This window comes from Candidatus Nitrospira salsa (assembly GCF_965152625.1).
This window is the reverse complement of the sequence record NZ_CBCUCO010000005.1, coordinates 230025-343861: the sequence shown is the minus strand read 5'-3', so window position 1 is coordinate 343861 and position 113837 is coordinate 230025. Positions and strand designations below refer to the sequence as shown.

Here is a 113837-nt window from a genome sequence, read left to right as displayed (position 1 = left end):
CTTGATGGCCCGCTCGAATTGCTGCCATGGTGGGCGTGAGCCCTGCTCCGCCGACTATGGCTGAAATCACTAAATCACATTCTGTATGCCTGGCAACCGCACAAAGCCCTTCTTCTCCATCTAATACTTCTACTGGATGGCCATTGAGTCGAACGCGTAATGCGTCTGCAGCCGTTTGAGAGGAAAGCGCGACAACTTGTGGCTTAAAGGTTCGAATTTGTTCTTCTAGTTTGACGTCATTTTGACCTGCCGTAAGGCCCACAATGGAAAATTGGTCTGGGAACCTTGACACGATGTCCAATGTACTGGCCCCGATGGACCCGGTTGAGCCAAGGATAACGATATTTTTCATGGAAAAATCCTTCTACGCATTCGATCTCGAAATATCCGGGATTATTTGGTGAGCAGCATATAGTAATAAAAGGTCGGAGCGGTTAACAGCAAGCTGTCAATTCGATCAAGAATGCCTCCATGCCCAGGGATCAATGAACCAGAATCTTTCACTCCGGCACTTCGTTTAAAAGCCGATTCAGCAAGATCCCCTAATAATCCCACACAGGCGAGCAAAATGCCAATGATGAGACAATGAAGTAATGAGAGAGACGGAAGGAACCAGAAGTGGCTCAGTATCGCAAGCACAACGGAGAAGATAATCCCCGCCATAAAGCCTTCCACTGTTTTCTTCGGACTGAGTCGAGGGGCTATTGGTCGTTTTCCTATTGAAGCGCCAATATAGTAGCCACCCGTGTCGGCTGCCCATGTCACCAAGATCACAAAGAAAATAAGAAGATCGCCTGAATTGAGTTGACGAATAAGCAGGAGATGCCCTAGGCAGAGTCCGATATAGAAAATACCGAAAAGAATGGCCACCGGCTGTGGGAGCCGTTGCTTCAATTGTTGGGGGATGAACATAAAAATTAAAAGGAGTACGACAACAATGAAGGTAGAGATCATGATTGGGAGGAGATAATCTGTCCACTGTAAAGCTGCTAAAAGGAGTCCGACTAAGCCGATCCAGAAGGTAGAGGAAAGAGAAGATGGAGAGGTCGGAAGTGTAACCTTTGTGAATTCCCAAAACGCTAAGCTTGCGACAATAAAGATCAGAGCAAAAAAGGCAGCTGGTGGAAGATACCGTATAAAAACGTAAAACAGTGGGGCAAAGATCAGTGCCGGATAGACGCGTTGCAGGGTGAATCGGTGCGGTTTGGGCTGAGCCTCTTGGCTCGTCCCCTGTTGTGACGAGGGGTTAGAATCTCTGGCGTCGTTCTTCACAGCCCATTCTGCGGGGAACCCGTGTGGGACACGCGCCCAAATCTTCGTTCACGGCTTTGATAGTCAAGGAGAGCCGCAAGCGTTTCTTGACGACGAAAGTCAGGCCAGAGGGTCTTTGTGAAATAGAGTTCGGTGTAAGCGATTTGCCATGGCAGAAAATTGCTGATACGTGTTTCTCCGCTGGTTCGGATCAATAAATCTGGGTCGGGAAGGCCATGTGTTGTCAGGTACCCTTCAAAGAGGTCTTCATTAATTTGTCCTTCGCCTACGACGCCGAGTTGGATATCTTTCACAAGATCTTTGACCGCATCAATAATTTCGGCGCGCCCTCCATAACTTAACGCCACGGTTAGCACTTGCTCGGTAAAATGTTGCGTTTCTTCAGCAACGTCTTGGACTAAAGTCCGAACAGCGCGAGGAAGTTTCTCTAACCGTCCAATCGGGAAGAACCGAACGCCGCGTTCCATAAATAATTGGCGTTCGTGTTTCAAATACTCATCTAGGAGCCGCATGAGCATTGAGACTTCAGCTGCAGGACGATTCCAGTTTTCATGAGAAAACGCATAAATAGTGACATTGGGGATGCCGACTTCGTGGCAAATATCCAGTACATCACGGAGCGCGGTGAGGCCTTGACGGTGTCCTTCAATCCGAGGGAGCCCACGAAGCGCGGCCCATCGCCCATTACCATCCATAATAATTGCGACATGGCGTGGGAGAAGGTCGGCGTCTAATTGCGCCAATAGATCAGCTTCAGCGATTTGACCAGGAGACACAACTTGAGAGTTGCTCATGAATAGGCTACGAGGGTCAGGAATTGGAGAATGATACTAGGAAAGTTCTGAAGAACACGACAAACTTTAGTCTAATGAGGAATAAGATATTTGTCAAACGGAATTTTGTCTCTGATGGGGGCGCTCTACTTCTCAACGTTTCCATTCTACTCGAAGGTATTTAGGACAAAATTGCACCATCAAAAGAGGATGGGCTATACTCCATTTTCTTGTCACGACTGTATAAGCACACAAAGGGACATGCGAATGACAGATGTAACAACACCAGGTCTTAACCATTTTTCATTGCAAGAACGTGATGTTCTTCAGGCTCTGAGTCGTGTCAAGGCGCGAGATGTCGATTATGCCGATATCTATTTTGAGTCAAATATTTCTGAATCGGTCTCGATGGAAGAAGGTATTGTCAAGCGTGCGGTGAAACATATCGGTCAGGGAGCGGGAGTTCGCGCAATGGCTGGGGAGAAGACGGGTTTCGCGTATTCAGATGCCCTTTCCAAGAAAGACCTGGAAATCGCGGCAGATACTGCCCGGTATATAGCCAACTCTCCTCAAGGAGAAACGCCCATAGCTGTGACTCACCGTGCCGGCCCTGCGCAGAACCTCTACCCACAGAATCAACCAGTGAGTGAAATAGCGACCGAAGAACGTGTGAAGCTCCTCAATCTTATTGACGCGGCAGCTCGAGAGTATGACCCACGTATAGCCAAGGTGATGGCATCATTTACCACTGAACACAAAGTGGTGATGGTCGCGAATTCGGATGGACAGCTCGTTGGAGATGTTCAGCCATTGTCGCGCTTGCAAGTGACCTGTATTGCGGAAGAGGGGAGTAATCATCAAGTCGGGTCATTCGGTGGAGGTGGACGTGTCGAGTTTTCGTATTACTATGAAGCCGATCGGGTTCGTCAATTCGCACGCGAAGCCGCTCGTCAAGCCATTCTGAATTTACAGGCGGTTGATGCACCGGCGGGTGTGATGCCTGTTGTTCTGGGAAACGGGTGGCCGGGAATTTTATTGCATGAAGCGATTGGTCATGGGTTGGAAGCCGATTTTAATCGTCGAAAGACCTCGGCGTTTAGTGATCTGATCGGGCAACGTGTAGCGTCAGCGGTCTGTACGATCGTTGATGACGGGACATTGCCATTTCGACGCGGGTCACTCAATATGGATGATGAAGGTACACCAACCTCTCAAACCATGCTTATTGAAAAGGGCATACTCCGTGGATATATCACGGACCGATTAAATGCCAAACTGCTTGGCATTCCGCTCACCGGAAATGGGCGACGGGAGGACTTTAGAAGCATTGTGCTTCCACGGATGACCAATACCTTTATGTTGGCCGGAGAGTCGGATCCTGAAGATATTGTCCGTTCAGTCAAGAAGGGTCTCTATGCGGTTTCGTTTGGCGGAGGGCAAGTTGATATTACCAACGGTAAGTTTGTCTTTTCTGCCAGCGAGGCCTATCTGATTGAAGATGGAAAAGTGACCAAGCCTGTTAAAGGGGCCACGTTGATCGGGAGCGGTCCTGATATCCTCAAGCAAGTATCGATGGTCGGTTATGATCTGCAACTTGATGCCGGGATTGGAACATGTGGAAAAGAGGGACAGTCTGTGCCTGTTGGAGTTGGTCTCCCAACTCTCCGTATTGATGAAATTACGGTTGGAGGAACCAGTGTTGGAGGGTAATCTCAAATGGAGCCTTTCTCAGCAAGTCTGGTACGCTCTTACGCTTTAACTCAGAAACTAACCTATGACTAAATCTCTAGTACTGGAACACCAGCAATTTGCCGAATTGGCCGCAGAAATGCTTGATCGTGCGAAATCACTTGGGGCCACTGAAGCCGATGTCCTTGTTGCAGAAGGTGACTCAGTCTCTGTGCAAGTCAGGCTTTCGGAAGTTGATCGTCTGTCTAAGGCGCGAGAGAAAAGTCTTGGGTTACGGGTCTTTTTTGGTAAGCGGTCCGCTTCCGCATCGACCTCTGATTTTTCTCGAGAATCGTTGTCTCGTTTGGTGGCCGATACATGTGGCTTAGCGAAGGCTGTGGCTGAAGATGAGGTCTCTGGCCTTCCGGATGCTAATCTGATGTCTCAGGATTTTCCCGACTTGAATGTCTACGATGCGACAACTTTGAGTGTGGACCAAGAAATCGATTTAGCACGACGAACGGAAGACGCGGCGATGTCTGCCGATTCACGAATTACTAACTCTGAAGGTGCCGATTGTGCCGTGTCCCATGGAGCAGTGCTTCTGGCGAATCATCATGGCTTTGTAGGCTGTCATCAAAGTTCCTCATACTCGCTCTCTGTTTCTCCCATTGCAGGCGATAGCCATAACGGAGGAATGCAACGGGATTCTTGGTATTCCGTGAAGCGAAAGTATCATCAACTTGATAGTCCGGAAACTGTGGGAAAAGAAGCGGCTCGTCGAACCCTTCGGCGTTTAGGGGCCAAGAAGATCTCAACGCAGCAAGTGCCAGTCGTCTTTGATCAAGAAACTGCACAAAGTTTATTAGGACATTTGGCGACGGCGGTTTCGGGGTACTCGCTCTATAAAGGGGCGTCATTTTTATTGGGATATCTTGGTAAGCGGCTGGCTCCAGACTTTGTTACCGTCTATGACGACGGGCGACTGCCAGAAGGATTGGGATCTCGTCCGTTTGATGGTGAAGGATTGGCGACCCAAAAAACTTCAGTTCTCGAAAATGGCATGTTAACCAGTTATCTATTGGATACCTACTCAGGCAGAAAGCTTGGAATGAACTCGACTGGCAATGCGTCACGTGGGGTTGGCGATAACCCCTCTGTTGGTCCAACGAATTTATACTTGGAGCCCGGAACGTCTTCTCCAGCAGAGATTATTGGCTCAGTCAAGCAGGGTTTGTATGTGACCGAGTTAATTGGATTCGGGGTGAATATGCTGACCGGAGATTATTCACGTGGTGCGGCCGGATATTGGATTGAGAATGGAGAGCTCGCGTATCCGGTTGAAGAAATTACGATAGCGGGAAATCTCAAGCAAATATTTTCTGACATTGCCATTGTTGGCAATGATCTTGAGTTTAGAAGTCGCATTGCCAGCCCGACTTTGAAAATTCGAGAAATGATCGTTGCCGGCAATTAGTTCAGCTTGCGAACGGTCAACGGTTTGCGTCAGGAGAAGTTGCAAGTTTGTCACATGAAAATTATATATTAAGGTAAGGAATCTATGCCGCTTGATATCACAGATGGTGAAAAAGCTCTTCAATTAATGACCTCTCGATACAATCAACGTGAGTGGAGAAAGAAAATTGAAAAGATGCTTTCTCTCCCACCCAGTGGGTTAGAGGATGACGTTCAACGCAAAGTCTTTCTCTACTTGAAGCTTGGACTTCAAGCGTATAAATCACGTCGAGCTGATGCTCCGTCTTGGATTGTTGGTGGGTTTGCGACAAAAGAAGTTATTGATCGCGCTCGCTTCAAGCCCACCGTGATTGATGAAACAATATCAGAAGACGACGTCAAGCTCTTAGGCGTCGATCCAGGTGACGAGGTCAACGAAGTCTGGTGGGACGAAATGTTAATCAGATGGTATGTGAATCCAGAAGATGAAGTATTTGAGGACCTGCCAGAAGCTGATGCTGAAAATACAGAGTCTCACGAATCCGATGAGACGGCAACGCCATCTGATGAATCTAACGAACCGTCTCCTGTCTCTAAGGAATCATAGGGTAGAGATTTCCTCGATTTGTTCTCTTCATAAATACGATCATTCACAACTGTTCTACTCGCATTTTTGTCGTTCTATTCCAGCCACGATCATATTTCGTTATTTTCGTTACGCTTAGGTGAACTCCCTGTCCTGATTCAGAGAGAGTTCATTGCGTTTATTATGGAAGGGTTCAGTAACATTTCTTGTCTTGGCACGTGGCCATACTTCTGAGAACCGTCAAGAGTCATGGGAAAAACACTCAATCAATTCAACTGTACTTGGCTGTCTTGGCTGAATCGACTCGTCTGTCGAGTCATGTTTCGAGTGACAGGCGAACGGTCATCTCCTCTCCCTGACAAGGGACCAGTTTTGTTAGTGTGTGATCATTCTTCACTTGGAGATCCTCTTGTTTTACTCGCCACTGCCGGACGGCACATTTCGTTTTTGATGGCACATGAAATCTATGCGTCATGCTTTCAATGGGCCTATGAAGCCATGGATACGATACCTGTACGTCGAGGCCGTCAAGACATCAATGCTGTTCGTGGTATGCTTCAGCGACTCCGTCAAAATCAGGTCGTTGGACTTTTTCCTGAAGGAGGTCTTGATAATTTCCGCATGGAAGAGGGGCGTCCTGGTATCGGATATCTGGCCTTAAAGACTGGAGCGCCGATTGTGCCAGCCTCTGTGGTCTGGGCGAAAGAACGATCGGTGACGTCAATTGTTCGCACACTGTTGATCCCTTGTCGAGTTATGGTTCGTTATGGCAAACCGTTGACCTTTCAGAAAGAATTAAAGCCAGACCGCGATCAGATTGAGAGGGTGACATCGCAAGTTATGAACGAAATTAAACGACTTCGAGAAGATATTATGGTGAATGCCGGTAAGTGATGAGTCGGACTTTTAAAACAAATCCATTTGTTGAGGCTGAGTGTCTGCTTCGGCCTGGGACTCGTTGGCTTTTAGTCCTGCGAGATCTGATGAATTGGAGGGATCTGGAGGATTCTTCATCTTGTCGAGAACATTTTTGAGTTTTTGGAAATCTTCTTTGAGAGGAACTCGAAGATTTCCTTGATGCAGTGCCGCTGCCGGATGCAGTAATGGAAAAAGCGTGAAGTCTGGGCGTTGGAATGTGCGCCCACGGACTTTGGTGATTCCTATTTTTTGGCCGAGGAGTGTCTGTGTGGCGAAGTTCCCGAGGCTACAGACGAGTTTCGGATTAATTAATTTGATCTGTTCCAAAAGGAATGGTTGACAGGTTTCAATTTCATCCGCTTGCGGGTCACGATTGTTGGGTGGACGACATTTGACAACATTGGCAATGTAGATTTCTTGACGAGAGAGACCAACTGATTCAAGTAATTCCGTGAGTAGTTTGCCTGCAGCTCCCACAAATGGCTCACCCTGTTTATCTTCATAATAGCCAGGACCCTCACCCACAAACATGATGTCGGCATCGGGATTTCCAACGCCAAAGACGACTTGTGTGCGACCAGATGACAGGCGACATTTTTGGCAATCTGTGAGTGATGTTTTGAGTTCATTCAAGGTCATACGCGCATCTTAGAGTTCGTTGAAAGGCTTGTCAATTCAGCGGTGTGCGATTAAATCAAGGACCGATTGGGTGCAGAGATTTGCACTGATAATGCTACTTTCATGCGATGGAGGAGAACCGGTGTCGGTCCACGGTCCTACTAAAAAAAAGTTTGAGAGTGGACTTTTTTGAATTGGACGGAATACCGAAGTCTCAGGTTGACAAGGCGTAAAGGTTCGAGTGTGTTGAATGATGGACGTTGATAACGACGCGTGTATGTGTTGATTGAGTGGTGAGGGTAACATATCGGATAGTTCTGAAAGAGTGTCCCGATCAGATTTTTCATCTGCCGGCTGCTCCCTGGTTGTCACGCATGATAAGCGTGTGCCGTTTGAAGTGAGATCAGGAGGGTGTCGTAATGGCTGAAGGGCGATCCAGTTGAAGGCGCGGGGGAAGAGAAGCAGTCTTGCTTTGGGTATAGCGTCGGGAATTTCAAGGTGAGTGACGAGCGTCGAGAATTCTTGTAATTGTGCTAAATTTGAAAAATAGGCATATTTTGTCAGGATGCGATCGGATAGGCACGCAATGAGATTTTTTCGTGGAAAGGCGGAAATATAGCATTCTGCTGTGAGTGTTGTGCCATCATGTAATTTTACTCCTGTGAGACCTCTCGCATCATATTGAAAGTGTGTGACTGTCGCATGCTCGTGGAAAGCGATATGTTGAGCAGCCAGAGTCTTTCGAAGTGGTGTTAAGAACAATGGGTCTTCGTCAAGCGGAGAAATGACGGTTCGATTCTGCTCTCTTGCTGATAAAAAGTATTGCACGAGCGTGGTTTTGAAATACTCAGCTGAACTTTGGGTCACATCAGAGCCAAGAAAGAAATGACATAAGGGATTCCAAATATTCTGGATCGTGTGTTCTGATTGTTCTAGTGTGGAAAGCCAGGTTTGCACACTTTGGTTCTTCAAATCTGGAGGGAGCTCAAGGTCTCCTTCCCAATACTGTTCAAGCTTTTTGAGTAATGTCCAGCGTTCTGTCAACGACATGCCTTGAAAGCGTAATAATCCAATTAGCGTGTGGAACGGTGTTGGAGCCCATAAAGGTTTGAAGGGCGCAGATTGTCGAGTGCGAGTCATAAGCTCTAGTGTGACAGGTGGGAGAGATGTCAGATGAGAGAGAGGCTGGAGTTCTCGCAAGAGGGACCATGTGGCATGTTGAAACCCATGGATCACCAACGGCATGCTGTGAATATGATCAAACGTTTTTTCTGTGCGATCCAAAGAGTGAAGAGTCTTTTTTGAAGGTGTATCAGGAGAAAGCGCTGCCGTGAGATGTTTTGAAGGATGGATTTGGCTTTGGTCGACGATCGATACTTGAAAGCCATGTGATGCGAGACGAAAGGCCGTCGTAAGGCCAGAGAGTCCAGCCCCCATAACAAGAATGTGAGGCTTCACGCTTGTTGTGTCGTAGACCCAAATAGGGAGGAACGTAGCCAAATGCCGGCTGCAATGAGCAGTCTATTGAGTGAGGGTAAACTCACTCGCGGTCCAAAGACTTGATAATTCTTGGCTTCAATTTGATCAAGAATTCGACTATACACCCCACGCATAATTTCAGCGACGATTAGGGAGCGACGGTCGGTCGGTGGTAGGGTCTGGAGAATATGCTGAGCTTTCGCGTAATACTCTCGTGCTCGTTCGCATTGAAACTTCATAAACTCGACAAACTCCGGTGTATGTTGACGAGCTAATAAGTCCTGCTCGGAGTATCCAAATCGTTCAAAGTCTTCCTGGGGTACATATATGCGGTTGTTCTCGGCATCACTCCCAATATCACGGAGAATATTTGTGAGTTGAAAGGCGAGACCAAGGTTCGTTGCATATTCCGTGGCTTCTGGTGCACGTGTCCCGAACACTTTCAAGCAAATAAGACCCACCACTGATGCGACCCGATAGCAATAGGGGTAGAGATCTTCAAATGTCTGATAGCGTTTGATGGTCAGGTCCATTGCGACTCCAGAAATAAGATCTTGGAAGTAAGTCTCTGGAATATCCACATGTTGGAGGTGATGACCTAAGCTGATGGTCACCGGAAAACTGGGAGTTCCCTCATAGGCAGCGGTGACTTCTTTTCGCCAAAGCATGACCTGGTCAAGTGGATCGCTTCCTGCCGGGGGTTCGTCGACGGCATTGTCGACTTCACGACAAAATGCATAAATCGTGTACATCAAATCTCGACGGTCAGGTGGCAAAAACAAGAACGAGTAATAAAAATTACTCCCACTATTCTTTGAGACGTCTTTGCAATAGGCTTGTGCGTCTTGGGGAGATATCATTCCACTAAAGAAAGTTAAAGGGTGATCTATTTAAATTCATGCGATTGGTGGCTCAGTGTCACCTGTCTTTATTGACTAACTGCTGTCTTGTAGAAGTAAGCATATTCGATGATGCCTATCTTATCACAGTCGCACAAGTCATTTAAATTCGAGTAAAGAGAAGTGTTTTGCTGTGTTGGATGGGAGCGCTCGGATAGCTTTCATTGAGGGAGACATTTACATGTCATTGGCGTCTGGTGTTGTCTTGAGGTTTGGCTCATCAACGTGCAGGAATGGTCTACGCTCAATCTGATGTCTCATGTCGGAAAGAGGTGACTAGAGTTTTTTCTGAAGATGTTTCTCTAAAATCCACCCTTGCTCACCTGCTGAGGTGGTGATGTAATACATCCATTCCCCGTTCACGGTCTCACCATCAAGAATTGTAAGAATATCTCCCTTCTTGACGATAGATCCGGACTGTCTGCCTGCCGAATCACTGGAGAGTGTAATGGGAGAATTTTCCTTAGAAGATCCCGGAAGTAGCGTTACGGTATCGCCTTCTCCAAACTTTGGTGTAGATGTCATGGCCTGAGAAGGGCGTTGAAGGGGTTGTTCAGAATTCACTGGAGGTGTTGTCAGGCTATCTGAGGCGACAGGCATTCCTGGGAGTTTCGCCAGATCAGGTTTCATAGTCCAATATAGGAATCCGACGGCAATCAATAAAATGAGAATCCAGAGGAGAGGCCGGCGAGTTGGGGGCTTGTGCTGTTGCAACTCGTCATCTTCTAACCCTTCGTCAAACTCTAAGTCCTGATCGGGCTCTTGGGCCAAGACCGTGGACCATTCTGGGAGCGAGTTCTCAAAAACTGCTGAGTTAGAGTGTCCAGTCATAGTGGGGATGCTCCAGTTTGAAAATGGCAGCGATAGGACTTATGCAAGAATTCTTCATGAAATAGACCGTTGTCGGGAGTCTGACTAAGGTTAACTACCAATTAGATTCTACATACCATCACTTGGGTACCTTGTCAAACGAAAGGTGACGTGATGCGTTATATATACATGTGAGGAACCGTCTGATTTTTATGAAATCGCCTGCCCTAATTGTAACTGTTTTGTTGGATTGAAAAAAACATAAACATTGCGAAATATAAGTGCCGAAAAAATAGTTTCTGAATGGACGTAAAATGGTTCTGTTGTGAATAGCCAACCTACCGTCTCAAGTCTGGACGATTGTCATGTGTTGTCGTTGTCATATGGCACTCTGTTTATTTCTCGTGTTCACCCGTTGATTAAAATGGCTGAACGGACAATCGTCTTGCATCTCATGATGACCTGAGGCAGAATGGTTCTAGCGCTTATTGTTTGAAGGGGAACATTGAGGTGAAGTCCTTCCGGGAAGAATTATGGTTTCAGACAGAAGAAAGACGTGCCTATATCAATATCACATCTCGTATCGAACGTGCAGTGACCAAAAGCGGCATTAGAGAAGGATTGGTCTTGGTTAATGCTATGCACATTACGGCCAGTGTCTATATCAACGATGATGAACCGGGTCTGATAAAAGACTATGACGAGTTTTTAGAAAAACTCGCACCTCAAGGTGCATCGTACCGCCATCATGCAACAGGAGAAGATAATGGTGATGCCCATATTAAACGGCAACTCATGGGGCGGGAAGTTGTCGTCGCGATTACGAATGGAGCCTTAGATTTTGGGCCGTGGGAACAAATTTTTTATGCGGAGTTCGATGGCCGACGAAAAAAACGTGTCTTGGTTAAAGTTATTGGTGAGTAGGACACGTGTAATAAAAGTATTGATAATGACCGTCCTCTTCTTGAACAAAGTGATAATCGCATGGACCATAAATGGCTTAAGTCTACCGTATCCTATAGCCGTTTCAAATAACTTCCGAGGTTTGAGGCGAAGAATTACGCTGTGGCAGTCTCAATAATTCGACTGGAAACTCATTGGATTCGCTATAGTTGTACGTCGGCTATCACCGACTCTGTTGAGTTGAATAAATCAGGAAGTTGCCTCAGAGAAGTGTTACGGTAAAGTATGGACAGACGCCTCGTGAAAAGTCATGCTAGAGTGATTCAGAAATTTTCATCAAAACATTTTCATGTCTATGTGGAGTTGACGTATGTCGAGTTGGTATCGACCTGATCCTCTCACGAGAGACTTGATCCATCTGATCAATGCACGTCGGCATGATCATGGAGATTCGGAGCTAGCAATCGAAGTCCTTCAAGCACTGCTGGATCAAGAACGTGAGCATGATGTCTTGACCGTACTGGCTGCACTGGATGAAAGTATGGCTGAGTGGTTATTTGATCTCTTAGCCGAAGCTTCTTGTGCGGTCTTAATTGAAGGTCAGCCAGAAGATAAAGACACCTATGCCATTTTGGCTGCTTTGGAGTTGCCGCTTCAAGCGAACTTGCCAGCTCCGTTGGGGTTAAAGCTTGACCCCATCGCCACGGCTGACTTGCTACGAAAACATCTTCACCTCTCAATTGGTTCGGTTGTCAATGTGGAGCCTCGGTTATTGACGGATACCACGCTTGATTTTCTCAGTCTTCAAAAAATGCATGAACATATTACGGGGGTCGCCAGTTCTCAACGCAGGCTCCCCATTGCCGCACGGTTGCACCCACCGGTAGAGTCCACGGCTTTTTTATTTTTTGAAATTGTTGGTGTGCCTGATACTGATTTACCCAAGGCCTTACAAGAAGAAGATTGTCAGGGATTAATCCAAGGAATCGTGTCTCAATGTCCGGAAGTTTCGTCAGCTCCTCATATGCTGGAAGCCCCTTCATATGCCGCGTATGCAATGTTTGATGCACAAAATGCCGTTCGATTGCATCGTCTCGCTGATGAAACCGCTGCGGTCTGGCACGACTTGGAAGTCCCAGTGCGCAGTCGGACGATTGTGCACCTACATACGCAATGTGGGAACGGTGTCTATATGCCAGTTTGGACTGATCTCTTTGATCCGGATTTACCAGAGGACCATGGGCCGATTTGGACATCTCCCGATGTGTGGGTGTTTACGGCAGATTTGCCGATTGAGTGGCCGGGTGAAATGTTAACCAATCGATTGCTGGCCGAAGGCTGCGCACGATTCGAAAATCATATCGTGGAAGCACCAGAAAACTAATCTATGAAAAAATCACAATGAAATATGAAAAAGTGCTATTGAAAAATAACATAGGTTGAAGGAAAGGTGTTTTCTTTTAATTGATATTTTGCAGTTTACACGGTTCACGGTGAAGCTTTTTGGTTTCCTGCCGCACATGTCCTCAGTTGTTCCAGAGCTTGTTCTGGTATCTTCAAATTTCCTTTGCCAATTCCCACGTCGATATCAGGTCTTGTCGATCCGTGGAAATCACTTCCCCCTGTCACGACCAAGTCAAGTCGATGAGCCAGGTTGAGGTATTCAGATGTTTGTCGTGAAGAATGGGCACTATAATAGACCTCTATGGCTTGCAAGCCAAGTGTCTTCAATTCCTGACAGGCTACCTGTAATTCACTGAGAGAGTTTCTGACCCAGCTAGGATGAGCGAGTGAGGCGACACCGCCAGCATCGCGAATCCAACGAATGGCTTCCTGAGCATCCGGTAATTGGCGGGCTACGTAGGCTGTGGATCCTTCTTTCAAATAACGAGAAAAGGCTTGTTCGATAGTTGGGACATAGTGTTTCTTAAGGAGAACTCGAGCAACATGCGGTCGGCCAATCGAGCCACGACCAGCGACCGCTTTCACGTCTTCGTAGGAAATAGTGACGCCTAAACTTTTCAGCTTGTCAATGATTTTTGGTATCCGTTCATGGCGGCTTTGGCGGAGAAAGGTCAAATGTTGTTGAAATTGTGGATTTTCGTGGTTGACGAAATAGCCAAGGATATGGGTTTCCTTTCCTCGATACAAGGAGCTCACCTCGACGCCTGGAATGACTTCAATGTCATAAGAAGAGGCAGCCTCTGAGGCTTCAGTTATCCCGTCAGTCGTATCGTGGTCCGTCAGGGAAAGCACCCCAACTTGCGCATGATGAGCGAGCTTCACGAGGTCCGTTGGAGAGAGACTTCCATCGGAATATGTGCTGTGGAGGTGGAGGTCGATGCGTCTCATGAGAGAAAGGGGAAAAGACTACTCCTTTTGTGCGACAAGCTGTGCCGTGAATACCGGTTCTTTCCCTTGTGGGCTTTTGTGCTCACCTTCTTGATAGTGCAAGATTCGAAGTCCGTTGGTGAGTTTCAATAATTCATTATGTTCAAGGCAGAAGTCTTTATTTCGAGGATGTTGATGAACGATCTGATTATCAATTAAAAACGTTTCGTAGAGTAAGCGGCCTCCTGGTTTGAGTGCTTCAATGATTGGAGGAAATAGAGGACGAAAGAGATAGAAGAAAACGAGAATTCCATCGTAGACTTCCTTGCCAAGGTCTGGCGGGTTGGCAGGGTTTGCCTCTAAATCGATACGTTGTGTCACAAATTGATGGGCAGCGATGCTTGGGTTGTGTGCCGCTAATTCTTGCGCCTGAGCCAAGGCTGCCTCATCCCGATCGATGCCGACGACTGACAATCCTCGTGCGGCAAGATATCGTGCATGACGACCGGAGCCAGTGGCAAGATCCAGGATTTTCCCTGGACCAAGGTTGGCGGAGTGTTCGAGAAAAAACGGACTGAGTTCGCTCTGTTGATTGGTCGCTGGCTGTTGATGAGAGGTTTGTGAACGCGACTGTGAGCGCCGAACACCAACCGAGCCATTGATATGGTCTAACGGAGGTGCCGTTTTTCGTACCCACATTTCAAGGTGAGTAATGGGGAATTCTTGGAAAAGAGTTTGACTGATGCGTTCAGCTAAGGCCTCAAGTATGCAAAATCTCGATGTGGCCGCGATGTCTGCGACTCGACCCACGATTTTTCCATAGTCGACTGTATCTATTAAATCATCAGAAACTGCGGCTCGTGCATTGGCACAGTGTATTGTAAGATCAACGACAATGGGCTGCGGTTGCCGTCGTTCCATACTGGTCACGCCGCAATGGACTGAACATTGGATACCTTCAATAATAATTGAATTTTCCATCACGGCATTTTCTGCTAGAGGTGAGGGGATGTCAAGGTCATGTGAATGCGGAAATCGAAACACTTAGTAGGAACCATTCTGGTTTTATTTGTGTGTGTATCCAGTGTTGGCATCTGGATATCTTTGATCAATTCCACTCCCACCGTTCGCATTTTCTTGGAAGAATTTCGATTTATTCCTGAAAAGATAGTACTCCCGGAGTTACAGTTTGTTCGGTTTGTGATCAATAACCAAGGGCGTGAATCGCATACGTTTTATGGTTCATTTTTTCATGATCCCACAGTGCGTATCTTCTGGGAGTCTGCTGACCGACCAACGCAACATGGAAAGGCTATTCATCTTTCTCTTGGGCAGTCAGTGAGTTTTCTTGCAAGATTTTCAGCAGGGCTCTATCCGTTCCGTTGTGTCATTCAAGGGCATCGTGGGATGGAAGGCGTCGTTGTCGTTCACAAGGAAGATGAAACTGAAGCGGAAAAGCTTGGGGAATTTTGATAAAAGAAGATATGCCTGAAGGAAAAAGAACCTTCCGAATACCTTGGTATCGGGAAGGCTCTTTCATTACATTTGATTGACAGAATCATGGTTGCGCAGGTGGAAGATAGTCTCCAGGATTGCTATCCATGGCTTCTTGCACTTTTGCATTGCGTTGGCAGGTGGTTTCAGCCAGCATTCGCTGTCCAGGACTGACGTCACCAATACTATCTAGGCAGGCCTGTAAGCTTCCTGCCGGAGATCCTGGTGAGGCGGTGTTTGTCGATTCAGTGTTTGCTGCCGAAGTACCTGAGGCACTTGATCCGTTTCCGGTTTTGTATGGCTGTTGGCATCCACTAAGCAGAATGACCAGCCCCATAGCTCCTAGCAAGACATACAGTGAACTTTTCATAGCAAAGGCCCCTCCTAAAAAAATAACAAAGCGTGGCTATAATAAATCAATGCTGCGAGTAAAAACAAGTTGAATCCCCATGTCTGGACCATTTTGCCAAGGCATCGTGAAAGCGTAGATTGTGTGACTTTCCTTGACTACCAGCAGGTTTGTTGCTACCTTTCGCGGTGCACGATGAAACTTCGTGATTGACCTTGATGTTCCTTAACGACCAGCGATCCGTATGAGAATCGTGTCCTTCTCAGGAACGGTTGAAAGAAGTTGTGACCCTCCAGGATTTGATCCTCTCCCTTCATCAGTTTTGGTCTAAACAGCACTGTATCCTTACCCAACCCTATGATACTGAAAAGGGGGCTGGTACGTTCAACCCCTCAACGTTTCTGCGTGCACTTGGTCCGGAGCCGTGGCGTGCAGCGTATGTTGAGCCCTGTCGTCGACCAACGGATGGTCGCTATGGCGATAATCCCAATCGTCTCCAGCATTATTTCCAATATCAAGTGGTGTTAAAACCTTCCCCGTCGGATGTACAAGATCTCTACCTGAAAAGCCTTGCGCATCTTGGGATCAACCCACGTGAGCATGATATTCAGTTTATTCAAGACGACTGGGAGTCTCCAACGCTCGGTGCCTGGGGGTTAGGGTGGGAAGTCAGATTGGATGGTATGGAAATTACCCAATTCACCTATTTTCAAGAAGTAGGGGGAATTGAAGTTGATCCGGTGACGGTCGAGCTCACCTATGGATTAGAGCGAATTGCCATGTATGTCCAAGGAGTTGATCATTTTTTTGATTTACAATGGGCTGATGGCGTGACGTATGGTCAACTGTATCGTGAGGCAGAAGTTCAAAATTCCACATACAATTTTGAACTGGCAAATGTCGAGATGATTCGACATACGTTCGATGCATATGAACGGGAATGCCAACAGTTGCTCGAACATGACTTAGTCATTCCCGCCTATGACTACTGCATGAAAACATCGCATCTTTTTAACCTTCTTGATGCGAGGGGGGTGATCAGTGTCGTGGAACGGACCGGGTATATTGCCAGGGTTCGAGCATTGGCGCGTGGATGTGCAGAAGGCTATCAGGCGCAACGCGAAGCGCTTGGGTTTCCACTGATATCGAAGGCACGTTCGACAGAGCAAAAACATAAATCTCTTAAACCACGTCAACGCGCGTAACCAACGATCATGAGATCATCGCCTCAAAACACGAGTCGGAACATCACAACGAAAGCCAGAAAGCGTGTTCCGTCATCTCCGGCCAACACACGTCCGCGATCATCAACACGAAAAACGTCTCGTCAACCATCCATATCTACTCCATTTTTACTGGAACTTGGGACAGAAGAACTTCCGGCTTCGTCTATTGATTCAGCGTTGCACCAACTTTCAACACTCATGAAAACGTCTCTGAGTGAGCAGCGGTTGGCCTATGAATCAATTTGGACAGTGGGAACGCCTCGCAGGTTAGTGGTCTTCATTGATGGTCTTGTGGCGAAGCAATCAGCACTGACTCAGGAGGTGATGGGCCCTCCTCAATCTATTGCGTATGATGCTCAAGGGAACCCGACCAAAGCGGCCATAGGGTTTGCGAGTACCCAAGGTGTTCCCGTGGATGCACTTCAAATTCGAGAAACGGCAAAGGGACAGTACGTGTGTGCGATGAAGCGCGAGTCTGGCCGTAGGACGTCGGAGGTGCTCAAGGAGCATCTACCCAACGTCATTCAACAATTGTCGTTTAAGAAATCGATGAAATGGAATGACTCTCAGTTACGGTTTGCTCGTCCGCTTCGATGGATTCTTGCCCTCTATGGGAGTCAAACGCTTCATTTTGAGGTTGGTGGTGTGTTGTCGGGGGCAAAGACCTTTGGGCATCGATTTCTTGGCACTCCACGTTCAAATATTGGTCGGCCCATCACGATTAAGCATCCGACGTCATACGAGGCCGCGATGAAGCGGAGTTGCGTGATAGTTGATCCCCAGGAACGACGAGCCTTGATTCAATCAGAAGTCAGTGTGTTAGCGAAATCGGTCAAAGGCATTGTGTATGCTGAACATGAATCAGAATTATTGGAACAGGCGGTGTATACGGTAGAATGTCCTCAGGCTATTCTTGGAAGTTTTAGTTCAAATTTTCTGACATTGCCACAAGAGGTCTTAATCACGGCAATGAAAGAACATCAGGGATATTTTTCACTTATTGGGGAAAATGGGTATCTTCTTCCAAATTTTATTACTGTGACGAATATGACATTACCGAAGATGGATGTCATTCGCCTAGGGAATGAGCGAGTCCTTTCGGCTCGGTTGAGTGATGCTCAATACTTCTTCCGTGAAGACCGAAAAATATCCTTAGCGAATCGTGTTGCACAATTACAGGGAATCACCTTTCACCGAAAACTTGGTTCGGTGTATCAGAAGATGTGCCGGTTACAAGAATTCGTTCCTCAGATTGCAAAAACGATTGGCGCATATGCTGTGAAAGATGTCTGTGAGCGGGCGGCATATCTTGCCAAAGCTGACCTCACGACGGGAATGGTTGGAGAATTTCCCACACTTCAGGGGATCATGGGTCGGGAATATGCGAAGTATGACGGTGAGCCTGCTGAGGTCAGTGATGCACTCGGTGAACTGTACCTTCCAGGTACGCCAGATGGTCCGTTGCCGCAGACGAATCTGGGAATTTTGTTGGGAGTCGGTGATCGACTCGATACTTGTACAGCGTTTTTTTTCGTTGGGATGACCCCGTCTGGTTCTGAAGACCCGCTGGCCCTGCGGCGGTTAGCCTACGGGCTCGTTCGAATCATCGTCGAAAAAAATCTGAGATTCAATGTGACTCAACTGATTGCTCAGGCAGAACAGATATTGAAGTCTCAAAATGTTGCACGACCGGCATCGAATGATTCAATTGGGCCCAGTCTCGTAGAGTTTTTACTCGAACGACTCCGGTTTTTTATGAAAACGCGTTATGGCGTTCCAGATGATCAGATTGATGCCGTCCTGTCAGCTCGACCACCAGGCGTTTGTGATTTCACTGATTTAGTCGCCCGTATGCATGCACTTCAACAAGTTGCGACTCAACCAGAATTTACCCCATTAATTGGCGGCTATAAACGAGTGAGTCGAATCCTTCAGAAAGAGCAATGGCGTGCGATCCAAGTCAATCAGACCTTATTTGAACATGATGTGGAGACGAACCTGCTTGAAGCCGTTGATGCCGCGCAAATCTCGATGGACGTGCATTTGTCTTCTCAAGATTATGCCGGTGCGTTGACGACATTGTTACAATTGAAAAATCCGATTGATGGATTTTTTGAAGGCGTCATGGTGAATGCCTCTGATCAACACATCCGTGCGAATCGTCTTTCGTTGTTGGGTCGGGTCAATCACCTGTTTTTCACTTTGGCCGATTTTTCACGCGTTGACACGTCGGTGAACTAATGACGACTGGTTATAGAAATATCTCACAGGAATGGATGATGTGACATTCTCATGATGAAGGTGTGGAACTCGTTTCATGTCGACCGCCGATCGAGACAGACGATTGCTTTGGTTCACCCGTGGGGTCACGGTTGCGCTCATTCTTGTCTGTAATGGTCTGATGGTGCTCGGGTGGTGGGTAAGTGGGCTCAACTTAGATGTCGCATTATCCAAACCAGAAATCTATGATGTCAGTAGCAATTATTGTGTGAAGGTGAGATTGATGGAGGTGGTTGGGGTTGATCGGCCCATGAAAGTGTGCACGGAATGGCTAGATCTTGCAGATCCATCTGGGAAAACGCATACCATTCGTGAAGGGCAGGCGTTGACCGTGGGGGTGAATGGAACGCTCCATTATGAAGAGCAGCGGAATGAAGATTACCGTCTCATTGGTCTTGTGCTGTTTGTTATGGTGGTAATAGGAGCTGGTATGTGGGCCAAGCACTACTTCGTTGCTCGCTATGCGAGACGCTTGTAACGTCTGAATGAACAGGTATAGTAATTGTCGATTGTGTTTCACGTAATCTTTCTCTATTCTTTATTTATGAGTTATCAAATGCTCCATCGAATGGTGAGTGAATGTGGGGTTGTCCTGATTGGCACCAAATCAGAAGACCTGACTCATCGAGGTCTTACGCAAACAGCGAAGCGAGCATTATTTTAGGGGGGAGCGACGTCATGCGTCACAAAAAATACGTCTATTATTATGGTGATGGGAAGGCAGAGGGTAAAGGCTCGATGAAGGAGCTCCTCGGGGGGAAGGGAGCTGGTCTGGCCGAGATGACAAATCTAAACATTTCTGTGCCACCAGGCTTTACGATTACGACAGAGGCGTGTGTGGAGTATTTTCACTCAAAGAAGCGCTATCCCCCAGGTATGTGGGATCAGGCACTGCAGGGTTTAAAGCGTGTTGAAAAGTCCATGAAGGCTCGCTTAGGAGACGTGGACACCCCGCTCTTGGTTTCCGTGAGGTCTGGAGCTCGTGCGTCCATGCCGGGAATGATGGATACGGTGCTCAATCTAGGCTTGAACGATCAAACGGTCAAGGGACTTGGGAAGAAAACCGGAAACGCACGATTTGCCATTGATGCGTATCGTCGTTTTATCGCTATGTTTGGCAATGTGGTCATGAATGTCCCCAGAGAGCATTTTGAAAAAGTGTTAGGCGAAGTGAAGCAGAGCCACAATGCCGTCCATGATACGGATTTATCCGAAGACGCCCTTCACGAGATTGTGACTCGCTACACTCAATTGGTCCGAGATGAGGAGGGTCGAGACTTCCCCCAGGATCCATTTGAGCAATTGCGTATGTCGGTGAATGCGGTGTTTGAATCGTGGTTCGGCGATCGTGCGGTGACATACCGACGACTGTATGACATTCCTGATGAATGGGGGACGGCCATTAATGTAGTGGCGATGGTCTTTGGAAACATGGGAGACACCAGTGGGACCGGTGTGGCCTTTACACGAAATCCCGCAACGGGGGAGCCGGTCTTTTTCGGGGAATGTCTTTTAAACGCTCAAGGAGAAGATGTGGTAGCTGGTATTCGCACGCCCCTTCCAGTTTCGGCGTTAAGTGAAAAATTACCGCAGGCGTATAAAGCCCTCACCAAAACACAGAAGACGTTGGAAAAGCATTATCGTGACATGCTGGACCTAGAGTTTACGATTCAAGAAGGCAAGCTGTATATGTTGCAAACTCGTGTAGGCAAACGCACGGGAATTGCTGCAGTCAGAATTGCCGTTGATATGGTGAGAAAAGGATTGATTGATCGGCGCGAAGCCATACAACGTGTGGCTCCAGAGCAGTTATCGCAATATCTCTATCCAATCTTTGAACGGTCAGAAGAAGAAAAGTTTCAATCCGTGGGCAAAGGACTGCCTGCTGGCCCAGGAGCGGCAGCGGGAAAAATCGTCTTGACAGCTGATTTGGCGGTGGAACTTAAAAGTCGAGGCGAACGGGCCGTTCTTGTACGGCAAGAAACCAGTCCTGATGATATTCATGGGATGCATGCGGCAGAAGGGTTTTTGACCGCGAAGGGAGGCATGACGTCTCATGCCGCGGTGGTTGCGCGACAAATGGGAAAAGTGTGTGTGGCGGGGTGTGACGGTGTGGAAGTGCTGAGAGATGGAAAAGTTCGCATGGGAACGATGGTGTTGTCTGAAGGTGATCCGATTTCCCTCAATGGATTTACAGGACAGGTCTATGCGGGGGATATTCCCGTTGTGGACTCAGAGGTCATTCAGGTCATTCAAGGGAAAATGGATGCCTCCCAGTCTGAGAAATATCAGTATTTTTCTACGCTTCTGAAATGGGCTGATAATTTCCGGACCTTGCGAGTCCGTTCCAATGCAGATGTGCCAGATCAAGCGCAAATTGCCAGGGGGTTTGGGGCCGAAGGCATTGGGCTTTGCCGTACCGAACATATGTTTTTTGCGGAAGACCGCGTGGAGATCATGCAGCAAATGATCTTAGCCTCTTCGAGGGAAGATCGCGAAAAGTATTTGGCACAATTGCTTCCATTACAAAAGCAAGATTTCATAGGTTTGTATCGGGAGATGAAGGGGTATCCCGTGACGATCCGTCTCTTAGACCCTCCACTTCATGAGTTTTTACCTAAGCGGGAAAACCTGATGGTGGACTTGGCCCGCTTAGAGGCAACCAATGGTAATCCCCTCGACATTCAAGAAAAGAAAAAGATGTTGGCACGTGTGGACGAGCTTCATGAATTCAATCCAATGCTCGGGCTGCGGGGATGTCGATTGGGTATTACGATGCCTGAGATTACCCGTATGCAAATTCGAGCCATCTTTGAAGCGGCGTGTGAAGTGGCAGAAGAGGGAAAAAAGATTGTTCCAGAAATAATGATTCCGCTGGTTGGCATGGCCTCTGAAATGAAAGCCCAAAAAGAGCTGATCCGTGAAGTGGCGGAAGATACGATGGCGCGTTGTGGCATGAAGTTGACCTATTTAGTGGGAACCATGATTGAGTTGCCTCGCGCGGCAGTGACGGCTGGTCATATTGCTCAAGAAGCCGAGTTCTTCTCATTTGGCACGAATGATTTAACGCAAACCACCTATGGATTTTCTCGTGACGATTCCGCGAAGTTTACGGGGTTCTATATGGATCGACAGGATCGATGCCCCTACTGCCAGCGCACGAATGTTGATTGGAAAAACATGGTGTGCCGGATGTGCAAGTCTTCTATAGACAAGAAAGCTGAGAATATTTTGGAATTTGATCCCTTTGCCATTCTTGATCGTGAGGGGGTTGGAGAGATGATGATCTGGGCCATTAACGCTGGCCGTGCAACCCGTCCGAATATTAAGCTGGGTATTTGTGGAGAACATGGTGGGGATCCGAGTTCTGTCGAATTTTGCCACAAACTTGGATTACATTATGTGAGCTGTTCTCCGTATCGTGTTCCAATTGCGCGATTGGCCGCCGCGCAGGCAGCCGTGTCAACACTCGAAGGGAAACCAAAAAAGGAAATAACGCCTTCAGAGAAAAAGACGCGTTCAACGAAAAGCGTGAAGGCGAGTGTGAAAGTCAAGGTTCCAGCGTCGAGCAAAGGTAAGGCTTCAGCGAAGAGCAACACCAAAGTTCCGGCGAAAACCAAAGCCAAAGCTCCGGCAAAGACCAAAAGCAAAGTCTCTCGTAAGGTTCGAAGTCAATCCCGTAGCCCAGTTTCTCGCACACGAAAATCAACGTCCCGCCGGTGAACAACGCCTCTCAAGACTCGGTGTACATGAAACAGGCCCTTCGTCTGGCTGAAAAGGCGAAGGGCCACACCAGCCCCAATCCGATGGTTGGGGCAGTAATCGTCCAAAATGGTCATGTGGTAGGACGGGGATATCATCGTCAAGCGGGGAGCCCGCATGCTGAAGTGATTGCGCTGAAGAAGGCTGGCCCTAAAACCCGTGGCGCAACAATCTACCTCAATCTCGAACCCTGTTGTCATACCTCAAAACGAACACCTCCCTGTGTGCCGGCAGTACAATCTTCTGGGGTGCGACGTGTCGTTGTCGCTATGCGAGATCCCAACCCCAAGGTGAGGGGAAAGGGGATACGACAACTTCGACGGGCAGGAATCCAGGTCGATGTTGGCTGCATGGAACGCGAAGCACAGGAACTCAATCAAGTCTTTAGCCATTGGATACGCACTGGGCTACCGTATGTCATTCTGAAGGCCGCGATGACACTTGATGGGAAAATCGCAACAGCCACGGGTGAATCTCAATGGATTACGGGAGAGCTGGCTCGACAACATGTGCATGAGCTGCGAAGTCAGGTCGATGCCATCATGGTCGGGATTGGCACCGTCATCAAAGATAATCCGGAATTGTCGGTACGAAAGGGCCTCTCTTCTCAACGATCAACCCATGCGCGACAACCGACGCGAATCGTGCTCGATAGTCGATTACGAATCTCTCCAACGTCGAAAGTCTTGCGATGGACGCTTGAGCAACCGTCGATTCTTTGCACAACCGCGCAGGCGCCAAAAACCAAAAAAGCGCTGCTGAAAAAAGCTCATGTGACGGTGCTCGAATTTCCCCAGAAAAAAGGTCATGTGTCCTTAACGGCATGTTTTCAAACGCTTGGAAAGTTGGGGATCACGAATGTGTTGGTGGAAGGAGGCAGTGAATTACATGCCGCCATCCTTCATGGAGGTTTTGCCAATCAGGTGCAACTCTATGTGGCTCCCCGGATGTTAGGTGGCCAAAATGCAAAAGGGGTCATTGGTGGTCAGTCGCCAACACATCTGTCGCAAGCGTTCTCGATTGACGACCTAACAGTTCAAATGCTCGGTAATGACATGGTTTTGACCGGGAAGGTCCACTCAGTCTAACTGAAAGTTATGTATGGTCGAATCTATGGTGAGTTGTACCAATTGAAAATTGTTGTCGTTCATGCGGTCCATAGATCATGAGGCTGTGTGATAAGCTTTGGGGAGGGATCATCCCTCAAGTTCTTTGTTGATATGACCGAAGACACGACCGGGTGTCTGTCTCAATAGTTCCTTCATGATGACGCCTCATCAACCTCGCGGTATCGTTGTGCTCCACATTGAATATATGAACGGATGCGGAAAATCGCCATACTGTTGGACGTAAGCTTCGACGTGGATAGTCCCATACGAAAGATTCAGTGAGAAAGGACTCAAGATGAATATTCGTACAGCAGTAGTCATTCCCTACTTTCAAAAGAAGGAGGGGGTCTTGAGAAAGTGCATCACGTCTGCCATTGAGCAAAAGGGCATTGAGGATTATGAAATTATCATTGTAGATGATGTCTCTCCGGTGACGCCCGAATCGGAGATTGAGGACATCATGAATGCTCATCCAGAAAAAATTCGAATTATTAAGCAGGAGAAAAATATGAAGCAAGGGCGAGCAAGAAACCGAGCCCTTGATGAGTTACGACCCGAAACGGAATACGTGGCATTCTTGGATTCTGATGATGAATGGACGGATGATCATCTAGCTAACGCAATCCTTGCCTTAGATAAAGGCTATGATTTTTATTTTACCGATCACTATCAGTTGCACCAGGAGATTTCAGCCTTTGATCGGATGAAGCGGGTGAACATGGAAGATCATCCGCTGATCGAAGGCACCACCCATCTGTATGAGTTCCGAGCGGATATGTTTACGCAAATTATCGTGGGGAATATCTTGGGTCAGTCAACGATCGTCTATCGATTCAAAAAAATGCCCGACATTCGCTATCCGATCGAATTTACCATTACAGGGGAAGAATATTTATTTTGGCTTGATCTGGCCAAAGCGTCGGATAAGATTGCGTTTTCCACCAAATGTGAATGTCGCTATGGCGAAGGTATGAATGTCTATTCAGCAACCATGTGGGGCCATGAGCGTGCCATTGAGAAAATTTATGACGACATGCGCTATCGGAAAAAGATTTTTGAACGGTATGAAGTCAATGACGTACAGAAAAATGCCCTCAATGAACGCATTACGAGTTTACGACAATCATTTGTGAGAGAAGTTTTGCATCGGTTGACCCATCGCATGCCGATCGACAAACAAGAATTTCTGAATTTCATCAAAATGGATCCGCAAGCCGTGCCCGCCTTCATTCCCGGAACCATTTCGGCCGTGCTCTCGATGGTGAAAAGTAAACTTGGCCGATGACGTTGGAAGACAACTCCAGGACGGCTCGTCAAATGGCCATCCTGAGTTTGCCGAAGGATGGTACGACAGGCGCATCATGAACATAAGGGGTCAGACTCGAATTTATGAAAAAGGAGGGGAATGCTGATATGGAGTATGCGGACTTTCACTGTTTAACTTTGACTGAATGTTTGAAGGGTTGGTAGGGTGATGTTATGTAATGGAATTGATTTATCAAAAATGTTACTCATCACATGAGATATGTATTGACCATCTTAAGCCTGCTTCTCTTGCTGCTGTTCGGGTTTTCAAGTCTTGGTATAACAGACGCAGCAGAACTCTCTTCAGAAAATATTTCGGAAACATCCACATCCCTCACGTCCCTTGTTCAGCAATACCTTACGTCTTTAGACGGCGAGTCTGCACAAACCGTGTTGTCTGATATTTTGAAGCATTCGGATGCCTCGGTGTCGGCCGTGTCGGAAGCTATCGAACAACCCCAAAGTTTTTCGCAGCAACCAGTCGGGCCACAGCCATCAAAGGAAATCATCGTACGAGGACGTCAGTATCGGTACAGCCTTTATGTCCCGCCTTCGTATGATCCTGGCAAACCCTATCCACTGATTGTGTGTTTGCATGGTGCCGGGTTTACGGGCGAGTCGTATTTAACACGATGGGTGCCACGATTAAATGACCAATATATCCTTGTGTGTCCGACGGTTTCGATGGGAGCCTGGTGGAGTCGTTCGGCTGAAGAACTTGTTCTGGAAATTGTGCGTACGCTTCAAGCGCACTATTCTGTTGATCGTGATCGAGTGTTCTTGACCGGGATGTCGAATGGCGGAGTGGGGGCTTGGATTATCGGGATGCATCATGCCGACATGTTTGCCGGAATTGCCCCAATGGCGAGTGGTATTGATGATGTGCTGTTTCCGTTCCTCGATAACTTACAAAACACGCCCATCTACATTATTCACGGTCTGCATGATGAAGTCATGCCGGTGAGTCTCAGTCGTTCGTTGGTCAATGAAATGAACAATCGTGGCATTCCGCATGTGTATCAGGAACATAATTTCACCCATCCGCATGCTGGAGGACATTTTTTCCCAAGGGAAGAATTGCCGGCATTGATTTCGTGGTTTGATAAACAAAAGCGAGGGCCGATTGCTCAGCGAGTGTCCGTGGTTCGGGATGCCACGCATTTACAAAGTTTTGCTTGGGTGCGGATTGATGCGACGGACCAAATCGCCGCCTTTTCAGAACAGTTAATCGATCAACGTGATGAATGGATTGCCGAGAAAGTGTATGCCAAGCTCGATGCCAAAGTGATCTCGCCGAATCGGATTGACGTCAAGACCACCAGGGTGCGACGGTATACCGTCTTTTTGAATAATGAGTTAGTTGATTTCTCTCAACCCGTGACTGTGGTCACCAATGGCAAGGTTTCATTTGAGGGACACCTCTCGCCTGACCTCCGCACGCTACTCCGCCAAGCACGATTCCGCCACGATACCCATAGACGCTATTCTGCTCAACAGACGATAGAGGTTTCGGATGAGAACGAGTGAATCGGGTCGGTCGGTGCACCATACGAGTCCAACGCAACTCCAAGTAACCATTACGATTGACAATGTTGCGCTCGCACTTCGAGCGCTTCCGGCATCCATTCCTTGAATTGCCGAATACGAGTACCGTGGCTGGGATGAGTCGACATGAATTCAGTTGGTTGTTTGCCTTGACTCATCTCCCCCATTCGTTCCCACAATTCCGGGGCCTCGGTCGGGTCAAAGCAGGCTCTGGCCATAAATAACAGACCCATGTAATCGGCTTCTGATTCATGATCGCGGGAAAATGGAAGCATAATGCCATATTGGGCTCCGACTCCCAGGGCCCCCAAGACCATTCGTTGGGTATCGTAGTCCATATCTCCCAATGCCACGCTGGCTGCCATGGATCCGATTTGCATAAGTTTTTGATGCGCCATGCGTTCGGCCCCATGACGAGCGATGGCATGGGCGATCTCATGCCCCATGACCACGGCAAGCCCATCGGCATTTTCTGCCACCGGCAGGAGCCCGGTATAGACGGCGGTTTTCCCTCCAGGTAAGGCAAAGGCGTTGGCCTGCTCTGAATTGATGACATTAAATTCCCATTGAAATCCAGGATCGACGTCAACGGCAGCCTTGGCTAGTTGTTGCCCAATACGTCGTACGAGATCGACGGCTTCTCCTTGAGACACGACTTGGGATTCACTGAGAATTTGTTGGTAGGATTGCACCCCAAGAGCCACTTCCTGTTGACGGTCAATTTCAACTAACTGAGCGCGGCCGGTGATGGGAACGATTTCTTGATTAGACACATAATAATACAGTCCGTAACAGGCAAACAGGACAATCGGGATCAGACGCATTTTCAAGCTCATTCGAGGGCGCCGTTGTCCTGGGATACGACGCCGACCTAAACCGCCGAATGGCATAGTCTCTCCTCCATGTCTTTGCACATTCTTACCCTGTCAGTGGTGAACACCTTGTTGAATGAACGTTTGCCAGCCAGGCGCCAAAAGTCATCTGTCATCGTACTCCCTCACTCAATAGTAAGAACGGAAGGAAGGCCGCGAGATAATCAGACAAACGGTCCCAGAAACATCAAGAAGAACGGAATTCAACATATGCATCCTGCTAACTCCCTTAGGTACAGACAGATCACCAGATGGGGTGGAAAGTCTACCCAATTCATTTCTCGTCTCGCTATAGGTGGTAACCCTATAAAAGTTCAGGCATGATAAGTAAAGAGGGAGAGATCGGACCAGGAGGCCACTTGGCCAGAGGTGCTACCAGAGAGGCGACCGGTTAGACGCCTCTTTGGTCAATTGAACATATCAGAGAAGGTAAAAGGACTGGCAGCTTATCCTTTAGGAATTCGTATTTTTTGCCCTGGATATATTAAATCTGGATCTTTGATGACTTCTTTATTCGCTTCAAAGATTTTCGGATAGTCCATGGCATTGCCGAGAATTTTTTGGGCTATGCCAGAAAGCGTGTCGCCTTTTTCAATGACATAGTACTCCACATTATCCGTTTGGGATGGAGCTTTAACCTTGTCAGCTCCAACGTCTGTGACACCCTGAACATTTCCCGCAAGCAACACCGCTTTTTCCATGGCTTCTGCACTCCCCGCGTCACCAGAGAGATTCACTTTGCCATCTTTAAATTCGACGTTGAGATCTTTGATGCCTGGATTGCGTGATTCAATGTGTTCCTTAATTTTTACAGCTGGCTCGTCATTGTCTCCAAAAACTTTTTCTCCGATATCTTTGACAAAATCAAAGAGCCCCATATGATACCTCCATGTTGATGTAATAAAAGATGAGTGGGGAATGAATTCAATTCTGGTAGACGATCAATTTTATCAAATGCCTGACGGCATCAATTCATGAGAATACGTGAAAGGATACTCAAAATCTATAGCGAAACCTCATGAGTTGGAACTGAAGCCTATCAACGAACCCCGCGTAATGACTCACGTCATACATGCAGAAGTTATCGCCACACCTTTGAACATTCGCTTGTCAATGTGTGTGGTTGCGATGTGTACGTCTAGTCTATTCGACTGATCGTTCTGCGGGTTCGCTATTATTGAAACGACTGTAGGCTTGATTGAGTTGATCGACATCTAATCGAAATGGACACGCTTCATCGAATCGTGGGCATCTCCCCCGTCCTAAGGTGAGCCCAGTGATGCGTAGACCAGTTGTGGTAGGACCACATGCACAAGAACGCTACTGGAGTTGGTCTGATGAGACCTGTGGCACGGCGTGGGGAACCACGAATCAGAACCGATATCGGAAGATTCTCACGTTCACGATACTCCGACGCATTGAACGAGCCCTCAGTTAAGTGTTTGTGAGCTATTTTTTTTCTGATTGTCGAAAATGATGAATGAATGGAGTACTAAATTCTCCTCTTGCGACTTCTGCGACCGGCCCTTTCATGGTGATGTTATATTGAGGGTCAACGGCCACTTCGAGGTTCCCGCCTGGCGCTTTGACGGTGACAGGGCTTTTGACTAATCCTAAGCGAATAGCCGCACTGGCTGCAGCGCAGGCAGACGAACCAGAAGCTTGCGTTTCACCTGCCCCCCGTTCCCAAATGAGAATCGAAATGGATTTTTGGCCGAGCGGCACGGCCAGCTGAACATTCGTGCGTTTTGGGAAAATGGTATGGTTTTCGAGTTCGGGACCAATCTCTAGCAAGTCTTCACGCGTCCATGTGCTGCCTTTTTCTTTAAAGACGACACAGTGGGGATTCCCGACGCTAACCCCCATAAATCGAAGCGATTGCCCGGCAGCTTTAACCGGTTGCTGAATAAGTTCGGGAACGCGAAGCGTGCAAGGAAGCGTAATAGGTTGGAACGAGGCCCGTCCCATCTCAACCGTGGCTTCGTGAACATACCCATCTCCTTTGACGCCTAGGTGAATCTGGACGAGCCCGCCTTTGGTGAGGACGCTAAATTTCCGTTTCCGGGTTTTTCGAGTGGCATAGAGATAGCACCCAAAAATTCTCAGGCCGTTCCCGGATTTCTCAGCTTCTGATCCATCAGGATTGTAAATACGTAATCCAAAGTTGGCTTTCTTCGTGGGGTGAAGAGCTAAGATTCCATCGCTTCCGATTCCCCAATTTCGATCACAGATCGTCCGAATGATACGAGGGGTGAGTTTGAAGCTGAGGCTAGAAGGTTCAAGGGCAATGTAATCATTCCCTAACCCATGCCCTTTAAAAAATTGGTTGTTCATGAAGTCTCCATCATTTTCAGGATTTCATTGCGGCCGCAAACAAGTTCTGCTCCAAAACTACTAATCCGCGAAGTATTAGATAATAACCATATCCCATAATAAGCCAAACACTTGACGATAGGTTCACATTGTCAATCGGAGGTTATTTTCAGTATCGGCAGGTTGATCGTCTTTGTCATGCTCTTGTGCAGGAACCTAGTTGAGGTCTTTCGTGTTGATGGACGGACCTATATTTGGTTGGCGAATTAGTCGTAAGTAAAAGAGATGACTGGATTATAAAATCGAAGAGAAATTCTGTCAAAAAAATCGCTCGTTACCATTTTTATAAGTTTTTCATATGACGAGCTGTAAAACAGGATGAAAGACATGATCGAATCATTGACAGAACACGCAAAGAGTTCTCAGACATACCGAAGTTACAAGGAAAGTCGCGTATGATCAAGAAGCCGCGGACTGTACCGGCCCCTGTTAAAGCATTAGGTCGGATGGGGTCCTGAAGATTTGTGTTTTACATAGTCGAGGATTTGTTGTTCATCGCTTCTTGTTTCCCACACGACCTGAAGAAACTCAGCTGGGTCAATGCCAATCTTTCTGAGGAATGGGCGATCTCCTCCGCATCCATACATCAGTTCCCGAGGCATTTCTCCTTGAAGTTTGGCTTTGGCTTTTTCAATGATTCGCGGCAGCCAGCGGTATCCTCCTAACACTGCACTCATCGATGGGAGATCGTTCATCGAAACGTTCTTATCAGAAGGATTTCCGTGTTGTTCGCGCAAAAAATAATCTCTTCGTACCGCTGTGATGCGTAATACCGTTGGGAAGTCCGGTTCGCCAGCGTCATGCCAATCTTCGACGAAATCATATATTTCTTGCGGCGTCGCTCCAATTGCAGCCAATTGCTTGGTGTCTTTATCGGAGAAAACTCGGTCCGGTCCTCTTACGCCATTGGCAAACGTTTGAACGGCGGTTTCGTACAGACGTGTAAATTCTTCGATCCAAGGTTCTGATTCTTTCGTGGCGTGTTCGTTTTTCATGTTGTCGTCCGTTCTGTTTGTTATTCTGGGGGAAAATTCATTTCCAACTGTAGAAAAATATTAGATTATGATGGATGTTCAATGACAATTTTTCCCGTATGCTTATTGTCCGCAAAGTATTTATGTGCTGCGTTCACTTGAGCGAGTGTGAACCGTTCAGAATCCACAAGAGGTGTCAGCTGCCCAGCATCGGCCAGTATATATTCACCCAGCGCTCCTCCTTGATCCTTGATCCCTCCTGCACAGCCAATACACGGCGTCTCCAACGTGAAACGTTGCCACACCTTTTCCGACTTCGGCAACGACTCCTGAGACGTCGCCGTGCAAGACCGCAGGAAGGTCAGGAGCAGTTGGGACGTCGAGCGTACGAATTTTTCCAGTCAACTGGGTTCAGACTGGTCGCTTTCACTTTGATCAGAAGGTGACCGGTTTTAGGTCTGGCTTGGGAATACGAGCCAGCTTAAACTTCGCATCGTGGATATAGCTTCGTACGACATAGGCATACGCTTACTCCTTCACTCGATTAGGCACCGAAGAAATGCAGGTTTTTTCTTAGACTGCTGTCAAAACGGTATCGAGTGTGTCAGTGAGCACCTTCTTAGGCACCGCACCGACCACTGTCTCGACGACCTTTCCCTCCTGAAAGACCAAGAGAGCCGGGATTGATTGAATGTCAAATTGAGCCGCTAGAGTAGGTTGCTCATCGACATTGACTTTTCCCACTGAAACCTTTCCCGTGTATTCGTTCGCCAGTTCTTGAATCGTCGGATTCATGGCTTGGCAGGGGCCACACCAGGGCGCCCAAAAATCCACAAGAACCGGCTGAGGATTCTCGGTCACCTTTTGTTGGAAATTTTCGTCTGTTAGCGTGAGGTAGGATGGTGTTGCTGTCGCGCTCATAAGAATTCTCCTCTATTGAAATATTGATAATATACGACCAACTAGTAGGTAGATAATGATGCGCAATACAAAGTCAAGACCTCATGATGTTTTTAGCATGGCCTTTATTTGGCGGACTACAGTTGTGAACTGTTTCGGTCCATGGGCTCGTGCTTGTTGCAAAGCACCTTGAAGGGCGGCTTGAATCAACGAGGCTTGGTCCTCAGGGGGGCCTGGAAATGTCATCATTTGCTGTTTCTTGCCGTCAGCTAGGAGCCGGGTCAGCCATGTATGAACAAATGCGCAGAGATTCGCGAGCTCCTGCTTCGTCTCGTTTGCGATAATCTCGTACTCGGATTGGAGTGATCCTGTAAGACAAATTTTATGGCCAGACTGCATGACTTGCGAAACGAGCAATGTATAAGCCTCGAGTTGTTTCCATGGAGTCGTGTATTCTTGGGTAATCTTTTCCAATGTCGAGATGAGTGACGTACGATATCGAGTCACTAACGCCAGGCTGAGATCGTCTTTACTGGGATAGTGGTGATGGATTGTGGCCTTGCTGATACCGATGCGATCAGACACGTCTTGATAGCTAAAGGCACTAAAGCTTCGAGTTTGAAGGAGTTCCTCCGCCACGTCTAAAATCTGTTTTTTACGGTCAAGCATCGGGCTCCTAAAGACTACAGTATGAGTGGTCATTATATATCTACTAGAAGGTAGAGTAAAGATTGAGGTCAACTGTTTTCTAGTTCTTTGCTGGGAAATGTAGAAGCATATGATCCCCTAACTCTGCTGCTTGGTGCTTGAAAAATGATGGTGATTATTGGCACGGTACCGCGAAGGCGTCATTCTCGAAAGAAAAGAGAAGTGGGATGGCTGAATACACACGACGTGGCTATTTTGTTCATGTGGCAGGCTTCAATTAAAGGATCATGCTGATTTATGGGTGAAACACGGGTTGATTTACTCCATCTTCTCGAAGATCTCCGCGATGCGTATCCTGAGGCGATAGAAGAAACCATCCTTACCGAGATTGTTGCGAACTCATTAGATTCTGGAGCTAGCCTCATCACCTTTTCGACGCATGCCGAGGAATCCGTGTTGATTATTAGGGATAACGGATCAGGAATGTACCGGAAGGCCTTGGCGAAATATCATAACATCGCGGCAAGTTCAAAAACACGTGGACAAGGGATTGGATTTGCAGGTGTTGGTATCAAACTGGGGCTTCTTGTCTGTGAAGACGTCTACACAGAAAGCCGGCGGGGTAAGCATCATGTCTCGACAAGTTGGGGACTTACATCACGTCACCGAGCTCCATGGAAATGGGTGTCTCCTATTGGTTTAGTCGTTGGAGACCAAGGGACGGCACTTCGATTGAAACTTCACAATACTCTGTCGCCGCTTCTTGACGTCGGCTTTGTAGAAGGGGCAGTCCGTAGGCATTTTGAGCCACTATTAGATTCCAGGTTTGATGATCTTTTGAGCGCACATTATCCCAAAGGCGTGACCATTCAAGTCAATGGAACATCCCTCGATAAGTCAGTGTTGCCCAGGTTGGAACAGGTTTCCATGCAAATTCGTCTGATGCGGAAGCGAAAACCATCGGCATGTGGATATCTGTCGAGGGACCAGTCGTCACGGTTTGAGGAACAGCGAGGTGTTGCTGTGAGTACATTGGGCAAAGTCATTAAGCGAGGTTGGGATTGGTTAGGGATTACCCCATCAACGCCGGACGGTGTTAGCGGACTGATCGAAGTTCCAGCCTTATCGTCCTGTTTGACATTGAATAAGGGGGATTTTGTTCGCGTGGGTTCCCGTGGTGCCATGTATTTGGCTTATCGAAAAGCCATGCAAGAAGCCGTCTCTCAGCAATTAGAGAAGTGGGGTGACATGCGTACAGGAGTGAGTGATTCACGGACCCGATTATCGCGTCCCCTGGAGCGGGATCTCCGACGAGTTTTAGAAGATTTGGCAGAAGACTTCCCCTTACTTGACTCATTGGTAGAACGGCGTGCAGGAGGACAAAAACGGCTCCCACTTGGTCTTGGAGGGCAGGGGGATTCAGCTGATGCGTTGATCACGAGTGTCATCACGTCTCAGGCAGAGAAATCCCAAGAACGATCAAATGGCGATAACGACAAGAAGAAATTTGAGGGAACGGAAGCCCAGCTTGATGACTCAACAATGTCAGAGTCGATGGATTTGGTTCGGTCTCATACGACGTTGCCTGACCCAGGTGGTCAACGCCGTTCTGCGCGGTATGGTCTCGATATACAATTTGAAGATCGACCGAGTAGTTCAGAATTAGGACGGTTGGTCGATACGACCGTTTGGATTAATCTGGCCCACCCTGCCTATCAGCGTGCAGAAGCATCTCGCTCCATTGGTTATCATCTAGCTTTGACTGTCGCAATGGCCTTGAGTCCGTTGGCGGTAGAATCTGCCAGTCAACATACTTTCATTGCGGCGTTTCTAGAACGGTGGGGTGAAGCCTTTGCTCAACCAGCCAAACGGGCATCGAAACGTAGATAAATAGGCAGTGTATCGGGATCCGAGTTGTTTGAAAAATCTTACGCCAATCACCAAAGTGCACTACGTAAGGTTTCATGACTGCGTGTGGGATACGGCAAAAGATTCGCACCGCCTTTATCACCAGGATGCCAGCTAGCAGGTTGGTGATAAAGGGCTGGATTTGGATGCGGGAACGTATTTGGACTTCAAGAGCAGAAATCAATACGATGGGCTGGTGGCTGTTGAGACGAAGGCCTGAATGGATACGAAAGGGCTGGCCCTCAATCGTCCTGGCTTTGCCAAGGTGTTAGTCGAGAAAGACCAAAAGCCCATGCTCAACATTTCGGGGACACCCGAAATCGGGCTAGGGTCACGGTGAGTGCTTATGGGAGCCCCAGTTTGTGCCATGTGACAGGGGCCGATGTAGATTCCCAAGGGTCTCTCGGGATAAGGCCATGTGTGAGCGATGGCTTCCTTTGGTGCATAAGTGTATTTCCAGTGCGAAAGACTGGATAAATGAGACGTATCACGGAGTACGAGGCAACCATCAAGGGCGGTACGTGGGGGAATTTACCTATCGGTTCAACCGTTGCCATGATGTGCCTCGCTTGTTCCATCAAGCGTTGGTGGCATGCACGTGAGCTCCATCTGTGAATTTTTCTACACTTTCCTGATAAGCCTGAAAAATCTTGTATCTTTTTTTGAAACGCTATGCTAGGCTAAAAGTACCGTGTCACAAGGGACCTAATGATAACGGGATAGTGAGTCAGGTCCAATAACCGATGTTGTTTTGCCAGGGAGTCTACTAGGAAGCCTGACCAGAGTCGCCTCAATTGTCGCGTCCGCGGCCTACCCCTTCCCGATGTGTTTATCTTCTCCAGCTCAAAGCAATGTCAAGTATCTTTACTTTAAAGGAGGAACCTCATGGGTTCAAAAATTTATGTGGGTGGTTTGCCGTATTCTGCGACAGAGGCTGAAATGGAAGCATTGTTTGCTGAGCATGGCACGGTGCAGTCTGCGCGAGTGATTACGGACAAATTTACCGGACAGTCGCGTGGCTTTGGTTTTGTTGAAATGTCTACCTCGGAAGAAGCTGAAGCAGCTATTTCCGCATTAAATTCCACTGAAATGGGTGGTCGTACCCTCACCGTGAACGAAGCCAAGCCAATGGCTCCTCGAACTGGTGGCGGCGGCGGTGGATTTGGTGGCGGCGGTGGCAACCGCGGCGGTGGTCGGGGTAACCGATTCTAACAATTTGTTGATACTGAGTTCGTATACGGAGAGGCTTTCTAAATAGAAAGCCTCTCCGCCGATACTTTCTTGAACGCTCTGCATATGACCGCTACAACTTTACTTCCGCTACGTACGCGCGCTTTTGATTTCCCTACTACCTTCCTTTTTAGTCTTATCGCGTTAGGAGCCATGATCGGTCTTCCGACCTTTGCCTATTTTTACGACTACAGCTGGGTGGATTGGACGATGTTCGTGGTGATGTATATCGCCAGTGGATTAGGCATTACCGTTGGATATCATCGGTTAGTGACGCATCGGAGCTTTACCTGCCCCAATTGGGTGAAGGCCGCGTTGTTAATTGGTGGAGGATGGGCGCTGGAAAACTCTGCCTTGAAATGGGCACGTGATCATATTCGTCATCATTCTCGCTGCGATCAGGAAGAAGATCCATACAACGCTAAGCGAGGGTTTTGGTTTAGTCACTGTGCTTGGTTGTTTTGGAAGGACCCGCATCGCAACGGCCCCTTTCCTGCTCGATTGGTGAAGGATCCGGTCGTCATGTGGCAACATCGGTACTATGTACCGATTATTGTTTCTGGTCTGCTTCTGCCGTTTATCGTTGGGTTTCTCTCGAACGGATGGGTTGGCGGTATCGGCTGCTTTCTCTTAGCCGGAGTCGGGCGGGTGTTTTTTGTACTCAACTCAACTTTTTGTATTAATTCCATCTGCCATCTATGGGGAAGTCAACCACATGGGCATGCAGACTCAAGTCGTGACAGTTGGTTCATTTCACTCGTGACATTTGGAGAAGGCTATCACAACTATCACCACATGTATCCGAGTGATTATCGCAATGGCCTCCGATGGTATAACTTCGATCCCTCCAAGTGGCTCATCTATGGCTTGTCTATTTTTGGACTCGCTTCATCACTGTATCGATCTTCCCCAAAAACCGAATAATCGTTTTATGATGTGACGCGCCGCGGTGTCATTCGTTTCATGGCGACTTGATTTTTGATGAATCGGGAGAACGGTTCATGATGAAAGTAAGGCGTGATGGAGCTATGTGCATTCTGAAGCATAGACTTCAGGTGAGCTCCAGGACTTTCATAATCTAACACGCTCGCGATGGAGAGTCCGACGCTGCAAGGACGCCAGCCTTCTGATGCTAAGGGCAGTGGATCGCTGCCAGGAAAGATTCGAATCCCCTGCGTCTTTGCTATGGAGAAATGGCCTGGGTAGGGGAGAAATTTGGGACGACCGCTATTATCTCCGAGAAACACATCATTCATGATTGGTGACTTGATCAATTCGGTTAAGTTTTTTCCTCTTGTTCCCCACCATTTGCCAAATGCCCAAGGAATTACGGGTATCCCTCCGCTTTTCTTGACTTGCTTAATCGACTCGTGAATCGTCAGTCCATCTTGAAAGACCTGACTGGTCATGAGGGCCAAGACTTCAAACTTTTCTTGGGTCACAATTTGACGTCCTGCCACAATTAATAGTTTTTCATCATTCGATGACTGAGCAAAGAGGGTGAAGTCTTCATTGGTCCGGTGAAAATTCCAAGAATTTGGAGTGTCGTGAGAGACGGTCGTGTGCTGATCCGCAAATGTGACGAGTCGTTGAAACCAATGGTCCCATGCCGATTCGGTCAAAAGTAGAACACCGAGGATGGGGCCATGATGTTGCTGGAGTGTGGCGTGAGCTTGAGCGTTTTTATAGGCTGAGTCCAAGAACGTTGCTAGCTCAAAGCAATCGTACAGATGCACATGCGTATCGATAATGATAAGGGGAGTGTCGGAGTCCATAACTGAAAACTCGGGACGCGTTCTATTTCTGGTTTTTGGTAGAGACTCGTATTGTACCGCGGACTCATTTGATAATCCATGCGGAGAGAACGATGCGGGAGTGTTGAAGGGGGTGCGTGTCAAAAGGTTGGCTTTTGAGGACATTCCATGAACCCAACATGGTCAACATTGACTGTGGACTGGAATGATTGTCAATGACGTTGTTGAGGCAATGTTCCGTGATCGTCTGGTTGAAGGTGTTTTGTAAGTGATGAGTCGCAGAGGTATCATTGAGCCAACTGGCTGTGCGTGAAGACGTTCTTGGAGAGTGTCTAGCAGAGTGCGAGTAGCGAACTGACGGTGATTATGATGTCGATCAATAATCTCTTAGATTACTGTGCCTCTGCGCATGCTCACGGCGTGCTGCAGAGGGTGTCGTGCATGGAGAATATTTATGAACTTTGAGACATCTGAGGAGTCGTGAATGTATCCTCTAACGCCTCAGCAATGTCTTGAGCTTTTTTCATGCTCATAATCAAACTCTTTTTCTCTTTCGTCGAAGCCCGTTTGACATCTTTTAAAAATTCACGGACAGGTTTGGGGGCAAACTGACTCATAGTGCTTGTTACTCCTCAATCATGTTGAATATGAATGGTTGTATAAGGTTCGTCATGAAGAACACTCTATTCTTGATGAAACCCGTCATTGTTGAATATTCTTATCGGTGGCTGTACTTAAAAGGTTTAACGTGTGTGATTCTTCCTCTTTTTCATATGTTCACTCATTGAGTGAGCATGTCTATGTCAAAATCGTGAGATGACAAGCCTATCGTTAGCAATGTTGTTCTGCTTGAAGAGGAAATGCGTATAGATGAACTAGTCAATATTGAAGCGACATTGAAACGAATCATCTAGAAGAACCACGGTTAGAAGGCTCAGTAGATCTTTTGGTCAGAAGTCCGCCATGCTTCTTTTTCACATCAAAAAATGAGAAATGGAATGCTTCATTACAAGATAGGGTATGACAGGATATAATTTAATTGGTCAGACTAGACTAATTATGATTGGAGATTCTGATGAAGATGGTGAATGTCTATGACGCGAAAACTCGTCTCTCTCAACTTTTGGCATTAGCTGCGGCTGGTGAAGAGGTGATCATTGCCAAAGCCGGTCAGCCAATGGCAAAACTCATTGCCTATCAACCCCATAAAGGAATACGGAAACCGGGGTATTGGAAAGGCAAGGTTAAGATAGCTAAAGGGTTTGATGAACTACCTGAGAGTCTTACACGGGCATTTAAGGGTGAAGAGGCATGAAACTCTTGTTAGATACTCATGTTTTCCTCTGGTGGATGGGTGATCATCAGTCCCCCACGGCTAAAGCGGCTTCGGCCATTAAGGACGGAAAAAATGCGGTATACGTCAATGCTGTCACCGCATGGGAAATTTCAATCAAAAAGGCTCTCGGAAAGCTGAAGCTCCTGATGAACTAGAAGAAGCGCTAGAAGCCAATCGTTTTCTCCAACTTCCGATAACCATTCAACATGGACTGATTGCTGGAAGTTGGCCTCGTCATCATGATGACCCTTTTGATCGAATGCTTATCGCTCAAGCACAACTTGAAAATTTGACGATCATGACACATGATGTCCACATGAAACCTTATGGGATTCCTATTCTTTGGGCATGATGGCTAGGGAAGGTGTATAGCGATAGGCGAACTCAAAATTCTTGTACCCGAGAGAGCCAAAGAGATGATGGTGAGATAGCCGATGATAATGGGGCGACGGCTATTGCCATGCCTCCCATGTACTGTAAAAAGAGTTTAAGCAGCAATAGGTGAGACGAAGAATTTTCGAAATCATATGAATGATAGTATGAATACATCTACTCCAACGAGAAGAGTCACCGCGAATCTTTTGAGTCATTTACTAGAAGAAGCTTGTAATGCCTCTGGCTCAGGAATTACGGATACGCTCATTTAGGGGGTTAACCATGATTGCTCGCAGTAAGGCCGCTGTAAAAGCCGCTCGGCTTAAGGGGAGGTTGAATTTAGAGATTGATTTGAAAACCTCGCGTGAGCGGAATCGTCGTTGATACCTCAAGCTGGATTGAGAATTTCAATCATGGAGAATATTTGATTCTTGATGAGGCTTTAGCTGAGGGGCGAGTGTATCTGCCAGGGATTATTGCGGCGGAATTGACCAGTGAAAACTCCCAGCTCGTCATCGATCTGCCCTTGAGTCTTTTTTTAGGTGATCATCCACTCGTTCAAGCCGATCTTCAGCATTGGGTTAGTGTTGAACAGCTTCGGGCTACCCTGTTGACTAAAGGACAGACCGTGTCCACGCCGGATGTGCATGTCGCGTAGTGCGCACTTGATCTGCAAGCTGAACTCCTTACCGAAGACAGCGTTTTCATAAAGATAGCGAATAACGTCTTGATTCAGTTGTTTTCTTGATATCGTCCTATAAATCCTACATCCCCAAGCAGTTGTCATTGTTCGGTGTGCGGCTCGACGTATTGGGTCATGAAATGAGTGTCGTGATATATCGCGATATGTAGGGATAAGACGCGTGTATTAGAAGATAGCGCTTCGTCTTTTGAGTTTTACTAGCGTAGGGAGTGTTCATCTCTTATGCGCTTCCGTATCTAAGCTAAGGGAAAATTTTTGTTTCTGCTGCAGTGAAGTGTCCATATTGGAAAATTGAGGTTCTGAGCAGAGCGAAGGTCGGTGAGGGTGAGGATGGCCAGAATTTAGTCAATAATACTCAGAGCGTCTTTAGTGAGTACATTCGAATTATGTCTGAGTACGGTTGCATCAGATGCTTCATGTGAAAGGGATGAGTCAGATGAGGAGACGTATTGGGTCATGTTACAGAGTTCAAGAATGCTATAGATTTGTTCTCGAGGATTGACTAAGGTCACGCTTACATTTTGAGCTTGCGACTCAGTAATGCATTTATGGATGAGTCCGAGTCCCGAACTGTCGATAAATGTCACGGCTGTAAGATCCAGAATCATGTTGTGCGTGTTTGAATCACAGCTATCTTGAACCGTGGATTTAAAGATTTGGCGGGCACTATAGTCGAGCCGTCCAAACAGAGTCAGCGATGTGGTGTTGTGTGAGCTCAAAGTCGTAATATGCATAGGCGTTGCTCTCCTGTTGTGGTGAAGAACTGCCTTGTATTTCGGATTGTTCGTCATGATTCTTAATAAGATAATTCATTAAATTAATGGAAAAAAGAAATCGGGTCGTATCGAGCGATTCCTACCCTCGCTGCGCCGAATGAGTTGATGTCAGTGAATTGACATAATGTAGTGATCTATAGCGAATGCCATGAATTTTCAGTTAATATTTTAAGATTAATAAAGAAAACGAATATGCCTCGAATCTCGGTGTTTATTTGTTCTTTAATCCGGCTAGAGGCACAATTCACCTCCTTTTTCATGAGCTACTCTTGTTGTATTCTGATCTTTCCACTTTATGACAATGTCCACTATTCTCTGGAACGTTCAGACGTTTGATGAATTCAAGGCCGCCCAACTCTTTGATGTTCTGCTATTACGGGTCGATGTGTTTGTCGTTGAGCAACAGTGTGCCTACCCTGAATTAGATGAGTATGATCGTCATGCAGACACAAAGCACGTGCAAGGGCATGATGAGGGCGGTAATCTGGTGGCGTATGCGCGGCTCCTTCCAGCAGGGTTGAGTTTTTCTGAAGTCAGTATTGGGAGATTTGTGGTACAAAAAGATATGCGAGGTCAAGGAATTGGCCATCAACTGTTGCGCACATCGTTAGAGCTGATAGCGCAATGTTGGTCTGGCCGTTCGATTAAAATTTCTGCTCAAGAATATCTCAAGAATTTCTATGCACAGTATGGATTTCTTCAAGTCTCGAACATGTATCTTGACGCGAGTGTGCCGCATGTCGACATGTTAAAAATATTGTGAAGCTTTCATTGCACTTCTACCTCCTTGCACTTCTTTTGAAAGATTCGTCTAGTTTTTAATCATCATTACTTCAGTGATTGGTGTTTCACATGAAGACTGTCCCGTTAGGTGACGTGTCGCTCGATAAATTTTTTTCAGAATATTGGCAAAAGAAACCGCTCTTGGTTCGCAATGCGTTGCCGGACATTAACCCGCCTATTGCGGCAGATGAATTAGCCGGGCTGGCCTGCGAAGAAGCGGTGGAGTCCCGGCTGGTGATTCAAGATGCTGAAAGCGATCGATGGGACCTCACGCATGGACCATTTACGGATGAGACGTTCCGGGCATTGCCCGATAAATATTGGACGTTACTTGTGCAGGCGGTGGATCATTGGGTGCCAGAGGCGGCGGAATTCCTGACGCCATTTCATTTTATTCCCAGCTGGCGCATTGATGATCTCATGATAAGCTACTCTGTCGATGGAGGCGGAGTTGGACCACACTATGACAACTACGACGTGTTTCTCGTGCAAGCCTGCGGACGCCGGCAGTGGGAAGTTGGCGGAACCTTTGATTCGAATTCTCCGCGTCGTTCGGATACGCCTGTCATGATTTTATCCGACTGGAAACCAGAGCAGCGGTGGATTCTTGAACCTGGGGACTTGCTCTATGTCCCTCCTCGCGTCGGTCATAGTGGGATTGCCGTGGGGGATGATTGCATGACCTGTTCTGTGGGATTTCGCGCACCCTCGCACAGTGAAATTCTTCGAGGGTTTGCGGATTATATTGGCGATACGCTCAGTGAAGAAGTCCGATATGAGGATTCCGATCTCGTGGCCCTGAAAACTCCTGGGAGTCTAACGCCTGAGTCTTTAGGGAAAGTCCACCATATTGTGAAGCAGTATCTCGAAGACAAAGATTTGTTGGCCGAATGGTTTGGACGGTTTATCACTGCGCCGAAATACCCTGAAGAAGCGAGTGAGCCTGAGGCCTATCGACTCGATGATCTGCGTGCCCATATCGCCAATGGCGGGATGCTGAAACGAAATGAAGGGACACGGATGGTGTTTCAGGAACGAGACCGTGTGCTGTGGGTATTCGTGGATGGAGGGCGTTATGAATGCCCTGCTGATCAGAAAGCCTTGGTTCAAGCATTATGTACCGACCTGACGATCAATCCAGGTCAGTATCAGCAAGCAGAAGAGCATCTTCAATTACTGTTAGATCTTCTCAATAGGGGCAGTCTTTATTTTCCTGCTGAATGACTCTTTTACAACATAAGGACAAAGTAAGAGACTGAGGCTCTTTATGAGGATTTCTCCATCCACATAATCTGTACCGACATGGATGCGGGATGAGGTGAGTTCCTCTATTGGAGGAAATGAGGTCTTTCTCGGTCATATTCCATCAATGGCGTGGAAGCAACTCGAGAAAGACCCCTGTGATCGATGGTTGACTAGGTGCGGCTGGTGATTTCTAACAGGTGGTACCCGAATTGGGTTTTCACCGGACCATGGACCTTGCCCACTTCTTCATTAAAGACAACCTTATCAAATTCCGGAACCATTTGACCTGGGCCAAACTCTCCGAGATCTCCGCCTTGTTTCCCTGACGGGCAGGACGAATGTTCTTTGGCAAGTTCCGCAAAGTCAGAACCACCTTCGATTTGCGTTTTCAGGTTTTCACAGGCTTCGTTCGTAGAGACCAAAATGTGTCGAGCGCGTGCTTTAGCCATATCGCTTCTCCTTTTTTGAGAATAGATTCGTAAAATGCATTTATCTCATGATTGTGTTGTCATTGTCCACCGATGCACAGCGCGAATCGTCTCGTGCTGCACAAGAAATATTATGAGTGAAGAATATGTGGGCGGTATGAGTTGGGATCGCGTTGTCAATTAGGGCCTTGGCTGCTCATTTGGCGATCCGAGCAGCCTTGGGATTTTGAGTAGCCTTGCACAAGTTTATTATATTCCTTGCAAATCAGGCGAATGGACGTGTCTCTAAATATTCACCAATCGTATTGCTCTCAGGTGCTAACGGATATGCTGAAAGGAAAATGGGTACTGAATCATCTAACACGCAAGGAATTCTTGAAATCGTTGTAAGTCTGTAGCGTGATAATCATCGTACTATAAAACATTTCTTGCAGGATGGGAAACGATAGGATAAACTGATAATTATCAGTAAATTTTCTGTTGAAAGGGAGGTGCTATGTTTACCGTCGATTCCATACGGCCTGTATCCGATTTTAGCCGGAAGCCTGCCGAACATATTAAACGGCTCAAAAAGACCGGACGGCCTGAAGTCTTAACCGTCAATGGCAAGGCTGAGGTTGTCATTCAAGATGCGAAGTCTTACGAAGAGATGACCAGCTTATTACACTCACTGAAGCAAATCGCCCAATCCAAGAAAGAACATGATATGGGCAAAGGTATTTCAATCAATAAAGCCTTCTCTCGACTCAGTAAAAAACTTGCGGCCCACTATCCCGATGCAGGTTTTTAAAGTTCATATGTCTCCCACGGTTGAGGCCGAAATTGAACATTACGTTCATGAAATCGCCAAGGATTCCATTCACCATGCGGTGAAATGGTATGGAGACATTCTGAACAAGATCTCTACGTTAGAGAAATCGCCTGGCCGTTGTCCCTATGCGGATGAAATGGATTTTCATGACTATGAAATTAGAAATTTAATCTTTGGGAAGTATCGCATTCTCTTTCATATCAAAGGACAAACCGTTCAGGTGTTGCATGTGAAACACGGCAAGATGGAACGCCGTCCGCTGACCTAGGAGCCCTTGTGTTTTGGTGTCAATCGGTAACTGTTTGAATAAAGTCTTTGCTGAAGTTCGTTGGGGGTAGCAGGCAAAATGGTGAGAAAACGTACTTGAAAATGAGGTTATCTAATACTTCAAAGCCTTCAATCCAATTCCTCTCTGATACGCGTTTAAAAAGATTATTGATGTCATAAAACTAGAGTCGACCCCAGATCCTCGACCCCAGATCCAGAATGGTCTCGTGGCAGCAAGTGAAAGCGGCGGTCGAACACCTCAATAACCGCCCCAGAAAAACCTGGAGATATCGAAAACCGAATCAACTGTTCAATCAGCACTTCGTCCCGCTTGTGTAAAGAAAATTGCATTTACGACTTCAATTCAACGTGCCCGATCCCGACAAGATCGGGCAATTGAGCCCCCCACACGTTTTTAGATGTACCCTTAACTTAAAATAACCTTATAGATGGATTTTCTCTTAAGCCGCGCCAAGAAGGTGCCGAGAGGTCTTAGTGTACACCTGGTACTTATATCCCGAGGAAAGATTCTGATGAATGCCTTTTGGGGTCTACTAACTCTACTAACAGTACCCCTTACTATTCTGAATGTGTTGGGGGGGATCTGCTCCGTAATTTGGTTAGCTATTCTCGGGGATTGGGGAGCCATAGGCTATGGTCTTTTGGCCATCATGGGTAGTATTTATGTCATTAGTTTAGCTTGTATGCCCTTGCTAGCTACGGGTTTAGCTGGAGAGTACTTCGCTGACAAGGGAAGGATTTTTCTTTGCTATATTGTTGTGGCGCTAAGTAGCTTATATATAGTGATGATTATGACCGTATGGTGTGGGAGCGTCCTGTATTTCTTCGTCGCCCGTGCAACAAGTGAGTCGTTCATTCCGTTACTGATATGGTCGTATGTAGTTGCGCTGACTCCTTGGCAATGGATGGTACAGAAAGAAATTCAAAATGGAGATAAAGCAGCGGACGGCCTCGTTTCAGGTGGCGTAACGTTCTTTGCGCAAATCGGATACGTTGTGATGGTTCTTATGGCGTACTTTGGTACTCCCACTATGGTGGATATGTCCATATTTTTTTTCGTGATCGTGCTTATCGGAAATACATTATATGCAATGAAAACTGGCCTTTTCACATTCTCAAAAACCTCTGACCAAACAAGCTCCGGCATAACATAGATACTAATTGTTCCCATTTAGGTAAGTACGGGGGGCTCCTCCCTTGCCAGGCATGTAGCATTGGAAAGAGGAAATGAATGTTAAAACTTGGGCTGACCATCCAAAAGTCAAGACACTGAAACGGGAGCGGCAAATCTTCTATGGAGGTTGCCTGGTTCTAGTGCTTGCTATATTGCCTGCTTTGTCTATAATTTCCTTTGGCTTGAATTATTGGGAGACTGCGGAGAAATGTGAAAGGTGTGCTACAGATACTTGCGAGGCTTGTCAGAGAGTGGCAGAGCTTGACGCATTTGAGTCAACTGCTGATTTCAAAGCATTATACATATATCGGAGGCTTCATGCTTTTGGAATTCTGATATATATAATCTTAACCGTGCGGTTCTCAATGAAGTTAAATCTCCATTGGAGCCTGAAGTGGATCGTATATCCTACCTGTGCTTGGATATATTTTATTGTTTGGTTAGTCCCATTCATCATGCTTTATTTTCATTCAAAGTGGGCTATGGAAAACTTGGCAAGTACTCGTACCGAGCCGTTAAAATCTGTCAGAGCGAATTAATGTCCTCGTGTAGTGTCTACCCGTGTCCACAACTGGAAGGCTAGCACAGTCCGTTGGCCTTTAACTTCGGCACATACCGCAAATTCCACCCCGTTCGCTCACTTTCCTCTCAGTTATTTGTTTTGAATATCAAGTCTAGCTTTATCTATTCATGCACTGTTGCAACCAGCACTCTGGAAGAAGCCTTTCGCTCAAGATGGTCGTACCGGCGAATCGTTTCGAGTCATGCCATTCATATTCATGAGTTGGTCAATTGAATAACTTTTGATATCCTCTTTTTTCATCTTTGCCCGTCTTCCCATAACCCTTTCTCAGAGTCTTGTCTGAATGGAAAAAGTTTTATGCCAGGAACCTTTTCTTTTATTTCGTCAAGAAGGAGAAAACTCCGCTATCGCGGTTCGTCGGCGTCTCCCACATCACTATAATTCCGTTCTCCGAATATGGCCGATTCCTTGGTGTAATGCTTGAACTCCAGCAGGTTGTGCGCCGGGTCTTCCAAAAAAAATGTGTGGTGCTCCAGCGGGGATCCTGCAAACCGGGTGCTGGGTTCTTTGAAAAAAGACAGCTTCTTGCCTTTTGCCCGTTCCACCATGGCTTGCCATTCTTCCTTCGACGTAAATACCAGTCCAAAATGGCGGGGATAAATACTCTTCGGTTTCTCGACAGACTCAGAGGTCATCTGTGCCACGATTTGATGGCCCTCAAGGTTGAGCGTCAAGGCCACTTTGGATTCTCGCCCTATTGCACAACCGAGTCCTTCCACATAAAACCGTTTCGTTTCTTCAACGTTTTTCATGGGGAACGCTACATGAAATAAAACTCCCACTGTTCTACTCCTTTGCTATCAATAGTCTATGTTTTTACCCTATCGCGTTCCACCGTGCGGTTCAAGTCGAAACCTGTTTGTCAAAAAACTGAAAACCTATCTCTCTTATAATAATACATCAGCTAGATAGCACTCTCACTATCCCACCTGTCTTCAAAGCGATCCAGTATGCACTCAGTGCATGCCGTTGGAATGCTCAGAGCAAACAGGGATGTGGTCGCTGTTCATGAAGGGCTAGCTATGGCTTTGTGGATCTGATGGTTAAACCGAACTACACGACTATCAACATAGGATTTGTCTCCTATGTCTTTTTCGAAAGTAGCATAGAAAGATAAATAATGTAATGACACATTATCAGTGGTGAAACGTTTTGTCAGAAGGCAGTGGAACTGCCTCTATCTAGTGACCTATAGAACAGAGCGAAGACCCAAGTAACGAACCATTGGGGTAAAGTCTCGATCGGAATACAGCAATGGAACGTCTTGGACAATACAAAAAGTCCCGATCATGACATCGATGGTTTTTCGCACAGTTACGCCACGTTTTCGAAGGGTTCGATAATGTTGGGCGCTTTTGAGTGCGAGGGATGGACCAAGCATTGCCACGACAGGGAAGGCATTGAGAACTTTTTGAGCGATCTCGAAATGCGAATCCTGCTGAAACCCCTGTAACACTTCAGTCAGAATCAGGTCTCCAATAAGAATCTCTTGGTTTCCAAGGATATCATCTAAAGTTTCGGTTTCTTTCGTGGAAACATCGTTGAAATAATCAATCCATACTGAGGTGTCGACAATCGTCATGATTTGGTATCACGTCTCATCGCGTCGAGATTTCCTGTCCACTTAAGTTTGCCACGATACTTCTTCACGGCCTGTTGTTTTTGAAGACGAAGCAAAACCTTGAGTCCTTCTTCAACAACCCCTTTCTTGGTTTTAATACCCGTGAGTCGTTGTGCGTCTGAGAGCAATTGATCGTCTATGACGATGTTGGTACGCATAGTAGTCCCCCATGATGTGTGTTATTGTAATGTATTATACACATCATGGCTTGGCAAGGCACATCGTGAGCATATGACCTCGATGTTCTGACTATAATCCATCAGACAGTCCCGCCAAGCCTCCAACCTCAAGCACAACACAAGCAAACATACAAGGATGACAAAAACGAAAAAGATTATCTATAGTATTTATAGAGCATTAAAAAATATCTTAAGTAGGAGGAGCGCTTATGAAAAAGAAACAGGCCTTGAAAGGTATCGTGGGTGTTCTAGTCATTGTTGGACTAGCAAGTCTCTTAGGGTTTGGACTGGCAAAAACTCCCGAAACGCCTCTTACCCCTTCCTCCGAGCAGATCGAAAACGAGTGGTCTGCAGAAGAGCATCTGATAGCGGCTAACCTTTTTGAAGAAACAGCGGTACGTCTCGAAGCCAAAGTGGACCACTTGGAGCAACGAATAGCGAGGTTCACGAAAAAACCCTATTTGGATCCGAAAGGGTTTAAGCGACAAGGATGGAAATTACTTAAGGGGTCTCACCGCGCCGAACTTAAGGAGCTACGAGAGCAAATCGTTTGGCATTACGAGCAGGCCAAACAGCTTAACGCGATGTCTGTCCCTAAAGGGAAGGGAGAAAATGGGAAATCGTAATGAATGCGGTTAAGTTCATTCCTCTGATCCACGAGGCTTCTTCGACTGGTATGTTTTAGTTCTCGATACAACAACGGCGAATTAGGGCAACCTGACCGTTTGTAGACGAATGACCCAGTCGATGGGTACGCGTTCATATACGTTTCGTGATGAAACTTACCCATTCTACATTGCCAAATGTTTGCCTGATATCCTGTAAAACATGTGCAATACAACCGGAGGCATCTTATTGTATGCTTCCCGTTCAAGCGAACAGTTTGTAGGTAGAGTCTTCCGGTTTCTGACGTTGACTGGTCTATTCCCGATTTGGTGGACATATCTGAGCACTTACTAGGCGAGGAGGCGTGACATGGAGAATTGCAGAAAATATTGCTACAAATTGGGGAGACCTTTTTTGATCCAACTCCCATTTCTAGGATGATCGGGAATGTGTGACCAAACAGTCTCTACGACATATGACATATGCCGTGAAGACCAAGAGTGAGATGAAGAACACGGTGCGAATGCGTCCGAATCCAAAGCATGCGAAGTTGCTCGTAGCATTGAGAAAGCCGAAGCCGGCATAAACCAAGAAGACAAACAGGGCCCAACGACGGAGTGTGAGAAAGCCGTACCCAATGGCGATATGAAGCGCTGGGGATTGAGCTTTGACCAGGAGACCGGGGATGCCAGTAGGTTTAGTGCAAAATACGGTCAGGAGATAGTCAGGGTTCGCTAAAATAATGTACAAGTCTGTGAATGCAGTGAGTAGAAATAACCCGCCAAGATATCGTATGTCGTGAGCGCGTTTCCAGGCAAGGTGTAGCGTGGCCCATTGGCCTTGTGGAGTTGGGAGGTACGCTTGATAGGCTTGAAGGCACCACCAAGGCAAAATAATTAACATGCCAAAGAACCAGCCCGCTCCCGGTCCTCCGACAGCACCGAGAACCCAAGTGCAGACTCCGAGCAGGCCTCCCACCATCAGCACCCAGATCATATGAATGGGATAGCCTCGGACCAAGTGCCCAAGTCCTGGAAGGATAGCCGAGAGGATTCCCCCAAGCGGAGACGTGCTCGATTGATCGGATGTAGAAAAATTCGATTCAGATCCCATGGGAAAGGATAGAGGTGGAGTTAGCTGAAGGGCAAGCCGAGCAGAAGGGCTCGATAGGTTGCCATCGAAAAACCTCGGCCTGCTAATGACCAGGTTTCAACGCCTCATTATTGACATAGCTGATAAACAACGCAGCACGATTTTTAGAAACAGGATTCAAATAAGGTTGTGGTAAATGGAGTCGGATGAAAGAAGATGCCATCCTGTTCTTTTTCACAGACTAACTGTGCGAACAGCATTTTCGTTCTTGAAACAACTTCTTCTTCAACGACTTCAGACGTATCGCACCCCCACATGTGGCAGCCCGATTTCGATAAGCCGTCGACTCTTAAGATCGTTTCTACCTAAGCGGGTTCGTGTTGAATATCTGTGATTTAAGGGTAACGTCCCCTTTTAGAACCTTTTCTTTCCAAACTATATAGACAACGTGAGAAGAGCATGAGATGACAGAAAAAGGAGAATGTCCCCTTTATTCTCATCAGCGGTTGCGGTTGCATCAGCCAGTTTCTCAGACCTCTCGCGCCTCTATCGGAGGCCTCTGCTATCATGTGTTCACTCGCGACATGCCGTTTGGACAGAGGAGGAGGGACACAACGGGCAGCTAAGCGGGAGGGGCTTGAGGCGAGCCTGAGTCCTAGTGGTCGACCTCGGCAGGTCTCATCAAGACGCCAATATGCTGTTCAAAAAGGAGAATGCCCTCTTTTTCTGCCAATGAAAAGTTATTCAACTATAGTATATACTTTCCGTCGACTAAGCATAATGAGAGCTTGCCCTGGACCGCCCGCTTAGTAAATACAATACAGCAGTAGAGCGATTCGATGAGAAATTATATTGTCATTCTCAGTCTAATGATGGGCTTGAATGTAGTACCTGTTCTGCATGCTACGCAAGACAATGGAGCCGCAGATACAAAGAAGGTTGTAAGGGGCACCTTATCAGCGGAAGGTGTGCCTTATGATGTAGAGATCAAGCTGTTTGAGTATCCTCCCGGATTCGGAAAAATGCATTCTCATTGGAACAGCCTGGGAATGGGACAGGATGGAAATCTTTATGTCGGAGTCGGGGACCACCGTCTTGATTCACATTTGTATAGATATGACCCGCGCACAGAAGTGATTACGGATCTTGGCAGTGTCAAAGAAGCGCTCAAAGGGAAGCCCCACAGCCAGGACCAGGGTAAGATCCACGTGCCGCCTTATCAGGCCAAAGATGGAGCGGTCTTTTTTGCAACGCATTTCGGCTACACATATGATTCAACAGGGCATATGTTTAAATATACAGAAGAGAAGGGAATCGAGGATCTTGGTGCGATGATTGAGCAGGAAACCTATTATATGATGATAGGGGATGACAAACGGGAAAAGCTCTATCTGACGACCGTAGATAAATCTCATTTTGTGATTAGGGACCTCAAGACCGGCAAGTGGGAGGACAAGGGGGTCTTTACCCATAAGCCCCCTTTCAGGGGTGTGCTGGATGAAGCAGGGAACGTGTATATGTACAGTTACAATGGAAAGAAAATAGGTTTCAAAAATCGAATGAGTATTACCCGCTATGATGTGGAAAAGGGAACGCTGGACACCATCGGAGTAGAAAAAAACTCCCTCTGGGCTGGTGTCGTGACGCTAGACAAAAAGGTGGCATATGTTCAGAGTTACATGACAGGGCATATGTACAGTTTTAAATTCGCGAACTGGCCGAATTTGAAGCCCGTTGATCTGGGACTGATCGATCCGGAAGGACGGTGGGTCTATGCCCATAATTTTACAGCAACGCTAGACAACAAGTTGCTGGTTCTTGCGGGAAAACAGGGTAGTCACAAAAAAAAAGCAGGAGCCATGCATGGGATCTGGGGATATGAGCCTGAGACTCGAAAGAAATATATGATTGCTGATATCACGGAAATCTTGTCCAATTCAATGGAAAAAGATATGAGCAGGCACGAAGTCTACTGGTCCAATAACGATACCAAAGATAAAGACGGTTGGATTTATATCGGAGTCCACTCAGGCGGCGATGTCGATCAGAATCCCAAGACCGAAATCCGTTTGATGGCAATCCGAGTCAGGGCTAAATGATCCGAAAGGGTTTGTTCCAATATATGAGGTCATATATGGGGTCAAATTTAGTTTTATAAGTCAAACACTCGAAAACGAGAAAAATGTGAGAGGGACAAGTCTATTATTGAGTAATCTATAAGAGCTTGACTTTCAACCTTATGACAGGAATTTTCCTTGTCTTAAGAAGAATACAGAATCTAGTTTATTAATCAAGAAGAATAAATGATGTCAACAGATAAGGTCGCAGAAAAGAAAATGAAATCAACTAAAACTGCTAAAAAAAGGAAGGTAGTGTTGGGTTTCAGATGGACGATTTATTGGCATAAGAGATAAAAGGATTCGGAGATGATGGGCACGGGTCTTCGGTCATTGGTTTTGCCCTTTTATATTAGTTTTTAGTGATGCTCCCAGAAAGTTTGCTTTCATCCCACGGTGCTTACCCCAACCACAATCCCCCCTTTCTACTGGAAAACGTGTTCTCAAGAATCTCATGGATACAAGATGATCTTTCGCATGTTGGGACTATTCACCGAATCTTGATGTCGGTTTTGACTCGTTCAGTTCGTTTGATGGGCAGGACCTGTTCAGGGAATCATCAACCGCTTTTTCAAGAGTACGTGAATACACCCGATGGAAATATAAAAGGCCTTTTTGAAACACGAGAATGTTAAAGAGTCTGCACTGAAGAATGGTGAGGCAAATCTTGCCCTCAGTTGGGGGAGGGGGAGCAAATGAACAAAACCACAGAATGGGTACCCAAACGCATACATCAAGAATCTGAAGAATTCCTTGAGTCTGGAGTTCTTCTGGCTGACCCGGGTGAAAACACCATCAAGGTCGGTCAAAAGATAAACGGGCCTACATGGCTGCTCTTCATCCTGGTGCTTCTTCTGCTGCTTGGGATACCGCTTGGCTATCAGACCGGCATGTTCGAAACCCTCGGGTACGAATCCAAGTCCATAAAAGGCGGCGGGTTCACCAACAACCAGTCAGGAACTTCGTTAGGTATAAAAACCATGTACTTTTTTAAGGGGCAGACGGTCTTTGTGGACTATGAAGCAGAAGTCAAGGCCGGATCTTTATGGATCAGGTTTTACAGCCTCACATCCATGTTGGACGCAGACACCTGGCTTCGGCATAAGGTGGAGTCTACAGCAAAAGGCACAGCCACCTTCGCGGTGGAGGAAAGCGGATGGTACCGATTGGACTGGGACGGCACCGTGCTGGGAAAAAGTCCGGCAGGGTCAGGCTACGACATTGACTACACCCTCACCTGGGGCATGCGGTAACTATGGTGTATCTCATGACTATCACAATGAAAAGCATTGGATAAAGGGTTCTGATACCTGTTAGGTCCTGATAGTCGCCAACCGGAAAACGGGACATTCTCCTATTTTAGAGATGGAAATCGCGGCCAATTGAAAAAGCGTTAATCGAGGCTCACCAATTGGTCGACAAGTTTGGAAACAACGGACGGCGAGCAATTGAGCCTTGAGTTCAGCATGGATCCGTATGGGCAGGCCCCGTAAGAGATCATCGAGGTGCATGGAGCAATAACAAAAAGGAGAATGACTCCTATTCCTCTTGGGACGTTACGGTTCTCGGTACAACTGATGAGTACAGCGTTTTTGATCTGGTATGTGAAGTAGGCCAAGCGCAAGGGTTGGATCAGCTAGAAAACGACGGAGCCGAACTCAGGCACTGCAGGATTCAAGACCTGCTCTTTTCCCATATTTTATATAATGGCTAAAAAAGGAGAATGACCCCTTTTCTTCCCCTTTTCCTGAACGTGTGTAAGCTTCCCCTGATCGAGGACAAGTCAAACTTAGGGATTTCTAGTTGGGGCCACCTCAGCCTGACACTGTAATTAGCTCACGCTAACGATCTTAATGCGCAGATAACTGGGTTATTCTGGTTCGGAAAACTTCTTCCCATTTAACCAGACTCCCAAGGTTAAGATGAAGAAAGATGATACGATACCGACAACACTACTCATTGTACTCATGAGTCTTAGGAAGGTATAAAGAAAATCATTTTCGGGAAGCATTCTGGCTTGAAAAAGAGTAAAGAATATGGTCAGTAATGAACCTGTTGCAATACAGAAAGGTATGATCCATATCCATAGCCGGCGGAAATATTTGGCGATTAGAACCCATCCGATCACTAACGTTAATTGAACAATAATTGTGGTGACCACATGAGAGATTGTGTTCAGGTCTCCAGGGGCATGAAAATTCGAATTTTGCCAGGCCCAACCGAGTCCCAAGCCAAAGAGAAAAAGCAACGTGGCAATTATATAGCGTGTGTACATCGTATATTGTCCGATAATGGTATACGAAGAAAGGTCCTGGCTAGGCCTAATTACACTCAAAATGTGTTGAAGTTGATCAGAAACAGCCGTCACGGTCCGATCCATCTCAGTAAACCACCATTTTTTCTTTGAGGTGCTCTGGCCGAAAATCGGATCTCCGTTTTCCTTAAAACCGATAATATGAATGGTCTCCTGAAAATCCGGAAGGTGAATTGGAAAGCGTTTCTCTATCATTGTCTTGAATTCTTCGTAAATCATCTTTTCTTTTTTAGCTCTTCCTTTTTTCGTTAGAGCATCCGTAGGGCGTGGTGGTAAATAGAGAAGTAGAGCTGTATGGTTGACATTGTTTTTCACCGCTTCAATTTCCCATTCAATACCGGCGGATTCACCAACGGTTAGTACAACCAGACTCGACTTGCCTAATAGCTCTTCTACTTTCCTCTGCCAGTTCTGGTGTTCCACAAAAACTCGATAGGCCCCATGAGGGTAGGCGCCTATCCGCGATATCCAATTAGGCTCTCCTATTGATACCAATGGCCCGATGGCATTAAGTACAAGCAGAAATTCTTCGCTCGTCCCTTGAATGTTGACCGTACTTTCACCTATTGAAATAACGTCATAGGTTCTTGACTGATCTTCGTTGAAAGGACGGAGAAACAGTACTGGCGAGCGTTTGTCAATTTTCGTCACTTGAGCAAATGTGGGGACTAAAAAACAACTGGAAATAATGACCATGAATATACACAGAATAAATCCACCAATGGTCAGCCAAAAGTAAGTCATTGAACTTGCTTTTGGTGAAAATAACCCGACAAACATCATTCCGCAGAGAACACACCCAATCACACTGATCAGGTAGATGGTGTAACCAATGAGCGTTCTCGTATCTGCAGACATCTAATTGTTTAAGATTAATATTCTGACATGTTAATTAGGGTGAGGTCTTGTAACTTATGCTTATGGGGTCAAATCTAGTTTTATAAGTCAAACACTCGAAAGCGAGAAAAATGTGAGAGGGACAAGTCTATTATTGAGTAATCTATAAGAGCTTGACTTTCAACCTTATGACAGGATTTTCCTTGTCTTAAGAAGAATACAGAATCTAGTTTATTAATCAAGAAGAATAAATGATGTCAACAGATAAGGTCGCAGAAAAGAAAATGAAATCAACTAAAACTGCTAAAAAAAGGAAGGTAGTGTTGGGTTTCAGATGGACGATTTATTGGCATAAGAGATAAAAGGATTCGGAGATGATGGGCACGGGTCTTCGATCATTGGTTTTGCCCTTTTATATTAGTTTTTAGTGATGCTCCCAGAAAGTTTGCTTTCACCCCACGGTGCTTACCCCAACCATTGTGGGTTCCTGAAATTTATTCGTAAGCTGATACATATTTATGATTTACGTAAATCATAAATATTGGTATCATAAATAATGATAAGAAGTTTTTCGGATCGTAAAACAGAGACATTCTTTGGTGGGGAACGAGTCGGTGAATTTTCTGGATGTAAGAAGGCTGCGGAAAGAAAGCTAGAGATTTTAGACAATGCTGAAGAGATAGCCGATTTGTTGGTTCCGCCGGGGAATCAACTAGAGAAACTGAGCGGAGATAGGAAGGGACAATACAGTGTTAGAATTAATAATCAATGGCGAATTTGTTTTGTGTGGAAAAAAGACGGCCCGCATGACGTGGAAATAACGGATTATCATTAGAGAGGGGGAAAGATGGTGAAGAACAATATGAGACCAATCCATCCAGGCGAGATACTTGAGGAAGAATTTTTAAAACCGCTAAAACATACCGGTCTGACTGCTACTTCATTGGCAAAGGCCATCGGCGTGCCGCCGAATCGCATCACGGCCATTCTCAAGGAGCAGCGGGGCATTACCGGGGATACGGCCGTGCGACTGAGTGAGTTTTTTGGGAATACGGCGAAGTTTTGGATGAATCTTCAAGCGTCCTATGATCTACGGATGGCTGAAAAGAACATGTCCAAACAGGTGATAAAGCACATTCATGAACAAAGAGACACCTTGGTGCCAGCATAAGGCGAAATTTACTGCACTCTCGCTTTGGAATATTAGGATCGTATTATTTGATGTCGGCTGATTGCAAGGTTATAGGTCGATCGATTGAACGATGAAGTGGGTAACGGTTCGAAAGTTGCCGTGGCGATATGGGGGAGGTTAAGAGAAGTACTGGTCATGTGGAAATTCTGTATGACCTGGATGACTCGGTAGAAGAAACGGGAGGCACGAACAGGTATTGGCAACTTCACATTGATCACTGGGGAGATCCTTCATGCCCCTCAGTTGGTCTGGTCTTTTTTGGATTATTCACCCTATAACTTCCCAGTCCGTAGCAGTTCTGGGGCATGAGTAAGGAAGTCTAGAACCTAGGGCTTTGATCTATTCGACACGAACTTCTGAACTGTAGATTGTTTGAATGACGATTACCCGGATGGACAAGGTTTTACCGTCGTTTCCAGGTCACGTGCATATTGATATGGCAGTTTGGAGGTGAATGGGGCAACGCTTTCGAGGTATCGCGTTGTCAATCAGGGCTTTGGCTGCCCGTTTTGCGATTTGCGCGGTTTTTGGACTTTGAGAGACTTGGACGGTCACGGTCGCACCTTCCAGTAATAGCGCTAATTCTTTGGCCAGTCCTTTGGGGTCTGAGGCTCCCGCTTGTTCGCACAGCTCTCGAATATTCCCTTTCACCAAATTTTTCCTTACATATGGAAAAAGGGGACATTCTCCTTTTTGGCGATAGGTGGGAAGCACTTTTCGCTTAAGAAGTTCAACAATCACAACATTCCTGACACATATTCCATTCAAACTATATAGACAACGTGAGAAGAGCATGGGATGACATAAGAAGGAGAATGTCCCCTTTTCTAGGGCTCGGACCACACTTTGGCTTTAGCAGGATGGGCAAAAAGCGTCTTGCTTTCGTGGTCTGTCATGGTCCGGACGAGCAAAATCGTTGCCGCTATACGCCATCAAAAAAACAGCCCTGCCTATTTACTGCCCTGCGAGTGCCGGTATGTTGATACCCCCGCGCTCAAGGCCCATGATGACGGTTAAGGCAGCCGGTGCATGTTGGACGATTTCCTTCTGCACCTCGATACGACGTAGGTCGACAAATTCTAATGCTGTTAAGCCGAGAGATTCTCGATAGGCCCGGTCGGCGATCCCACGTTGCCTTTCGGCATCCTCGCGGGCTTCCTCCGCTTTCTGAAACTCTCCCATCGTAATCTTGCGTTGTTCTTGAATGATGGTCTGCGTCGTCTGATCGACCACGCCTTTTGGAGGAAGAATGCTCCCGACGACAACGCGATTCAGCCGAACTGGGATACCCTGCTTCTCAATTAGTGTCGTTTGGATCTCTCGTGCAATGGCATTCTGCAACTTCGCTCTTATGGTCGGCTCGGTTGTCAGCTGAAAGAGCGGGTATTTTTGCACTTCTTCTCGTACAAAAGTTCTGAAGGCTTCTTTGACATTGTGCTGATACCAATCGGGCCCATACCTTGAAATCAGTTCAGGCGACCGCCCTTCGATGACATTGGCGATCAGAAAGGCATCGAAAGATACCGGGGCGTTCTCGGCTGAAATGATATCGAAATGTTCCGAGTATTGAACGGGTCGAATGTCCACAGGGATGACTTTCGTCGTCGGTGCGGCGATCACTCGACCAGTCTTGCTTGGAACAGGATCGACGCCGCCATGGCCGAAGAAGAACGGTTGCTCGACTAATACACCTTCATGTCCCGCGTCGATCGCGACGCACCCGACGCTCATGAGTCCAAAACCCATCATCAATCCTCCTATAAGTAAGATAGTCTTGGTCATATGTCCCTCCTTTTCATGAATCTTGAGTATGGCTCTCCAACGCTTCTTGAAATCCCTGCTGCGGTTCTTGTGTGGGGTGGAAGCACTAACCTTTCTACTGGTTTTTGTGGAGAACGCGCTCAAGACTCGGACCACCTTTTTGCCTTTTGCAGGATGGGCTAAAAGGCATCTTACTTTCATGTTCTGCCAAGGTCCGGACGAGCAAATAATCTTTGCCGTATTGCTCGCACTTGTGATCATATATCAACATCGCACCATCCTCCCTGGAAGAAGGTCCAACATATTCTTACATTTTAAACCTCTACGAAGAACATTTCCATTATGGGGGTGCAGGAGGGGGGGGGAGTTATTGCTCCTCGACGGGCCTGCAAGCCGAAGCGCCTCACAGCCGCAGATGTGAAGTTTTCTTGCTTTCCAGAAGCAAAGTACTGACTTGAACGCCTTATATCCGGTGCATTTCCCACTGCTTTATCGCATGGGTACTGACGCGAGGAGGTTCTCCTCATGCAGTGGTTTGACCAGATAATTTATCGAGCACCCCGAAAAAGAGGACATTATCCTTTTCTCGATGAGTAGGGGCCTGCCCCCATTACAGGAAGAACTGCTCCTCCAAGCCGAGCAGGGAAAAAGTCTCGCCCACATCACACAAAGGAAAACAGAAGCGCAAAAGGCATACGATAGGGCAATGGCGCAATTGGAAACCTTTGTTCCAAAGACAGCAGCGAAACCAGCGGTGAAAAAGGCACGAATCATTAAGCCGGCGAAGCTGGTACAGACCCCATACCTTGCAACAGAAAAAGAAGTGAAGCAGTTCCTAGCCGTTCTTGAAGAACAATGACGACAAGCCATCAAAAACAATGAACGCATTGAAATCCGATAACAAACCGTAGGGGCAAAAGATTTTTTGCCCTTACACGTACCAGTCTTCAACCTGCAATTTGTCGATACGTGTGAATTCTTTGATGTTGTGAGTGACCAATATGGCCTGATGGGCAAGTGCCGTCCCTGCGATTAACGTATCAATAGGGCCAATCGGACGACCCTTGCGCTCAAGTTGAGCGCGAATCATCGCTGAACTCCTGGCTTCTTTGACCGTGAAAGTCAAAACGGTAATGATCGACATCATCTCTTCAAGTTGCTTCAGTCTTTTGCGAGAAGCCTTGGATTTGGCAATGCCCACCTCCAACTCATAGACAACAACAGAAGGGATACCGATTTCTTTAGGTGGTATGCTTAAGAGTTTTTGGGAAACACTTTCACGACCCTTGAGGAAAAAAATGAGTGTGTTTGTATCAATCACATACATTAAAATTCCTCACGCACGGTATCAGTGCCTTGCGTGCTTCTTATTTCTTCCGCGCTGGGAAAGTCTGACCATGCCCCTGCAAGCTTCAAGACCGATTCAGGCCATTCGTCCGCGACCTTTTCCTTGATTAACGAAGCAATCCATTTACTTTGAGAGACATGCATGGCTTTTGCCGCCTGACGCATTTTTGCCTCAATCTCAGCTTCTAAATATATGGTGACCTGACCCATCTGACACCTCCATTGAATTTTTATATTATATGTGTAAGTATATGTGAGTAGCTGAAATATATCAATAGTGACAGAAAGAGCCAATCCCCATCGAATCGTCAGTGCGGCACGTTTTAAGCCGGAATCCAGTGAATGATTAATGGGATCAGGCCTTCGTTATGGCCTTATTCGACATGAGTGGCAGGAACTCTTTAAAAAGGGGTCATTCTCCTTTTCTCTATGAAGAAACTTAACGATCACACCATTCCCGACAACATTTCCAAACTCATTTGGTCAAAGTGAGAAGAGTACGGGATGACAGAAAAAGTAGTCAATTTGAATCAAGTCTGTTGTTGCAAGTTTCGTTTTTCATTCTCCACCTTTTATTATTGAAGGACTTCATAATCTCTCATTTCGCTCGAGGTCAGGTTTTCTCATCACACATATCTCGAGCCCTTCCCACATTCCTCATTATTCAAAATAGTTCAGTCCTTTTGAAAAAGGGGTCGGGAGTCTTTTATTGACTTTTTCTGGGCATCCAGTTACAAGCCGGTATGCCACGTCGTCCTCGTCTTGCCACGGGAGGGTTTGTCTATCATGTGCTCAACCGACGAGTTGGGCGCTTGCCTTTGTTTAAAACCCCTGCTGACTATACCGCCTTTGAGCAGGTGCTGCAGGAAACGGTGGAACGCACTAGCACTCGCCTAGCGGCGTATTGCCTAATGCCCAACCATTGGCACTTAGTATTCTGGCCCCGAGATGATGGAGAACTGTCCGATGTTTTGCGCTGGGTTACGGTGACGCACACGCAACGGTGGCATGCGCATCGGCACACGGCGGGGACCGGCCCGGTGTATCAAGGGCGATTCAAGTCCTTTCCTATCCAGGCGGACGAGCATTTTCTCACGGTTGTCAGATATGTCGAGCGGAATGCGCTTCGGGCCAACTTAGTCCGTCGGGCCGAAGAGTGGCAGTGGTCGAGCCTGTGGCGTCGACAACAACAAGGCTCCGCCGAGCCGTTTCTGAGTCGTTGGCCAGTCGATCATCCTCGTCAGTGGGTGGCTCAGGTTAATCAACCCGAGACGGCAGCGGAGCTAAAGGCATTGCGAACGAGTGTGCAGCGAGGGAGGCCCTTTGGGAGCGAACAGTGGGTGAAACGCACTGCGAAGCGATTAGGCCTGGACTCAACATTACGAGACCGTGGACGTCCTCGAGAGAAGTAATGACTCCCGACCCCTTTTCCACGTTCAGCGGGATCAGCAATTGCGGCGCGGATGGCTAAGGGGCCACTACTGTGCGGCTGTTGTGAGATTATGGCCTTCAGAGAGAGCTTACGATCAGTCTGTAATGGAGAAAAGTGCAGACATGTTTACGGGTCGATCGGTGGTCCAGTACTGCACATTTATCAAAGCCCAGAGGAATAACGAAGAAATATGAGCGGCTTACTCGCCCTGCTCGATGACGTTGCTGCAATTGTAAAGCTGGCAACCACTCAACTCGACGACATGGCATCACAGGCAGCTAAGGCCGGGAGCAAGACGGCAGGTGTTGTCATAGACGATGCAGCCGTCACTCCAAAGTATGTTACCGGGCTTCCAGCGGCTCGTGAAATCCCAATTGTTGCAAAGATCGCCCGTGGCTCGCTCTTCAATAAGCTCGTCATCCTTTTGCCAGCGCTACTGACGTTACATGTGTTTGCACCATGGATGATCGCTCCGCTTCTCATATTAGGTGGGGCATATTTGTGTTTTGAGGGTGCAGAGAAAACCTGGCATGCCCTCACACATCATAAAGACAAAGGCCCGCAACAAGCTGCAACCCTCGATGCGGCACATCTCGAAGAGCAGCGCGTAAAAGGTGCGATCAAGACAGACTTTATTCTGTCCTCTGAAATCATGACCATTGCGCTAGCGTCGATTAGTAATGGCAGTCTTTGGGTGATGGCAGGCGTGCTTGCGGTTGTCGCCGTCATGATTACGGTTCTGGTCTATGGGGCTGTCGCACTTCTCGTTAAAATTGATGATGTTGGTTTACGCCTCAGCGAGTCTAACGGAGTTGAGGTGGTGCGTGCTTTCGGACGGAGCCTAGTTACTTCGATGCCAACGGTCCTAAAAGTCATCTCGATTGTCGGGACGGCGGCCATGTTGTGGGTGGGAGGAAGTATTGTGGTCCACGGGCTACACGAAGTTGGTTGGTCTTGGCTCTACGACACAATTAAGGCCATTGCCGATGTCGGGTCAGGTAGCGCTGCATCGGGTCTTATGGTGTGGCTCATCACGGCCTTTGGGGATGCGGTGATTGGATTTTTATTCGGATTGTTCTTAATGCCCATGGTGAACGTTCTGCTCAAACCCTTTGACCTACTTTTTCCTGAAACAAAACCGAATAGCAGCAAGACGTAAATCGCCCCAAGCCCAGTTAAGCGCCCTCAAACGAGATTGAAACCGAAAGGGGGTCACCCATCTAGCAGGTTCCGGTCAAGTGGATTGAGGGACACTGATACGTTAATAAGTTTGGTGAGCACATCGAGGCGACCGGGGTGGATTTCGGGGGAGACTCACCGTAGTCATGTCAGGTCTTCGGCGACAACCCCAAAATATGCTGAAGCGGATCAATATAATTCCAGGGTTGATTCCTGACTAATACATTTTTCGAAATTTCAAATCATGTTGAGAATGGTTAAACGATGAATGACTAGACAGAGAGAGGGAAGCTATGCACCACTTTTCAATGCCTTGCAACTGGGTCGGGAGAAACGACAACTATTACTATAGTACAGACTTTACGTTTTGCTATGATAACAACTACACAATTTGATACATTCCTCCTCCTCGCTACAGCGTAGGAGTTGATGAAAAGTTAGATTCGGGGGTTGAGATGTTTAATTTTAGGGATATGACAATCGGGAAGCAAGTGGGCTTGGGTTTTGGGGTCATCACACTTATTTTAATGGGTGTGGTATTGCTCACCATTCAGCAAGTAAAAACTATGGAGATCATCACGAAGAGGGTTGTCGACCTTCGAACTCCCACGGCTCATGCCAGTCTTATGATGTTAAATGGTATCAACCATTCCCTGGCTTCGCTGCGTGGGTGGATTTTCCTGGGAGATCCAAAATACCAGACAGAACGAGCTCTTGCCTGGGCAGAACAAATCAACCCATCCCTGAAGCAGATGCATCAGCTTGCTCCCCACTGGACAGATCCGGAAAATAAGGCCCGGTTACAATCCATCGAAAAAGAAATCGTTGCTTTTAAGAAGACCCAACAGAAGATCGAAGATATCGCGCAAACCCCGGAAAATTCTCCTGCACAAAAAATTCTATTCGATCAAGCAGAACCTTTGGAAAAAATCATCGTGGCCATCGTGTCTAAAATGATCAAGCAGAATATGAAAGGCAAAATTACTTCCCAAAATCAGCGACTGGTAGAAATTCTCGCGACTATAGAAACGACAACCAGTCTGGCTTTGGAAAGAGCCGACGAGTTTCTGTTATCTGGTAAGCAAGAGTTTAAAAAGGAATCTCTGGAAAACTGGAGAAAAAGTGCTGCGTCTATGGACGCATTACAGGAAAATAAAAATAACTTTAGTAAAGAGCAGTTGAAGAGTTTTGAATCCCTGCAAGATGGACTCAAGCAGTTCGAGCCTTTACTGAAAGAAATTATCCGCATTCGGTCAGGAGAAGATTGGAACCGGGCTAATTATTTGGCGAAAACTGAGGCTGCTCCTTTAGCATTTCGAATCAAGGAACTCTTGAATGAAATGACTGCGCTTCAGGAGCAATTGCTGGAAAATGATGTTGAGGAGATTTCCAGCAGAACGCATTATTTAATTGTTCTTTTAGTGGCATTGTTTTTTACGGCGGCACTAATCAGCGGCGTGTTGGGGGCAAACATCACTCGCTCAATCAGCGAACCCATCCTTGATGTTTGCAAACTGGCAGATGAGCTGGCGCATGGAAATTACAAGGGGAAACGCCTCCCAGTTCATTCCCGAAATGAATTGGGCACCCTGAGCCAAAGCTTCAACCAACTGTTGGATCGATTGCAGAAAGAGAAGTCACACGAGAAAGACTGAGGTGTTGCAAAAAAATAAATGGCCGCATGCGCGCAAGGTATCACGTCTTTTGCAGTTGGAATTCCCCAAAACTCCCCTCCCACCGGGGGTCGCTTTATCACGCCTACACGCTACGATATGAGAATCACTCATCGAGTGATGTCATTCTGGCTCGCACTGACAACTCAAGACCGTTTTCTCTGAATTTCCGTATCCACTCGTCAATCTTAGACCTGACTCGACGGTCCACAAGTTTCGTTTCTGTCATATCCACGGTGACCCGCTTCCCTTCCAGAAAGAAACGATCAAGGTGTTTTCTTAGAGGAATCCATGAACTGAAAATGATGGAACCTCGTAAAAAAATCGTGACAGACTGATCTCTTTCATGAATGATCGTGGCATTCAATCTGAGGATGGAGCCCCCACGAATAAAATGCATGACAATGCTGACTCCAATTCCAATTGCTAATCCTTTTAAAAGATCAGTAGCGAGTACACCCAATATGGTAGAGACAAAAATAATGAACTGGTCTTTTCCCTCACGATAAACAGATACAAACTCATTGGGAGAAGCCAGACGAGATCCTGTGATGACCAATAACGCTGCCAAGGCAGCTAGAGGAATTTGATTAATAACCCCTGGAATCAATGCCACACATATCAGTAAAAACATTCCGTGGTAAAAATTGGCAAACCGGGTTCTTGCCCCATTATCAATGTTGGCTTTACTTCGAACAATTTCAGAAATCATGGGCAACCCACCAATGAAAGCCGACAGGGTGTTCGCTGTACCGGTGGCCAACAAGTCTCGATCCAGATTTGTTTTTCGATCCCACGGATCGATCCCATCAATAGCCTTGGCACTGAGAATGCCCTCCAAACTTCCAATGATCGCAAAAAGAACTGTATATTTAATTCCAGTCTCCGTGGTTATTCCTGAAAAATCCGGAAAGGTTATGGCATGTAGCAAATTCTCTGGAACATTGACTAAAAACTTTTCGCCTAGTTCGTAGGTTAGATGATTGAACGTATAAGACCCCTTCTCCCCAATTCCTAAAAATATGGCTATTGGAACAGTGATCATTAACATCAACATGGGTGCGGGAATGACCTTCAAATTGGGATTTTTTATATAGCTATAACCCACCACAATCGTAAGACCCATCATTCCAATTAACGCAACTTTCGGGTTCATATTCATGACAAAGGAAGGGATGCCAGCAAGTAACTCTAGAGGAGCCCCATTTGGATTTAATCCCATCAATACAGGGAATTGTTTCGCGATGATGATGACTCCAATGGAAGCCAGCAAACCGTGAATCGCCGCTTTCGGAAAAAGCTTTACAAGGATTCCTACGCGAAAAAGTCCGAGTATAATTTGGTATACGCCTGCCACAACCCCAACACCCAGCGCCAAACGATAGGCCTGAAAGTCCTTCGCCGGGTCCTCCCCGCCTGTAAAACCAAAATCCTGAACGCACCCCAATGCAATAACAATCAAACCAGCTGCAGGTCCTTTAATCGTCAGTTCTGAATTGCTCAGGAAGGTGGCAACGAGACCGCCAATAATGGCAGTAAAGATGCCCGCCACCGCGGGATATCCTGAAGCCAGAGAAATTCCTAGACACAGTGGCAAAGCAATAAGAAAAACTAAAAATCCAGAGAGGATATCGTTTCTGGCATGGGTTTTAAACCCGTCAAGATTCCCCTTGGGAATTTCAGTAGAATCGGCTGACATACTCATGGATATTGTTTCCTCTATCGGATGCTTTAAAACTAATCCGTAGTGGTCATGCTTGATCTTCCCCTGGAAGATCGGACACATTATATAATAATTCGAAACGAGATGTTGAATGAAGTGAACACGCAGTCATCACAGTCGGGAACTTCAGCAGGAAACGGTTGCGTTGGTGGTGGAACATGCCTGTAGTTGTGTGGTCGCTGGGCGAAGTTTAGGCGTAAGTGGCGTGTTGATTGGGCGGTGGAGGGGCGAACTGGAAGCCTATAAGGCAGAAACTTTCCCCAGACAAGAAAAACGCCTCATCGAACAACAATCATTCAAGATCGCACGGAACCGTTAGGTGATCTTTGAGTAGATTGAATACTTCTATGCCCGGCAGCGTCTCCATCAAACGCTCGGCTATTGCAGTCCCGAGGCGTCTGACTCTTAACTTGGTGTCTGTATTTTAGGACGACCTTATCCATGATTTTATTCATTATCAAAAAATAGGACCTGATCCAGATAAGAAAAAGGTCATGAAAAACCTGAATTTAGTGGAGAAACGACGGTCCCTACCGGTGATGGACAAGATTATTGGGTTGGTTCGGGAGCATCGAGAAAGCCTGTAGTTCTTCGCATAGCGGTAGGAGAGTCTTTCACTATCAAAGCTTTCATAGCGGCCAGCTCTTTTCCTGTTTCGCCAAATTCATGAAACTCATATAACTAGACTTGACCCCAAAATCCAATGAACTGGAGCCGATCCTTACGCAGCTCGCTCCCTTTCAGTCACAGCTCGAAGGGCTCGTGGTCGAGTCCACCTACAATTGGTACTGGGTAGTGGATGGGCTCATGGAGGCGGGCTATGCCGTGCACTTGGCGAACCCCGCCGCGATGCAACAATACGAAGGGCTCAAATACACCAATGATGACACCGACGCCCGGTGGCTGGCCCACGTGCTCCGGTTGGGCCTGTTGCCGACGGGGTACATCTATCCGAAGGCGGACCGAGCCGTGCGTGACTTGTTGCGCAAGCGCAGTCAGCTGGTGCGGCAGAAGACGGCCAATCTCCTCAGCCTTCAAAACTTACTCACACGGAATACTGGCCAGACGATGAGGGGAGATCGCGCCCAACAATTGACGCTCGATCATGTGGGTTCGTTGGTCACGCTTCCGGAACAAGCACTGGCGCTCCAAGTCACGGTCGCCGTGATGCGTCACCTTGCCGAGCAGATTACCCAGGTGGAACAGGCGGTGAAAGCCCGCGTGCATCTTCGGCCAACCTTTCAGGCCCTGTTGACGGTGCCCGGCATTGGACAGATCTTGGCCCTGACCATCATGCTCGAGACCGGCGACATTCGCCGCTTCCCTACGGTCGGCCAGTTTGCCTCGTACTGTCGCTGCGTGGGCAGCACGAAACTCAGCAATGGGAAACGCAAGGGGCAGGGCAACACCAAGAATGGGAATAAATATTTATCGTGGGCCTTCGTCGAAGCCGCCCATTTTGCCATTCGCTATGCGCCCCCAATTCGTCAGTTCTATGACCGAAAGCGCGCGAAGACCAAGGTGGTGATCGCCTTGAAGGCCGTCGCACATAAATTGGCGCGAGCCTGTTATTACGTCATGCGGGATGCAGTCCCGTTTGATATCACGCGAGCCTTTGCATAGTGGAGGGTGAGGGCCTGAGCTGGACTTGGGGTTGGTTCATAACCACGAGATTTGATTGGCCGAGCCCTCACCCCGTTCCTTCTCCCGCTGGCGGGAGCGACTGAGTCGCCTCGACGATGAGCCAACAAGGGGTTGGCGCTTGCAGGGCTCAAGACGACTCGCAAGCAGCCACACGATTTGTGTGTTCGCTGAATGGACCTCCGTCGGGCACTGCTGGTTTTCTGGGGCATGCGATGCCAGGGACCGAAGATTGGACACGCACACCACACGATCTTTTGCGTCTTGATCCTGATGGGTGACTGGTGCGTCTCAGGCAAGGAGACGACATCGACAGAAATGAAAACCCAGGTGCGAGCTCGGTTCGCTCACGGCAGAGAGAAGAGAAAACGCATTTCATAACAGAGAAAACACTGAGGAGTCGTCTGCCTACTTGACACCGCCTGCTAATGGGTGACCCCAAAATCTTGACCTCAAATTTTATATCGTTTTTGCTTAACCCCATCCGCTAACGATGATCAAATCCTCACTATTGGCTCTTCCCATCATATGTTGTCCCTAATTTTTTCATTATCCATTCCATCACTTGGTTTGGATGCCTTTCCTCAGACACTTTAGCCTTGGAATCCATTTTATCTGCTGGATTAAATGTGAGCTCAAAAAATGTCGCCGCAGCTATGGCATCCTTAAATGGCTCGGCTTGTTTTTTAAAACCTTCAACCGAGGATGCCAGTGAATATTTATAGGCGTAATGTTCCCTTAATCGAAAAAGAGCCGCATGCCGACCTGCCGCAAACTTCGCAAACCATGCGGCTGGAAGCAGGAGAAGAGCCCGCATGACAATCTGTCCAAAAAGTTCCAAGGTTGAGTTATCTGTGGTGACGTAGTGAATTTGCGATCCTGAAAGAACAAAAAATAGGAGAGGGAGAACTGAAACAACCAACAAAACCATTGCAAAATAAAATGCATTTTTTGCTTTTTTTAATTCTTCATCAAATTTTTCACGCAGCTTTCCAAATGATCCTGCTAAACCAGCAATAGTTGCTCCTGATAACATGCCTTCGGCTTGATCGTTTAGCTCGGTTATTTTTTTCTTGATATTTTTGAGATCAGTAAAAAGTTCCTCTTTGGTTTTCTCACCAGACTCAAAAGATTTTTCTCTATCATCTAACTCTTTTTGAAAACGTTCAAAAATAGGCTGGTAATTGTCTACCAGTGCTTTGAGTTTTTCAGCTTCCTCTTGAGTTTTCTGAATAGAAGTAACATCGCTCGTTCCTTGACTTTCGTATTCTTGAAGGGATTTCCTGGCTTTTTCTCCTTCATTTTGTAGCCGATCAAGCTCTCCTTTAATCTCCTCTCCCTTCTTTTTTTGAGTTTCTATTTCTTTATACGCCTCAGATACAAGGGTCAATATTTTTTCGCTTTCAGACCTCGCTTTTTTTAATTGATTAAGCTGTTTTGTAAATTCCGATAATGCTGAAGAAAAATCAGAGTATCCCTCCCCTTTAACAATCTGAGCGACAAGATAATAATTCTGTAATAGAGAATCGACGTTAGAATTAACCTGAGCGAACAATTTACTCAGATTAAGTGAGGCTTGGCCATTTTTGCTTTGGATAATCCAATGCTCTGGATCTATCGTACCTATTCCGCCGCCAGCACTTTCAATGTTATCTAGTTGGGTTTTGATGGTGTCGTAATTACTACTGACTTGGTCAATAGCACCTTTTAATTCATTCATATAGGTTGAAGGAACAAGAGACGTATTTTCTATATTTTCAAATCCAGCTATTAATTCAATTATTCCCAATAAACGTGTATCAATTTCGCCAAGGCTTTGTTGTAAGCCTAAGGTGACTATTTCAAAGTCCAGTTTCTGTCCATCTGTCCCTTCCAATTGACTCAAACGCTCCATGGTAGATGAACGCAAACCATTAAGGTCTTGGGCTTTTTGAAGGATAGTTTCTACGTGATTCATCTATTTTCCTACTTTTATTCACTCTCTGTTATCTCGTACAAAAAATGTTGGGAAATCCTATCAAATGCACCTTAATAGTCAAGGAAATTTGGGCAACTAATTTTACAAAAATGTCGCGTTGGGCGAGAGCTGAGGCTCTGTACCGATCCGGCTTATCGGCGAGCACTGTCCGAGCTTGCGAGTTGCGCAGCCATGTGATTGGGTGCAGGGTCGAAGGAACCCAAAGGGCCGCGACCGCGCGACAATGGGTTTGATCACTTTTGCCGAAACACAAGCTGACTCGGCTGCCGGGCCGAAAGCCGGCACATATCCTAAACACACGGGTCAAGTCTGTTTTTATAAAGAAAGGGGACATTCTCCTTTTTAGTGATGGCAAGGAACCCACTCTCTTTGTCAGAAACTTCACGATCACACCGTTTCTGACAACATGTTCTTTCAAACTATTTAAGACAAGTGAGAAGCGCGCGGGATGTCAGGAAATGGAGAATGTTTCCTTTGCTCAGGATGGTCCCTAATGCTCCACAACCGGCTGCCTTTTTGAATGTTGTACCAACGTCACTCGAGTGTCTTATAACCGATGGACTTTCCGCTCCTCCATCGCATTGGTGACTGACGGGAGGAGGTTCTCCTCCTGAAGAGGTTTGACCAGATAGTTGACGAGCATCCCGTGTGAGACGAGGCTGGCCAATGACTCGTTCTGGTGCAAATGGGTCTCCATCTCCGCCTCGTGCTGAACCACATTCCAAAGGAGCCTGGCAGTTGCGCCTCCCAATACTTCTGCCCTTGGGCCTTTATGCTCAGCAATGACCTGCTGCATGAGAGGATCTCCGGTTACGTCCACGATCAGATCGGTACCTTCCGAGGCAATCAGGCTCATTGCATCGTGGACGATTGGGATATGACGCTCATTGGCACGTTTCAGTGCTGGAGCGTTTGGATCTTTGTCGGTGATCCCGACAATCTCAATGCCGGGTAAATGGCTGAAGAGACTGAGCAGCGCGCTTCCACCTTGGCCGCCTCCGAGGATGGCGATTTTTGTTGGTCGGGTATTCCCCATCTCAAAGTGCGGTACCCCGGTTAGGCCAATCAGGGAGATACGTGGATAATTCTTCTTAAAATAGGTGATGGCCTCTAGGCCCTGGCGCTTGGGAATATCCGTGATGATGACGTCGACCATAAAGGAATTCTCGTCCGAACCCATCGCCTCGATAGCCTTCTCTCCGTCCTCGACCTCGATCACATCGTATCCGGCTCCCTCGAGAAGCACGCGTATATTTTCTCTGACGACCGACTCATCTTCGACGACCATCACACAGCCCTTTGTCCCCTTCGGTCTTTTTTTGGGGGACAGGAAACCCAGGCAGACGTACAAGACCCAGACCATTACGGCGAGGGCGACCACAATCCCCAAATATCCCCAGAATCCCAGTGTTGTGAACATGTTGACCTCCTTTGTGCTGTAAGCCCCTCTAAGGGTAGTCCCCTGAGGTGACTATTCAGAATCCACGTTCGTCTCCCGCACTCGCCTGCCTGAGAGGTTGACGTTTCATGTTCAGCTCAACGACTGCACTGGATTTCAATCATTTCATAGGGTATGAGACGATGATGCACCCTATGACATCGTTAAGCTTCTCATCCCGCTTCGGACTGAGGTTGCTCATCGTAAGGTAGGCCGTTAACCGAATTTTCAACTGAGCCTATGGGCAGGCTACGTGGCACCTTTCACGTCCTGCTGAAAACAAAAAAGCCCTTCGGGCACGTTGCCACCCGAAGGGCTTGAGAGAGCAGTCCTGAATCCAGACGACGTATTGTTAGGCCAGTCACCCCATGGACACCTCGACTGACTGGTATTAGAGCTGTAAGCCTACGCCTTCTTGCGAAGGGGGTCAAGCGAGCCCACGGCCCCAAAGGGATGCTGGGGTACTTTTTGCGCCATGACAATAGCCAGGCCCATATAGTCATCCGGACTCATGGGCGGCGTTGTCTTAAATATTTTCCGAATATCTTTTTGTCAGGCCATGGGGTTATGACATTGAAGTCGCGTTCCGTTGTCCGGCTGTCTGTCTCTCAATAAAAATTTCCCCATTCAGGCTCGAATGTTCTATTTCAAAGTTTATCACTAAAAAATACCATACATTCATTGTCCCTTTCTGAAATCTTTGCAGAAAACACGGATATTTTTATCCTGTTGCTTACTCCGGGCACAACATTGTGGCTTGTTGCGGCTTATTGGATGGTTCCTTTCTTGTCTCTGACACCTTTCTTAAACTTCCATTGTGAAACGGGTGAGAGGATTCTGTCTTTGCTTTCGACCACAGGAGGAGGCAGGCAAACGCAAAACGATTTTGAGATTCGTTTAATCGGGGGAGTGGGTGTATATATGCTTGAGTGTAAATAAGAAGAAGGACGGATGTTGATCAATACATATCTCGAGCCTTTCCCACATTCCTCATTGTTAAAATAGTTCTCTGCGGGTTCTTGTGAGGGATATGGAATAGTCTTCCCTTCTTTCCTACCCACAACCACGGTACCATCGCAGATATGAAATTTTGTGTCCAGTGTTGATGTGGAAGCCCAGAGATTGGCATCATGTCACGTGCGCTCTATAGGAAAGACGTTCAACAATCGATGTGACCCGTTCTCCCCATCAACCTTGGGCGGGGCCCGGAGGTATTCCAGGGTTTCGACCAAGAACGAAGTGGCGTAGTACCTGATCTGGAGTTCTTTCCATGCGATTCTATATTTTACGTAATCAGGAGGTCGTTCTCGCTTCAGGCGCGAAGGAGTTTGGCGAATGGATGGAAACGGCTGATCGAGTGGTGAGTCACACAGAGGTGGCTGATGTTGAGGTGTCGACGGTGTTCCTTGGCATTGACCATCAGTTCTTTGCTGGCCCCCCTCTCCTGTTTGAAACGATGGTGTTTGGTGGCGATCTTGACCAAACGTGCCGCCGCTGTTCCACATGGGATGAAGCCGTGGCGCAACATGAGTCAATCTTGTCAGAAGTATTAAATCGCATGTATGGCTATTATAAGCCTGGTTAAATCTGTGTCGTTTCACTTGAGAAAGGGGTCATTCTCCTTTTTTGAAGTCCCGTCATCCCAGCATGCCTTCTTCACCTGGGCCAGCTCATGGCTTAACGGGCTGACCTCATCTTTTGCCCCAGGCCGTCGGCCCGAGCCCGGAAACGCGCCATCCGATGGGTTAATGCGTATACATGACACGCAACGCAGACAGCTTTACGGTACTGCTTTGTAAGCGCTCTTCCAGATCGGAAATTTGCGTGCTCAGTGCTTGAACTTCTTCCATGCGAATGGTCGGGTTGCACTTTTTCAGGGTACGCAGGCGTTGTAATTCCCCATCTAATTCTGCATGCATCGCCGCGATGGCTGTCTTGCGAATCATAGGGAGTTGTTGGGTGGCCATTTCCTCAATGATTTGTATTTGTTTTTTTACTGTTGCACGTGTCTTTTCGATCATTTTCCGTGCCACTTCCTGATGGATTGTCTTTAAGAGGTGTTCGTAGGAGTCAGGTGGTAGTTGGCGTGCAAAGTTTTTCCCGTTCTGGTTGACCATCAAGCGTAATGCATTGCACGGAAGGAAGCGACCGATGTCTAAGTAGGCAGGAGCGGGGCAGTTGGGTTCGAATAGGGCTTCGATAAAAATTTGGCGAGGGGGAAGTTGTGGCATGTGTAGCGTACAGATGCTGACCCTGCCTTTGTCTCCGTTCACAATCATGTCGATTGTCGCACGCACCAATGGATGTTCCCAGGTCAGAAACTGCATGTCTTCTCGCGCAAGCGCGGTCTCGCGGTTGGTCGTGACGGTCATGCCGTCTTCGGGTAACTCAGGAAATTGTTCGACCTCTAAATGTGCACCCGGTCGCAGAATCCAACTGTTGAGCGAATGATCTTCAATTTCAATTCCAAAACAATCAAACGTGTGTTCGAGATATCGTGATAACACGTCCGCCTGTTCATTGTGATTGATTTCTTCAATCAAGGGGTCGGCAATGTCCTTCCGGCAACCACTGAGTTCGAGTAAGCGATTTCTCCCGAGGTTGAGTTGCTGGGTCTTTTCTTCGTGCAGATGCTGACATTTGCGGATAAACTGCTCTTCATCGGGGTGGTCGCCATGAAGGTACGTGGCAAATTGTTCATCCATCTCGGCTTTTATGTATGGGCCGGTGACACAACTCTGCTCAAACGCATTGAGTGCATGATCGTACCAGTGGCTTAGCCGTGCTTCTCTTGAGCCACCTGCAACAGGCACGTGAATATTAATATCGTGCTGCTGTCCGATTCTATCCAGGCGGCCAATGCGCTGCTCCAGTAAATCAGGGTTGTCGGGCAAGTCGAACAACACGATATTGTGTAGAAACTGAAAGTTACGGCCTTCGCTGCCTATCTCCGAGCAAATCAAAAGTTGCGCACCATCCTCGGCTTCGGCAAACCAGGCGGCCGCGCGATCTCGTTCCAGGAGATTCATATCTTCGTGAAATACGCTGGCTCGCAGGCTATATTTCTGAAGCAGTCTTTTTGCCGTGGTTATCACGGTCTCGGCTGTTGCGCAAATCAAGAGGACTTTGTTCGGCGATAGTTCGCGTAGTTTGTCTGACAGCCAGTGAATACGAGTCTTCTTACTGTCATCATCAAGTACAGCAGGAATGTAATGACGCTGAGGAAACCCGCTGATGGTCGCGCGCGAGTTTCTGAACAACATGCGGCCCGTGCCGTGTTGATCAATTAACGTATCGATAATGTGTCGTCGAAGTTTGTGAGCTTTGTCGTTTGCCGCATTGATGGCCTCTAGCTCGATGGCGTCGCCATCCTCAATAAGTAAACGTAATCGCGTGAGATCGCTTTCCGTCATATCATGATTGTCGAGTAGCAGATTGACGAGCTCGGTCGTTTTCGCATGTTGTTTCTCCTCGGATATATAACTTTCGAGCGAGTGGAAACGCGCTGGGTCGAGTAGTCGTAGGCGAGCAAAATGCCCCGCCGTGCCGAATTGCTCGGGTGTGGCCGTTAATAACAACACGGCATCTGTCTGATGAGCCAATGTCTCGATGTGTCGATATTCCCGGCTGCTCTCACTTGGTGTCCACTCAAGATGATGCGCTTCATCGACGACCAGAATATCCCAATCGCACGCCGCAATGAACGGAGCGATTTCCCTGCGACAGGCAAATGTTAATCCGCATAACACGAGGGAGAATTGATCGAAATAATTTTCAATAGGCGCCGGTTCTTCAAAATCGTCACCCTCAGGGTCATCATTGGCATAATACTGTTCATCGATGACGGTGAAGCGTAAATTAAAGCGTCGTCGTAATTCCACTAACCACTGATTCAGCAGTGGTTCTGGTACGATAATTAAGGCACGGTGTATTTTTCCGGTCAGTATCAGACGGTGCAGAATTAACCCGGCCTCAATGGTTTTGCCGAGACCCACTTCATCGGCGAGGAGCACACGAGGGGCTGTTCTCTTTGACACTTCATGGGCAATATACATTTGATGTGGAATCAGGCTGACACGTGGCCCGTGCAAGCCAAAGCTTGCGGATGTTTGTTGTGTGGCCAGGTGTTGCAGTGTGGCCGCGCGCAATTCAAACCAGTGGTTGCTGTCAATTTGCCCTGCAAGCAGTTTGTCTTGAGGTAAATTAAACGTCATGTCATCGGACAGTTCACTTTCATGTAGGGTGGCCGTTTCGCCACTGTCTCGAATGCCGTGGTAGCGTAGAGTGTCATTGACCTCTTCGATGGTGGTAATCGACAGACACGACCCATCAATACTTGTAATTGAATCACCAACAGTAAATTTGACGCGCGTCAGCGGGGCAGTATTTTTTGCATAGGTGAGCGTTTCTTTAACGGCGGGAAATTCTATTTGAACTGTGCGCACGGTTACGTCTTGGACGATGCCCAACCCGAGGGCGGCATCGTTGTCACTGACCCAGCGTTGGCCGGGAGCAAAGTTATGCATCGTGTTCGTTTAAACTCATTTAAAGAAAGGGGATGTTTCCCTTTTTAGGGATGGGGGGAAACCACTGTCCTTTTCAAAAACTTCAAGATAACACAGTTCCTGATAATATTTTCATTCAAAATGTTTAGGGCAAAGTGAATAGAGCACGCGCTGATATACGTTAATCCTCTACTCTTTTTTACACTTCCGCCCTGCGAACAAGCGTATTGTGCTTTCTTCATGGGCGGGCAATCAGGCCAGCTAGCTCAGCCTCTCACCACAACTATTGCTCTCACTATGCCGTTGGACCTCTCCGAGAGCCACGGATTAGCAAATTAGTCCTTCAATATGTTTCGACGACAGGTATACTTACAATCAATGTCAGCCAAAATACAATATGCTTATCTGGCTTCGGAAGGATTTCAGGATCAACTCGTCAACGAGCTTAAGGGTATTCAATCCCAACATGGACGGTTGATTTTGACGGATCGTCTTCCTGTACAGCCTCCCTTATGGGCGCAGAATTGTTGGCGCAATCCCATCTTGATACCCATACAGTCCATTTCGGACGCGGCCCAACAGCTCAAATCCCTTCAAAGAAACTGGAGCCTGTACTCCTTTCACTTACATCGACGGGGCCAACTGATTCAGGACCAACTTCCTTCTGTCTCCGCAAAACCGCTACATTTTCCAACACGGCTCCCTCAGTCTCCTCTCGGGTCATGGACTCTTCTGGATCGAGAGACTCTTTTGGCCGCCAGCGACTGTTCCAGTTCATTTCCAAATGGAGCAATACAGTTTGTGGAGGATAAGACGCACCCACCTAACCGGGCGTACCTGAAGTTATGGGAAGCACTGACGACCGTCCAGGACTATCCCAACTCTGACCAGTTTTGCATTGATGTCGGAGCAAGCCCAGGTGGATGGACCTGGGTCTTGGCCAAATTGGGCGCTGAAGTTTTAAGCATTGACCGATCATTGTTAGACGAACGAATATCTAAAATGCCGGGTGTCTCTTTTCAAAAAGGGGATGCCTTTTCCCTCAGTCCTGAAAAGTTCAAAGAGTCTCGAGACCAAACCGACTGGCTCTTCAGCGACCTCGTGTGTTATCCCGAAAAACTGTTCGATTGGGTCATGATGTGGGTCGAATCAGGCATATGCCATAATTTTATTTGTACTCTGAAGTTTCAGGGGGACAGCGATTACCAGATAGCCCAAAAATTTGCCGCCATTCCCCATAGCCAAGTGCTTCACCTTTTTCACAACAAGCATGAGTTGACCTGGATAAAGATGAAAGCCTGGGAACCCATTCCCGAATGACACGCAGTTACACTGGTATGGAGAATATGAAGAAATGAAACTGATCTCCTGGAACGTGAACGGCATTCGATCCGTGATTAAAAAAGAATTTGCGGCATCACTTGAGGTGATGAACCCAGATGTGCTCTGTCTTCAAGAAACCAAAGCACAAGATGATCAGGTATTGGAAACATTACAAGATATTTCCGGCTACCATATTTATGCGAACTCGGCCATTAAAAAAGGGTATTCGGGGACAGCCATTCTTTCAAAAAAGGCACCGCTTCGCGTGTCCGACGGCATAGGGATTCAGAAACACGATCAAGAAGGTCGAGTCTTGACAGCAGAATTCAAAGACTACTACCTGGTCAACACCTATGTCCCTAATTCTCAGAATGGATTAAAACGCCTACCGTATCGACAGCAATGGGATCACGATATGTTGGCGTATCTGAAAGGGTTGGAAGCCAAGAAACCCGTGGTGTGGTCTGGTGATCTGAATGTCGCTCACAAGCCGATTGATCTTAAAAACGATAAGGCCAACTATAACAAGACCGCTGGGTATACCCAGCAAGAGATTGACGGGATGGACAATTATCACAAGAGTGGATTCGTCGACTCTTTCAGGCATTTTTATCCAGAAGTTGAGAAATACTCATGGTGGAGCTATAGGATGAATGCCAGAGAGAAAAATGTCGGCTGGAGGATCGATTATTTTTTGATTTCTGAGCTATTGATGCCAAAGATCGGTCACGCGTTTATCCTCAATGAAATCTACGGCTCAGACCATTGTCCCGTTGGAGTCGAGCTATAGAGGGACGGTTAGAGAAAGGGGACATTTTCCTTTTTAGTGGTGGCGAGGAACCCGCTCTCTTTGTAAGAAACTTAACGATCACACCGTTTCTGACAACATGTTCTTTCCAAACTATTTAAGATAAAGCGAGAAGGGCACGGGATGGCAGGAAAAGGAGAATGTCCCCTTTTCCCCTTTTCCTGACCTGACACTTCCCAAGGTATCGGAATCGTTGGCCGGCAGGAGCGAGGTGCATCACCTTTGGCCGTTATCTCAGGACGAGATTCAGGGACAGGTTTCGACCTTTCTTACCATACTCACGTCAGGGCATTCATCGTTCAAAACGTCAGGGACGTCATGGGAAACCATCGTGACAAGGATGAGAGTCGGGGGATACCCCGAACCTTTAGCGCGCGCGTCAGAGGTACGACAGGAGAAGTGGTTCGCCTCCTATATTAATGCGATTTTGCAAAAAGATATTCGCGAATTAGCCAACATAGAAGGGTTTGTGCAGCTTCCCAATCTCCTGGAACTGATTGCCGGCAGAGTTGGGAGCATCGTGAATTTTGCTGACCTCTCCAGGACTTCCGGCATTCCACAGACAACCTTGCAACGATACTACACGCTCTTGCGTCAAGTGTTTTTGGTGGTCCACCTTCCGGCTTGGACTCCCAACTTTGAGGGCCGAGTAATCAAAGCCCCAAAAGTCTTCTTCAATGATGCTGGCATTCTGTGTCATTTACGAGGAGAGAGCATCGGGAGCTTACGGCATGATCGAAACAGAGTTGGGGCAATATTTGAAAACTTTGCCGTGATGGAAATCATTAAGCAATTGAGTTGGTCTGAACTTTCGCTCAAGCCTTATCACTTTCGAACCCATAAAGGGCAGGAAGTAGATCTAGTCTTGGAGGGGAGAACCAAACAACTTTATGGCGTCGAAGTCAAAACGTCTTCATCTGTTACAAGCCAAGACTTTAAAGGCCTCCGATATCTGAGGGAAATGCATCCGAAGAAATTCACCAAAGGCGTTGTTCTGTATACCGGAGATCAAGTCATAAAGTTTGAGGACAACCTTTACGCGGTCCCGGTCTCTGCACTTTGGGCAAAATAGAATTTCTGAAGAGGAGCCGCACTGAGGGCTGGTCAGACTCGCTTTTTCACCTTCTATAATACCGAGTGCGGGCATCAAGCATTGCACCGACAAACATCCGACGCCGTGACTGAGGGCAAGTACAGATGGAAAGCGCAGCGTAATGCGAGGTAGAACTATCACTTAGAGACCTGTCCAAGGATCAGGGGCCACTTCTTAAAGCCGTGTCACACTCTAACTATTTAATCTAATTGAACGTTTCGCAGGAACTCACCATTCTTCGCCTTCCCTTTCCCAAAACAAAAAAAGTTGAAATATGTTGTAACAAAAGGAATATGAAGTTGACTGTTGACTTATACCGAACGTTCGGTAAATAATGGGGCAACAAAGGAGACACTATGCCCATCACTAAAGTGAATGAAGATGAATTGCTCGACCGCTTAACCGAGGTGTTTCGCACGTACGGCTATGAAGGGGCAAGTTTGAGTTTGATTTCGAAAGCGACGGGCCTTCAACGTGCCAGTTTGTATCATCGCTTTCCCGGTGGGAAGGAAGACATGGCCAAAGCGGTATTGGAACGTGCAGGACAATGGCTCACCAGTCGCGTCTTGGCTCCTCTTTCGGGACAAGGCAAACCGGTAGACCGTATCCGTCATATGGCGAAAGAACTTCATGCGTTTTATGCTGGTGGAAAACACTGCTGTCTGTTGGATTCCCTCTCATTTGGTTCGGATGACAATGACATTCGACACCATGTCCAACAAGGCATGAGTGTGTGGGTGGACGAACTCGCAAAGGTTGCGCGCGAAGGCGGAGTCACGGCCAAGAAAGCCCGGATGTACGCGCAAGATGCCATTAGTCACATTCAAGGCACGCTCGTGGTTGCTCGTGTGATGAAAGATTATGGTCCTTTTGAACGCATGCTCACAGAGCTCCCGACGACTCTTTTACGGAAATAACCATGAGAAGCTTTCATATCTTAATTTTTAGACAAGGTAACCTCTCACCCCAACCCTTCATTCCTCTTGGGACCGAAGCCCCTGAGGGGGAGGGAGTTGAGATGTACCTGTTGAAATTTAAGAGCCTGTACTTATTGCTTCTTGACGCAAGCACCCTCTCACGTCCGTGGCTGGTAGGCCACGAAAGGGGGTAAATCCAGGGCATATATTTTTTGCCCTATAATTTTACCGAACGTTCGGTATATTTTACTTACTTCTCACTCCCAAGGAGGACCGCACCATGAAAGTCACCATCGTCATTTTTTCAGATCCCAAGAATGGTTCAGAGGAAGCCCTCGGTCGCGTGTTTAATGGATTGGCCGCTGCCTATGATTTTAAGCAGGCTGGTGATGAGGCCACGATTATTTTCCAAGGTACTGGCATCCGTTGGATTGGTGAGCTGACAAAAAAGGACCATCCGGCGCATGAATTGTTTGAGGCCGTGAAGGATCAGGTGGCTGGAGTGTCCTGCGGCTGTGCAGATGTGTTTGGAAGCTCGGAAGAAGCGACCAAGTCGGGGTTCGATCTCATTAAAAATAACCCCGTTCCTGGAACCACCGGCATGTCCAGCTTTCGAAAGCTTCTTTCTGAAGAATCGACTGTTCTGACTTTTTAGCCAAAAGCTTTCTCCCCATCTTTAGGGAGAGAGGAGTGAGGTGAGGGGGGATTGCTTTTTGTAAATTGGCAGTTGCCCTCACCCTAGCCCTCTCCCCTCAAGGGAGAGGGTATAAGAAAAGGAACATGAACATGAAGATCGAATCCCCATACCACGAAGGTGAACTACAGGTTCAAGCACGCGTGGGAGTCTTGGAGGAAGGCGCGATGAACTCGCGTGTGATTCAAGATTCCATCATCAAAGGTGCGCTGAAATTTATCAATCAACTCCCCATGGCCGTGTTCGGCAGCCTGGACCAAGAACCCCACGTCTGGGCCTCGGTCTTCGTGGGCATGCCAGGCTTCATGCAAGCAGAAAATGACCGCACCGTCACCTTCGACCTCAGTTGCATGATGCCCAACCCCGAGGATCCCTTCTGGGAGAACATACAACGAAATTCCCAAGTCGGTATGTTGGCAATAGAACTGGCCTCACGCAGACGATTGCGGATTAATGGAAGAATTTCCCGATTGTCGGAAGACAGCCTGCAACTCCATGTAGAAGAATCGTATCCCAATTGCTCGAAGTACATTCAGAAACGACATCTGACTATTCCTCAAACCGGATTCAACCTGGCCTCATCCTCTGCAGTGCAGGGAGAGGAGCTCGGTCTTATCCAACGCGCACTTATCACCAACGCTGACACCTTTTTTGTCGCCAGCGTACATTCAGAACGTGGGGTGGATGCCTCACACCGTGGAGGAAACCCTGGATTTGTGAAGGTCCTCGACGACCGCATACTCCATATCCCCGACTATATCGGCAACTCCATGTTCAACACCCTTGGCAACTTTACTGTCAATCCTCGGGCAGGGTTGATTTTTCTCGACTTTGAATCTCATCGAACTCTCCAACTGACAGGTCGGACGGAAGTGTTATACGACCTCGATAACCCTACAGAGGAAACTGGAGGGACGAATCGGTATTGGCAATTTCAGATTGACCGTTGGATAGAAATCAACCATGCCTCTCAGTTGGACTGGTCATTTTTGGATTATTCACCACATAACCCTTCCATCTATAACGGTGTGGAATCATAAAAAAGGAGAAAAAACATGAACGTGCTAGAAAGGCCGTTTGCAGGCTCTGCGAGTGTCACCAACGTCGGACAAAATCCAGGGAGTTTGCTTCAGAACTCCCGTCGTGAGCTTTCTCGCGATACGTTAGATGAGACAGACGAAGAACGTGTATTGATTGAAGCTCTGCGGAAAGGTGAAGAGATTGCTTTCAGTACTTTGATCGATCGCTATCATGGAAGACTCTTGCGATTGGCCAGGGCATTTGTCCCAAGTGAAGCTGTGGCTGAAGAGGTAGTGCAAGAAACCTGGATACATATCTTAGAAGGTATTCATCGCTTTGAAGGACGGTCATCCCTCAAGACCTGGATATTCAAGATTCTGACAAATCGTGCAAAAACCAGGGGGATACGAGAAAGTCGTTACGTGTCATTGACAGATTCGAGAGCTGGTGACGATGACGAAGGGGACGATGATCTAGGACCTGACAAATATCTCAGAAAAGGACCCTTTGCTGATCATTCGGTTGTCATTCCCCTCTCTTGGGAACAGAGGACGCCCGAGAGGTGGTTATTATCAAAAGAATGTGGTGAACAGATAGAACAAGCTATTCGAAGACTGCCGGAGGCAGAGCAAAAGGTTGTTGTTCTACGTGATGTGGAAGGGATGAACACGAATGACATTTGCGCCATGTTGCAGATCACTGAAACCCATCAACGCGTGCTGCTCCATCGTGCACGGGCTAAGGTCAGAAATTTTCTGGATGGGTATCTGCAAGACAACTCGACGAAGTTATCGAATTCAGATCCTTGGAACGTGACGAGGACCATACAAGTTGCGACGGCATCTCCATAGCATACAGGAAGGACGGGAAAATCATTGTGGGCACCACACTATTGCATGAAATAACACAACCAGCTGCAGTGAAAGCGTCAGAGACATTTGATCATACCTGGCCATACGCTGCACACTATTCCTCTGCTCCGGGATTTGCCATGCATTACATCGATGAAGGGGAGGAGGAGCCCTTGCTCTGGTTACATAGCGAACCCACGTGGGGCTATCTGTTCCGCCACCAGATTGCAGCACTCAAAGACACGTGTCGTGTCGTTCCAGACCATAGGGGTTTTGGCAAAAGTGAGATGCCGAATCATCGTACCTTTTTACTGCAGGATCATATCGGTAATCTTGAAGCCTTTATTCTGGATTTGGATTTAACAGACATCACGTTAGGCATGTATGACTTCGGTGGTCCAGTCGGAATGGGCCTAGCTATTCGTCACCCGAACCGCATCAAACGGATCATCAGCATGAACGGACCCACGCCTTTAGGGCAAGCGGATTTAATGGACAGACTTGCGGCAAATATTTCCGTTTCGCCGTGGTTTCGATGGATGGTAAAGGCTGAAGAAGAAGGCACACTTGGAAAAAGTGTTGAGTGAAAGTCATTACAATATGTTGAGCACCCTCAAACTTAATGGTTTTGTCGACAACTTCATTATCAATGATACCTGGGTAGAAAGCCTATCGTGCGTCGTTCCCCTCCTCGGCCTATGCGTTAGGCGTCATTGGGTGGGCGAAGGGCTATGCCACAGAGCAGCATCGGTTCGAAATGCCATCCGAAGAGGTCAAGGACATCCTCGCTGACAAGTCCGCACTCGCTATTTGGGGCAAGCAGGATCGTACATTGCATGGTGAGCATTTTCTTCCATTATTCCGATCGGCTTTTCCTGACGGTATTGTTCACGAAATTGACAAAGCTGGACATTACAGTCCTGAAGACCAACCTATGCTGGTTGGACATCTGATTGATCACTTTATGCAGGAGACTAGATAAATCAGAAATGCAAGAAAACTTCCAATGTCTTGAAGATTCTAATGAGACAGGTGATGGAAGCTATGGCTTAAGAACAATCGACTGACTTTAAACCTGGGGCATATTCAACTTCTATGAATCGTCGATACAAGATTTGTCTCAAACCATTATTGGTGTGCGGTTATAAATTGTTACAAGACGTCGTTGGTTAGTCCGATTGTCATGTATCGATTAATTCTTTGGAGGGATGGCCTTGTCAATCAGCGCTTTCGCGGCTCGTTTAGCGATTTGTGCAGTTTTGGGGCTTTGAGAGACTTGAGCGGTGACCGTTGCCCCTTCCAGTAATAGCGCTAATTCTTCGGCAAGCTCCATCGGGTTAGACGCCCCTGCCTCTTCGCAAAGCTCATGAATATACCCTCTTACGAGTCTTTTATATTCCTTGCATATCTGTCGAATAGGAGTCTCATCATCTGAGTATTCACCAATGGTATTGATGAACAGACAGCCGTAAAAGTTACGTTCCTGAAACCATCGTTGCGCGAAATCAAAAATAGCTAACAGACGTGTTCTTGGCGTTTTCCCCCCACTCTCAACCCGGCGCATAAATTCATTCCGAGCGAGTCCGTCGTAATGCCGTAGAACGGCAAGGACCAGTTCATCTTTCGAACGAAAATGTGCATACAGTGTTTTTTTTGTTACGCCGGATTGTTCGACAATGGAATCCACTCCGGTGGCATGAATTCCATTCTTGGCAAATAACTCAAGAGCCGTTTTGATCAGGAGCTCGCGTTTAGAAAGGCTGCTGGTTTTCTTCTTCATTTCACACCACTGTCCTGTCTACTCATAAGTTCTGTTATGTCTTTTCTGTATCCTTAAGGGTGACAGTCGTCAGTGTAGGACGAAGATTCCACAAAAACAACAATATTCTTGAATTGTCATTCTATGTAAATAATAAAAGGCAAGCTGTAACAAAAACGATTCTTAGTTGACTAGGCTTCATAAAGTATACAGATCGGTATACATTGTTATTTACACTTTTTCCCAAAAAGGAGGTTCACCATGAAGGTGATGACCAAATCAATTATTTCAGCATGCGTTCTTCTTGTTGCAGTCGTGGCCACGCCAGTTTTCGGACAGGATGTGACAAAAAGCACGCCAGGACTTAGCGGCTATGATCCGGTGGCGTACTTTACAGACGGCAAGCCGATGAGGGGCAGTGGGTATCATGTCGCCGAATTCGACGGAGTGACCTATGCCTTTGCGAATGAAGATCATAAAGAGATGTTCGAAGCCAATCCGGACAAGTTTGTTCCAGCCTATGGAGGATACTGTGCCTATGGTGTTGCTGTGGGGAAGAAGTTTGTCTCTGACCCTGAAGCGTGGAAGATTGTTGAGGGACGACTGTATCTCAATTTGGATCGAGACATCCAAAACAAGTGGCTCAAAGATATTCCTGGCTATATCGAACAGTCCGAGGAAAATTGGAAAGACATTAAAGGGAAAGCCCCGTCGGCTTTGTAACATATGGGAGATGTGAGGCCTGCTGTAAGCCATAGGCAGGCCTCATTTTTCTGGTTATTTAATATTGAGTCAAGGAGATAGGTATGAAACGAGTGGCAATGAGCGTTGTGGTGTTAATTCTCGGGTTGGGAAGTTGGACAGGATGGGCCATGACCGATGCTGAAAAGCCTTTTGTCTCAAACATCGACTCCCAAACCGGGGACATTCATGTTCCTGAGGGGTATACCTTGTGGCCTGTGCTTGGCACTTGGTCGCATGCGAAGACAGAAGGGGATTCGGGGATACAAGAACATCACGTGGTGTATACGCAACCTGAAACGATTCGGCATTACCAACAGACTGGCGAGTTCCCTGACGGAGCCGTCTTGGTGAAAGAACTGTTGAATACAAAGACCATGGCTATGACGACCGGACCTGCTGTAGGACATGCCACCACAGTCAAGGGGTGGTTTGTGCTGATCAGAGACACGAAGGGGCGCTTTCCTTCATCAAGCTTATGGGGTGATGGATGGGGATGGTCGTTTTTTGATGCGGAAGATTCCATGCACACGGAATCAAAAGATTACAAGACCGACTGTATCCCATGCCATACGCCAGCCAGGCAATTGGCGCCAAAAGAGACAGTTGATGCCGATAAATGGATCTATTCGTTCGGATATCCTGTGCTTCAGAATAAGTAAGGATCAAGGATAGATGGGGAAATCTCTAACATCTTGAATCGACATCTTCGGCAGGTAGTGACGTCTGGTCACTGCCTGCCAAACCCTTCATCTCACCATCAATATTTGATCCCGACGAACGATTCAACAGAAGTCTTAATCCTCACTTTTTAATCGTCCCATAAAGAAATAGTTTGGATAAGTTAGCTTTTGCATTGAGAAAGAGAAGACGGTAAAATGCTTAAATATGAAATTAAACGTAGAAGTTGTTGTCATGAAAAAGTCAAACCGAACAGTCGCTGGAAGTTTTATTTAGAAAGTACCGTAAGGTCGTGGTCATATCATTTCCCACAATCGCCAGTTGTGTATTTGCTGCGTATCTCTTTGGCGGAACGGATCTCGAAGATCACAGTTACGAACCAATTCCCAATCCGTCCTCAGAATGCACATTTTCTGCCTGGGTTAACGAGGGAGAGTTTCATCTTGAGAGAGACGGCCATGAAGTCTTTATCGCTCTTCCAATCCATCGAGGCTGGTACCGGTTTCAATACGATTGGGGCCAAGATCAAGCTTACATGTCAGTGCCTGGGGAAACGAGGTGGTATCCAATCCCTGTTCGCATGGGTTCCGATGAATTTTATTAATAAACTTACCGGTCTTAGTAGGGTCAGAGTCGAATTATTCTTCAGAAAAATGGAGAGTTTACAGATGCGGCATGTATAGAGAACTTAAAGGGGGTTTTGGTTCATGGGTAGGTAAGGTGAAGCGGGTAGGGGGTGCGGAGTGCATGTGTGTGGTGTTCATTGAGGATCGTGGCGAGAAGAACTTTTCTCCCCTCTATCCTGTCGATCATGCATTTTCCCAAATAGATACCCGGCAATCGCTCCCATGATTCCAATGGAGGCGGTCAGTTGTTGCTCAACATCTGCAAGCACGACGATTGCGATGGTGCCGAAAATGACAAAGACTAAACCACTGGCATAAATGACATCTTGAGCCGAGTAATCTTTACTTTTACTGATCATAAACAACATGATCATGAGAGAGATCATGCCGGCTATGGCGACGCCGAGGGTGTGATATAATCGATTCTGTTCTTTGAGCTGATTGAATTCATACGTATATCTGTCTGCTTCTGAAAAAATTTCCTGTGCGGGTGATTCTTGGGGGATAGGATATTGAGCATCAATATCGATTCCGTTCCCCATTTCTTCTGCCAATCCCGCTCCTGCCCCCCACAACGCGTAGACGAAAAAAACAAGACAACAGATCAGAATTCTCAAGAGCCGCATATCATGCTTCATCATAGGTTATCACTCTTGAAGTATTTGAATGAGTTTGGAGTAATGTTGGATTTGTGAAAATTTTCTGGCTTCTCTTGCCTCATCAACCTTTTGTTCCAGAGAGGCGATCATGGCAGTTTTCTTTTTTAACGTCCAGCTTCGTGTGTCATCTCGAAAGCGCCGATAGACCGGTGGCTCCTGCATTTTTTGAATAATAGGAGCATTTTTCTGACTAGGAAGCTGAAACTTTCTCAGCTCTTCACTATTGACCGGGATAGACACTGCGAGGAGTGATGCAAGGAGAAATCCCGAACAACCGAGTATGCCGATTACTCCTCTGCCATCTCTCCAGCGATTCATTCGGCTCCTCTACACAAATAATGATACAGGTATGCTCCCAACTTACTCATTTACTCATAAAAAGGCAATACACCACCGCTTGACCTTGATTCGCCTTCCAATTCTGGATATCAATGAGACAGATACAATCTCACTGCACTAAAGCCTTTTGGCTCTCTGCCGAGATACAGCAGACGTTTGCCGGGTTCTTTCACCTGTCGTAAAAAGTGCTTCGCCCAATTCTTTGCTGGCTGAGGACTATCAACATATTTTAGCTGTAAGAGAGAAAGTCCCGCATGTTAGGACGCTAATTTCTGTGAGGCTTCGGAAAAGTAAGACACGTGTTCGAGTTCAGATTTCGGATAATTTTTAATATCAGAAGCGTAAATCGGACGTTTTCTCCGGCATTCAACATTCTGCACTTCGATAGCGATGCCCCCACCATTTTGTAGCATCCCTTTCATTGTTTTCAAGATCTCACAGGGGTCGGGCAAGCGTTCAAACGCATGCCAAAGACTATTCACTTCGAATTGTTTATTAGAAAACTCTAAGTCTTGTAGCCGGCCAATAAAGATCTCAGCCATGCCCTGTTGTTTTCGTAGGTTGAGCATATTCATCGGATAGTTCCGTTCCAAACACCGACAATCCCGACTCTTTGGCCACGGCGCAGAAACCGCCTATCCCACGTCCAATAACATGCCAGTGGTGACGTACTGTAGAATGTCATCCAGGCGTTCCTGATACAATTTTTTGAGATAATATTTATTGTGATGAAACCACGCGCTGGCTGGACCATCCTGTAAGAGCCCGGGCCTCGTATACAGTTCTTTCAAGGCCTCAGGTCGAGGTTGCGGACTTAAGAAAATTAGTTGACATGTCTGACATTGAAAATCGTTGAAGTCAGAGGCGCGCGTCAGTTGAGTAAATGCACTGTTCTGACAGATCGTGCAGGATGTTATCTGTTCGTGGTTCATGGATTGCGCTTGGTCTGTTACGTGTCATTCAATACAGGGCAAGGAGGGGGGGGATAGTTAACCAAATATCTGTCTTGCTGAAAAGAAAAATTACTCAAGTTTCCCATCTACCCTGTCTTGTTGTTTCGACTGTGTCATGAGGTAGTGCTCGAGGTGCTTGGCAAATAATTGTCGATTGCGTTGAGTCAGAGCTGATGGTCCGCCAGTCTCGATTCCGCTTGCCCGGAGTGTATCCATAAAATCTCTCATTGTCAGACGAGCTTGTATCGTATCGGGTGAATGCATCTCGCCGCGTGGATCAAGCGCCTGTCCACCCTTGGCAATAACTTCAGCAGCCAGAGGAACGTCAGCCGTAATCACCAGATCTCCAGCTCTTAACCTTTTGACGATTTCGGAATCGGCCACATCAAATCCATCGGCGACTTGAAGAGCGGAAATATAGTTTGATGATGGAATCGATAGCAGGCGATTAGCAACGAGTGTGATGGGAACAGCTGTTCGTTTAGCCGCTCGAAATAATATTTCCTTTATCACCTTAGGGCAGGCATCCGCATCAACCCAAATTGGCATCAGATCCTTTCATTGCTCAGGACGTGGCCAGGAAATTCTGACCTCTTTCGTGTACCTTCAAGTTCAAGCTCGAGCATGGTGGCGAGACTTTGACGGTATCTTTTCGTCGACGAGGCAAGACTACGCCTCGGGAAGAGAATATGCAAGAGGCGCACGATAGAAAATGTTGGGATGTTCGTGAGGCTGTCTTACATGCGGAAGTCTGTTTATTTATCAGCAACCTCAATTTTGCTGCCATCAGCCGAAACATCAATGTCTATAGTGCTTTCGCCAATCTGACCGACAAACTCATAGCTGACAACCTGCATACTTGCTGAATGACTGGCTTCGATGTAGGTGGGAATGAATCCTGGCAAGTTTTTTTGAATGGCTTTCATGACAGCTCCGGGAACCATGTCCTTCTGAAATTCTATTTCAATCTCTTGAATTTCTCCGCTTGGAAACACATCATACTCAAATTTTCGGCCATCTTTGAATGTGCCTTGAATTTCATAGACAAAGCCGCCGCCAGGTTCGCTTTCGGTATTTGCACTACCGAACGTAGCCTCAGGGAATTGGGCTTGGGCATTTTGGATGATCGTCGCTGGGATGGTGCTGAGTTCAATTGGTGTCTCGACGCCAGCCCAAGAATGCAAAGGCCGGTGCGTAATGATAAGGCAAACAGAAACAATGAATAGCCAGTAAATTTTATCCATGGATCGGTACGCTCCGTTTATTTCCTCTGAGAGTTGACTGCCAATAACTCAGAAATTTCTTTTCGTAATAACTGCCAAAAGCCTTGAAGGTTTGAATATTTGTTGTTGACCTGATCTAAGTACACTTCCAGTTGCTCGATGGCTTCATGTTGTTCAGCCTCGCGTTCCTTTTTTAATTGCTGTTTGAGCTGGAGGAGAGTCTCTTCAAGTTCTTCAACTTTTTGCTCGAGCGCATGTTTGCGTGATGCGATTGTATTTAACATCGTAAATCTCCTAATTATGTGATTACCAAGCAAATGCCTGACTGACGCCAATAAGCATCATGGGGATGAGAAAAAAGACACCTCCAATGTACAATGCAACGTAGAGTTTTTTCCGCATCGCGATGTCAGACATTTTTTCGGCTGCCTGAATGGGAATGTTTCGTAAAAAGGGAATGCCATAAATTACGATCACTCCGGCGACATTGTAGACGAAATGGATCAGGGCGATTTGCAAAGCGAAAATGGCATTGACGCCCGTGACCGCTGTGGCAGCCAGTAATGCGGTGATGCATGTTCCAATATTGGCGCCTAAGGTAAAGGGATATATCTGACGTAAGCTGAATATCCCGCTGCCCGCTAATGGCACGATAAGGCTTGTCGTGGTAGAAGACGACTGGACGAGTACTGTGACGGCGGTGCCAGTGGCGATTCCTGTTATGGGACCCCGGCCAATGGCACTATGAAGAATGTCTTTCGCACGACCGATCATGAGGACTTTGAGCAGTTTCCCGATCGCAGAGATGACGAAGAAAATCATTCCAATGCCGAAGGTGATGAGGAGGACTCCAGTGAGAACTTCAGAAAGGCCAATGCCTCCAAACATGGTTTGAAGTGTTTGGATTGGGGGAGTGACGAGAGGCTTCATGAAATTTATCCCCTTCATAGACATAGAGTCGCCCCCAATCATAAAGCTGGAAAGGTAGGCCCCTGTTTTATGAAGTATGCCAAACATGATTTCGAGTGGCAAAAAAATTACGACGCTAATCAGGTTGAAAAAATCATGAATGGTGGCTGCGGCGAAGGCACGCTTAAACTCGACGCCTTGCTTCACATGACCTAAGCTGACAATGGTATTGGTAATCGTGGTGCCAATATTTGCTCCCATGATCATCGGGATAGCAATCGCAACGGGCAATCCGCCGGCAACCAGTCCAACGATAATTGAGGAGACCGTGCTGGATGATTGAATAAGCGCTGTAGCGACCGTGCCAATGACTAGCGCCGTTAGGGGATTGCTTGCAAAGGAAAAGAGTTCCTTGGCTTCCCCTCCGGTGGCTGTCTTGAAGCCGCTTCCAATCATCCCGACGGCCACAAGTAAGAGATAAATGAGGGCCGTGACCATCAGCCATTGTTGATAGTTAGCTGACGTCGTCATGTGTTGTTGATCGTACGTTGTCGAAATAGACATGAAATTTCTCCGTATGGTGAACGGCTCAGAAAGGACGGCGGTGATACGATGTTTTTCACGCTTCCATTGTGCTACACCCTAAACACACACCGTTAAGAACGTGTTACGGATACGTGCAATTTATGTAAATAGTGAGTTGTCATAGACGAAGATGGAGAGTAAGGCCGTTTGACATTCGTCTGATGTCCTGCAAGATTGCAGAGGGTGGTAGGAAAACGTGAGGTCAGTCTCGAAGTGTTGACGTGACGAGAAATTGGTGGAGATGTGCATGGACTATCAACGACTCTTTTCTGAAATAGCGTTTGAATTGACAAAAATCGACGATCTCGGCAACGTGGCGTCCTATATTCCTGAATTGCAAAATGTCGATCCCAAGAAGTTTGGTATTCATTTGACCACTATTGATCAGCAGGATTATAGCTTTGGCGATGCCAACGAAAAGTTTTCTATTCAAAGTATCGCGAAGGTGTTAGCCCTGGCCTTGGCCTTTGAATTAGAAGATGATCAACTCTGGGATCGAGTCGGCGTTGAACCCTCTGGGAGCCCATTTAATTCGCTGGTGCAGTTGGAATACGAAAAGGGGATTCCGCGTAACCCGTTCATCAATGCCGGCGCTTTAGTGATTTCCGATATTCTGGTGAGTCGATTAAACAACCCTCAACGGGAGTTTCTTGAGTTCACAAGAAAAATTTCCGGAAATCCTCAGATCGACTACTGTTCGAGGATTGCTGAATCGGAACGACTGACGAGTTTTCGAAACGCTGCGCACCTCAATTTAATGAAGTCCTATGGGAACATACAAAATGATATCGAGGCCGTGTTGGATTTTTATTGTCATCTGTGTTCCATTGAAATGACGTGCAAGGAATTAGCTCAAGGCTATTTGTTTTTAGCCGCCAATGGCGTCAACCCGTTAACCAATGAACGCGTGCTTCGTGGCAGTAAAACGAAACGCATTAATGCCATTATGCAGCTGTGCGGGTTTTATGATGAAGCAGGAGAGTTTGCTTTTAAAGTCGGATTGCCGGGGAAAAGTGGAGTGGGTGGGGGAATCATCGCCATCTACCCAGGGCACTACAGTATTGCGGTGTGGAGTCCCAAATTGAATAAAAAGGGGAATTCGTACAGAGGCATGCAAGTACTAGAGTTTTTTACGACCAGAACGAAATCTTCAATCTTTTAACATTTATAGCGAATCCAATTAATTTCCAATTGGAAACCTAGGCGATGATCGTTGCATATCCCAGGTATTGTTGAAGGGCAGCCTACGTTGAGCCCTGTTTTCCCTTTGGAGTGTCGATTGAAGTCGCCTAGACAGCGTAAAGCTACGCCTCAAGCATCGGAATGTATACCCGCTTGGATTTACTGACAATGATTGACGTTTTCTCTCACGTATTGAATATCAAAGTTGGACAAGTTTGGACTTTATCGTTTCGGTATAACTGAAGCGGCTATAACGTGTTTCATGTTCTCGCATGGGAAGTCAGGATTTGTGATTTTGCTATCGGTTGTCTCGTCATAAACGTGTATCCGTTTTGAAAAGGACGAATGGATGCCATGTATTGTGGGTAAATGTGCCGTTATATCGAGTCTGACCCCAAATGAAAATATAGATGGGTTGTGTTAGGACGGAGTGGCCGTTCCCCAATAGTTGAAGGCGGCAAATTTAGGGCCATCTAGATACTGAGAGTCCATGGTCTGAATCGCAAAGCCTCCTTCTTCGAGGTAGCGGGGAATTGGACGATTAAGATGGCAGCCACCAGCAATCTTTTTCCACAGCGGCGTGAGTCTATTTTGCCAACGACAAACGCCTTCATCTGGCGCCGCGCCATGTTCACAGAAAATAAGTTGCCCGTCAGGTTTGAGAACCCTGCGCATGTGTCGTAACGCTTTCTGCCAGTTTGGAATGGTACACAACGTATATGTGAGTAGGACGGTATCAACGCTTTCATTTCTCAGTGGTATTTCCTCTCCTGGTAAATCAAGCCAACGGACCTCAAAGGGTGCGTGTTCCAGGTTTGTCTGAGCTTTCTTGCGCATGCCTTCAGAGGGTTCTAGCCCCCACACCAGTTCAATATTTTTCGGGTCATAATAAGGAATATTTAAGCCCGAACCCATACCAACTTCTAGGACTCGACCTTTTGCCAGAGGGACAACTTTTTCTCGTTGCTGCTGAATGACTTTGAGTCCACAAGCACAATGTATGAGATGCGGTAAACAATATTGCTCGTACATGTTCATATCGTTGAACTTCTCCCGGCCACTGAGCGGTTTGGTTTGACGTTAGTCTCTGTCCCAGATTGAATCCGACAAGGTTGACTGTTCCATTTATTCAACCTGGTGAAAAGACCCATCTAGTGACATACTATCACCTGATCTATCACGAGGGGTAGAATGAGTCATCAACGCTTATGGCAAATCACATGGTTCCGATCGTCAATATAGAGTCACGAGGCAGCGGTGGCGTAAAGCGCCAAAAAATAATAGAGCAGATTGGTGAAGCCTGTCACGATTGGGGATTTTTTCAGATCACTGGACACGGGATATCTGAAGACTTAATCGCATGCGTCTGGCGCGAGACCAAGGGGTTTTTTGCGTTACCCACTTCCGCAAAAAATACAGTGGTGCGTACGAAGGAGAATGCACGAGGCTGGTATAACCGTGAACTGACCAAAACCTCTCGTGATATGAAAGAGGTCTTCGATTTTGGATACAAACCCTATCCAGAGCTTTCTGATCAGCACCCTTCAAATTGGACGCGTGATGGTTTTAATCGCTGGCCAGATGGAGAGCATTGTTCTAGTTTCCAGTCAACCATGTGGGAGTACTTTCAGGCGTGTGAGCGGATTGCGTTTGAATTACTTGACGTGATAGGGGAGGGGCTGGGTGTTGGTCCTGGTAGTCTGACTCAAGACTTTCGTGGTAAACATACCAGTTTCCTTCGGCTCAATTATTTTCCCAAACACGATCCCGTCCATGTTGATCAACACGCTTCAGCAGAGGGACATCTGGGTATTCATCATCATTCTGATGCTGGTGCACTGACAGTGCTGCTTCAGGACCATGTCGGTGGTCTTGAGGTTTGCCTCAATAATGAATGGATTTCAGTGGACCCAGTAGAAGGTGCACTGGTGATCAATATTGGGGATATGATGCAAGTCTGGAGTAATGATCGCTATCAGGCTCCACTTCATCGAGTGCGTGCCAGTGAAAACCGTGATCGGTATAGCTTGCCGTTTTTCTTTAACCCATCCTACGAGGCCGAATATGCCCCTCTCGATGTCTTGACGAGTGAAGCATCTCCTCCAAAATATCGATCTATTAACTGGGGAGAGTTTCGATGGCAAAGGCAACAGGGCGATTACGCGAATTACGGTCAAGAAAACCAGATTGCAGACTATCGGATTCCCTCGAACATTTCTCAGAGATAAGTCCATGGAGCTTGAGTGACTGTTCACAATGGTTGCTTGATACGCATGATGTGGCCATCATTCTTTCACCAGCTCGTTAACGAGTTTTTCGGTTCCGATCGTTGAGAGGCGCCGCAGATTGTGCCGACTCTTGCAAGAAGCGAATTGAGATTCATCTCGCTGTGTCTAATCATGTAGAGGGTTGATGATTGTGTTGACGGTACACGGGAATGATTGATAAGGGCAGACGAAGTTTCGATTAGTTTTTGTTAAAGCATCACGTTTTGTGAGATATTTGGCCGGGGAGAGGTGATTGCGGAAATTATAGAAGAATGAAAAGCCGTACGAATATCAATTAGGACTCCATTCCCTGTACGTAGGCCTCGTATCGCTGCTTGATTTCTCGGACATATTTCACGGGTTCAGAACATCGACAGTAGCCGTGCCGAGCGTGTTTGGCATACTTCCGTTTCGACAGCAAACGGATGGTCTCTTCGACATGTCCAAACCAACGATTTGGATTACGCCCCTGTTGTCTGGCCAAACGCCGTGCATCCAGCACGTGGCCTTGCCCCACATTGTACGCCGCCAACGTGAACCACATACGATCAGAAACCGAGAGTTCTGGTTCAAACCGGTCTCGGACCCAGCTCAAATATTTTACGCCCGCATGAATGCCACTTTCAGGAGAACCGAGATCGTGAAATCCCAAACTTTTGGCTGTCCGAGGAAGCACTTGCATGAGTCCCACGGCTCCAGCCCACGAACGGGCATCAGGATCAAAGCGGCTTTCTTGATACATTTGCGCGACGATCAATCGCCAATCAAATCCGTATTGTGTTGCATACTGTTCAACAAGCGCGTCGTACGGAGAGAGTTCGCCAGTTTGGCTCACGCGTAGTTGTACGTGCTCGCGAATATCTCGTTCGTTTTCAAAATATTTCTGAACGGTGAGATTGTAGAAGACCCCACGATATTCTTTTTTCAGGAATGCATTAATGGCTTGTCGAAGGTTAGGATTCGTTCGACGCACGAGCCAGCCATGCTGTTTCGGATCGCCTAAGGGAAAGGCCGCACGTATATCCTGGCGCGAGGTTAGTTCGATATCGACGAGATGGCTATCTGCCACTGTCAAGTCGTATTCCCCAGACGCGACGCGAGCGATGACTTCTTCCGTTTCGAGTTCTTCTGGGGCTTCGATCAGTTCAAGTTGAATGCCTTGTTTTCGAAGAGCGTCGAGCGTGGTCCAATACGAGCTACTTCGTCGCACCGCAAGGGTCCTACCTGCAAGGTCTTCGGGTTGTTGTAGTCGGTCCTCAGGTTCATCGTCACGGGCGACTACAATTTCAGAGATGGTGAAATATGGGCGGGAAAACGCGACGCCCTCGGTTTCTCGTTCAGGGGAAATGGTCATCGAAGCCGCAATCACATCGCCTTTTCCCTCACGCAGCCATGGAAGAAGATCCTTCCGGCTTGGAGGAACGATCATTTCCATGCGCAATTTGTGTTTTTTAGCAAAATGATGAGCTAATTCATATTCAAATCCCAATAATTTCCCACGCCACAGAAAATATGTTGCCGGATTGTTTCTGGTGAGTACGCGTAACACACCATGGTGTTGAATGTTATCGAAATCTGCCGTGGAGAGTGTCGGTCGGGAATGCATCAGATTGGCTGCTGATAAAAATGTATTCAACTTGTTCAGTAAAACCGAAGAATCCGGGCGTACGCCCCAGGCTATGGGCCGCTCCTCTGTGATATCGAACGCCGCTCGCAAGTCTGATCGGTAGGTCTGTACAGTGCGTAGCAGCTCGTTGTCTGCCACGGAAACGTCAAATTTCCCTCGGGCCACGCGATCGAGAATTTGTTCTGTGTCCAAATGATCTGGTGCTTCTTGGACGATGATCTTAGGATATTTTGCCTTCAGCTGCTGAACGGTGTTCCAAAATGTTGAGGACCGTCGAACGACGATGGTTCGCCCCTTTAAATCCCCTAGATGGGTCAACTGTGTGTCGGATTCTCTCGTGACAAGTTGTTCGCGAACAATGTCGACCGGGACGGTAAAGTTGATTTGAGATTGTCGTTCAGGAGTGATGGTCAGATTGGCCACGATAAGATCGCCCTTGCCTTCGAGCAATGAGGGGATGAGGTCTTCATGGTTTTTGACTCGGACCCGAACGAATTTCACATTGAGATCACGCGCCAAGTTTTCCAATAAAAGATTGACTCGATCCTGAGGAGAACTTTGGCGTGGAAGATAGTCAAGGGAAGCAAAAGCAAGTGGTGGACTCAATACGCGCACATACCCACGCGATAGGATCGCCTCGAGATCGCCTGTTTCCACATAGAGGGGGCCTGAAGGAACAAACGCAGAGGGTTGAGAAGGCTTAGATGAACTTTCTTGCGAATCGCAACCAACAAAGAGTAGCCCAATGAGGACGGCGCAACAACGAAGACTGGCAATAAAGAATGAATCGAAGGTCTTGACGCTGAGCGTTGGTGTAAACTTCATGTGCTCTCGGGTACAAAGGTCTCGACCTTGTAAAAGGCGGTATGATCTAATTTCTTCTATTTGTTGAGATAATCTCCAAGTATGCCTCGGCTGTGTTCATCATCATGGCAATACACGCAGAGGTTTTCCCAATTCGATCCATTTGACGGATTGTTGTGATGATTTCCGTCCTTATGGTGCACGGTGAGCAGGTGTTGATTGGTACTGTCGAACTCCCTTGCGCATTTTGCACAGATGAGACCATGGAGCTTCAGCGACTGTTCACGATAGTTGCTCGGACGCACGTTATGTTGCCGTAGTTCTTTGACGACCTCGTCAATGGGCTTATCTGTTTCGACCTTTTGAAGACGTCGCAGCTTGTTACGACCCCTGTATTGGCCTCCCATTGTTGGTCACCTCCTATCGATTCACGAGCAGCCCCTGGTCTTGTCAGAATTTCTTAGTATATGGCTGTCATGCAGAACACGCTGGAATAGCGTGTCCCGCATGAATAAGAGTTTCTGAATTATTTCAATGCCTCAAGAGTGCTGCGCATTTCCTCTAATTCCTTCTTAAAGAGAGTCAAATGTTCATCGCGTTGCGGTTGGTCATCTTTAAATTTCCACACCCGTTTAAACACAGACCAGAGTTCCTTGTTATGGGTGACAGCGAGGTCGTAGGTGGGTGTCAGCTGTTTAGCTTCATCCACACAGCACAAAGTATTATCGAACGCATGAAATTGATTGTGCAAATTGTCTAATGCCAGGTCTTTTCCTTTTTTACCCATGGCCGCATCCGCACTCTTGTCCATCATGTCTGCAAGGTTCAGCAGTGTGTCGACGTTGGTGGTACCTTTCGCCTTCTGCCTGAATTCATCCGCTTGAGGATAGAACAGATAGCTGCAGCCACTGAGGCCCATGAGCAAAACTGCAGATGCTAAGATTGTTGTGAATTTTTTCATACATTCCTCCGCTGTTAATAATGTGACTGATTGTTGTGACGATTGTTTTATAGATTCTCAATCTCTTTTCTTACCATTCTTGTTCATCTGTACTTTATCGTAGCTGGATCAGCTCGGCTAGACAACCTCATGAAAGGGCAAAACATAATAGGCGAGTCAGGATCGATTTTACACCAAATGAAGTATGTTCTGTATGCTTGCTCTTAAATTCCCTTGGCACAGCCTCGAAACATTTCTCGGTAACATGTTTACTTATGGTAGTAGAAGGTCTTTGGTAATGTGAAGTAGATAAAAGTCAATATGTTTGCTGACATCTGTACTCTGGAATGTTCATAATATGGTGTCTGACCCCATTATGATTAATTCGATACGTGTGTGTATTGGTTCAGATACGTCTTCTCTGCCTTCTTTCTTGGCTCTTGGATTTGCCATTGCGTTTTTTTAAGAGGAATTTCATCATGCATTAGAGTCGTTTGCTTACTTCGAGTATTTTTTTCACTCTCTCTTACGGTTTTGGTATAGTCGTTGCATTTGTTATGTCAGTATGACGAGCACATGTTGAGCCGAAGTCCAAAAAACAAACTACTGTTTTCAAGAAATGCAGGCGTTATTGATGATGAACCACATGGTTTGGCATTCTATAGTTATCTTATTGCTAGCCGTCATGTTCAGCGGCCTTTATTTCGCTATCATCAAATTTCCCGAAGCGCATGCACTACCGCAATTCACCAGGCTCTACGAACTGAAGTGCAGCAAATGTCATCTTGCCCCTCCCAGCCTCAACAGTACAGGTAGGAGGTTTTTGCAGAATGGGTACAGGTTCTTTAGAGAAGAGCGGGATAAGAAGACCATCAAGGATTTGATCAAGCTGGATCGCACCATTCCGTTGGGCGCATGGATATCATCCCAACCGTATGAGAACAAAAATGGGGATGACCGAGTCAGACCTTTCCAGGATGCCAGGCTCTATGTCGGCGGCGGAATCTACAAGGATATTTCGGCATTTATGCGATGGGATCTCGAGAGAGAAAAGGATTATCGATTTGGTTCTCAACTTGCGACGCTGAGTTACAATCCCACCGATCTCCTCAATGCCCATGTTTCCTGGACGAGTGTCACGTTTCACGATATCAGTGACACGCTGCATAACTCACGTCAACTCACACTGAAACCGAATTCGGTGATCAGCCAGTCGTTTGGCGGAGCGGATAATAACGGCACGCTTTCTTCGCCGCGACAAGGAGTTCATGTATCTGGCTGGCTCACGAAAAATCTATTTTATACGCTGGGGTATAGCGGAAACGCCGAGGACACCATTATCGGAAATCTCTCAACCCTTTCAGGACGACTGGCCTTTGATATTGTACCGATGACCGGCTATGACTCTTTTGCGATTACGGCTGGGGCGTTTGGCATGTCTGGACTCAGCAAGAACTCGAATAGTCGAAAGTTTGATCGCATTGTCAGTGATGTGCAGATGGACATCCCGATTATTTATGCTCCCGTTCCCGGCGTCATTCGCTTGTCGGGGGCGTATCTATGGGCGAAAGACGATCTTGGACAAGGAAGATCTGCGCACAATCGCGCATGGTATGCGCAGGCGCTTTTTGCGTCGATGTCGAAGGGAGACCCAAAATGGGTCCCAGTTGTTCGATATGACGAGTACACGAAGAATGACCGGCAAGATGTCTTCAGTGAATTGACCCTCAACCTCACCTATTATTTCGTAGAAAATTTTAGAGCACACCTGGAGCATTGGAGACAATTGGACGTTCCTGCTGGTTCAGATAAGGACCGCAGTGTGATCTTCCGGTTTGTCTACTTGTATTAATGATGAAACATCTCTTTCTAATATCAATCATGCTTTTCTTGCTAACGCCCATGTTCTTAAACGCGGGTCCTCACGAAACACTGGGTATCTGGGACGAAAACACCCCGGTCTATCAGGTCTTGAAAGATTTAGGTGCCCCGATGCCTGAGCATTATATCCCACAGCGCGACCCGGAGGTGGTGAAGCGAGGTGAGGAAATCGTCAAATACGGCGTGACCCAAGGACCTGACGGCACCACATCAAATGTGCAGTCTCAATTCTTTGTGTGCATTGATTGTCACAATCTTCAACGAGAAGATTCAGATCTCAGGGCAAGCGATCCGGAAGCCCGGTTGGATTATGCGATTCAAAACAGAAAGCGGTTTTTGCCGGGGACAACCTTCTATGGAATCGTGAACCGAACGACGTGGTACAACGGCGACTATCAGAGAAAGTATGGGGATTTTGCTGCTCATGCCAATAAAAATTTGGTTAATGCGATACAACTCTGTGCGACGAAATGTGCAATGGGCAGAAAACTGGATGATTGGGAAGTCCAATCGGTCCTCGCGTATTTTTGGTCTCTCGAATTAAAGCTCCGAGATCTGAGCCTGACCGAATCGGACTGGAGGAAATTAAGGCTGGCCTCCCTTCAGCCCGTCAACAATCAAGATCTGATCTCGTGGTTGAAAGGGTTTTATTTGAGTGCAGCACCAGCGACCTTTTCCAAGCCTCCTGCGCCTATTATGGTGTCAGATCCCTATGTGCCCGATATTGAAAATGGAAAAGCCATTTATGTCTTGAGTTGTATGAGCTGTCATAAAACTGGCGGCATAACGTCTTTCCCGCTTGCAAACTCCGAAGTGACGTACCAGCTTTTGCGCGACCACACGGCTTTTGGTGCCAATTTTTCTGTCTACAAGGCGGTTCGAAACGGGATTAAAGCGAGCCCTGGCAAAGGTTATATGCCGAATTTCCCGTTACAACGCATGAGCGATAACCAGTTGCAGGATTTACAGGCATTTATCAAGAATCAGGCAACACACGACCCATTGCCGCTCGAACCATTCGTCGATTGGATCAATTAACTAGGCATACAGAGGATTTCTTCTTTGTTAAATCAAGGAGAATATCGGGTTGGTTTTTCTTAATGGGAAGCCTGGAGAGGTATGGCAAGAATGATGCTGTCTGAGTATGATGAAGCAAGAAATTCATCTCCGTTAATAAACGTCAGACTATGAGGTCAGGTTCCAAAACCGAATTGTCTTTACACTCGAGAGTAGAAATGAGAGGTCACGCAAAAATGGGGAAGGAAAGATTTGTATGAAAGCCGATTTCTGGAACGACAGATGGCAACACAATCAGATCGGTTTCCACAATAGCGAAGTCCACCCATTGTTGATTCGCTTTTGGCCGACGCTGGAATTATCGACGGACGCCAGGGTGTTGGTACCACTGGCAGGCAAATCGCTGGACGTTCGTTGGCTGCTAGAGCAGGGCCATGCTGTGACGGCTGTGGAATTGAACAAGTTGGCAGTCGAGGCTTTTTTTACAGAGCAGCAATGGTCTGCGACGCAAACCCATCGCCCGCAGCATATCGTTTTCCACCACGAGACACTCGAATTCTGGGTGGGGGATTTGTTTGCTCTCGAGAACGAGAATTTAATGGCTTTTGAGGGAGTCTACGACCGGGCGGCATTGATCGCACTCCCACCAGAAATGCGTGCTGGTTATGTCGAGACGATAAGTGCATTATTAAAGCCTGGCGCGAAATATCTGCTGATTAGCCTGGAATATCCTGACGACATGCTGGACGGACCTCCCTTTGCCATCGATGGCCAAGAGATTGACAGATTGTTTCATGAAGGATTCTCCATTCACTTTCACGGTAGGCATCCCTCGGAGGTGAAAGGACATCCCTGTTTCGAAACCGTCTACACGTTGCAACGTTTGGATGTGTAACGTGAATGCAAGGCATGTCTAGCAAATTCTGTAAAGACTCACTGACTATTGAGGCACACATGAAGGTCTGTTGAACGTGTAAGAAGTATTGAGGGAAAATCAATTACACGAACATTTGGTAGGGCAGTAATAGTAGTAGATCTTATCCTATGCTTTTTATTGAGTCGCCAAGGATTGCAAGAGGTCTTAACCAAATTGGTCGAACACTGTAACAAACAGTATCATCTTTCATCCTTGAGATATAAAACCTCAAGACTGCTTGAGCATGAGTATCTTGTAGATGAAATTGAATCTAGCTATTCCCCGTAGCAAGCTACGGGGTTACCGGACAAAGGGAAGAGTTTGAGAAACCGTGGTGTCTCAAACAGAATAGCTCTTCCTCTGAATTCCCCGTTGCTTGCGGAAGAGATCTTTTATTGGCTCTCGCTCTTATTCCGGTAGTACCCTTAATTTTTCTGCATGGTTGTCTTGCGATTTTGTAGATTGTGTAAAATGAGAGTGTGGGGGGCAGATATGTATAAGATCAAGCATAGCGAGGGTGGGAAGAAATATAAGAGAAATAGTCGCAATAAAATTCCTAGGCATGAAGTAATTTATGGCACTACAGAAGAGAAAGTATCAAAAATTTCTGTAACGTTCGATTCGGAAACGGGTGGAATTGAATTTGGTCAATCTATGGTAAAGACAGTTAACCAAACTTTATATGAAAGAAGAAGTGGGAAAGGGCCAAAAATTTTAAATCAAACGCCTACGATTTCTGAAGAAATTCTATTTAGCTCAAACGAATCCTTATTAAGCAATTTTGAATTACTGTTTGCTATAGACACAAATACCCAACGAATTGAGTCTGAAGTTATTTCTGTTTCTAGCATTATAGTAGGCGAAATTACGACTGATGTTAAAAATGCCAAGACCGTCATTAACTATTCTATTCCTTTTTGCATGGAATTTATGAATGTTAATAAGAATCCAGAGAAGCTCGCTTGGAAAATATTAGTTGATCACATTTTGATCGATGATATATTACGTAATATTCCGAGAATAGGAATAATAGTAGACTCAGATTTGGCCAACATTGCTAGCTACAATGAAAGAAAATATCCTATTATTTGTGATTTTTATCTACCTGGAAATGTTCAATTGATTTATGCTGCTGCTGATGGAGGAAGCGAGTATCTTGCAAATTTCCTATTGCAACAGTCTGACGACATGTCCGCTAGAGTATTAAAAATGATGAAAGCTGGAAAGATTCCTGCTAATGAAAAGGTTGTACAAGGGAAACCTTATTCGAGTTTCAGGAAAATTTTTTCTACTCAAGACCATGAAGTCTCCCCTTATCAAAGTCTCCGATAATATAAGTAGTCATCGCTGCTGAATGCTAAAAAGGGGACATCCTTCTTTGAGGTGGCCCGGAATTGACAGACACCGGAAAATGGGGACAAGATTCCCCCAGGAGGTGTCGCATGGGCCAACGTAAGACTTTTACCCCCGAGTTTAAGCGCGAAGCGGTGCAGTTGTTGGAAAGCGGGAGTCGCCCGGCCTCGCAGATTGCGCGTGAATTGGGGATCAAGCGTAATCAATTGTATAAATGGCAAGCCGAGCTGAACACTCGAAAGGATGAGGCCTTTCCTGGCTCAGGCCGGCGGCCTGGACAGAAGGATGAGCTCAGCCGGTTAAAGGAAGAGCTGGCGCAGGTGAAGGAGGAACGCGACATCGTAAAAAAAGCCGCGGCGTACTTTGCCAAGGAACTCCGATGAAGTACGCCTTTATCGCCGCTCATCGTCAGGAGTTCCGGCTCACTCGCCTCTGCCAAGTCCTCGAGGTCAGTCGAAGTGGATTCTATGCGTGGCAGCGACGCCCTGAGAGTCCCCGCACTCAACAAAATCGCGCCTTGCTTGAGCGGATGCACGTGTTGCATCGGCAAACGCGTGAGGCCTATGGGGCGCGAAAGATGTGGCAGTGCTTACGCCAAGAAGGCCATGCCTGCGGACGGCATCGCATCGCCCGCTTACGCCGCGTGGCCGGCCTTGTAGCCCAGCGCCGCCGTCGCTTTGTGCGTACCACCCAAGCGCGTGGGGAAAAAGTCTCACGCCCGAACCTTCTGGAGCAGCAGTTTTCTGTAACCGAGAAAAATCGTGTCTGGTGTGGCGATGTGACGTACATCCCAACCCGAGCGGGCTGGCTCTATCTCGCGGTTCTGCTCGATCTCTATTCGCGGCGAATTGTGGGTTGGAGTATGAATGAGCGCCAGACGGTCATGCTGGTGGTCGAGGCATGGCAAATGGCCTGGCAGCAGCGCCATCCACCCGTTGGGTTGTTGCATCACAGTGACCAAGGGACCCAGTATACGGCGGGACTCTATCACACGGTGCTCACACGCCATGGCGTGCAGCTGAGTTTCAGTGGCAAGGGGTGTTGTTATGACAATGCCGTGGTAGAAAGCTTTTTCAGTACGCTCAAGAACGAGCTGACGCATCATCGCTCGTTCCAGGATCGCACGGAAGCTCGTCAGGCAATCTTTGACTATATTGAGTGTTTCTATAACCGGCAGCGCCTGCATCAGACGCTCGGCTATCGCAGTCCCGAGGCGTTTGAACAGCACGCTGCTGACTCTTAACTTCGTGTCTGTTGTTTTAGGGCCATCTCACAACGATGAAGGCCATAAAAAAGCATTGTTAGAATTGGGATTGTGGCCTGACAACGTCTTCAAACCAACTTAAATTCCAAGTCGTAAGTGCAATTTCCTCTATACAAGAGGGACGAACTGATTATTGAACATTTGGGGTTCGATAATATCGAGTTTTTCTGGGACGGTTGTAGGAAAAGGGGACATTCTACTTTTCCTTCCATGTGCTTCCTCGGGCATTGTCTAGTAATCTCACACTTTACAGACAACACCTTATATCGACTCTACCCATCAGCTTCCTAAGCCGTCGGGTTCCTGTCAACATCAACTGCCATGTTTTGTCGCTCTATTTCTTTGAGTTTAGTTTTTCCACGTAGCTTGCTGCGGGGGCATTGGTATAGGAGACATTCTCCTTTTCGATAGCTACTAAGGCATATAAGGTGCGTCGGAGCGTTATTGGAGTTATATTTGAAAGTAGTGCCTGAGGTGAGTTGAAAAAACGCGGCGTCTCGGGTTGAATGGGTGTTGCGACACATCCACAACTCAACCATGAAAGGAGAGACGCCACGATGAAGGAGCGTAACAAACCGGAGAGAGAAGATCGAGCTGTAGGTGATCCATTGACCGAGGTGCCTGCGGGCTGGAGCCCGGAAGTTATTGGCGCAAGCGCTGGAAGCTGAGGTCGCGGAGTTAGTCGCCGCGTATGCCGCACATCGAGATGAGGCTGGTCGGGCTCGTGTCGTGCGGAGTGGGCACCATCCCGCACGAGAGATTCAAACGGGGCTTGGGCCGGTGACGGTCCAGGTGCCGAAGGTATGCAGTCGTCAGGGGGAGCCGGTGACGTTCCATTCCGCCCTCGTCCCGCCCTACGTGCGCAAGACGCGGAGTTTGGAAGGGGCGCTGCCCTGGCTGTATTTAAAGGGCAAAGGGGACATTCTCTGACGGCTCCCCACAAATTTATCCCTCATTGGTTTTGAGCAGTTGAGCTTGAAGGTCGGCGAAGGCGCTAACCATCTGCGCCTTCGTGATCACCTCGGCGGCTCGACGGAGCACGCATCGCCCAAGCGTGACCATCGAGAGCACCGCTTGCCTCCTTCTCGTATTCGACTGGTACCGGAACTGCCACTGCTGCTGAATGGCCACTTGTCCCACCAACCACAGTACGAAAAGCGTCAGGGCGCCAATGAGCCACAGAATGGCGAAGCGCTCTGCGATGCGGGTCTGACTGGCCGAGAAGCCCAGCCCGTAGCGTTGGCTTTTGAGGTCCCGAAAGGCTTCCTCAATCTGCATGCGGGTTCGGTAGATCGTGACAATCCGGGTAGCGGTCTGCGCCTGTAAGCTGGCGGAGGAGGCTAACAGCCACGGTTCACGAGCACGAACCGCCATCTTGCGGCTGGGCCAGCCCCGTCTAGGAGTGCCGAACACTGATTTGTGGACGCGCCCTTTGGGCACCTGTCTGACCACATGTAACACGCACCGGAGGGGATTGGATCGAACGAGCTGCACGGGCCCGAGCGTGGTGGGTCGCGTCGTCGCCTTTGCATACAAGGTCTTACAGGGTTGCCACGTGGTGGTCCCTTCTCGTTGCATCAGCGTGCGATTGCGGATCCGCCCCACCCACTCCCATCCCCCCTCTTCCACCAAACGGAACCAGGTCCCGCGAAAGCCGGCATCGGTCACGAGGATGGGGCGCACGGTTGCCGGCAAGACTGCTCGCAGGTGGCGCAAGAAGGCCCGATGGACCCGTCGGTTGGTTAAGGACTTCCGAGGATGCACTTCTTCATAGATCGTGAGCGCTCGGCCGTGGACCGGAAGCGACGCCCGCAGAAGCTGCCACGGTTGATCCGAGGTCAGCGGCGACCAGTCGACGACGATGAGTGGTGCGGTCACCTTACCCTGGAGCCACTGAGTGAGTGCGGTATAGAGAGCCACCCGTTCCCCATGCAATTGGCTATTGCCCAGGAGCCGGTCCATCCGTTTGATATTATGCTTCACTAAAGCGGGCCTGCGGAGCGCCCGCCCCAACTCAGTCAAGGGGAGGCGGGGATGATGGAGAAGGGCCTCGACGGCGCTCAGCAGCGCAGTCAAGCGCGTGGCATGGATCGTTGGACAGGTAGTTTGTAGATGGGTCCGCAAGAATCGAATGGCCGGCATGATCGCCTCCTTGGTAAAAGCGGGAGATGTCAAGAAGAAAACTCTACGGCCATCTATACGCGATTCTTACTACAATGTACACCCTAAGTTATTGAAAGAGGATAAGAATTTATGGGGAGCCGTCAGGGACATTCTCCTTTTTTGGAGATGCAAGTCGAGGCTATTCGACAATAAACGTGTCAATCGAGGCCCACCGTTTGGTTAACAGATGCGCAAACCAAAGGATGGCGAAGTGATTGAACCTTCAGTTCTCATGAATCCTCGTAGACGGTCCCGTAAGGAATCATTGAGGTGTATGCGTTAATAACAAAAAGGAGAATGTCCCCTTTTTTTCGTAGCTTGCTTCTGAGTCAACGAATAAAGGGAAGCGTTTGAGAAGCCGAAGTAAATAGGGGATAAACCTGATTGATGCTGAATCTGCAGGCCAACATTCTTTTCGTTTGAGGTCAGTTAAAAGAAAATGCCAATTTTTCTACATATGTAGAATGAGACTTTTTTAGGCATCTAAGATCCAGGTGAGTCCTCCCATGAACATTCTGGGTATTCCGGGGACAAAGTGAATATCGGAGATGCCTGCGTTTGGTTCGCCGGGAAGACGAGATTCATACAGAAATTGTGCTTGGCGCCATTTGGTATTGGTGAGATTGCGGATGCTGAAAAATGCTTCGAGCCGTCCGGTCGGAGGAGAGACCGGTATCTTGTAGCGAAGAACCAGGTCAAAGACGGTGAATGGTTCTAATAGCACGTTTCGTTCTTCAGATGCAGCGCGGCTGCCTACGGTCAGCATTTGAAGGGTGCCTGAAAGTCCAAACGGGAAACGCGTGGTGATTGATGAGAAGGCGGTCAACTCGGGTGCCAACGGAACGGGGTTGCCCGTATTACGAAATTCGGCATTTGTGTAGGTGAGATCTCCTCTCCACGTCAGCCATTCGACAGGGTTAAGTCGTACGCTCAATTCAGTACCTAGGCGACGTGTTTTACCACGCGGTTCGGTCGTTCCTTCATCTCCTACAAACACCAATTCTGACTGAAGGTCCAATAACCAGAACGAGACGAGAACATCTGCCCAGGACCAGGGTTGACTGCGAATACCCAACTCATAGCCGATGGCTCTAGGTAGAGTTGTTGCTGAAGTGTTCATGACGGCATCTCGGGCGTCATTGCTATGAAATCCTGTTCCGACATTGAAAAAGAATTCGGTGCGAGCCCAAGGCCCAAGAATGACATTGGCTTTTCCGCTGGCAATGGCATCTGAGGCCGTTCCGTCTGGTGTGATGGTGCATCCTGGTCCGCAACGGTCATAAACATGATAGGTGAAGACGTCGACCCGGCCACCTCCGACAAATCGCAGCCAGGGCAGGAATTGAAGATCAAGTTTGAGATACGGTGAATACGAAGCTTCAAAGATGTCTGATGCTTGAGTGATCGCGAGAGAGTTTCGTTTTTGCTGGGTTCCAAGGCGAATGCGGGCCTTATCGAACCGGGTTTGAAGTCCCGCTGTCATCAGGCCTTCATGATTGAATAATCGGAGCGTTTGACTATATCCAAAATCCCCTCCCGTTAACCATCGCCGGTCGGTCTGTTCAATGCCATCACCATTGACTGGATTGTTAAGAAAAAACGTGAAATTGGTAAACAACGAAAGGTAATAATATTGAGCCCATAGTTTGGCGAATGCGGTCCCTCCGCTGGGAAGGTCGTAATGGTAATCGAGCTGACCGGTGCTTCGGATTGATTCGCCTCCCTCGGAAGGGTCAAGGGAACTGAATCGATCCAATCGGCTGGCTTCCACTTCACGAAGGGGGATCTGGCCTGAGCCGTTCCACCGTCCATAATGTTGGGTGAAGGTCACGCTGAGTTGGGATGCCGCGGAGGGCTCCAACGTGATTTTAGCCAGTCCGTTGTAGCGGGTATTGCGATTATTAAATTCGTATGGACCATCGGTGTAATAAAATTCACCGGCAACAAGCGTGCTGAATTGTTCTTGAAACGGAGAGGTCATAAAAAAGTAGCGTTGCGTATTGAAACTTCCTCCCGCAGCCTGAAGGACGGTTTCAGGAACTGACTGACGAGTGACGTAATTGGCAGCGCCGGCAGTGGCAAAATCACCATATTCTGCATGGTAGGGTCCTTTTTTAACCGTTATTTCCTCCACGGTTTCCGGAATAATGAAATTAATGTCTGCATAGCCTTGACCATGAGCGTGACTGCGCATATTAATGGGCATGCCATCCATATGAAGGGCTAAGTCTGTGCCGTGATCAGCGTCAAATCCGCGTAAAAGAAACTGATCGGCCTTTCCCGCTCCACCGGAATGTTCCAAGGTAATGAGGCCGGGAGCCAGGCGGAGTAAATCGGCAGGTCTCCCTTGAGGTTGAAGCAGGATTTCCTCATTCAAAATGATGCGTTGCGACGACGCGGCGATAGGTCGTTTTCCTTCAACGATGATCTCGGGAAGCGTGTCCACTTCTTCGGGTGAATGTCCCAGGCAGGGAGTGGCCAGAAAGAAAATGAAAGAAAGGGAAAGAAATGTCGGTCTAAGGAAAAGGATGTGGGCGGGAATGTGAACGTGCATACACTGTTTCAAAGACGGTGTTGCGAGAGAGTAAATGATGGCACGAAAAAATAATCCGTAGCACTAATTGATGAAGGTGTCAATTGAAATATGCTGAATAGATCGTCTACTTGACTAGGCATAAGTAGAGAAATTAGGAGGGTAAATGGTGCAGAGATAGGATCGGGCGGGTTATTAGTGGAGTTTCTCTCCCGTTGTCGTCATTGTTAGTTTTCCATGAATCACGCCCTTTGTGCTGATTAACACGTTGGCTAATGTTTGGACCTTTTGGCTTTTCCCTCGAACGATGATGACTTCCAGGCAATGGTGATGATCCAAATGCACATGGGTATTGGAAATGATCAGAGACCCGAATTGGTGTTGAGCATCAGTGAGTTGACGAGCCAGGTCTGGTTTATGATGATCGTAGATTAGCGTGATGGTTCCAACGGTTTCCCGGTTGTCGCTCCACTCTTGTCCGACTAGTTCATCACGGATGAGATCCCTGATGGCTTCGGATCGATTGGGATATTGTTTGTGCTCGATGTGTTTATCAAAGGCTTTGAGTAGTTGCTGTTCTAAAGAGACGCCAAAGCGGACGAGTTTGTTCATAGAGAAAATTTCCAGATAGTCCACTCAAAAAAATAATGGGAACCAAATTGTCTTATGACCTCAGGATGAAACGTAAGACCTTTAGATGCATGATCTGCCTATCTTATCGTAATTCCTCTGGGTAGGCTATTATTGACGGGTATCGCTCAAATTTCTAACGATAATAGATAAAGCGCAAAAAGGTTCAGGAGTCTTTTCTTACTTAGCATTTCATAGAGGGGTCAGACTCGACTATTTGGCTGGTCTCTATTGGTAAATAGTGAGCTTGGGTAAGGGGGTTCCAATTAAGATTCTTCCCAAAAGACTGTTCATCTTAGGAGTATGTCAGCTATTTGTGGCTGGTTACGGATTGATTAACCCAGCTTCTATGAAATCTTGGCGGGTGGCGCCAGGGGACAGGTTTGAGGAGAACACGGTTTGCAGTGCCTTCATGTCCAGTTCTGTGAGTCGGCCGCTACTCTGCCCGGAATAGACTCCTTCGCCGTCGCTCATTAAGGAATGTTCCGGTCCGCCAATTCCGTTTGCCAGAATGTGACACATTCCTAAAATGCCATGTCCGATCACATCATGGGCATAGGCCTGCGGAGTTTGATTATCTGGTTGGACCGCTCGGCTGGATTTTAAGATGCCAGGTTTCTGCCATTCATGATGGGTACATCCTTCGTTTGATACACAACCAGTGAGGGTTGGATTCGGATGTGTCATAGAGATGACTTGGAAGGCGTTGGCGGGTGGTTCTGACTCCTCAGTGATCTGAAAGGATACGGTAATCGCCCCATGCGAGGCTTGGGATACTTGCTTGAGTGTTGAGCGGATTTGGTCGCGTTTTTCATCTGACACTGTCGTGGAGACTATGATGGTAATGTGGCTCCCGCGAGGAAATCCGGTCCATCGTTGGTAGGCTGGACAGGTGTTGGCTCCCAATGGACCCGTTCCGAAAAATAAGGCTTCGATCACCTCACGGTCTTGAATCTGTAGCTGGGCTTGGGCCCAAAGCGTGGATGATCCTACAACAAGGAAGAAGCTGACAACGATCAGGCATACGATTTTTTCAAGGACTATAGCGAATCCAAATACGTTCCAAGCAGGAAGAAGCCACCTACTCCGTGCGGTATCATGTTTCAACGAGCGGAAGTTATAGCCGTTTCTTTTACCGTTTGCTTGTACGACATGGGTGGTTGCGCTGTGCACGTGATCTCAATTCGGCTTAGAGTAATACGGTTACGCTATAATTGAAGCGGTTATAGGCATTGTGGATTGTATGATTTCGCCATACTCGTAGGGGTAGTTTGATGTTACCGCATGAGTTTTTTCAATTTTAGGGTTCTTCTCGCGGAACGAGTCCCAAGCCTGCAGAATGCCAGGGCAGGAGACGTGAGCCTTTGTATGAATATCCGCCAGGTTGGAGTGGATCGTCTGCCATTAGCAGTGGCGTGTCTAGATCTAAGATTGTGATCCCACCCAATCCAAGCACGAGCGAAAAGGAACAGCCCATGGCAATCCGTGTTTCGATCATGCCGCCGATCATCAGTGGCACATTGTTGGCGCGACAGAGGGACACGATTTCAACCGTGGGGAGCAGACCGCTTTTGGTGATTTTCAGATTGATCAGATCAGCGGCTCGCTCTTTGATGATGCGGCGGGCATCTTCAATAGTGAACACTGATTCGTCTGCGGCAATCGGAATCGATGTTTGCTTGGTAAGGTCTGCCATTCCGGCAAGGTCGTGTCGGTCGACGGGTTGTTCGAAGGCTATGACCTTGGCATGAAGACTTTCCAGTTTTTGGGCAACTTGTCGTGCCTCTTCGACTGAATAGCCTTGATTGGCATCGACGATTAGTGAGATATCCTCGAATGCGTTGTCGAAAACCGAGAGTGTTTCAATATCGTCTTCAATCTTTTCTCCGACTTTCAGTTTGAAGATGCGAAATCCCTGCTGATACCAGTCACGTGCCATCGTAACGGTTTCTGATGCGGCTCGTATTGGTATGGTGACATCCGTTTCATACTCTTTAACTGCGGTCCCACCCCACAGTGCCCACAAGGGTATGCCTATTTCCCGGCACAAGGCATCCACCATCGCCGTTTCCAAGCCACAACGTACGGATGGGTGGTGAGTGAGGGATGTTTCGAGTTGAGTCGAAATTGCACGATATTCCAGAACATCTTTTCCTATGAGCTCGTTGATCATGGATCTTGCCATAGTGAGGCAACTTTCTTGGGTCTCACTTGTCAGTGCAGGGAACGGGGAAATTTCTCCATACCCATGTGTCCCCGTCGTCAGCGTGATTCTGACAAAAATGTTCTCGGCCACCGTCATTTCGCCCTTGGAGATCGTGAATGCCTCCGTAATTGAAATGTTGACGGGCCAAACCTGGATGTTCTTAATTCTGATTTTGGTAGTCTTACTCATGTTGGGTTTCATTGTTTTTGGGCAATAGCAAAGGCGGTATGAGTATCTTGACAGAGGAAGACTGGAAGCGCTACTCAAAGGTATATTATTATACTTCTAGGGCGTTTGATGCATTGATTCCTGCGGAAATCGCCCTATTATTTCTCCTGTTTTGTATGGAGGTTACGATATGAAAGTAGTTGCTCTTTTCCTTCTTGTAGGATTTACCCTGAGTGGGTGTTTCACTCTGACTCCAGGTGAAAAAGCGTACAATGCGTGTTTGGAGACTGTGCCTGAAGATATTAATCAGGCCGCAGAAGGCGAAAGTGATATGTACCAGGAACGGACCCAAACGGCTCTCATCAAAGATAGTCCCGAATCTTCTCCAGAGATTACTGCGGGTCAGCCTCGCTGTTCCTCGTCTTGTCAATCCGCGCGTGAAGAACAGCATCGAATCGTATCTGAATGTTATTTACAGTGGCAGAAGATACATCATCCAGTGTCAGCAGAGATGGAGCCGGTGCCTGACAATCAGAAATAGCTTGTTGGTTTGTCAATTGTTGTCAGTATGACTCGTGTAGCGTTGTCGACGATGTAATCGTTTGTAGTAAAAAAATCTTAATAAGGAGAAGGGATATGGCATTAACCAAGCTTTCCTCACATGAAATAGATAACAAACTCACTGAGCTTTCTGGTTGGGAGCTTCAAGATAGTAAATTGCATAGGGAATTTAAGTTCGCAGATTTTGTGGAAGCCTTTGGATTTATGTCGCATGTGGCGCTGCTTGCCGAATCTGCGGGGCATCACCCTGAATGGTTTAATGTCTACAACACGGTCAAAATTGATCTGGCCACGCATGACGTTGGCGGCATTAGTGAGGCAGATTTTGCTCTTGCTCAAAAAATTAATCGACTGTGTGGAAAGTGAAGCTCAAACACTGAGACTTCGACGCATACCTAGAAGAGAGTAAAGGGGCAGTATACTTTTTATTTATTCCGATCATTCTCCCGTTGTATGTTGACGGCTTAAGAGTAAACGCTCTTCCTGTGTGGTACCCAATTCACCCAGCAGTTCACGATATTCAATAGCTCTGAGATCTGAGACGGTCACATATGTATTACTTTGCCTATGGCTCAAATATGTCGACGAGACGGCTTCAACATCGATTGCCGTCGGCGTCTGTCGTGTGCGTCGCCAGTCTCCCTGAGCATAAACTGATGTTTCACAAAAAGAGTCAAGACGGTTCGGCAAAGTGTGATGCCATGCATTCTGGACATTCAGATGATGTGGTCATTGGTGTGGTATATGAAATTCACGAATTAGAAAAACCGAAGTTAGACATCATAGAAGAACGAGGGTATGGCTATGAGGCCAAAATGGTGAACGTGCGCACATCCCAGGGGAAGCAGATTGAAGCGATGACGTACTACGCGATGAATATTGATGCAACACTACAGCCCTCTCATTGGTACAAAGAACATGTTCTTCGAGGAGCACGAGAGCATCATCTTCCCTCAGCCTATATACAGTCTCTCGAGCGCGTGATGTCTATTCCCGATACCAATCAAGAGCGGCATATACGAGAATTGCACATTTATCGTTAACTCGTATTATGGTAAGGACTAAAAGTCGTGGTATAACAGGAAACGGTTTCGATATACTTCTGTCTTTGTTCAACGTCTTTCCTATCAAAAAGCCAAATACAAGGGCTTACTCGTCAATGCACGTGGTAAAAGTTTTGTGACTCAACGATAGCGTAACAGGAAACTTTATGTTTCACATTCAGGAGTCCACTTCGTCGAGTTTCTAGTCAGAAGGTCTTTGGCCTCTAACAAGGAGGGCAACATGGATATGGCTGGCACCGGTGACCGACGGGCAGAATGGTTTGTGCCATCATTTGGGCCAGAAAAATTTAGGATCTTCGTCGGTTTATTGTTTCTCCCCTACACCGCTATGGTCCTCTCATTTGCGGTGATTGGTTCCATGCTTTCTCAACAGGTTATATGGGATCGCGTGATTGCGATTTTGGTCATTTATTTTCTGGCATTAGGCATTGGTGGGCATGCCTTGGATGCATTGGGGAGGAAGGGGGCGAAACCGTGGGGCACGGTTTTTCCCAGACATATGCTGATCATCCTGTCGCTTGTCACAATCGGCCTCGCCTATGCCATTGGCCTCTATTACATGGTGTTTCATACCCCGTTGCTGTGGCTTATCGCCATCCCTGAGGGTTTCTTCCTGTGTGCCTATAACCTCGAATGGTTTGAGGGAAGATTTCACACTGATCGGTGGTTTGCCTTTTCCTGGGGCTTTCTTCCGGTATTAGCCGGCTATGTGTTGCAGACCAATCGTCTCTCGTTTTCCGCCATTCTCATGGCCAGTGCGATGGGGACCCTGAGTCTTGTGGAGATAAAGGCTTCTCGACCGTACAAGCAGCTGAAACGCCAATTGGCTACAGAAGATTCTTCACTCCTACGTGAGCAGATTCTACGGTGGGAAGGCATTCTTAAAAACCTTAGCCTAGGGGTCATACTGGTGGGGGCGGGGATGGTGGTCTGGCGATTGAGCGGTGTCTAGGGCATGTTCGAAATATCACTTGTTCATTTTGTGGCTGTAAAAATTGCAGAGCCATATGCCGTGAGGTCCTCCCGTCGAATGTTTTTGAAGCCATGCTCCTTAAGCAGAGGTGGGAGGTCGGAGGCCCAGCGAGTATCTTCAATCAATTGGGGAAGCCCGTAATAGATCTCTCGCCAGGAAGGAAAGAACGGAGTTCCAATATGTTGAAGTACCCAGAAATACATTCGCCAAAGCCAGACTAAGGAGGGCGGAGGGAAGGTAAAGTCATGCATCAGCAATAATCCATGTTCCTTTAACATGGGCTGTGCTCTGATCATGAGCGTTGGCAAGTCGGCATACTTCGCAAGATAGGAGGAGACAATCGCATCGTATGACGTCTGTGACTCATATTCCTCAGCTCGGCTCAAAACGAACTCTACATTCGTGATTCCAAGACGGGATACCTTTTCTCGAGCCAACGTCAAGTATTCATCGCGTAGCTCAACACCCACAACCTGGCAGTCGGGGAAACGGCGCGCAAGACTCAGCGTCAAAATTCCCGTGCCGCAAG

At 47.3% G+C, this 113837-nt stretch carries 118 protein-coding genes and 1 pseudogene (2 of these 119 cut by a window edge); 65 read left to right on the top strand and 54 right to left on the bottom strand.

The window, feature by feature from the left end; all coding sequences use genetic code 11:
* The 3 genes in view from ACWQXP_RS22125 to ACWQXP_RS22115 are tightly spaced (at most 41 nt apart) and all read right to left on the bottom strand, a layout consistent with a single transcriptional unit that may run on beyond the window.
* Positions 1-352, bottom strand: partial view of a 1-deoxy-D-xylulose-5-phosphate reductoisomerase gene (locus tag ACWQXP_RS22125; protein ID WP_454065054.1) — the start only. Its footprint begins 809 nt before the window's first position; 352 of the gene's 1161 nt are visible here — the first part of the coding sequence; it begins with the start codon at positions 350-352; the stop codon falls past the left edge of the window.
* Between the two features lie 41 nt (positions 353-393).
* On the bottom strand, positions 394-1272 hold the full coding sequence (locus tag ACWQXP_RS22120; protein WP_454065053.1) for a phosphatidate cytidylyltransferase: 879 nt from the start codon (positions 1270-1272) through the stop codon (positions 394-396).
* Positions 1269-2066, bottom strand: a complete 798-nt coding sequence (locus ACWQXP_RS22115; RefSeq protein WP_454065052.1) for an isoprenyl transferase — start codon at positions 2064-2066, stop codon at positions 1269-1271. Before ACWQXP_RS22115 ends, ACWQXP_RS22120 begins: the two co-directional genes overlap by 4 nt.
* Positions 2067-2312: 246 nt before the next feature.
* Here ACWQXP_RS22115 and tldD point away from each other — a divergent pair, with 246 nt between their 5' ends.
* The 4 genes from tldD to ACWQXP_RS22095 all read left to right on the top strand — a co-directional run bounded on the left by tldD (position 2313) and on the right by ACWQXP_RS22095 (position 6648).
* Entirely contained in the window at positions 2313-3755 is a 1443-nt protein-coding gene (gene tldD, locus ACWQXP_RS22110; RefSeq protein WP_454065051.1) for a metalloprotease TldD, read from the top strand.
* Positions 3756-3819: 64 nt separating this feature from the next.
* Complete coding sequence (locus ACWQXP_RS22105) at positions 3820-5190, top strand: TldD/PmbA family protein (protein WP_454065050.1); 1371 nt, start codon at positions 3820-3822, stop codon at positions 5188-5190.
* An 84-nt stretch (positions 5191-5274) separates the two neighbouring features.
* On the top strand, positions 5275-5775 hold the full coding sequence (locus ACWQXP_RS22100) for a hypothetical protein (protein ID WP_454065049.1): 501 nt from the start codon (positions 5275-5277) through the stop codon (positions 5773-5775).
* Between the two features lie 228 nt (positions 5776-6003).
* On the top strand, positions 6004-6648 hold the full coding sequence (locus tag ACWQXP_RS22095) for a lysophospholipid acyltransferase family protein (RefSeq protein ID WP_454065048.1): 645 nt from the start codon (positions 6004-6006) through the stop codon (positions 6646-6648).
* 12 nt (positions 6649-6660) lie between these two features.
* Here ACWQXP_RS22095 and ACWQXP_RS22090 read toward each other — a convergent pair whose 3' ends face one another.
* From ACWQXP_RS22090 to ACWQXP_RS22075, 4 genes are all read right to left on the bottom strand, one after another.
* Positions 6661-7311, bottom strand: coding sequence for a uracil-DNA glycosylase (locus ACWQXP_RS22090; protein WP_454065047.1), 651 nt, complete (start codon positions 7309-7311; stop codon positions 6661-6663).
* Positions 7312-7347: 36 nt separating this feature from the next.
* Positions 7348-8748, bottom strand: a complete 1401-nt coding sequence (locus ACWQXP_RS22085) for an FAD-dependent oxidoreductase (protein ID WP_454065046.1) — start codon at positions 8746-8748, stop codon at positions 7348-7350.
* A complete protein-coding gene (gene hpnD / locus ACWQXP_RS22080) occupies positions 8745-9629 on the bottom strand; it encodes a presqualene diphosphate synthase HpnD (RefSeq protein ID WP_454065045.1) in 885 nt (294 codons plus the stop codon). Before hpnD ends, ACWQXP_RS22085 begins: the two co-directional genes overlap by 4 nt.
* 315 nt (positions 9630-9944) lie before the next feature.
* Positions 9945-10499: a hypothetical protein gene (locus ACWQXP_RS22075; protein ID WP_454065044.1), complete on the bottom strand. Its 555-nt coding sequence runs from the start codon at positions 10497-10499 to the stop codon at positions 9945-9947.
* A gap of 489 nt (positions 10500-10988) precedes the next feature.
* Between ACWQXP_RS22075 and ACWQXP_RS22070 the strand changes: the two genes are divergently transcribed.
* Positions 10989-11402 (top strand): secondary thiamine-phosphate synthase enzyme YjbQ, encoded by a 414-nt coding sequence (locus ACWQXP_RS22070; protein WP_454065043.1) that lies wholly within the window; start codon positions 10989-10991, stop codon positions 11400-11402.
* Positions 11403-11751: 349 nt separating this feature from the next.
* The gene (locus tag ACWQXP_RS22065) at positions 11752-12765 is read left to right on the top strand and encodes a hypothetical protein (protein ID WP_454065042.1); all 1014 of its coding nucleotides are present in this window, start codon (positions 11752-11754) and stop codon (positions 12763-12765) included.
* Positions 12766-12869: 104 nt separating this feature from the next.
* Here the strand turns inward: ACWQXP_RS22065 and ACWQXP_RS22060 are convergent, their stop codons facing one another.
* Complete coding sequence (locus tag ACWQXP_RS22060) at positions 12870-13733, bottom strand: PHP domain-containing protein (RefSeq protein WP_454065041.1); 864 nt, start codon at positions 13731-13733, stop codon at positions 12870-12872.
* An 18-nt stretch (positions 13734-13751) separates the two neighbouring features.
* Positions 13752-14693: a dihydroneopterin aldolase gene (locus ACWQXP_RS22055; protein ID WP_454065040.1), complete on the bottom strand. Its 942-nt coding sequence runs from the start codon at positions 14691-14693 to the stop codon at positions 13752-13754.
* 45 nt (positions 14694-14738) lie between these two features.
* Here ACWQXP_RS22055 and ACWQXP_RS22050 point away from each other — a divergent pair, with 45 nt between their 5' ends.
* Positions 14739-15185, top strand: coding sequence for a hypothetical protein (locus ACWQXP_RS22050; RefSeq protein WP_454065039.1), 447 nt, complete (start codon positions 14739-14741; stop codon positions 15183-15185).
* Between the two features lie 85 nt (positions 15186-15270).
* Here the strand turns inward: ACWQXP_RS22050 and ACWQXP_RS22045 are convergent, their stop codons facing one another.
* Positions 15271-15576 carry a hypothetical protein gene (locus ACWQXP_RS22045; protein WP_454065038.1) on the bottom strand — a complete coding sequence of 102 codons (306 nt, stop codon included), beginning with the start codon at positions 15574-15576 and terminating at the stop codon, positions 15271-15273.
* Positions 15577-15839: 263 nt separating this feature from the next.
* Here ACWQXP_RS22045 and glyQ point away from each other — a divergent pair, with 263 nt between their 5' ends.
* The 7 genes from glyQ to ACWQXP_RS22010 all read left to right on the top strand — a co-directional run bounded on the left by glyQ (position 15840) and on the right by ACWQXP_RS22010 (position 26764).
* Positions 15840-16760 (top strand): glycine--tRNA ligase subunit alpha, encoded by a 921-nt coding sequence (gene glyQ, locus ACWQXP_RS22040; protein WP_454065167.1) that lies wholly within the window; start codon positions 15840-15842, stop codon positions 16758-16760.
* Between the two features lie 9 nt (positions 16761-16769).
* Positions 16770-19022, top strand: coding sequence for a glycine--tRNA ligase subunit beta (gene glyS, locus ACWQXP_RS22035; protein WP_454065037.1), 2253 nt, complete (start codon positions 16770-16772; stop codon positions 19020-19022).
* 76 nt (positions 19023-19098) lie between these two features.
* Positions 19099-19539 carry a hypothetical protein gene (locus ACWQXP_RS22030; protein WP_454065036.1) on the top strand — a complete coding sequence of 147 codons (441 nt, stop codon included), beginning with the start codon at positions 19099-19101 and terminating at the stop codon, positions 19537-19539.
* A 200-nt stretch (positions 19540-19739) separates the two neighbouring features.
* Complete coding sequence (gene ppdK / locus ACWQXP_RS22025; RefSeq protein WP_454065035.1) at positions 19740-22784, top strand: pyruvate, phosphate dikinase; 3045 nt, start codon at positions 19740-19742, stop codon at positions 22782-22784.
* Complete coding sequence (gene ribD, locus ACWQXP_RS22020; RefSeq protein ID WP_454065034.1) at positions 22781-23911, top strand: bifunctional diaminohydroxyphosphoribosylaminopyrimidine deaminase/5-amino-6-(5-phosphoribosylamino)uracil reductase RibD; 1131 nt, start codon at positions 22781-22783, stop codon at positions 23909-23911. Before ppdK ends, ribD begins: the two co-directional genes overlap by 4 nt.
* Before the next feature lie 316 nt (positions 23912-24227).
* Entirely contained in the window at positions 24228-25217 is a 990-nt protein-coding gene (locus ACWQXP_RS22015) for a glycosyltransferase family 2 protein (RefSeq protein ID WP_454065033.1), read from the top strand.
* Between the two features lie 233 nt (positions 25218-25450).
* Positions 25451-26764, top strand: a complete 1314-nt coding sequence (locus ACWQXP_RS22010; RefSeq protein WP_454065032.1) for a carboxylesterase family protein — start codon at positions 25451-25453, stop codon at positions 26762-26764.
* A 50-nt stretch (positions 26765-26814) separates the two neighbouring features.
* On the opposite strand, the gene ACWQXP_RS22005 is transcribed toward ACWQXP_RS22010, so the two are convergent.
* Together ACWQXP_RS22005 and lysM are read right to left on the bottom strand one after the other, a co-directional pair.
* The gene (locus ACWQXP_RS22005) at positions 26815-27672 is read right to left on the bottom strand and encodes a M48 family metallopeptidase (protein ID WP_454065031.1); all 858 of its coding nucleotides are present in this window, start codon (positions 27670-27672) and stop codon (positions 26815-26817) included.
* 428 nt (positions 27673-28100) lie between these two features.
* Complete coding sequence (gene lysM, locus ACWQXP_RS22000) at positions 28101-28532, bottom strand: peptidoglycan-binding protein LysM (RefSeq protein ID WP_454065030.1); 432 nt, start codon at positions 28530-28532, stop codon at positions 28101-28103.
* A gap of 401 nt (positions 28533-28933) precedes the next feature.
* Between lysM and ACWQXP_RS21995 the strand changes: the two genes are divergently transcribed.
* Positions 28934-29092 (top strand): hypothetical protein, encoded by a 159-nt coding sequence (locus ACWQXP_RS21995; RefSeq protein WP_454065029.1) that lies wholly within the window; start codon positions 28934-28936, stop codon positions 29090-29092.
* Positions 29093-29103: 11 nt separating this feature from the next.
* On the opposite strand, the gene dapF is transcribed toward ACWQXP_RS21995, so the two are convergent.
* The 6 genes from dapF to ACWQXP_RS21965 form a co-directional block, all read right to left on the bottom strand.
* A complete protein-coding gene (dapF, locus tag ACWQXP_RS21990) occupies positions 29104-29988 on the bottom strand; it encodes a diaminopimelate epimerase (RefSeq protein WP_454065028.1) in 885 nt (294 codons plus the stop codon).
* A 476-nt stretch (positions 29989-30464) separates the two neighbouring features.
* Positions 30465-31022: a DUF5069 domain-containing protein gene (locus ACWQXP_RS21985; RefSeq protein ID WP_454065027.1), complete on the bottom strand. Its 558-nt coding sequence runs from the start codon at positions 31020-31022 to the stop codon at positions 30465-30467.
* Between the two features lie 65 nt (positions 31023-31087).
* Positions 31088-31189, bottom strand: coding sequence for a hypothetical protein (locus tag ACWQXP_RS21980; protein WP_454065166.1), 102 nt, complete (start codon positions 31187-31189; stop codon positions 31088-31090).
* Positions 31190-31226: 37 nt separating this feature from the next.
* Complete coding sequence (locus tag ACWQXP_RS21975; protein ID WP_454065165.1) at positions 31227-31349, bottom strand: alcohol dehydrogenase catalytic domain-containing protein; 123 nt, start codon at positions 31347-31349, stop codon at positions 31227-31229.
* A 225-nt stretch (positions 31350-31574) separates the two neighbouring features.
* Positions 31575-31922, bottom strand: coding sequence for a thioredoxin (trxA, locus tag ACWQXP_RS21970; protein WP_454065026.1), 348 nt, complete (start codon positions 31920-31922; stop codon positions 31575-31577).
* Between the two features lie 81 nt (positions 31923-32003).
* Entirely contained in the window at positions 32004-32570 is a 567-nt protein-coding gene (locus ACWQXP_RS21965) for a TetR/AcrR family transcriptional regulator (RefSeq protein ID WP_454065025.1), read from the bottom strand.
* A gap of 276 nt (positions 32571-32846) precedes the next feature.
* Between ACWQXP_RS21965 and ACWQXP_RS21960 the strand changes: the two genes are divergently transcribed.
* From ACWQXP_RS21960 to ACWQXP_RS21945, 4 genes are all read left to right on the top strand, one after another.
* Positions 32847-34439, top strand: coding sequence for an ATP-binding protein (locus ACWQXP_RS21960; RefSeq protein ID WP_454065024.1), 1593 nt, complete (start codon positions 32847-32849; stop codon positions 34437-34439).
* Between the two features lie 434 nt (positions 34440-34873).
* Positions 34874-35059: a transposase gene (locus tag ACWQXP_RS21955; protein ID WP_454065023.1), complete on the top strand. Its 186-nt coding sequence runs from the start codon at positions 34874-34876 to the stop codon at positions 35057-35059.
* 283 nt (positions 35060-35342) lie between these two features.
* Positions 35343-35669, top strand: a complete 327-nt coding sequence (locus ACWQXP_RS21950; protein WP_447968700.1) for an RNA recognition motif domain-containing protein — start codon at positions 35343-35345, stop codon at positions 35667-35669.
* 84 nt (positions 35670-35753) lie between these two features.
* Positions 35754-36611 (top strand): acyl-CoA desaturase, encoded by an 858-nt coding sequence (locus tag ACWQXP_RS21945; protein ID WP_454065022.1) that lies wholly within the window; start codon positions 35754-35756, stop codon positions 36609-36611.
* Between the two features lie 5 nt (positions 36612-36616).
* On the opposite strand, the gene ACWQXP_RS21940 is transcribed toward ACWQXP_RS21945, so the two are convergent.
* The gene (locus tag ACWQXP_RS21940) at positions 36617-37462 is read right to left on the bottom strand and encodes a hypothetical protein (RefSeq protein ID WP_454065021.1); all 846 of its coding nucleotides are present in this window, start codon (positions 37460-37462) and stop codon (positions 36617-36619) included.
* A 431-nt stretch (positions 37463-37893) separates the two neighbouring features.
* On the bottom strand, positions 37894-38058 hold the full coding sequence (locus ACWQXP_RS21935; protein WP_454065020.1) for a hypothetical protein: 165 nt from the start codon (positions 38056-38058) through the stop codon (positions 37894-37896).
* 458 nt (positions 38059-38516) lie between these two features.
* Here ACWQXP_RS21935 and ACWQXP_RS21930 point away from each other — a divergent pair, with 458 nt between their 5' ends.
* The 4 genes from ACWQXP_RS21930 to ACWQXP_RS21915 all read left to right on the top strand — a co-directional run bounded on the left by ACWQXP_RS21930 (position 38517) and on the right by ACWQXP_RS21915 (position 39810).
* Positions 38517-38756 (top strand): type II toxin-antitoxin system Phd/YefM family antitoxin, encoded by a 240-nt coding sequence (locus ACWQXP_RS21930; protein ID WP_454065019.1) that lies wholly within the window; start codon positions 38517-38519, stop codon positions 38754-38756.
* A complete protein-coding gene (locus ACWQXP_RS21925; RefSeq protein WP_454065018.1) occupies positions 38753-38932 on the top strand; it encodes a type II toxin-antitoxin system VapC family toxin in 180 nt (59 codons plus the stop codon). Before ACWQXP_RS21930 ends, ACWQXP_RS21925 begins: the two co-directional genes overlap by 4 nt.
* A complete protein-coding gene (locus tag ACWQXP_RS21920) occupies positions 38878-39129 on the top strand; it encodes a type II toxin-antitoxin system VapC family toxin (RefSeq protein ID WP_454065017.1) in 252 nt (83 codons plus the stop codon). The genes ACWQXP_RS21925 and ACWQXP_RS21920 overlap by 55 nt, the downstream gene beginning before the upstream one ends.
* Positions 39130-39516: 387 nt before the next feature.
* Complete coding sequence (locus tag ACWQXP_RS21915) at positions 39517-39810, top strand: PIN domain-containing protein (protein WP_454065016.1); 294 nt, start codon at positions 39517-39519, stop codon at positions 39808-39810.
* Between the two features lie 386 nt (positions 39811-40196).
* Here the strand turns inward: ACWQXP_RS21915 and ACWQXP_RS21910 are convergent, their stop codons facing one another.
* Positions 40197-40589 (bottom strand): STAS domain-containing protein, encoded by a 393-nt coding sequence (locus ACWQXP_RS21910; RefSeq protein ID WP_454065015.1) that lies wholly within the window; start codon positions 40587-40589, stop codon positions 40197-40199.
* 337 nt (positions 40590-40926) lie between these two features.
* On the opposite strand from ACWQXP_RS21910, the gene ACWQXP_RS21905 reads away from it, so the two are divergent.
* Complete coding sequence (locus ACWQXP_RS21905; RefSeq protein ID WP_454065014.1) at positions 40927-41394, top strand: GNAT family N-acetyltransferase; 468 nt, start codon at positions 40927-40929, stop codon at positions 41392-41394.
* 89 nt (positions 41395-41483) lie between these two features.
* A complete protein-coding gene (locus ACWQXP_RS21900) occupies positions 41484-42638 on the top strand; it encodes a JmjC domain-containing protein (protein WP_454065013.1) in 1155 nt (384 codons plus the stop codon).
* Between the two features lie 191 nt (positions 42639-42829).
* Here ACWQXP_RS21900 and ACWQXP_RS21895 read toward each other — a convergent pair whose 3' ends face one another.
* Complete coding sequence (locus tag ACWQXP_RS21895) at positions 42830-43135, bottom strand: peptidylprolyl isomerase (RefSeq protein ID WP_454065164.1); 306 nt, start codon at positions 43133-43135, stop codon at positions 42830-42832.
* Positions 43136-43583: 448 nt separating this feature from the next.
* Between ACWQXP_RS21895 and ACWQXP_RS21890 the strand changes: the two genes are divergently transcribed.
* From ACWQXP_RS21890 to ACWQXP_RS21880, 3 genes are all read left to right on the top strand, one after another.
* Complete coding sequence (locus tag ACWQXP_RS21890) at positions 43584-43877, top strand: type II toxin-antitoxin system Phd/YefM family antitoxin (protein WP_454065012.1); 294 nt, start codon at positions 43584-43586, stop codon at positions 43875-43877.
* Positions 43878-43884: 7 nt separating this feature from the next.
* On the top strand, positions 43885-44166 hold the full coding sequence (locus ACWQXP_RS21885; RefSeq protein ID WP_454065011.1) for a type II toxin-antitoxin system RelE/ParE family toxin: 282 nt from the start codon (positions 43885-43887) through the stop codon (positions 44164-44166).
* Between the two features lie 532 nt (positions 44167-44698).
* Positions 44699-45340, top strand: a complete 642-nt coding sequence (locus tag ACWQXP_RS21880) for a hypothetical protein (RefSeq protein ID WP_454065010.1) — start codon at positions 44699-44701, stop codon at positions 45338-45340.
* Positions 45341-46287: 947 nt separating this feature from the next.
* Here ACWQXP_RS21880 and ACWQXP_RS21875 read toward each other — a convergent pair.
* The 3 genes from ACWQXP_RS21875 to ACWQXP_RS21865 form a co-directional block, all read right to left on the bottom strand.
* Positions 46288-46725, bottom strand: a complete 438-nt coding sequence (locus ACWQXP_RS21875; RefSeq protein ID WP_454065009.1) for a VOC family protein — start codon at positions 46723-46725, stop codon at positions 46288-46290.
* A 407-nt stretch (positions 46726-47132) separates the two neighbouring features.
* Positions 47133-47525: a type II toxin-antitoxin system VapC family toxin gene (vapC, locus tag ACWQXP_RS21870; RefSeq protein ID WP_454065008.1), complete on the bottom strand. Its 393-nt coding sequence runs from the start codon at positions 47523-47525 to the stop codon at positions 47133-47135.
* On the bottom strand, positions 47522-47722 hold the full coding sequence (locus ACWQXP_RS21865; RefSeq protein WP_454065007.1) for a type II toxin-antitoxin system VapB family antitoxin: 201 nt from the start codon (positions 47720-47722) through the stop codon (positions 47522-47524). Before ACWQXP_RS21865 ends, vapC begins: the two co-directional genes overlap by 4 nt.
* A gap of 230 nt (positions 47723-47952) precedes the next feature.
* On the opposite strand from ACWQXP_RS21865, the gene ACWQXP_RS21860 reads away from it, so the two are divergent.
* Positions 47953-48369 (top strand): hypothetical protein, encoded by a 417-nt coding sequence (locus ACWQXP_RS21860; RefSeq protein WP_454065006.1) that lies wholly within the window; start codon positions 47953-47955, stop codon positions 48367-48369.
* Positions 48370-48781: 412 nt separating this feature from the next.
* On the opposite strand, the gene ACWQXP_RS21855 is transcribed toward ACWQXP_RS21860, so the two are convergent.
* Entirely contained in the window at positions 48782-49462 is a 681-nt protein-coding gene (locus tag ACWQXP_RS21855; RefSeq protein ID WP_454065005.1) for a hypothetical protein, read from the bottom strand.
* Positions 49463-50280: 818 nt separating this feature from the next.
* Here ACWQXP_RS21855 and ACWQXP_RS21850 point away from each other — a divergent pair.
* The gene (locus tag ACWQXP_RS21850; protein WP_454065004.1) at positions 50281-51540 is read left to right on the top strand and encodes a hypothetical protein; all 1260 of its coding nucleotides are present in this window, start codon (positions 50281-50283) and stop codon (positions 51538-51540) included.
* A gap of 713 nt (positions 51541-52253) precedes the next feature.
* Positions 52254-52811, top strand: a complete 558-nt coding sequence (locus ACWQXP_RS21845; protein WP_454065003.1) for a hypothetical protein — start codon at positions 52254-52256, stop codon at positions 52809-52811.
* A gap of 617 nt (positions 52812-53428) precedes the next feature.
* Here ACWQXP_RS21845 and ACWQXP_RS21840 read toward each other — a convergent pair.
* Positions 53429-54655, bottom strand: coding sequence for a hypothetical protein (locus ACWQXP_RS21840; protein ID WP_454065002.1), 1227 nt, complete (start codon positions 54653-54655; stop codon positions 53429-53431).
* A 610-nt stretch (positions 54656-55265) separates the two neighbouring features.
* Here ACWQXP_RS21840 and ACWQXP_RS21835 point away from each other — a divergent pair.
* Both ACWQXP_RS21835 and ACWQXP_RS21830 read left to right on the top strand, forming a co-directional pair.
* Positions 55266-55544 (top strand): type II toxin-antitoxin system RelE/ParE family toxin, encoded by a 279-nt coding sequence (locus tag ACWQXP_RS21835; protein WP_454065001.1) that lies wholly within the window; start codon positions 55266-55268, stop codon positions 55542-55544.
* Between the two features lie 27 nt (positions 55545-55571).
* Complete coding sequence (locus ACWQXP_RS21830; RefSeq protein WP_454065000.1) at positions 55572-55880, top strand: HigA family addiction module antitoxin; 309 nt, start codon at positions 55572-55574, stop codon at positions 55878-55880.
* Positions 55881-56321: 441 nt separating this feature from the next.
* Here ACWQXP_RS21830 and ACWQXP_RS21825 read toward each other — a convergent pair whose 3' ends face one another.
* Both ACWQXP_RS21825 and ACWQXP_RS21820 read right to left on the bottom strand, forming a co-directional pair.
* Positions 56322-56642 carry a hypothetical protein gene (locus tag ACWQXP_RS21825; RefSeq protein ID WP_454064999.1) on the bottom strand — a complete coding sequence of 107 codons (321 nt, stop codon included), beginning with the start codon at positions 56640-56642 and terminating at the stop codon, positions 56322-56324.
* Between the two features lie 213 nt (positions 56643-56855).
* A complete protein-coding gene (locus tag ACWQXP_RS21820; RefSeq protein ID WP_454064998.1) occupies positions 56856-57683 on the bottom strand; it encodes an SPFH domain-containing protein in 828 nt (275 codons plus the stop codon).
* A gap of 568 nt (positions 57684-58251) precedes the next feature.
* Between ACWQXP_RS21820 and ACWQXP_RS21815 the strand changes: the two genes are divergently transcribed.
* Positions 58252-58521 (top strand): hypothetical protein, encoded by a 270-nt coding sequence (locus ACWQXP_RS21815; protein ID WP_454064997.1) that lies wholly within the window; start codon positions 58252-58254, stop codon positions 58519-58521.
* A gap of 72 nt (positions 58522-58593) precedes the next feature.
* On the opposite strand, the gene ACWQXP_RS21810 is transcribed toward ACWQXP_RS21815, so the two are convergent.
* Positions 58594-58989 (bottom strand): PIN domain-containing protein, encoded by a 396-nt coding sequence (locus ACWQXP_RS21810; RefSeq protein WP_454064996.1) that lies wholly within the window; start codon positions 58987-58989, stop codon positions 58594-58596.
* Complete coding sequence (locus ACWQXP_RS21805) at positions 58989-59219, bottom strand: CopG family transcriptional regulator (RefSeq protein ID WP_454064995.1); 231 nt, start codon at positions 59217-59219, stop codon at positions 58989-58991. Before ACWQXP_RS21805 ends, ACWQXP_RS21810 begins: the two co-directional genes overlap by 1 nt.
* A gap of 533 nt (positions 59220-59752) precedes the next feature.
* Between ACWQXP_RS21805 and ACWQXP_RS21800 the strand changes: the two genes are divergently transcribed.
* From ACWQXP_RS21800 to ACWQXP_RS21790, 3 genes are all read left to right on the top strand, one after another.
* Positions 59753-60421 (top strand): transposase, encoded by a 669-nt coding sequence (locus tag ACWQXP_RS21800; protein ID WP_454064994.1) that lies wholly within the window; start codon positions 59753-59755, stop codon positions 60419-60421.
* A 210-nt stretch (positions 60422-60631) separates the two neighbouring features.
* Positions 60632-61600 (top strand): DUF808 domain-containing protein, encoded by a 969-nt coding sequence (locus ACWQXP_RS21795; RefSeq protein WP_454064993.1) that lies wholly within the window; start codon positions 60632-60634, stop codon positions 61598-61600.
* A 475-nt stretch (positions 61601-62075) separates the two neighbouring features.
* Positions 62076-63275 (top strand): HAMP domain-containing protein, encoded by a 1200-nt coding sequence (locus ACWQXP_RS21790; protein ID WP_454064992.1) that lies wholly within the window; start codon positions 62076-62078, stop codon positions 63273-63275.
* Positions 63276-63399: 124 nt separating this feature from the next.
* On the opposite strand, the gene ACWQXP_RS21785 is transcribed toward ACWQXP_RS21790, so the two are convergent.
* Positions 63400-64998, bottom strand: coding sequence for a SulP family inorganic anion transporter (locus tag ACWQXP_RS21785; RefSeq protein ID WP_454064991.1), 1599 nt, complete (start codon positions 64996-64998; stop codon positions 63400-63402).
* Between the two features lie 705 nt (positions 64999-65703).
* Here ACWQXP_RS21785 and ACWQXP_RS21780 point away from each other — a divergent pair.
* Both ACWQXP_RS21780 and ACWQXP_RS21775 read left to right on the top strand, forming a co-directional pair.
* Entirely contained in the window at positions 65704-66639 is a 936-nt protein-coding gene (locus ACWQXP_RS21780; RefSeq protein WP_454064990.1) for an IS110 family transposase, read from the top strand.
* A gap of 116 nt (positions 66640-66755) precedes the next feature.
* Positions 66756-66938, top strand: a complete 183-nt coding sequence (locus tag ACWQXP_RS21775; RefSeq protein ID WP_454064989.1) for a hypothetical protein — start codon at positions 66756-66758, stop codon at positions 66936-66938.
* 227 nt (positions 66939-67165) lie between these two features.
* On the opposite strand, the gene ACWQXP_RS21770 is transcribed toward ACWQXP_RS21775, so the two are convergent.
* On the bottom strand, positions 67166-68614 hold the full coding sequence (locus ACWQXP_RS21770) for a hypothetical protein (protein ID WP_454064988.1): 1449 nt from the start codon (positions 68612-68614) through the stop codon (positions 67166-67168).
* A gap of 568 nt (positions 68615-69182) precedes the next feature.
* A complete protein-coding gene (locus ACWQXP_RS21765) occupies positions 69183-70055 on the bottom strand; it encodes a response regulator (protein ID WP_454064987.1) in 873 nt (290 codons plus the stop codon).
* A gap of 1288 nt (positions 70056-71343) precedes the next feature.
* Between ACWQXP_RS21765 and ACWQXP_RS21760 the strand changes: the two genes are divergently transcribed.
* Entirely contained in the window at positions 71344-71658 is a 315-nt protein-coding gene (locus ACWQXP_RS21760; RefSeq protein WP_454064986.1) for a hypothetical protein, read from the top strand.
* Between the two features lie 160 nt (positions 71659-71818).
* Here ACWQXP_RS21760 and ACWQXP_RS21755 read toward each other — a convergent pair whose 3' ends face one another.
* Positions 71819-74599, bottom strand: a complete 2781-nt coding sequence (locus ACWQXP_RS21755; protein WP_454064985.1) for an SNF2-related protein — start codon at positions 74597-74599, stop codon at positions 71819-71821.
* 357 nt (positions 74600-74956) lie between these two features.
* On the opposite strand from ACWQXP_RS21755, the gene ACWQXP_RS21750 reads away from it, so the two are divergent.
* The 9 genes from ACWQXP_RS21750 to ACWQXP_RS21710 all read left to right on the top strand — a co-directional run bounded on the left by ACWQXP_RS21750 (position 74957) and on the right by ACWQXP_RS21710 (position 82266).
* Complete coding sequence (locus ACWQXP_RS21750) at positions 74957-75898, top strand: SAM-dependent methyltransferase (protein WP_454064984.1); 942 nt, start codon at positions 74957-74959, stop codon at positions 75896-75898.
* Between the two features lie 34 nt (positions 75899-75932).
* Positions 75933-76691 (top strand): exodeoxyribonuclease III, encoded by a 759-nt coding sequence (locus tag ACWQXP_RS21745; RefSeq protein WP_454064983.1) that lies wholly within the window; start codon positions 75933-75935, stop codon positions 76689-76691.
* A 229-nt stretch (positions 76692-76920) separates the two neighbouring features.
* Positions 76921-77781, top strand: coding sequence for an ATP-binding protein (locus ACWQXP_RS21740; protein WP_454064982.1), 861 nt, complete (start codon positions 76921-76923; stop codon positions 77779-77781).
* A 377-nt stretch (positions 77782-78158) separates the two neighbouring features.
* On the top strand, positions 78159-78719 hold the full coding sequence (locus ACWQXP_RS21735; protein WP_454064981.1) for a TetR/AcrR family transcriptional regulator: 561 nt from the start codon (positions 78159-78161) through the stop codon (positions 78717-78719).
* Positions 78720-78999: 280 nt separating this feature from the next.
* Positions 79000-79374 (top strand): DsrE family protein, encoded by a 375-nt coding sequence (locus ACWQXP_RS21730; RefSeq protein WP_454064980.1) that lies wholly within the window; start codon positions 79000-79002, stop codon positions 79372-79374.
* 131 nt (positions 79375-79505) lie between these two features.
* Positions 79506-80453 (top strand): pyridoxamine 5'-phosphate oxidase family protein, encoded by a 948-nt coding sequence (locus ACWQXP_RS21725; protein ID WP_454064979.1) that lies wholly within the window; start codon positions 79506-79508, stop codon positions 80451-80453.
* A 15-nt stretch (positions 80454-80468) separates the two neighbouring features.
* Positions 80469-81284 carry an RNA polymerase sigma factor gene (locus ACWQXP_RS21720; protein ID WP_454064978.1) on the top strand — a complete coding sequence of 272 codons (816 nt, stop codon included), beginning with the start codon at positions 80469-80471 and terminating at the stop codon, positions 81282-81284.
* A 26-nt stretch (positions 81285-81310) separates the two neighbouring features.
* Positions 81311-81871, top strand: coding sequence for an alpha/beta fold hydrolase (locus ACWQXP_RS21715; protein WP_454064977.1), 561 nt, complete (start codon positions 81311-81313; stop codon positions 81869-81871).
* A 170-nt stretch (positions 81872-82041) separates the two neighbouring features.
* Positions 82042-82266 (top strand): hypothetical protein, encoded by a 225-nt coding sequence (locus ACWQXP_RS21710; RefSeq protein ID WP_454064976.1) that lies wholly within the window; start codon positions 82042-82044, stop codon positions 82264-82266.
* A gap of 210 nt (positions 82267-82476) precedes the next feature.
* Here the strand turns inward: ACWQXP_RS21710 and ACWQXP_RS21705 are convergent, their stop codons facing one another.
* Complete coding sequence (locus ACWQXP_RS21705; protein WP_454064975.1) at positions 82477-83064, bottom strand: TetR/AcrR family transcriptional regulator; 588 nt, start codon at positions 83062-83064, stop codon at positions 82477-82479.
* 240 nt (positions 83065-83304) lie between these two features.
* On the opposite strand from ACWQXP_RS21705, the gene ACWQXP_RS21700 reads away from it, so the two are divergent.
* The 3 genes from ACWQXP_RS21700 to ACWQXP_RS21690 all read left to right on the top strand — a co-directional run bounded on the left by ACWQXP_RS21700 (position 83305) and on the right by ACWQXP_RS21690 (position 85069).
* Positions 83305-83766 (top strand): YHS domain-containing (seleno)protein, encoded by a 462-nt coding sequence (locus tag ACWQXP_RS21700; protein WP_454064974.1) that lies wholly within the window; start codon positions 83305-83307, stop codon positions 83764-83766.
* Between the two features lie 83 nt (positions 83767-83849).
* Positions 83850-84446: a cytochrome P460 family protein gene (locus ACWQXP_RS21695; protein ID WP_454064973.1), complete on the top strand. Its 597-nt coding sequence runs from the start codon at positions 83850-83852 to the stop codon at positions 84444-84446.
* 311 nt (positions 84447-84757) lie between these two features.
* Positions 84758-85069 (top strand): hypothetical protein, encoded by a 312-nt coding sequence (locus tag ACWQXP_RS21690; RefSeq protein ID WP_447968680.1) that lies wholly within the window; start codon positions 84758-84760, stop codon positions 85067-85069.
* Positions 85070-85225: 156 nt separating this feature from the next.
* On the opposite strand, the gene ACWQXP_RS21685 is transcribed toward ACWQXP_RS21690, so the two are convergent.
* The 8 genes from ACWQXP_RS21685 to ACWQXP_RS21650 form a co-directional block, all read right to left on the bottom strand.
* The gene (locus ACWQXP_RS21685) at positions 85226-85732 is read right to left on the bottom strand and encodes a hypothetical protein (protein WP_454064972.1); all 507 of its coding nucleotides are present in this window, start codon (positions 85730-85732) and stop codon (positions 85226-85228) included.
* Positions 85733-85738: 6 nt separating this feature from the next.
* Positions 85739-86068 (bottom strand): hypothetical protein, encoded by a 330-nt coding sequence (locus ACWQXP_RS21680; RefSeq protein ID WP_454064971.1) that lies wholly within the window; start codon positions 86066-86068, stop codon positions 85739-85741.
* Between the two features lie 278 nt (positions 86069-86346).
* Complete coding sequence (locus tag ACWQXP_RS21675) at positions 86347-86664, bottom strand: methyltransferase domain-containing protein (protein WP_454064970.1); 318 nt, start codon at positions 86662-86664, stop codon at positions 86347-86349.
* Positions 86665-86724: 60 nt separating this feature from the next.
* Positions 86725-87021, bottom strand: a complete 297-nt coding sequence (locus tag ACWQXP_RS21670) for a hypothetical protein (RefSeq protein ID WP_454064969.1) — start codon at positions 87019-87021, stop codon at positions 86725-86727.
* Positions 87022-87111: 90 nt separating this feature from the next.
* Positions 87112-87591, bottom strand: coding sequence for a YaiI/YqxD family protein (locus tag ACWQXP_RS21665; protein WP_454064968.1), 480 nt, complete (start codon positions 87589-87591; stop codon positions 87112-87114).
* A gap of 206 nt (positions 87592-87797) precedes the next feature.
* Positions 87798-88286 carry a hypothetical protein gene (locus tag ACWQXP_RS21660; protein ID WP_454064967.1) on the bottom strand — a complete coding sequence of 163 codons (489 nt, stop codon included), beginning with the start codon at positions 88284-88286 and terminating at the stop codon, positions 87798-87800.
* 17 nt (positions 88287-88303) lie between these two features.
* Positions 88304-88549 carry a hypothetical protein gene (locus tag ACWQXP_RS21655; RefSeq protein WP_454064966.1) on the bottom strand — a complete coding sequence of 82 codons (246 nt, stop codon included), beginning with the start codon at positions 88547-88549 and terminating at the stop codon, positions 88304-88306.
* Between the two features lie 22 nt (positions 88550-88571).
* On the bottom strand, positions 88572-89738 hold the full coding sequence (locus ACWQXP_RS21650; RefSeq protein WP_454064965.1) for a Na/Pi symporter: 1167 nt from the start codon (positions 89736-89738) through the stop codon (positions 88572-88574).
* A 268-nt stretch (positions 89739-90006) separates the two neighbouring features.
* Here ACWQXP_RS21650 and ACWQXP_RS21645 point away from each other — a divergent pair, with 268 nt between their 5' ends.
* Positions 90007-90921 (top strand): glutaminase, encoded by a 915-nt coding sequence (locus ACWQXP_RS21645; RefSeq protein WP_454064964.1) that lies wholly within the window; start codon positions 90007-90009, stop codon positions 90919-90921.
* 440 nt (positions 90922-91361) lie between these two features.
* Here ACWQXP_RS21645 and ACWQXP_RS21640 read toward each other — a convergent pair whose 3' ends face one another.
* Positions 91362-91979 carry a class I SAM-dependent methyltransferase gene (locus ACWQXP_RS21640; RefSeq protein WP_454064963.1) on the bottom strand — a complete coding sequence of 206 codons (618 nt, stop codon included), beginning with the start codon at positions 91977-91979 and terminating at the stop codon, positions 91362-91364.
* 170 nt (positions 91980-92149) lie between these two features.
* Between ACWQXP_RS21640 and ACWQXP_RS21635 the strand changes: the two genes are divergently transcribed.
* Positions 92150-93169: an isopenicillin N synthase family dioxygenase gene (locus ACWQXP_RS21635; RefSeq protein ID WP_454064962.1), complete on the top strand. Its 1020-nt coding sequence runs from the start codon at positions 92150-92152 to the stop codon at positions 93167-93169.
* A 334-nt stretch (positions 93170-93503) separates the two neighbouring features.
* On the opposite strand, the gene ACWQXP_RS21630 is transcribed toward ACWQXP_RS21635, so the two are convergent.
* The 3 genes from ACWQXP_RS21630 to ACWQXP_RS21620 form a co-directional block, all read right to left on the bottom strand.
* Positions 93504-95660 (bottom strand): transporter substrate-binding domain-containing protein, encoded by a 2157-nt coding sequence (locus ACWQXP_RS21630; protein ID WP_454064961.1) that lies wholly within the window; start codon positions 95658-95660, stop codon positions 93504-93506.
* 56 nt (positions 95661-95716) lie between these two features.
* Positions 95717-96046 (bottom strand): YajD family HNH nuclease, encoded by a 330-nt coding sequence (locus ACWQXP_RS21625; protein WP_454064960.1) that lies wholly within the window; start codon positions 96044-96046, stop codon positions 95717-95719.
* A gap of 119 nt (positions 96047-96165) precedes the next feature.
* Positions 96166-96600: a hypothetical protein gene (locus ACWQXP_RS21620; RefSeq protein ID WP_454064959.1), complete on the bottom strand. Its 435-nt coding sequence runs from the start codon at positions 96598-96600 to the stop codon at positions 96166-96168.
* An 802-nt stretch (positions 96601-97402) separates the two neighbouring features.
* Here ACWQXP_RS21620 and ACWQXP_RS21615 point away from each other — a divergent pair.
* From ACWQXP_RS21615 to ACWQXP_RS21585, 7 genes and pseudogenes are all read left to right on the top strand, one after another.
* Positions 97403-98431, top strand: coding sequence for a hypothetical protein (locus tag ACWQXP_RS21615; protein WP_454064958.1), 1029 nt, complete (start codon positions 97403-97405; stop codon positions 98429-98431).
* A gap of 50 nt (positions 98432-98481) precedes the next feature.
* Positions 98482-99498 carry a c-type cytochrome gene (locus ACWQXP_RS21610; RefSeq protein ID WP_454064957.1) on the top strand — a complete coding sequence of 339 codons (1017 nt, stop codon included), beginning with the start codon at positions 98482-98484 and terminating at the stop codon, positions 99496-99498.
* Between the two features lie 235 nt (positions 99499-99733).
* Complete coding sequence (locus tag ACWQXP_RS21605; RefSeq protein WP_454064956.1) at positions 99734-100372, top strand: thiopurine S-methyltransferase; 639 nt, start codon at positions 99734-99736, stop codon at positions 100370-100372.
* 513 nt (positions 100373-100885) lie between these two features.
* Positions 100886-101725 (top strand): hypothetical protein, encoded by an 840-nt coding sequence (locus ACWQXP_RS21600; protein ID WP_454064955.1) that lies wholly within the window; start codon positions 100886-100888, stop codon positions 101723-101725.
* Positions 101726-101835: 110 nt separating this feature from the next.
* On the top strand, positions 101836-102129 hold the full coding sequence (locus ACWQXP_RS21595; protein ID WP_454064954.1) for a transposase: 294 nt from the start codon (positions 101836-101838) through the stop codon (positions 102127-102129).
* Positions 102126-102989, top strand: coding sequence for an IS3 family transposase (locus ACWQXP_RS21590; RefSeq protein ID WP_454064953.1), 864 nt, complete (start codon positions 102126-102128; stop codon positions 102987-102989). The genes ACWQXP_RS21595 and ACWQXP_RS21590 overlap by 4 nt, the downstream gene beginning before the upstream one ends.
* Before the next feature lie 578 nt (positions 102990-103567).
* Positions 103568-103922 (top strand): annotated as a pseudogene (locus tag ACWQXP_RS21585) (transposase); the annotation flags it as partial.
* Between the two features lie 33 nt (positions 103923-103955).
* On the opposite strand, the gene ACWQXP_RS21580 reads toward ACWQXP_RS21585, so the two are convergent.
* The 5 genes from ACWQXP_RS21580 to ACWQXP_RS21560 all read right to left on the bottom strand — a co-directional run bounded on the left by ACWQXP_RS21580 (position 103956) and on the right by ACWQXP_RS21560 (position 110731).
* Positions 103956-105152 (bottom strand): IS4 family transposase, encoded by a 1197-nt coding sequence (locus tag ACWQXP_RS21580; RefSeq protein ID WP_454064952.1) that lies wholly within the window; start codon positions 105150-105152, stop codon positions 103956-103958.
* A gap of 496 nt (positions 105153-105648) precedes the next feature.
* Entirely contained in the window at positions 105649-107727 is a 2079-nt protein-coding gene (locus ACWQXP_RS21575; RefSeq protein ID WP_454064951.1) for a TonB-dependent receptor, read from the bottom strand.
* A 174-nt stretch (positions 107728-107901) separates the two neighbouring features.
* Entirely contained in the window at positions 107902-108318 is a 417-nt protein-coding gene (nikR, locus tag ACWQXP_RS21570; protein WP_454064950.1) for a nickel-responsive transcriptional regulator NikR, read from the bottom strand.
* 342 nt (positions 108319-108660) lie between these two features.
* Positions 108661-109509 (bottom strand): hypothetical protein, encoded by an 849-nt coding sequence (locus tag ACWQXP_RS21565; protein WP_454064949.1) that lies wholly within the window; start codon positions 109507-109509, stop codon positions 108661-108663.
* A 127-nt stretch (positions 109510-109636) separates the two neighbouring features.
* Positions 109637-110731: a mandelate racemase/muconate lactonizing enzyme family protein gene (locus ACWQXP_RS21560; protein ID WP_454064948.1), complete on the bottom strand. Its 1095-nt coding sequence runs from the start codon at positions 110729-110731 to the stop codon at positions 109637-109639.
* Between the two features lie 169 nt (positions 110732-110900).
* On the opposite strand from ACWQXP_RS21560, the gene ACWQXP_RS21555 reads away from it, so the two are divergent.
* The 4 genes from ACWQXP_RS21555 to ACWQXP_RS21540 all read left to right on the top strand — a co-directional run bounded on the left by ACWQXP_RS21555 (position 110901) and on the right by ACWQXP_RS21540 (position 113287).
* Positions 110901-111251, top strand: a complete 351-nt coding sequence (locus ACWQXP_RS21555) for a hypothetical protein (protein ID WP_454064947.1) — start codon at positions 110901-110903, stop codon at positions 111249-111251.
* A 95-nt stretch (positions 111252-111346) separates the two neighbouring features.
* On the top strand, positions 111347-111637 hold the full coding sequence (locus ACWQXP_RS21550) for a 4a-hydroxytetrahydrobiopterin dehydratase (protein ID WP_454064946.1): 291 nt from the start codon (positions 111347-111349) through the stop codon (positions 111635-111637).
* Positions 111638-111822: 185 nt separating this feature from the next.
* Positions 111823-112314, top strand: coding sequence for a gamma-glutamylcyclotransferase family protein (locus ACWQXP_RS21545; RefSeq protein ID WP_454064945.1), 492 nt, complete (start codon positions 111823-111825; stop codon positions 112312-112314).
* A 241-nt stretch (positions 112315-112555) separates the two neighbouring features.
* Positions 112556-113287, top strand: a complete 732-nt coding sequence (locus tag ACWQXP_RS21540) for a hypothetical protein (protein WP_454064944.1) — start codon at positions 112556-112558, stop codon at positions 113285-113287.
* Between the two features lie 23 nt (positions 113288-113310).
* Here the strand turns inward: ACWQXP_RS21540 and ACWQXP_RS21535 are convergent, their stop codons facing one another.
* Positions 113311-113837 carry the 3' portion of a class I SAM-dependent methyltransferase gene (locus tag ACWQXP_RS21535; protein WP_454064943.1) on the bottom strand. 175 nt of this gene lie beyond the right edge of the window, so 527 of the gene's 702 nt are visible here — the last part of the coding sequence; its start codon lies off the right edge, out of view — the gene reads right to left on this strand; its stop codon occupies positions 113311-113313.

Excerpts from the sequence above, each read along its gene's own strand:
- ACWQXP_RS22115 (WP_454065052.1), bottom strand. The coding sequence starts at position 2,066 with ATGAGCAACTCTCAAGTTGTGTCTCCTGGTCAAATCGCTGAAGCTGAT.
- tldD (WP_454065051.1), top strand. The coding sequence starts at position 2,313 with ATGACAGATGTAACAACACCAGGTCTTAACCATTTTTCATTGCAAGAA.
- ACWQXP_RS22105 (WP_454065050.1), top strand. The coding sequence starts at position 3,820 with ATGACTAAATCTCTAGTACTGGAACACCAGCAATTTGCCGAATTGGCC.
- ACWQXP_RS22100 (WP_454065049.1), top strand. The coding sequence starts at position 5,275 with ATGCCGCTTGATATCACAGATGGTGAAAAAGCTCTTCAATTAATGACC.
- ACWQXP_RS22095 (WP_454065048.1), top strand. The coding sequence starts at position 6,004 with ATGGGAAAAACACTCAATCAATTCAACTGTACTTGGCTGTCTTGGCTG.
- ACWQXP_RS22090 (WP_454065047.1), bottom strand. The coding sequence starts at position 7,311 with ATGACCTTGAATGAACTCAAAACATCACTCACAGATTGCCAAAAATGT.
- hpnD (WP_454065045.1), bottom strand. The coding sequence starts at position 9,629 with ATGATATCTCCCCAAGACGCACAAGCCTATTGCAAAGACGTCTCAAAG.
- ACWQXP_RS22075 (WP_454065044.1), bottom strand. The coding sequence starts at position 10,499 with ATGACTGGACACTCTAACTCAGCAGTTTTTGAGAACTCGCTCCCAGAA.
- ACWQXP_RS22065 (WP_454065042.1), top strand. The coding sequence starts at position 11,752 with ATGTCGAGTTGGTATCGACCTGATCCTCTCACGAGAGACTTGATCCAT.
- ACWQXP_RS22060 (WP_454065041.1), bottom strand. The coding sequence starts at position 13,733 with ATGAGACGCATCGACCTCCACCTCCACAGCACATATTCCGATGGAAGT.
- ACWQXP_RS22055 (WP_454065040.1), bottom strand. The coding sequence starts at position 14,693 with ATGGAAAATTCAATTATTATTGAAGGTATCCAATGTTCAGTCCATTGC.
- ACWQXP_RS22050 (WP_454065039.1), top strand. The coding sequence starts at position 14,739 with ATGCGGAAATCGAAACACTTAGTAGGAACCATTCTGGTTTTATTTGTG.
- ACWQXP_RS22045 (WP_454065038.1), bottom strand. The coding sequence starts at position 15,576 with ATGAAAAGTTCACTGTATGTCTTGCTAGGAGCTATGGGGCTGGTCATT.
- glyS (WP_454065037.1), top strand. The coding sequence starts at position 16,770 with ATGAGATCATCGCCTCAAAACACGAGTCGGAACATCACAACGAAAGCC.
- ACWQXP_RS22030 (WP_454065036.1), top strand. The coding sequence starts at position 19,099 with ATGTCGACCGCCGATCGAGACAGACGATTGCTTTGGTTCACCCGTGGG.
- ppdK (WP_454065035.1), top strand. The coding sequence starts at position 19,740 with ATGCGTCACAAAAAATACGTCTATTATTATGGTGATGGGAAGGCAGAG.
- ACWQXP_RS22015 (WP_454065033.1), top strand. The coding sequence starts at position 24,228 with ATGAATATTCGTACAGCAGTAGTCATTCCCTACTTTCAAAAGAAGGAG.
- ACWQXP_RS22010 (WP_454065032.1), top strand. The coding sequence starts at position 25,451 with ATGAGATATGTATTGACCATCTTAAGCCTGCTTCTCTTGCTGCTGTTC.
- ACWQXP_RS22005 (WP_454065031.1), bottom strand. The coding sequence starts at position 27,672 with ATGCCATTCGGCGGTTTAGGTCGGCGTCGTATCCCAGGACAACGGCGC.
- lysM (WP_454065030.1), bottom strand. The coding sequence starts at position 28,532 with ATGGGGCTCTTTGATTTTGTCAAAGATATCGGAGAAAAAGTTTTTGGA.
- ACWQXP_RS21995 (WP_454065029.1), top strand. The coding sequence starts at position 28,934 with ATGCGTAGACCAGTTGTGGTAGGACCACATGCACAAGAACGCTACTGG.
- dapF (WP_454065028.1), bottom strand. The coding sequence starts at position 29,988 with ATGAACAACCAATTTTTTAAAGGGCATGGGTTAGGGAATGATTACATT.
- ACWQXP_RS21985 (WP_454065027.1), bottom strand. The coding sequence starts at position 31,022 with ATGAAAAACGAACACGCCACGAAAGAATCAGAACCTTGGATCGAAGAA.
- trxA (WP_454065026.1), bottom strand. The coding sequence starts at position 31,922 with ATGAGCGCGACAGCAACACCATCCTACCTCACGCTAACAGACGAAAAT.
- ACWQXP_RS21965 (WP_454065025.1), bottom strand. The coding sequence starts at position 32,570 with ATGCTTGACCGTAAAAAACAGATTTTAGACGTGGCGGAGGAACTCCTT.
- ACWQXP_RS21960 (WP_454065024.1), top strand. The coding sequence starts at position 32,847 with ATGGGTGAAACACGGGTTGATTTACTCCATCTTCTCGAAGATCTCCGC.
- ACWQXP_RS21955 (WP_454065023.1), top strand. The coding sequence starts at position 34,874 with ATGTGTGAGCGATGGCTTCCTTTGGTGCATAAGTGTATTTCCAGTGCG.
- ACWQXP_RS21950 (WP_447968700.1), top strand. The coding sequence starts at position 35,343 with ATGGGTTCAAAAATTTATGTGGGTGGTTTGCCGTATTCTGCGACAGAG.
- ACWQXP_RS21945 (WP_454065022.1), top strand. The coding sequence starts at position 35,754 with ATGACCGCTACAACTTTACTTCCGCTACGTACGCGCGCTTTTGATTTC.
- ACWQXP_RS21940 (WP_454065021.1), bottom strand. The coding sequence starts at position 37,462 with ATGGACTCCGACACTCCCCTTATCATTATCGATACGCATGTGCATCTG.
- ACWQXP_RS21935 (WP_454065020.1), bottom strand. The coding sequence starts at position 38,058 with ATGAGTCAGTTTGCCCCCAAACCTGTCCGTGAATTTTTAAAAGATGTC.
- ACWQXP_RS21930 (WP_454065019.1), top strand. The coding sequence starts at position 38,517 with ATGAAGATGGTGAATGTCTATGACGCGAAAACTCGTCTCTCTCAACTT.
- ACWQXP_RS21925 (WP_454065018.1), top strand. The coding sequence starts at position 38,753 with ATGAAACTCTTGTTAGATACTCATGTTTTCCTCTGGTGGATGGGTGAT.
- ACWQXP_RS21920 (WP_454065017.1), top strand. The coding sequence starts at position 38,878 with ATGGGAAATTTCAATCAAAAAGGCTCTCGGAAAGCTGAAGCTCCTGAT.
- ACWQXP_RS21910 (WP_454065015.1), bottom strand. The coding sequence starts at position 40,589 with ATGCATATTACGACTTTGAGCTCACACAACACCACATCGCTGACTCTG.
- ACWQXP_RS21905 (WP_454065014.1), top strand. The coding sequence starts at position 40,927 with ATGACAATGTCCACTATTCTCTGGAACGTTCAGACGTTTGATGAATTC.
- ACWQXP_RS21900 (WP_454065013.1), top strand. The coding sequence starts at position 41,484 with ATGAAGACTGTCCCGTTAGGTGACGTGTCGCTCGATAAATTTTTTTCA.
- ACWQXP_RS21890 (WP_454065012.1), top strand. The coding sequence starts at position 43,584 with ATGTTTACCGTCGATTCCATACGGCCTGTATCCGATTTTAGCCGGAAG.
- ACWQXP_RS21885 (WP_454065011.1), top strand. The coding sequence starts at position 43,885 with ATGTCTCCCACGGTTGAGGCCGAAATTGAACATTACGTTCATGAAATC.
- ACWQXP_RS21880 (WP_454065010.1), top strand. The coding sequence starts at position 44,699 with ATGAATGCCTTTTGGGGTCTACTAACTCTACTAACAGTACCCCTTACT.
- vapC (WP_454065008.1), bottom strand. The coding sequence starts at position 47,525 with ATGACGATTGTCGACACCTCAGTATGGATTGATTATTTCAACGATGTT.
- ACWQXP_RS21865 (WP_454065007.1), bottom strand. The coding sequence starts at position 47,722 with ATGCGTACCAACATCGTCATAGACGATCAATTGCTCTCAGACGCACAA.
- ACWQXP_RS21860 (WP_454065006.1), top strand. The coding sequence starts at position 47,953 with ATGAAAAAGAAACAGGCCTTGAAAGGTATCGTGGGTGTTCTAGTCATT.
- ACWQXP_RS21855 (WP_454065005.1), bottom strand. The coding sequence starts at position 49,462 with ATGGGATCTGAATCGAATTTTTCTACATCCGATCAATCGAGCACGTCT.
- ACWQXP_RS21850 (WP_454065004.1), top strand. The coding sequence starts at position 50,281 with ATGAGAAATTATATTGTCATTCTCAGTCTAATGATGGGCTTGAATGTA.
- ACWQXP_RS21845 (WP_454065003.1), top strand. The coding sequence starts at position 52,254 with ATGAACAAAACCACAGAATGGGTACCCAAACGCATACATCAAGAATCT.
- ACWQXP_RS21840 (WP_454065002.1), bottom strand. The coding sequence starts at position 54,655 with ATGATGTTTGTCGGGTTATTTTCACCAAAAGCAAGTTCAATGACTTAC.
- ACWQXP_RS21835 (WP_454065001.1), top strand. The coding sequence starts at position 55,266 with ATGATAAGAAGTTTTTCGGATCGTAAAACAGAGACATTCTTTGGTGGG.
- ACWQXP_RS21830 (WP_454065000.1), top strand. The coding sequence starts at position 55,572 with ATGAGACCAATCCATCCAGGCGAGATACTTGAGGAAGAATTTTTAAAA.
- ACWQXP_RS21820 (WP_454064998.1), bottom strand. The coding sequence starts at position 57,683 with ATGACCAAGACTATCTTACTTATAGGAGGATTGATGATGGGTTTTGGA.
- ACWQXP_RS21815 (WP_454064997.1), top strand. The coding sequence starts at position 58,252 with ATGAGTAGGGGCCTGCCCCCATTACAGGAAGAACTGCTCCTCCAAGCC.
- ACWQXP_RS21810 (WP_454064996.1), bottom strand. The coding sequence starts at position 58,989 with ATGTATGTGATTGATACAAACACACTCATTTTTTTCCTCAAGGGTCGT.
- ACWQXP_RS21805 (WP_454064995.1), bottom strand. The coding sequence starts at position 59,219 with ATGGGTCAGGTCACCATATATTTAGAAGCTGAGATTGAGGCAAAAATG.
- ACWQXP_RS21800 (WP_454064994.1), top strand. The coding sequence starts at position 59,753 with ATGCCACGTCGTCCTCGTCTTGCCACGGGAGGGTTTGTCTATCATGTG.
- ACWQXP_RS21795 (WP_454064993.1), top strand. The coding sequence starts at position 60,632 with ATGAGCGGCTTACTCGCCCTGCTCGATGACGTTGCTGCAATTGTAAAG.
- ACWQXP_RS21790 (WP_454064992.1), top strand. The coding sequence starts at position 62,076 with ATGTTTAATTTTAGGGATATGACAATCGGGAAGCAAGTGGGCTTGGGT.
- ACWQXP_RS21785 (WP_454064991.1), bottom strand. The coding sequence starts at position 64,998 with ATGAGTATGTCAGCCGATTCTACTGAAATTCCCAAGGGGAATCTTGAC.
- ACWQXP_RS21775 (WP_454064989.1), top strand. The coding sequence starts at position 66,756 with ATGAGCCAACAAGGGGTTGGCGCTTGCAGGGCTCAAGACGACTCGCAA.
- ACWQXP_RS21770 (WP_454064988.1), bottom strand. The coding sequence starts at position 68,614 with ATGAATCACGTAGAAACTATCCTTCAAAAAGCCCAAGACCTTAATGGT.
- ACWQXP_RS21765 (WP_454064987.1), bottom strand. The coding sequence starts at position 70,055 with ATGTTCACAACACTGGGATTCTGGGGATATTTGGGGATTGTGGTCGCC.
- ACWQXP_RS21760 (WP_454064986.1), top strand. The coding sequence starts at position 71,344 with ATGCGATTCTATATTTTACGTAATCAGGAGGTCGTTCTCGCTTCAGGC.
- ACWQXP_RS21755 (WP_454064985.1), bottom strand. The coding sequence starts at position 74,599 with ATGCATAACTTTGCTCCCGGCCAACGCTGGGTCAGTGACAACGATGCC.
- ACWQXP_RS21750 (WP_454064984.1), top strand. The coding sequence starts at position 74,957 with ATGTCAGCCAAAATACAATATGCTTATCTGGCTTCGGAAGGATTTCAG.
- ACWQXP_RS21745 (WP_454064983.1), top strand. The coding sequence starts at position 75,933 with ATGAAACTGATCTCCTGGAACGTGAACGGCATTCGATCCGTGATTAAA.
- ACWQXP_RS21735 (WP_454064981.1), top strand. The coding sequence starts at position 78,159 with ATGCCCATCACTAAAGTGAATGAAGATGAATTGCTCGACCGCTTAACC.
- ACWQXP_RS21730 (WP_454064980.1), top strand. The coding sequence starts at position 79,000 with ATGAAAGTCACCATCGTCATTTTTTCAGATCCCAAGAATGGTTCAGAG.
- ACWQXP_RS21725 (WP_454064979.1), top strand. The coding sequence starts at position 79,506 with ATGAAGATCGAATCCCCATACCACGAAGGTGAACTACAGGTTCAAGCA.
- ACWQXP_RS21720 (WP_454064978.1), top strand. The coding sequence starts at position 80,469 with ATGAACGTGCTAGAAAGGCCGTTTGCAGGCTCTGCGAGTGTCACCAAC.
- ACWQXP_RS21710 (WP_454064976.1), top strand. The coding sequence starts at position 82,042 with ATGCCATCCGAAGAGGTCAAGGACATCCTCGCTGACAAGTCCGCACTC.
- ACWQXP_RS21705 (WP_454064975.1), bottom strand. The coding sequence starts at position 83,064 with ATGAAGAAGAAAACCAGCAGCCTTTCTAAACGCGAGCTCCTGATCAAA.
- ACWQXP_RS21700 (WP_454064974.1), top strand. The coding sequence starts at position 83,305 with ATGAAGGTGATGACCAAATCAATTATTTCAGCATGCGTTCTTCTTGTT.
- ACWQXP_RS21695 (WP_454064973.1), top strand. The coding sequence starts at position 83,850 with ATGAAACGAGTGGCAATGAGCGTTGTGGTGTTAATTCTCGGGTTGGGA.
- ACWQXP_RS21685 (WP_454064972.1), bottom strand. The coding sequence starts at position 85,732 with ATGATGAAGCATGATATGCGGCTCTTGAGAATTCTGATCTGTTGTCTT.
- ACWQXP_RS21680 (WP_454064971.1), bottom strand. The coding sequence starts at position 86,068 with ATGAATCGCTGGAGAGATGGCAGAGGAGTAATCGGCATACTCGGTTGT.
- ACWQXP_RS21675 (WP_454064970.1), bottom strand. The coding sequence starts at position 86,664 with ATGAATATGCTCAACCTACGAAAACAACAGGGCATGGCTGAGATCTTT.
- ACWQXP_RS21670 (WP_454064969.1), bottom strand. The coding sequence starts at position 87,021 with ATGAACCACGAACAGATAACATCCTGCACGATCTGTCAGAACAGTGCA.
- ACWQXP_RS21665 (WP_454064968.1), bottom strand. The coding sequence starts at position 87,591 with ATGCCAATTTGGGTTGATGCGGATGCCTGCCCTAAGGTGATAAAGGAA.
- ACWQXP_RS21660 (WP_454064967.1), bottom strand. The coding sequence starts at position 88,286 with ATGGATAAAATTTACTGGCTATTCATTGTTTCTGTTTGCCTTATCATT.
- ACWQXP_RS21655 (WP_454064966.1), bottom strand. The coding sequence starts at position 88,549 with ATGTTAAATACAATCGCATCACGCAAACATGCGCTCGAGCAAAAAGTT.
- ACWQXP_RS21650 (WP_454064965.1), bottom strand. The coding sequence starts at position 89,738 with ATGTCTATTTCGACAACGTACGATCAACAACACATGACGACGTCAGCT.
- ACWQXP_RS21645 (WP_454064964.1), top strand. The coding sequence starts at position 90,007 with ATGGACTATCAACGACTCTTTTCTGAAATAGCGTTTGAATTGACAAAA.
- ACWQXP_RS21640 (WP_454064963.1), bottom strand. The coding sequence starts at position 91,979 with ATGAACATGTACGAGCAATATTGTTTACCGCATCTCATACATTGTGCT.
- ACWQXP_RS21635 (WP_454064962.1), top strand. The coding sequence starts at position 92,150 with ATGGCAAATCACATGGTTCCGATCGTCAATATAGAGTCACGAGGCAGC.
- ACWQXP_RS21630 (WP_454064961.1), bottom strand. The coding sequence starts at position 95,660 with ATGAAGTTTACACCAACGCTCAGCGTCAAGACCTTCGATTCATTCTTT.
- ACWQXP_RS21625 (WP_454064960.1), bottom strand. The coding sequence starts at position 96,046 with ATGGGAGGCCAATACAGGGGTCGTAACAAGCTGCGACGTCTTCAAAAG.
- ACWQXP_RS21620 (WP_454064959.1), bottom strand. The coding sequence starts at position 96,600 with ATGAAAAAATTCACAACAATCTTAGCATCTGCAGTTTTGCTCATGGGC.
- ACWQXP_RS21610 (WP_454064957.1), top strand. The coding sequence starts at position 98,482 with ATGTTCTTAAACGCGGGTCCTCACGAAACACTGGGTATCTGGGACGAA.
- ACWQXP_RS21605 (WP_454064956.1), top strand. The coding sequence starts at position 99,734 with ATGAAAGCCGATTTCTGGAACGACAGATGGCAACACAATCAGATCGGT.
- ACWQXP_RS21600 (WP_454064955.1), top strand. The coding sequence starts at position 100,886 with ATGTATAAGATCAAGCATAGCGAGGGTGGGAAGAAATATAAGAGAAAT.
- ACWQXP_RS21595 (WP_454064954.1), top strand. The coding sequence starts at position 101,836 with ATGGGCCAACGTAAGACTTTTACCCCCGAGTTTAAGCGCGAAGCGGTG.
- ACWQXP_RS21590 (WP_454064953.1), top strand. The coding sequence starts at position 102,126 with ATGAAGTACGCCTTTATCGCCGCTCATCGTCAGGAGTTCCGGCTCACT.
- ACWQXP_RS21580 (WP_454064952.1), bottom strand. The coding sequence starts at position 105,152 with ATGCCGGCCATTCGATTCTTGCGGACCCATCTACAAACTACCTGTCCA.
- ACWQXP_RS21575 (WP_454064951.1), bottom strand. The coding sequence starts at position 107,727 with ATGCACGTTCACATTCCCGCCCACATCCTTTTCCTTAGACCGACATTT.
- nikR (WP_454064950.1), bottom strand. The coding sequence starts at position 108,318 with ATGAACAAACTCGTCCGCTTTGGCGTCTCTTTAGAACAGCAACTACTC.
- ACWQXP_RS21560 (WP_454064948.1), bottom strand. The coding sequence starts at position 110,731 with ATGAGTAAGACTACCAAAATCAGAATTAAGAACATCCAGGTTTGGCCC.
- ACWQXP_RS21555 (WP_454064947.1), top strand. The coding sequence starts at position 110,901 with ATGAAAGTAGTTGCTCTTTTCCTTCTTGTAGGATTTACCCTGAGTGGG.
- ACWQXP_RS21550 (WP_454064946.1), top strand. The coding sequence starts at position 111,347 with ATGGCATTAACCAAGCTTTCCTCACATGAAATAGATAACAAACTCACT.
- ACWQXP_RS21545 (WP_454064945.1), top strand. The coding sequence starts at position 111,823 with ATGTATTACTTTGCCTATGGCTCAAATATGTCGACGAGACGGCTTCAA.
- ACWQXP_RS21540 (WP_454064944.1), top strand. The coding sequence starts at position 112,556 with ATGGATATGGCTGGCACCGGTGACCGACGGGCAGAATGGTTTGTGCCA.